The organism is Rhizobium sp. CSW-27, assembly GCF_018760785.1.
Lineage (GTDB): Bacteria > Pseudomonadota > Alphaproteobacteria > Rhizobiales > Rhizobiaceae > Neorhizobium.
In genome coordinates this window covers 1-88,537 of record NZ_JAHHZO010000017.1, presented here as the reverse complement: position 1 = coordinate 88,537, position 88,537 = coordinate 1, and the positions used below count along the sequence as shown (strand labels likewise).

Sequence of the window (88,537 nt, the reverse complement as noted above, 5' to 3'; positions counted from 1 at the left end):
ACAGGCTCGCTCTCAACATCTGGGCGGGACGGGGTGCTCCTCCGGCCCCAGACCACTCGGCGCGCCTTCTTCGCTATCATCTGACGACCTCGGACCCAGTACTGTTCAAGCAGGCCAGACGGCATCTCGAGCCTGACGCCGCAGGCAACCTGTCAGGCTGCGATCCTGCCGGTGTTACGCTCACGCTTGCTCTTTCTCCTTCCGCCCGAACCGAAGGGAAAGCCGCCATCTCCCTGCCACCCCACAGGCCTATCGTCCCACCCAAATCGCACTTCACTGGTTCGTCATAATCGGCATCGTGGTCTAGATCGCGTTTCATCAACCCATGATTTGCGAGAGGACGGCCCAATATGCGGGCCTTGCCCCGGACCCTGGCGACACCACGCTTCCAATGACGCACGGAGCGATCGGCACTCTCGTTTCCCTGGCGGTTCTCGCCCGGTTGTGGCTGCGCTATCGGTACGGCGTGCCCGGTGACACCCAGGGAACCACATCGGCGGAGGCCGTCATCGCCGGATTGGGTCCACAACGCGCTTTACCTCTGACTTCCCGGCATGGGCATCACCGGCATGCTGACCCGCTTCGGCGCCGCCAATCGGAGCAACGTGCATTTCTACATCGACATCGCGATGCTTGCGCTGATCCTGCTCCACGCTGGGGCTGCACTCTTCAACCAGTTCGTGCGCCAGGACGGGACGCGGATCGGATGACCCCGGCCCTAAATCGATGACCTCCGAGGTCGGAAGCCGATCTGCCATCGGCAACGAGGCAGAAGGCCAGGGACGGCGGCCCTTTGGTCTGCGCGAATTCCGGTCCCACGGATTTGCCTGAGGGGGACGAATACGCGTTCAAAAAGGTGATGTGAGCGCGACTATTCCATCTCCTGGCTGAGCTTCCCGACCACACAAGACAGGATTTGAACACAGCCCGGCATTGCAGGAGGGACAGAGACGAAAGCGCGCGGGACCATACAGTGAGCCGTGCCGTGGACCGCGAAAGATACTGGCCACAGCAGGCGGTGCGTTGACGATGCCTTGCATGCGCGCGTGGAGATCAGCTTTTCGGCTGTTCGCGCTGGGTGATCAGACGGGCGCTCTGCAGGCCGCTCAAGTAGATCCAGAGCCAGCTCCATGCGACGGCCAGGCGCGAACGTGTGCCGATCAGGAAGTAGATATGCGCGAGGCCCCATATCCACCAGGCAAGGCCGCCCTTCATCCGGAACCGGCCATATTCGATGATCGCGGCCCGACGGCCGATGGTGGCGAGATTGCCCTGATGCCGGTAGCGGAAGGGGCCGGAAGGGGGCGTGCCATCGAGACGCTGGCGAATGAGCCTGGCCACATAGGCACCCTGCTGCTTGGCCGCGGGAGCGAGCCCGGGCACGAAGGTGCCATCCGGCCGCCGCACGGCAGCCGTATCGCCGATGACGAAGATCCTCTCGTCTTGCGGCAGGCAGAGGTCCGGCCGCACCGCAACCCGGCCGGCCCGATCGGCATCGACGCCGAGCCATTTCGCCGCGGGCGACGCCTGCACACCTGCAGCCCAGATGACAGTCCGGCAGGCAATATCGACGGCACCGACCCGGATGCCGTCAGGCCCGCAATCCGTGACCGGCTGACCGAGCAGCACCTCGACGCCAAGGCGTTCGAGCGCGGTACGTGCATAGGCCGACAAGCCTTCGCTGAAGGCCGGCAGAACCCTCGCGCCGGCCTCCACCAGCAGAATGCGCGAGGTGCGGGTGTCGATGCGGCGGAATTCGCGCGGCAGCGTGTGATGCGCGAGTTCGGCGATGGTGCCTGCCAGTTCCACCCCGGTCGGGCCTGCACCGACGATCGCGAAGGTAAGAAGCGCATCGCGCACCTCGGGGTCGGGCTCCCGTTCGGCACGTTCGAAGGCGAGCAGCATCCGCCGTCGGATTGTGGTCGCGTCTTCCAGCGTCTTGAGACCCGGCGCGAAAGGTTCCCACTGATCCTTGCCGAAATAGGCATGCCGCGATCCCGTCGCCAGGACCAGCGTATCGTAGGGCACGCGGGCGCCATCCTCCAGAACCACGCAGCAGGCCTCGCGATCGACGCCGACGACCTCGCCCAGCAGGGTCTCCACTTCCGGCCGGTCGCGGAACAGATGCCGGATTGGCCAGGCAATCTCGGAGGTGGCCAGCACCGTTGTCGCCACCTGATAGAGCAGGGGCTGGAAGAGATGGTGGTTGCGCCGGTCGATGAGCGTGATCGAGACGGCGGCATGCTTCAGCGAGTGAAGGCATTGCAGACCGGCAAAGCCCGCCCCGACGACAACCACCTTGTGCTTTCCTGCATCCTGCATCGTGCGGCCTCCTTTGCTGTGCCTGGTGTCATGCACCGGAACGCTTCCGGTGCATGCTGGTAAAGCCTTCGGTTCAGGCCTGCCTGCGGCGCGCCTGCAGCACCTCCGCCGGGGTCCAGTTGCCGTGAAGCGACATGCGCAGGCGGAACGGGATCTTGATGCGCGCCACGGGGCCTGCCGCCATCTTCAGCGAATCCAATACCACGAGTTCGGTATTGTCGCCGCTCAGATGATTGAGCAGGGCAATGACGTAACCGTCACCTTCCGGCGCATCTGCCGAGCGGGGGACGAAAATCGGTTCCTGGAAGCACTGGGCATTGCCGGGATACCAGGCATCCGTGGCACCGGTCTTCACATTGACGTGGGCGAGCTGATTGAAGAACTGGAAGGGGCGTTCGCCCAGGCTCTCGTCGAAGGGCAAGGTGGGATCGAAGGCGAGAACGAAGCCGTGTTCGTAGGGCTTGCCGGCGAAGCGCTCGTCGCAGCGCGGGAATTCGCAGGGAAAGGAGGTGATGGGACGCGGCTGAAGCGCGGTGTCGCCCGTCCCCGAATCCCCCGGTCCGTTGAGATTGAATGACCAGCGCATCAGCTGCGAGCTCAGGGTTTCCGGCAGCGGTACCGAACCGTCCGCCTGCGGAAAGAAGTAGAAGACATTGCCCGTGGTAACCGGCATGTCGACCTGCAGGAAGCCGTCCTCCTCATAGGAATTCAGCGTATGCCCCTGGAAACCGTTCTTCGGGCCTTCGAACCACATGACATCCTCGGCACCGCCATCGCGCGGCAGGACGCCGAAGAGCTGCGGAAGATCGGGCTGCCACTGGAAATGCTGCCCGCCCGCCTTCATGCGCTCGACATCCACGGTCAGCGGAATGAGCGGGAAAACGACGTGGCGGGCCGTGATCGCGAAATCGTGGATCATCGCCGCGTAGGGTCCCTTGAACCAGATCTCCTTTTTCAGCCTGCCGGTCGCGTCGATCTCGAAATAGGCGATGTCGGGCGTACCATCCCCCTTCGCCTCGTAGGCGAAGCAGAGAAGATCGCCATTGTCGGGATCGACCTTCGGATGGGCGGTGAAGGTCGCCGACGTGATCTGGCCGTTGAAATCCCAGACGCCGAGCGTTTCTAGCGTCTCGGGATCGAGCGCGTAGGGCAGCGCATCCTCCTTCATCGCCAGCAGTACGCCGCCATGATAGAGCACCGTCGTATTGGCGGTGGTGTTGTTTTCGGCCGCCAGCGGGTCATTGGTATAGGCGTTGCGATAGATGCCGTTCAGCGACCGGCGCTCGCGCCACTGCGCCGCCAGCCGGTCGGTATGCACATAGCGACGGCGCAGGCTGACATGGCCCTTGTCGAAGCGGAAGGCGGAGACAAGACCATCGCCATTGAAGAAGATGTCCTTGCCGAGCATCGGCGGATAATAGGAATCCGGCGAAACCTGGAAGAAGGTGCCGGCTATCTCCGGCGGAACCGTGCCCTCGACCTCGAGGTCGAAGATCTGTGTCTCGATGCGGCTCGGCTTGTAGAGGCCGGTGAATTCGGGAATGTCCGGGAAGGTCATGCTCATGGTGTCTTTCCTTCTGTGGTGTGCGGTTGAGGAGGGAGGATCAGAACGGATAGACGCGCGGTTCTTCCTGCACGCTGATCCAGTGGTCGGTGGTCAGTTCCTCAATGATCCAGTCGCTGTTGAAGCGGCCAAGGCCGCTGTTCTTCTCGCCGCCGAACATCGTGTTCGGATCGTCATTGGGAGAGATGTCGTTGATGTGGGTCATGCCGGCCTCGATGCCCTTGGCGAAGCGGAGGCCCCGCGCCGCATCCTGCGTGAAGACGGCGCTGGACAGGCCGAACTCGACGGCATTGGCGATGGTCAGGGCATCGGCCTCGTTTGCGGCGCGGATCAGGGGAGCGACCGGGCTGAACAGCTCCGTCTGCGCCAGCTCGCAATCGCTCGGGACATTGACAAAGACCTGCGGTGGCAGAACCTGCCCTGCCGGCTTCTCGCCGAGAACCTGGCGGATGCCGGCGGCGCGGGCCTTTTCGACATGGCCGAGCGCCGCCCTGAACTGCTTCTCGTTGATCAGCGGCCCGATCACCGTATCCGGCTGGTTCGGATCGCCGACCTTGAGCTTGCGGGCCCGCTCGACGAAGGCCTCGACAAAGCGGTCATAGAGACCGGCCTCGACAATGATGCGATTGGTGCTCATGCAGATCTGGCCCTGATGCAGGAAACGGCCAACGATGGCGCCGGCGACCGCCCGGTCGAGATCGGCATCGTCGAGCACGACGCAAGGTGCATTGCCGCCAAGTTCGAGGCCGACGCGCTTCAGCGTGGGGCCGCTCATCGCCAGCTGTCCGATATGGCGCCCCACCCGGGTCGAGCCGGTGAAGGAGATGAACTTCGGAATGTCATGCAGGGTGAAGGCGTCGCCGATCTCGCCGACCTCCCCGACCACCACGTTCAGCAGGCCGGGCGGAAGACCGGCTTCCTCATAGATGCTGGCCAGCAGGAGGCCACCGGTCACCGGCGTATCCTCGGCGGGCTTGACCACGACGCCATTCCCGATGGCAAGCGCCGGTGCGATCGTGCGGTTCGACAGGTGCATCGGGAAATTCCACGGGCTGATGACGCCCACGACACCAAGCGGCTGGCGATAGACCCGGCTCTCCTTGCCAGCAATGTCGATCGGCAGGATGCGGCCGGTGACGCGGGCGGGCATGGTCGCCGCAGCAAGCGTGCAGGCGCGCACCGCCGCCCATTCCATCTCCGCCTTGATGCGGGTGCTGCCGGATTCGGCGATGAGCCAGTTGACGATCTCGGCGTGGCGGCGGTCGATGACATCGACGGCGCGATACATCACGGCCGCCCGTTCGCCCGGAAGGGCGCGGGCCCAATCGTTCTTCGCCGCTGAGGCCGCGCGATAGGCTTCATCGAGGTCATCGCGCGATGCGCAGCCGATTTCCGTCAGGATCTCCTGATTGAAGGGGTTCACGTCGGCAAGAGACGTACCGGCGTTTCCGCTTCGCCATCTTCCGCCGATATACTGACCCGTGAACTGGCTCTGCGTGCGGATGTCAGACATTGCAGTTTTTCCTTGTGCTTGACGTGATGAGGGCATCGAGGGCGGCGCTGGCCCGAAGCGCCGTCTCGCGTGCGGATTTCGAATTCCGGCTGCGCACTTCGGCGGCGGCCGCGAGACAGGCCTGCGCGGCGCCAAAAAGCGAGCCGTCCGCATCGGTGACATCGAGCAGCCGTAGCTGCGTGCGGCGCAATGCCTCGTGACGGGACCGCAGGGCCGGCTGCTCGTCATTGGCGGCGATCCGATGGGTGAGGCGGGCGACCCGGCGGGCCAGCAGCCCGCGGTTCACCGCCGGCGTCGAGGGAAGGATGAGCCAGAACAGCGCCACGGCGATTGCAACGCCAAACACGATTGCCGCGGCTTCCGGCAGAGCGACCTCGACGGGCACGGGTACGCTTCCCGGCTGAGCGGTCAGCAGGAATGTCATTGCCACGTCGATCGCCATCTTTGCCGTGGCCGGCTGCCGCATCAGCCAGGCGGAGGCGAGCAGGAACGGTGCGATGCAGATCAGCGTCTCCGGCAGGCCGTCGGCCTGTGGCAGCAGGACAAGGCGCGCCAGCAGGCCGGCGGCGGCTCCGGCGAGCGTGCCGAGCAGGACCTGCACCACCATCAACGAGCCGTGGTCGTGGCTGGAAAACAGCGAGGTGAACAGCACGGCCGTCATCACCATCATGGCGCCCGCCTGCCAGCCGGTCGTCAGCCAGAGCAGGGCGGCAATCGCAAGCGCGAGCAGCGGCCGCGCGGCGGCGCGAAGGACGGCGACCGCGTCGACATCGAACCGAAAATGGCGCCAGGCCGAACCGGTTCCGGGCGTCAGGGCGCTCGCAAGATCCTCGAGCGCGCGGGCGAGGGCCGGCTGGCCGCGTGCGGTGGCGGCGCGGGCCAACTGGCGCGCGCATGGCAGCGGATCGTCCGGGCAGGTGGCACCCGGCGCGAGGCCACCGTTCCCCGACCGGGCCAGCGCGATCATCTCCAGCAGCAGGCCGGAAATATGCCGAAGGCCAAGGCTATCGAGGCGGCGACGGATCGTGCCGGCCGACTGTTCATCAATGCTCCGACCGAAGGCGCCGATCTCGGCGACAAGTGCCGCATCGGCATCCGGGTCGCCGCCCGGCCTGCTGGCGGTCCGCCGCAGCACGCGTGCCAGAAGGCCGCGTGCCTGCGTCCGGACGCAGACATCCTGCGCGGGCAGGGCGCGGAAGGACAGGAGCGCCGAGCACAGGATGCCGATCAGCGTGCACAGGACCCTGTCCCATGCCAGGGCGGCATCGGCATGGCCGTCACGCAAACCGAACAGCACGACGATTGCCGCCGTATAGCCGGCCAGGACGACACCATAGTTGCGGAAGTGGCGAACGGTCGTTCCGGCCCCGGCACAGAGCGCCAGCCAGAGAGCCAGAGCCGCCAGGGCAGGGACAGGATGCTGCGCCGAGGCGGTGAGGAACGAGGCTCCGGCGATGGCTCCGCAGATCGTGCCGATCAGACGCGCCAGACTGCGTTCCAGAAGCAGGCCGCGGGTCGGCTGTGCCACCAGCCATACGGTCATCGCCGCCCACCAGGGGTGATGGATGCCGAGCAGCTGCGCCGCGGTCAATGCCAGAAGTGCCGCAACCGTTGTCCGGATCGCGAAGGAAAGGGGGCGCTGAAGCGGGCTTGCGGAGCCGGAGCGCGCAGCTGAGCCCTTACGCCATGGGATGGTGAAGCGACGGCAGCCGCTGTCTTCATCCGCTCCAGACGATCCACACCCGACATGCATGGCGGCCTCTCATACCTAAACGATACCGTTCAGTTATAGGGCCGCCTCTTGCGTCATGTCAACATTTCTGTACGATGTCGTTCAGTTATTGCCGGTGCCGCTGCGGCGGCACCGTCTGCTGGCAGAAAGATCAGGATGCGACGCAAGACCGAGGACCGGCGGCTGGGCTTTGTGAAGGCCGCGGGAAAACTGTTCATCGAAAGGGGATTTGGTGCCGTCACCATGGAGGCCGTTGCTGCGGAAGCGGCGGCATCCAAGGCCACGCTCTATGGCTATTTCTCGAGCAAGGAGGCTTTGTTCGAGGCCTTCGTGAACGAGGCGGGGAAGGGCGGCATCGAGGAAATAGAGGCAACCAGGGGCGGCAGCGACGTGGTGCAGGTCCTTCGGCGGCTGGGTATGGCCTATCTCGATCTGGTCACGCGCCCGGACGTGATCGACCTCAATCGCCTGATCATGGGCGAAGCGGGCCGTCAGCCGCAATTGAGCCGAATCTTCTACGAGAACGGTCCGCGCAAGACCCTCATCGCTCTCAGCGAAACCATCGCCGGCCTGATGGAGGCGGGAAAGCTGCGACACGCCGGCCTGCGCGAAACGAGTCTCTACTTCAAGGCGCTCTGCGAAGCGGGCCTTGTCGAGCGCCAGCTCTGGGGTCTCGACGCGGCGCCGGATCAACCGACCCGCCAGGCGGCAGTCGAGAGGGCGATCCTCGTGTTTCTCGCGGCCTTCGGACCGCAGGACGAGCAGCAGGCTTCCTGAACAGCTGTGGTCAGGGACAGGTGGTGGCAGCCTTTCGCCTGAGGCTGCCCGGCTTTATGCTGATGCGGACTCTACCTTCGGGTGACCGGCACGCCAGCGCTATCGAACGGGTGCAGGAGCCTCTTGCCGCGCCTTCTAACCTCAGGCACCGGCAATGGCGGCCCGGCCACGCGTCAGATCGCTCACCATGGCGAGGATTGCCTCAGCCTCGGCCTCCGGCAGCACAACATCAAGGACTGCGCCATCGGCGATGAAGGTTTCACGTGCGACAGTCACGTCGCCGATGGCGGAGAGCCGCGCCTTGACCAGTGCCAGGTCGGCGAATGCAAGCGCCACCGAGACCTGCCGGGTCGCGACGTGGCGGCGCTTCTTAGCGGCCTGCAGGCAGAGGGCTGCCGTGCCGCCATAGGCGCGCATCAGGCCACCGCTGCCAAGCAGGGTGCCGCCGAACCAGCGTGTGACGAGGACGATCACGCTGTCCAATTCCTGCCCGTCGATCGCCTGGAGAATGGGCTTGCCCGCCGTGCCGCTCGGCTCCCCGTCATCACTGAAACGATAATTCTGCCCGAGGCGCCAGGCCCAGCAGTTGTGGCTGGCCTCCGGCACGGCATGGGCGGCAAGGAAGGCACTGGCCGCCTCTTCATCCGCGATAGGCGCAGCGACGGCCAAGAACCGGCTGCGCTTGATCTCCTGCGACTGCGTGGACGGGGCGAGAATTCTGTACATAGAAGGCGTTCTAAAGCATCTGCTGGGAACTGTGCAGCGATTTTCGATGCCGGCCGGCGCGGCCGAAAACCCGCAACACAGGCCAGACGTCCCCGCATGTCCACAGGTTCGGAAAGCCGGGCTCCGGACAGTGCCGGGCGGCGGCCAGCGTACCTCGCGCAGCACCGGAGCCGCTGTCGCAAACGTCCGCGCGAACGGCGCCCCATGCAGACGGGAGACAAACCGTTTGGCGCATGCCATAAGGCGCGCAATTCTCCTCCTGGCGCCCGATCATGATCCGCATCGAAAACATTTCCAAGCAGAACAGCCACCGGCTTCTTTACGTGGAAGCCTCCGCCGCCCTGAACAGGGGCGAAAAGATCGGCCTTGTGGGGCCGAACGGGGCGGGCAAGACCACGCTCTTTCGGATGATCACCGGCGAGGAACTGCCGGACGAGGGGCAGGTGGCCGTCGAAAAAGGGGTCAGCATCGGCTATTTCAACCAGGACGTGGGCGAGATGGCCGGACGCTCCGCCGTGGCCGAGGTGATGGATGGCGCCGGGCCGGTGAGCCAGGTGGCCGCCGAGCTGCACGAACTGGAAACCGCCATGTCCGATCCGGAGCGAATGGACGAGATGGAGGCGATCATCGAGCGTTACGGCGAGGTACAGGCGCGCTACGAGGAACTGGATGGCTACGGTCTGGAGGGCCGGGCGCGCGAGGTGCTGGCCGGTCTCTCCTTCAGCCAGGATATGATGGACGGCGATGTCGGAAAACTGTCCGGCGGCTGGAAGATGCGCGTGGCGCTCGCCCGCATCCTGCTGATGCGCCCCGATGTGATGCTGCTCGACGAGCCGAGCAACCATCTCGACCTTGAAAGCCTGATCTGGCTGGAGAACTTCCTGAAGACCTATGAGGGCGCGCTTCTGATGACCTCGCACGACCGCGAGTTCATGAACCGTATCGTCAACAAGATCATCGAGATCGATGCCGGCTCGCTCAACAGCTATTCCGGCGATTACACCTTCTATGAGCGCCAGCGCGAGCAGAACGAGAAGCAGCAGCAGGCGCAGTTCGAGCGTCAGCAGGCCATGCTGGCCAAGGAAATCAAGTTCATCGAGCGCTTCAAGGCGCGCGCATCCCATGCCGCGCAGGTGCAGAGCCGCGTGAAGAAACTCGACAAGATCGACCGCGTGGAGCCGCCGCGCCGCCGCCAGACGGTGAGCTTCGACTTCCAGCCCGCACCGCGCTCCGGCGAGGACGTCGTGAACATCAAGGGCATCCGCAAGGCCTATGGCAGCCGCGTGATCTATGACGGGCTGGATTTCATGATCCGCCGCCGCGAGCGCTGGTGCATCATGGGCGTCAACGGCGCCGGCAAATCGACACTGCTCAAGCTTGTGACCGGCGCAACGCAACCGGATGCCGGAACGGTGACGATCGGCGCCAGCGTCAAGCTCGGCTACTTCGCACAGCATGCGATGGATGTTCTCGACGGCGACAACACCGTGCTCGGCTGGCTGGAGGAACGCTTTCCAAAGGCCGGACAGGCCCCCTTGCGCGCCCTTTCCGGCTGTTTCGGCTTTTCCGGCGACGATGTGGAGAAACGCTGCCGCGTGCTTTCTGGCGGCGAAAAGGCACGCCTCGTGATGGCAGCCATGCTGTTCGATCCGCCCAACCTGCTGGTGCTGGACGAACCGACCAACCACCTCGACATCGACACCAAGGAAATGCTGATCAAGGCGCTCTCCGGCTTCGAGGGGACCATGCTGTTTGTCAGCCACGACCGGCATTTTCTCGGCGCACTGTCGAACCGCGTCCTGGAAGTCACCCCGGACGGCATCGAGCGCTATGAAGGCGGTTATCTGGAATATGTGGAGAGAACGGGCCGGGAAGCACCGGGTCTTCACGGTTGATCAAGATGTCATCGGTTATAATTCCTATTGACGGCGCCCCATATTGAGGAATATTTTCCTTTTATGCGCTCAACAATGGTTTATATCCTGACAAATTTCCTAGCCTTCACGGCACCCTCGCTGGCGCGTGCCGGTGCCGAGGGCATGATCGAAGGACCCGTTGCCGCGGAGGTGATCCGGGTCATCGACGGGGACACGCTGCTGGTCTCGGCGCGCCCCTGGCCGCAGCAAAGCATCGAGGTCTATGTGCGCCTTCGCGGCATCGACACGCCCGAACTGAAATCGAAATGCGCACGCGGCCAGCAGGCAGCGGCGGCGGCCAAGCAGCTGCTGGAGAAAATGGCAACCGGTTCCCCCACCGTGAAGCTGACGCATATTTCCGCCGACAAATATTTCGGCCGCATCGTCGCCGATGTGGCGCTGGAAGACGGGCGCGACCCGGCCCGCGAGATGATCGCCGCCGGTCTTGCCGCCAGCTATTCCGGCCATGGCAGCAAGAACGACCTCTGCCGGCTGACCGGCGGTTCTTGAAATTCACCAGTGGACGCTGCGATCAGCACGTCATGGTGGCCACACGGTCGGTGCGGAATCGTTCAGCATCGGCGCTTCCGGTGTCCTTGCGGAACGCATGTCCGAGGGCGTCACGAATGCGGGAAGGGCACGCCCTTCGCGCAAACGGGTGGAGGAAACGTATAAAGGAAAGGGCCAGCTTGCGCCGGCCCTTCGATCTGAGTGACGGAAGGAAAGTCTAGGCGGCTTCCGGCGCCTTGTTCTGCCGGTTGGCGATCAGATCGTCCACGACGGCCGGATCAGCGAGCGTCGAGGTATCGCCGAGAGCGCCGAAATCATCCTCGGCGATCTTGCGCAGAATCCGGCGCATGATCTTGCCCGAGCGGGTTTTCGGCAGGCCCGGCGCGAACTGGATCTTGTCCGGGGTGGCGATGGGGCCGATCTCCTGACGCACATGCTTGACCAGTTCCTGGCGCAGCGCATCGGTGCCCTCATTGCCTTCCATCAGGGTGACATAGCAGTAGATGCCCTGGCCCTTGACGTTGTGCGGATAGCCGACGACCGCTGCTTCCGAAACAAGGTGGTGCGAAACGAGCGCCGATTCCACTTCGGCCGTGCCGAGACGGTGGCCGGACACGTTCAGAACGTCGTCGACGCGGCCGGTGATCCAGTAATAGCCGTCCTCGTCGCGCCGGCAGCCGTCACCGGTGAAATATTTCCCCTTGTAGGTGGAGAAATAGGTCTGGATGAAACGTTCATGGTCACCATAGACCGTGCGCATCTGCCCCGGCCAGCTGTCGGTGATGCAGAGATTGCCGTCTGCCGGACCCTCCAGCACATTGCCCTCATTGTCGACCAGCTGCGGCTTGATGCCGAAGAAGGGCAGGGTGGCCGAACCCGGCTTAAGATCCGTGGCGCCAGGCAGCGGGGTGATCATGTGGCCGCCGGTCTCCGTCTGCCACCAGGTATCGACCACGGCGCAGCGCTTTTCGCCGACCACGTTGTAGTACCATTCCCAGGCTTCCGGGTTGATCGGTTCGCCGACCGTGCCGAGCAGCCGCAGGCTGGAGCGCGAGGATCGCGTCACGAACTCGTTGCCAGCGCCCATCAGCGAGCGGATGGCGGTCGGAGCGGTGTAGAAGATGTTGACCTTGTGTTTGTCGACCACTTCCCACAACCGGCCCTGATCCGGGAAGTTCGGCACGCCCTCGAACATCAGCGTTGTCGCGCAATTGGCGAGCGGTCCGTAGACGATGTAGGAATGGCCGGTCACCCAGCCCACATCGGCCGTGCACCAGTAGATGTCACCGTCGTGGTAATCGAAGACATATTCGTGGGTCATGGCGGCATAGACCAGATAGCCGCCGGTGGTGTGCAGCACGCCCTTCGGCTTGCCGGTGGAGCCGGAGGTGTAGAGGATGAACAGCGGATCCTCCGCCTTCATCTTCACCGGCTCGCAATGGCCCTTCACGCTGGCGATTTCCTGATGATACCAGAGATCGCGCCCCGGCGCCCAGTTGGTCTTGCCGCCGGTACGGCGCACGACCAGCACATTGTTGACCGTGACATACTGGCGCGCCGCAATGTGGATCGCCTTGTCGGTGTTTTCCTTCAGCGGCACCGGCTTGCCGCCACGCACGCCTTCATCGCAGGTGATGACGAAGGTGGACTGGCAGTCGACGATACGGCCCGCCAGCGCTTCCGGCGAAAAGCCGCCGAAGACGACCGAATGCACGGCGCCGATGCGGGCACAGGCCAGCATGGCATAGGCCGCTTCCGGGATCATCGGCATGTAGATGGTGACGCGATCGCCCTTCTTGACACCATGCTTCTTCAGCACGTTGGCCAGCCGGCAGACCTGATCATAGAGCTGGTTATAGGTGATCTTCTTGTCGATATAGGGATTGTCGCCTTCCCAGATGATCGCCGTGCGTTCGCCATGCGTCTTCAGGTGCCGGTCGATGCAGTTGTAGGAGACATTGGTCAGGCCGTCCTCGAACCACTTGATCGCCACCTTGCCCTTGAACGAGGTGTTCTTGACCTTGGTATAGGGCTTGAACCAGTCGATGCGCTTGCCATGCTTGCCCCAGAACTTGTCCGGGTTCTCGATGCTTTCCTCGTACCATTTCAGGTACTTGTCCTTGTCGATCAGCGCGCGCGCCTTCACATGCTTCTGGACGGGGTAGACTTTCTCCGACATCGATATCCTCCTCATGCTCCGCCGCCTGTGCTGACGCTTCGGCGGTTCCCGTTGTGCAATTCTTATCAGCTGGGGCGGTGGCGGCAATTAGACAAAGGGTCATGGCGCCTGAACAATTGCAATTTCTGCAAATTGCGGTTATAGACCGCGGAATTCCCGGAAAATTGTGGTGACAGCCCACGGCCCGCGACACCGGCGCGGACGATAGAAGGATCATATCCATGGCTCAAACATTGCTCATGCCGAAAGCGACGGCAGTCTGGCTCGTCGACAACACGGCCCTGTCCTTCGATCAGATCGCCCAGTTCTGCAAACTGCACCCGCTGGAAGTGAAGGCGATTGCCGATGGAGAAGCCGCGCAGGGCATCAAGGGCCTCGATCCCATCGCCACCGGTCAGCTGTCGCGCGATGAAATCGCCCGCGGCGAAAGGGATGTGAACTACAAGCTGAAGCTCGCCGAACCGAAGGTGCGCGTGCCGGAATCCAAGCGCCGCGGCCCGCGCTACACGCCGGTGTCCAAGCGTCAGGACCGCCCGAACGCAATTCTCTGGCTGGTGCGCAACCATCCGGAACTGAAGGATGCGCAGATCTCGCGTCTGGTCGGCACGACGAAGTCGACCATCGAGCAGATCCGCGAGCGGACCCACTGGAACTCCACCAACCTGACGCCGATGGACCCGGTCACGCTCGGTCTCTGCAGCCAGATCGATCTCGATCTCGAAGTCGAGCGCGCTGCGAAGAACCGTCCGCTGCCGACCGCCGCCGAGCTGGGTGCCACGCTGCAGGCTGCCGCCGAGACCGAAAACCTCGGCTATCGCTACGAGCGCGAAGAGGAGAAGGAAATCGACGCGGATGCCGTGTTCGCCAAGCTTTCCTCGCTGAAATCAACCCGTCGCGACGACGACGAGGACGACCGCTACTGAGCAGCGGACACTTTCCGACAGTGTTTGAAAAGCCGGCGCTCCGCCGGCTTTTTTTGCTGGATGCACCTCTCGCGGTCGTTCAGGCGCGCAGGGCCTGGCGATTGCAGCTGTAGCCGTGATCGGCAAGAATCTCGCCGATCTCGTCGAGGATCGCCGGATCGTCGATGGTGGCCGGCATCTTCCATGGCAGGCCGTCGGCCATCTTCTGCATGGTGCCGCGCAGGATCTTGCCGGAGCGTGTCTTCGGCAGGCGCTTGACGATCATCACCGTGCGGAAGGCTGCCACCGGGCCGATCTCCTGGCGGACGAGATCGACGATCTCCCTGCTGATCAGGGCGTGGTCCCGCTCCACCCGGTTCTTCAGCACCAGGAAGCCGCAGGGGATCTGGCCCTTCAGCTGGTCGGCAACGCCGATCACGGCGCATTCAGCGACGTCCGGATGCATGGCGCAGACCTCTTCCATCGCACCGGTGGAGAGCCGGTGGCCGGCGCAATTGATGATGTCGTCGGTGCGCGCCATCACGAAGACATAGCCGTCCTCATCCACCAGACCGGCATCGGCTGTCTTGTAGTAGCCCGGAAATTCCTCAAGGCAGGCGCTGCGGAACCGCTGGTCCGCCTGCCAGAAGCTGACGAGGCAACCGGGCGGCAGGGGCAGGCGGATGACGATGTTGCCAAGCGTGCCGGGCGGCACCGGATGGCCGGCATCGTCCAGCACCTCCACCGCATGGCCGGGCATCGGCATGGCCGCCGACCCGTATTTCGCAGGCAGGAGACCAAGCCCCGCCGGATTGCCGGCAATGGCCCAGCCCGTCTCCGTCTGCCACCAGTGATCCACCACCGGCACCTTCAGCATGCGCTCGGCCCATTTCAGCGTTTCCGGATCGGCCCGCTCGCCGGCGAGGAAAAGCGCCCTGAGGCCAGAAAGATCGTGACGATAGATCATCTCGCCATCCGGATCGTCGCGGCGGATGGCGCGAAACGCCGTCGGTGCGGTGAACAGCACCTTGACGTCATGTTCCTCGATGATGCGCCAGAAAACCGAGGAGTCCGGCGTACCGACCGGCTTGCCCTCGAAGACGACCGTGGCATTGCCGGCAAGCAGCGGCGCGTAAACGATATAGGAGTGGCCGACGACCCAGCCGATATCGGAAGCGGCCCAGAAGGTCTCGCCGGGAGAGACACCGTAGATGTTGCGCATGGTCCAGGTGAGCGCCACCATGTGACCGCCATTGTCGCGGATCACGCCCTTCGGCTGGCCGGTCGTTCCGGAGGTATAGAGAATGTAGAGCGGATCGGTGGCGGCGACCGGCACGCAGGGCACCTGCGTTCCCTTCACCTTTTCCGCCTCCACCGCCTGGCCGAAATCGACGTCGCCATGTTCGTAGCGCAGGGCGGCGTGCAACTGGTCCCGCTGCAGGATGAGACAGGCCTGCGGCTTCACCCGCGCCATGTCGATCGCATGGTCGAGGAGCGGCTTGTACGGCACCACGCGGCCGGGTTCGAGCCCGCAGCTGGCGCTGATCACCAGCTTTGCTTCGGAATCGTCGATACGGGTCGCCAGTTCATGGGCAGCAAAACCGCCGAACACCACGGAATGAATGGCGCCGAGACGGGCACAGGCCAGCATGGAGAAGACGGCTTCGGCCACCATCGGCATGTAGATGATGACACGGTCACCCTTGCCGATACCGAGATTGGCGAGCACCGCGGCAATCGCCTGCACCTCCACCAGCATGTCGTCATAGCTGTAGATGCGCTTCTCGCCGGTCATCACGCTGTCGAAGATCAGCGCGCGATCCGAACCGCGCCCATCGGCGATATGGCGATCCACGCAGTTGTAGCAGGTATTGGTCTCCCCCCCGGCAAACCAGCGACCGTAGACGCCCTGGTCGGGATCGAAGATCTTGTCCGGCGGCGTGAACCAGTGGACGGCCTGTGCCGCCTCCGCCCAGAAGGCGTCCGGGTTATCCTGCCATTGCTGATAGACCGCGCGGTACTGGCTGTGCATCTGATCCTCCCACCATTTGCGCCCTTTTCCGTGGCGCAAATTTTAGGAGGTGGTTGTGCAACCGGAAAGCCCGACGAAAGGGTTAGATCCGCGGTTTGCCCTTGCCCTTCGTCAAAGAGCAGATCAGCGATGGCCGAAGATGGCCGAGCCGACGCGAACGCTGGTCGCGCCGAAGGCGATGGCCGTCTCGAAATCGCCGGACATGCCCATCGACAGCTTCTCGACACCGCATTCGGCGGCAAGCCTGGCGAGCAGCGCGAAATAGGGACCGGGATTGCCCTCGGCCGGCGGAATGCACATCAGCCCCTCGATGGCCAGCCCCAGCTCCTCGCGGCAGAAGCGGACGAAATCCAGGGTCTGCTTCGGCTCGATGCCCGCCTTCTGCGGTTCCATGCCGATGTTCACCTGCACGTAGAGCCGCAGGCGGCGTCCCTGCCTCGCCATCTCGTCCGCCACGGCGCGAGCGATCTTCTCGCGGTCGATCGTCTCGATGACATCGAAGAGAGCCACCGCATTGGCCGCCTTGTTGGATTGCAGCGGCCCGATGAGATGCAGTTCGATACCCGATGTTTCCGCCTTCAGTGCCGGCCACTTGGCCTCGCTTTCCTGCACGCGGTTTTCGCCGAAGATCCGCTGGCCGCTCTCGATCACGGGCCGAATGGCATCGGCCTCGAAGGTTTTGGAAACCGCGACAAGGGTGGCGCTGCCGGCGGGCCGGCCCGCATCCTGCTCTGCCGCCGCAATCTTCCGGCGGACCTCCGCCAGGCGTTCCTCGACACTCATGACCGTCTCCTTGTTGCCTGCTTCGGCGATAGCCTCAGCATGCCGGCCTGCCAAGCCTTTGCGACGGAAATTTGCCGCAACAGCCTCGAAAACTTGACGCTTCCTGCCATTCGTGGTGAAGGTCACCCCATCTTAGTCGTACCCGGAATTTCATCGACATGGCGAGCGAACGTTACAATCCGCGGGATGCCGAACCCCGCTGGCAGAAAAACTGGTCCGAGGCAAAGACCTTCGAAACCGACAACAGCGATACGCGCGACAAATATTACGTGCTCGAGATGTTCCCCTATCCGTCGGGGCGCATCCATATGGGCCACGTGCGCAACTATGCGATGGGTGATGTGGTGGCCCGCTACAAGCGCGCCCGCGGCTATAACGTGCTGCATCCCATGGGCTGGGATGCCTTCGGCATGCCGGCGGAAAACGCCGCCATGCAGAACAAGGTGCATCCGAAGGACTGGACCTACCAGAACATCGCCACCATGCGCGCCCAGCTGAAGTCCATGGGTCTGTCGCTGGACTGGTCGCGCGAATTCGCCACCTGCGATGTCGATTACTACCACCGTCAACAGCACCTCTTCCTCGACATGATGGAAAAGGGCCTGGTCTATCGCAAGCAGTCCAAGGTCAACTGGGACCCGGTCGACCAGACGGTTCTCGCCAACGAGCAGGTGATCGACGGCCGCGGCTGGCGCTCCGGCGCGCTTGTCGAACAGCGCGAACTGACGCAGTGGTTCTTCAAGATCACCGACTTCGCCGAGGATCTGCTGCAGGCGCTGGATACGCTCGACCAGTGGCCGGAAAAGGTCCGGCTGATGCAGAAGAACTGGATCGGCCGCTCCGAGGGCCTGACCATCCGCTGGGAGCTGAGTGACGATAGCCGCGCTGCCGCCGACTGCAGCGAGATCGAGGTCTATACGACCCGGCCCGACACGCTGTTCGGCGCCTCGTTCCTGGCCATTTCCGCCGATCATCCGGTGGCGAAGGCGCTCGCCGCCGGCAATGCGGACGTGCAGGAGTTCTGCGAGGAATGCCGGCGCCAGGGCACCTCGCTCGCAGCGCTCGAAACCGCCGAAAAGAAGGGCTTCAACACCGGGCTCACCGTCAAGCATCCGCTCGATCCCGCCTGGGAGCTGCCGGTCTTCATCGCCAATTTCGTGCTGATGGATTACGGCACGGGCGCCATCTTCGGCTGCCCCGCAGGCGACCAGCGCGACCTGGACTTTGCCCGCAAATACGATCTGCCCGTCGTGCCGGTCGTGATGCCGGAGGGCGGCGATGCGGGAAGCTTCACCATCGGCGCGGAAGCCTATGACGGCGACGGCGTGATGATCAATTCGCGCTTCCTCAACGGCCTCTCCACCGGTGCTGCCTTCCAGACGGTGGCGGACATGCTGACCGGCCAGACGCTGGGCAATGCGCCGCAGGCAGCCCGCAAGGTAAACTTCCGCCTGCGTGACTGGGGCATTTCCCGTCAGCGCTACTGGGGCTGCCCGATCCCGGTCATCCATTGCGATGACTGCGGCGTGGTGCCGGTGCCGAAGCAGGACCTGCCGGTGAAGCTGCCGGACGACGTCACCTTCGATATTCCGGGCAATCCTCTGGATCGCCATCCGACCTGGCGCAACGTGGCCTGCCCCTGCTGCGGCAAGGATGCCCGCCGCGAGACGGACACGATGGATACCTTCGTGGATTCCAGCTGGTACTTCGCCCGCTTCACGGCGCCCTGGGAGAACAGTCCGACCGATCCGAAGGTGGCCGATCACTGGCTGCCGGTGGACCAGTATATCGGCGGCATCGAGCACGCCATTCTGCACCTGCTTTATTCTCGCTTCTTCACCCGCGCGATGCGCGAAACCGGTCATGTCGGCCTGAGCGAGCCCTTCAAGGGCCTGTTCACCCAGGGCATGGTGGTGCATGAGACCTATCGCCTGGGCGAAGGCCAGAACGGCCAGTGGATTGCTCCGGCCGAGATCCGCATCGAGGAGATCGACGGCGCACGCCGCGCCTATATGCTCTCCTCCGGCGAGGAGGTCTCCATCGGCTCCATCGAGAAGATGTCGAAGTCGAAGAAGAACGTCGTCGATCCGGACGATATCATCGCCTCCTATGGCGCCGATACCGCCCGCTTCTTCGTTCTGTCGGATTCGCCGCCGGATCGCGACGTGATCTGGTCGGAAGCCGGCGTGGAAGGCGCGCACCGCTTCGTGCAGCGTGTCTGGCGCCTGATTTCGGAAGCCGCCCCGGAACTGGTGAAGGTCGAGGCCAAACCTGCCAAGGAAGGCCCGGCGCTCGCCATTTCCCAGGCTGCGCACAAGACGCTGCAGGCCGTGCAGGGCGATTTCGACAAGCTCGCCTTCAACAAGGCCGTGGCGCGTATCTATGAGCTGGTGAATGCACTGGCGAACCCGCTGACCCAGGTCGCCGCCGGTGGCCAGGAGGCGGGCATGGTCGCTGCCGTGCGCGATGCGGCCACCATCCTGACCCAGATCATCGCGCCGATGACGCCGCATCTGGCCGAGGAATGCTGGACGGTGCTGGGCAAGGCCGGCATGGTGGCGGAAGCCGCCTGGCCGGTCTTCGATCCGGCGCTTGTGGCAGACAACGAGGTGCTGCTGCCGGTGCAGATCAACGGCAAGAAGCGCGCCGAATTGACAATTGCCCGCGATGCGGACCAGAATGCCATTCAGCAGGCGGTCCTGCAGCTGGAGGCGGTTCAGGCGGCGCTTGCCGGCAACCCGCCGAAGAAGATCATCATTGTCCCACAGAGGATCATCAACATTGTTGTTTGAACGCTCGCCAGCACTTCGCCGTGCCAGCCAAACGGCTCTTGTGCTTCTCGCCTGCGCAACGCTGGCGGCCTGCCAGGTCAGGCCGCTTTATTCCTCGACCAGCGGGGCACCGTCCAAGCTGGCCTCGATCAAGATTTCGCCGGCGGACGAACGCGTGGAACAGGTGGTACGCAACCACCTGATCTTCCTCACCTCGGGCGGGGCAGGGGAGGCGGCCAAGGCCGACTACCAGCTGAACATGAATGTCACCTCCGTTCGGGCCGACATTCTGGACGATAGCGTTTCAACCGGGTTGACGCCCGGCCGCGTGACCGTCAGCGCCACCTACAGCCTGTTGCAGACCAGCGACGGCAAGGTGCTGAAGACGGCCACCCGCTCCGTGACCTCGCTCGTTGACATCGGCAACCAGCAATTCGCAAAGCTGCGCGCCTATCGCGATGCGGAGGATCGGGCGGCCCGCGAACTGGCGGAGTTCATCCGCGCAGACCTCGCGGCCGTTCTCGGCCGCTGACGCCCGATGGCGGAAATCAAGGCCCATGAGTTCGACCGGTTGCTGCCTAGGGCAACCGAGCTTTACCGCATCTTCCTGATCTACGGGCCGGATCGGGGCCTTGTCTCGGAACGGGCCGCCGAGCTTGCGGCCCGGGCCGGGGTGAAGCTCGACGATCCCTTTTCTTTCACGCGGCTGGATCTCTCCGACCTGCAGGGCGATCCCGGACGTCTGGTTGACGAGGTCAATTCACTTGGCCTGTTCGGCGGTGCAAAGCTCGTCTGGGTTCGTGGCAGCGGAAGCGAAAAGCCGCTGGCCGACGGACTGCAGGCCCTCCTTTCCGGCCCGGCGCCCGAGAGCCTGCTGATCATCGAGGCAGGCGACCTCAAGAAGACCAGCATTCTGCGGAAAATTTGTGAGCCGGCAAAGCTTGCCCTGGCCGTTCCCTGTTACGCGGACGATGTGAAGTCGTTGAACCTGTTGATCGATCGCGAACTTGAACCGGAGGGACTGCGCATTTCCGCCGATGCGCGGCAAAGCCTTCTCGAGGCGCTGGGGGGCGACCGCGTCGCCTCGCGCAACGAGGTGCGCAAGCTCGCCCTCTATTGCCGTGGCGAGCAGGTGATCGAGGAACATCACGTTCAGGACATCATCGGCGATGCCAGCGCGATCTCGACCGATGATGCCGTGGATTGCGTGCTGAAGGGCGACCTGCCCGGCCTGCATCGAGCAATCCAGAAAATCGTATCCTCCAAGACGCCGGTTTTCCTGGTCCTGCAATCCTGCCTGCGCCAGTTCCAGCTGCTCGATGTCATGCGTGCCGAGATGGATGAGAAGAAGACGCAGGCCGCACAGGTGATGCAGACGGCCGGACGGCATATCCACTTCAAGCGCAAGCCGCTGGTTGAAAAGGCGTTGCGCAGCTGGCAGGCCGAAGCCATCAGCCGCGAGACCAACCGCCTGCAGGCGGCCGTCCTGCAATCTCGCCAGAAGCCGTTCCTTGAAGACACCATCGCCTTCCAGACCCTGATGGCGACGGCCCTGCAATCGGCCCGGGCCGCACGACAGTAATCGGGATGGCTGTGAGGGCAAGGGGCGTTGAAAGGAACGCTTCCTGTTGCGTCACCGCGTGTTTCACATCCCTGGTCCCCCGACGCATCGTTTCGCAGCGGCCAGCTGTCGTTCCGGCGCCGCAGTCGTCACAGGAACGGTGCTGACGGCAAACAAAAGGGCCGGCGTGAAACCGGCCCCGCGATCTTCAAACTCGACATATCCGGAGGGAACCGATGCGACCGGCTCAGCGGCGCTCCAGAAGCCGGCAGATTTCTTCCAGCTGCTCCAGCGTCCGGTAGCCGATGCGGATCTGGCCGCCGCTGCCCTTGTGGTTGATCTTTACGTCAAGACCAAGGGCGTCGGACAGCGTCCGCTCCAGGGCAAGCGTGTCGGAATCTTTCTCCGCGGGCTTGGTCGCCGGGCGCGGCTCGTTCTGTGCCTTGATATCCGCCTGCGCCATCCGTTCGGCATCCCGCACGGACAGTCCCTTGTGGACGATGGTTCGCGCCAGTGAGACGGGATCCGAGGTCGAAACAAGCGCACGCGCGTGCCCGGCCGACAGATCGCCTGCCGCCAGCATGTCCCGCACCGGGTCGGGCAGCTTCAGCAGACGCAGGCTGTTTGCCACATGGCTGCGGCTCTTGCCGATGATTTCACCGAGATCGTTCTGCGTGTAGCCATGTTCGGCGATCAGTTGCTCATAGCCCAGCGCCTCTTCCAGCGGATTGAGATCCGAACGCTGGACGTTTTCGACAATCGCCAGTTCCAGCGCAGTCCGGTCATCGACATCACGCACGATGACCGGGATCTCGACGAGGCCGGCCAGCTGCGCCGCACGCCAACGGCGCTCGCCGGCGATGATCTCGAAGGTCGAACCAACCGTACGCACCACGACCGGCTGCACAATACCGTGCTGGCGAATCGAACTGGACAGATCCTGAAGCTCCGCCTCGTCGAACGTCTTGCGCGGATTGCGGGGGTTGCGCACCACATGTTCGATCGGCACCAGACGATCTGCGCTCACCGAGCGCGCCGGCGCTTCCCCGACCGGCGCCACCTGGTCCATCTCGCCGATCAGTGCAGCAAGGCCGCGGCCAAGGCGCCGCTTGGATAGATCTTCACTCATGCTTATTCAAACCTTCGGCATTCAGGCCGCCTTACGGCGACGCTCACGCTGGATCACTTCAGACGCCAGTTGAAGATAGGCCTGGCTGCCAGCGCATTTCAGATCATACAGGATTGCCGGCTTCCCATAGGAGGGAGCCTCTGAGACACGCACATTGCGGGGAATGAGTGTGTGATACACCTTCTCGCCGAGATAGGTGCGCACATCGCTGACCACCTGCTGTGCCAGATTGTTGCGCGCGTCGAACATGGTCAGCACGATACCCTGAATATCGAGAGCCGGATTGACCGACTGACGCACCTGATTCACCGTCTCCAGCAACTGGCTGAGACCTTCGAGGGCGAAGAATTCGCACTGCAGCGGCACCAGAACCGAATGGGCGGCCGCCATGGCGTTGACTGTCAACAGATTGAAGGACGGCGGGCAATCCAGGAGAATATAGGAGAAATTGCGGGCGTCGTCACCCTGCAGGGCGCGGCGGAGGCGGAAGGCGCGATCGGCTTCGCGGCCAATCTCCATTTCCAGACCCAGAAGATCCATGGTCGAGGGAACGATGAACAGGTTGGGAACAGCAGTTTCCACCGCCGCATCACTGACCGAACGGGCGCCCATCATCACATCGAAGGACGACATCTTGCGATCACGACGGTCGATGCCGAGGCCGGTGCTGGCATTGCCCTGCGGATCCAGGTCGATGATCAGAACCCGCTCGCCAATGGCGGCAAGGGCCGTCGCGAGATTGATGGCAGTGGTCGTCTTGCCGACGCCGCCCTTCTGGTTGGCGATGGTGATGATACGATTCGTCTCGTACATGGAGCACCTACTGAAGAGGTCAAACCTTGTGCTGTAGCCGAGACACCTCCAGAATGACGGAATCGCTCTCGACCGCACTGGAATGTTGTACCAGATCGAACACCCAGCGGCCACGTGCTTTCTCGACTTCGGCCGCGTAATCCCGGCCTTTATGCAGGAAGGCCTTGACCTCGGCACGATCCAGCATCCACGGCGCCGTATAGTCCAGAAGCAGCGGCAGCTCGGCCAGCGCGCGCGCCGACAGAACATCGCATCTCTCGATCAGTCGCGGCGCATCCTCGATGCGAACAGGGTGGACGCTGCCGCGACCGCCTGTCTCCAGCAAGGCGGTACGCAGGAAGGACGCCTTTTTCTGGTTGCTTTCCACCAGATGCACCCAGCCATCACCAAGCTCGGCAAGAAAGATCGCCGTGATGATGCCCGGAAAACCACCGCCGGAGCCGAGATCCACCCAGATCGCAGGCCGGGGATGCAGCTGAAAAATCTGGGCACTGTCGGCGATGTGCCTTTGCCAGAAGTCCGCCTTTGTGGACGGCGCCACCAGATTGATGGCCTTGGCCCATTTGTGAAAGAGCGCCTCGAACCGTTCGAGACGCTCGACTGTTTCACGTGAAACACGTTTGCCGTTCAGTTCCATTCACGAGACTCGCAGCGCGCGGGCAGGGGTGCCAGCCTTTTTGACCAGAGCCAGCAACAGAGCCAGCGCCGCCGGCGTCATGCCGTCGACTTTCGCCGCCTGCGCCAGATTGCGCGGGCATGCCCGCTTCAGTTTCAGTTTCAGTTCGTTCGACAGACCCGAAACGGCGTCGAAATCGAAATCCTCCGGAATGGCCCGCTCTTCATCGCGGCGCACAGACTGGATGTCCGCCTGCTGCCGCGCCATGTAGACGGCATAGCCGGCTTCGATCTCCAGCGCCTCCGCCACCGGCCGCTCCAGCGCGGTAAGCTCCGGCCAGATGCGGCAAAGGGTGGCGATGTCGACATCCGGATAGGACAGAAGTTCATAGGCGCTCCGACGCTGGCCATCCTGGTTGAGGCGCAGGCCATGGGCCTCGGCTTCCTTCGGCGTCACCTTGCGCTGCTGCAACGCCTCACGGCCTGCCTCCAGCTGCGCAACATAGGCGTCAAACCGCGCGGATCGCGCCGCACCGACCAGCCCAAGCGTCTGACCGGCCGGCGTAAGACGGATGTCCGCATTATCGGCGCGCAGCGACAGCCGGTATTCGGCGCGAGAGGTGAACATGCGATAGGGTTCGGTGACGCCGCGGCTGGTCAGGTCATCGATCAGCACGCCGATATAGGAATCGGTGCGGCTGAAGACATGCGCCGGCTGGCCGCCAGCCAGACGCGCGGCATTCACTCCGGCAACCAGACCCTGCGCGCCGGCCTCTTCGTAGCCCGTTGTGCCGTTGATCTGGCCGGCAAGAAACAGGCCGGCGAGGCGCTTCAGCTGCAGGTCGAGACCCAGTTCACGCGGGTCGACGTGATCATATTCGATCGCGTAACCCGGCTGCAGGATCTCCACCCGCTCAAGGCCGGGAATGGTCCGGATGAAGGCTTCCTGCACGTCGGCGGGCAGCGAGGTGGAAATACCGTTCGGATAGACGGTATCGTCATCCAGGCCTTCAGGCTCCAGGAAGATCTGATGGCCGTCTCGCTCGCCGAAGCGAACGATCTTGTCCTCGATCGACGGGCAGTAGCGCGGGCCCACACCCTTGATCTGTCCCGAATACATCGCTGACCGGGATATGTTGTCGGCGATGATGCGATGGGTTGCGTCGGTGGTCCGGGTCACGCCGCAGGCGATTTGCGGCGTGGTGATCCGGTCGGTCAGGAAGGAAAACGGAACGGGATCTTCATCCGCCTCCTGCCGGCCGATCGATTGCCAGTCGATTGTCCTGCCGTTCAGCCGCGCCGGTGTGCCAGTCTTCAGGCGGCCGAGGGCGAGACCGAGTGCTGTCAGGGTCGCGGACAGACCCTCGGACGGCGCCTCGCCAACCCGACCGGCCGGCGTCGTCCTGTCGCCGATGTGGATCAGGCCGCGCAGGAAAGTGCCGGTGGTCAGAACCACGGCGCGCGTGTCGAAGGTACGACCGTCCTTCATCACCACACCGGTCACCGCGCCATCGGCCTGCGCCAGATCGAAGGCATCCCCTTCGATGATCGTCAGATTTACATGGTCGAACAGTTCCGCCTGCATGGCCTGTCGATAGAGCTTGCGGTCTGCCTGGGTGCGTGGGCCCCGAACGGCGGGCCCCTTCTTGCGGTTCAGCAGGCGGAACTGGATACCGGCACTGTCGGCAATCCTGCCCATCAGGCCATCCAGCGCATCGATCTCGCGGACCAGGTGGCCCTTGCCGAGACCGCCGATTGCCGGATTGCAGGACATGACACCGATCGTGTCGCGCCGATGGGTGATGAGGGCGGTTCGCGCACCGAGGCGCGCTGCAGCCGAAGCCGCCTCGCAGCCCGCATGGCCGCCGCCAATAACAATCACATCAAAGCTGTTCATGGTCCGTCACCAACTGCCGCGGCAGTGTTTCACGTGAGTCATTTTCCGATGCAGAATTCCGAGAAGATCACGTCCAGCAGATCCTCCACATCGACCCGACCGGTAATCCGGCCGATCTCGTCTGCTGCGAGGCGAAGGCTTTCTGCCCGGAGGTCGAGATGGCCTCCTGATAATCCTTCTTCCAGGAAAAGGGAAGCCCGTCGCAAATGGCCGGCATGGCGAAGACGCCCGGCGCCAACGGCCGTCACGGCACTCCAGTTCTCTCGCACATGGTGCAGAATGAGCCGGCGGACCTCGTCCAGCCCGACTCCGGTGCGGGTGGAGAGGCAGGCGTCATAGGCGGATCCGCCATTCGGATGGAGATCAAGCTTGGTCCCGATCCGCAGAAACGCCACTGACTCATCAATGTCGGCAAAATGTTCCGGAGACGAATCGATTTCCGACAACAGCAGCACAAGATCAGCCTCTGCCATGGCGCGCCGCGCCCGGCGCACGCCCTCCTGTTCGATCACATCCTCGGTCTGCCGCAGTCCGGCCGTATCATAGAAGCGGACGAGGAAACCCTCCATGTCGAGATCGACATGCAGAACATCGCGCGTGGTGCCGGCAATATCGGTAACGATGGCCACATCACGTGCCGCAATTGCGTTCAGGAAGCTGGACTTGCCGGCATTCGGCGGACCCGCGATGACGACCTTAAAGCCATCCCGCACCCGCGCCGCATGCTCCGTCGCTCGAATCTGGCTCAGGATCTCGTCGCGAATGTCTGCCACCTGCGCCCAGACCTGATCGGACACCGAGCCGGGCACATCGTCCTCATCGGCAAAATCCAGTTCCGCCTCGATCAGCGCCCGGCAGCGGGTCAGCCGCTCGGCCCAGTCATGATAGGCGGCTGAAAGCCCGCCGGCACTCTGCTCGATCGCCAGGCGACGCTGCATCTCCGTTTCGGCAGCAATCAGGTCGCCCAGACCTTCCACCTCGACCAGATCGAGCTTGCCGTGATCGAAGGCGCGCTGTGTAAACTCGCCGGCTTCGGCCGGGCGCAGACCGAGCGCCAGCAGTTCATCCTGAACCGCGGCCACCACGGCACGCCCGCCATGCAGTTGAAATTCGACACAGTCCTCACCGGTAAACGAATGCGGGCCGGGAAATGTCAGAACCAGCCCACGGTCGATCAGGTCACCGTTTCGGCGGCGAATCGATCGAAGTGCCATGCTGCGACCTTTGGGGAGGGCCGCCATGCGCTGCGTCGCTTCGAAGGCGAGCGGTCCGCTCACCCGAATCACGGCGACGCCAGAAGGCGTCGCACCACTGGAAAGAGCGAAGATCGTGTCGGTTCCGGCCATCACAGTGCCCCGGCCGAGATCCGGCCACCGGCTGAGAGGTTGACCGGAATCCGGCTATCTATCAGGTGTTCATCGAGTCGAAGAAATCGCCATTGGTCTTCGTCTGCTTGAGTTTGTCGATGAGGAACTCGATTGCGTCGGTGGTTCCCATCGGTGCCAGGATACGGCGCAACACGAAGATCTTCTGCAGGTCCTGACGCGGTACCAGCAGGTCTTCCTTTCGGGTACCGGATTTCAGAATGTCCATGGCCGGGAAGATGCGCTTGTCGGCGACCTTGCGGTCCAGCACGATTTCAGAGTTGCCGGTGCCCTTGAACTCTTCGAAGATCACTTCGTCCATGCGGCTGCCGGTATCGATCAGGGCCGTTGCAATGATCGTCAGAGAACCGCCTTCCTCGATATTGCGGGCCGCGCCGAAGAAGCGCTTCGGGCGCTGCAGGGCGTTGGCATCCACACCACCGGTCAGAACCTTGCCGGAGGAGGGAACAACGGTGTTGTAGGCGCGGCCGAGGCGGGTGATCGAATCGAGCAGGATAACCACGTCTCGCCCATGCTCGACGAGACGCTTGGCCTTCTCGATGACCATCTCCGCCACCTGGACGTGGCGAACCGCCGGCTCGTCGAAAGTGGAGGAGACCACTTCGCCGCGCACCGAGCGCTGCATGTCGGTCACTTCTTCCGGACGCTCGTCGATCAGCAGCACGATCAGGTAGCATTCCGGATGATTGGCGGTAATGGAGTGGGCGATGTTCTGAAGAAGAACCGTCTTACCCGTGCGCGGCGGCGCAACGATCAGGCCGCGCTGGCCCTTTCCGAGCGGCGCCACCAGATCGATGACGCGTGCGGAGAGATCCTTTGAGGTCGGAACCTCGAGTTCCATCTTGAAGCGCTCGTTCGGATAAAGCGGCGTCAGGTTATCGAAGTGAACCTTGTGACGGATCTTTTCCGGGTCGTCGAAATTGATCGTGTTGACCTTCAGCAGGGCGAAGTAGCGTTCGCCTTCCTTCGGCCCGCGGATCGGACCTTCCACCGTGTCGCCGGTCTTCAGCGAGAAGCGGCGTATCTGCGAGGGCGAGATATAGATGTCGTCCGGACCCGGCAGATAGTTGGCATTGGCCGACCGCAGGAAGCCGAAACCATCCTGCAGCACTTCCACCACGCCTTCACCGATGATTTCGACATCCTGACTGGCCAAGACCTTGAGAATCGCGAACATCAGTTCCTGCTTGCGCATGGTGCTCGCGTTTTCGACCTCCAGCGATTCGGCGAAGGTCAACAAGTCGGTCGGCGACTTGCTCTTGAGTTCTTGAAGCTTCATTTCAGCCATGAAGAAAAGACCGTGTGGATTTTGAGGGAAATTGGCGTGTCTGTGGAGTTCGCTACCGCAGAAATACCGCGGACGACATGGGAATGTTCACAAGCCACGAAAGAGGAGTGCTGGGAAAATAGCGGCTTCCCCCCTGCGCCGCAAGGGGGGCTTCCAGAAATCTTGCCGTTCAGAAGGGTTTGACGATGACGAGGATGACGATCAGCATCATCAGAACGGTCGGGATCTCGTTCATCATGCGCCAGTAGCGCGCGCTGCGTCGTGGCCCATCCGCCGCAAATTGCCGCACCGCTCGGCTCTGATGCATATGCGCAAGGGTCAGCAGAACGACGAGGGCGATCTTGGCATGCAGCCAGCCGCCCTGAAAGCCGAACAGGTTCCAGGCCAGATAGAGGCCGAGCACCCAGGTGATCATCATCGCCGGGTTCATGATCACCTTCAGGAGACGTTGCTCCATCACCTTGAATGTTTCCGACTGCTGCGAGCCGATCGCAGCGTCGGTGTGATAGACGAAAAGGCGCGGCATGTAGAAGAGGCCTGCCATCCAGGCAATCACGGCAATCACATGGAAGGCGGTGATCCAGCGATCGAAGTTGTCCGGCTGCAAAAGATAGACGGCGAGGATGACAGCCAGGAACACGGCCAGCGCCACGAAGGCGCGTCGTGCGGCGCGCCGGCCTGCCGAAGCGTCCGTCTGCTTCTCAACCGCCATTGCGCACGCCCCGCACCCGGTCGACCAGCCGCGTCACATGCTGAGGATCGGCATCGGGCGTGATGCCATGGCCGAGATTGAAGACCAGCGGCCCCTGGCCCAGCGCCTCAAGGATCCGGTCGACGCCCTCATCAAGCGCGGCGCCGCCGGCCACCACGCGCATCGGATCGAGATTGCCCTGCACCGGGCCGTCCTTTTGCAGTTCGGCAGCAAAACTGAGCGGCACGGACCAGTCGAGCCCGATCATGTCGGCGCCCGTCTTCTGACGGTAGTGACGCAGGTTCATCCCGGCGCCCTTGGCAAAGGCGATGATCCGCGCCTGCGGCCGTCTCGCCTTCACGGAGCGGATGATCCGCGCCACCGGCTCGATGGCATAGGTCTCGAACTCTGCCTCGCCCAGCACACCGGCCCAGGAATCGAAGATCTGCACCGCATCGGCACCCGCATCGATCTGTGCCACCAGATAATCGGCGGACAGTTCGGCAAGAACGGCGAGCAGATGCGCAAAGGCCTCAGGTTGACGATAGCCGAACAGACGCGCCGGGGCCTGATCGCTCGTTCCGTGTCCGGCAATCATGTAGGTGGCGACCGTCCATGGCGCGCCGCAGAAGCCGAGCAGCGTCGTCTCATCCGGCAGTGCAGCGCGAATCTGCCGCACGGCCTGCATCACCGGCGTCAGGTGATCCAGCACGCCGGCCTGTTCCAGTGCGAAAATGCCAGCCTCTTCGATCGGGTCCATGCGCGGACCGGAGCCTTCAACGAAATGGACGTTCCGCTTCAGCGCGTCTGGAATGACGAGAATGTCGGAAAACAGGATCGCCGCGTCGAAACCATAGCGCCGGATCGGCTGAAGGGTCACTTCGGTTGCCAGATCCGGCGAATAACAGAGCGACAGGAAGCTCCCGGCCTTGGCGCGTGTCTCGCGATATTCCGGCAGATATCTCCCGGCCTGTCGCATCAGCCAGACGGGTGGAGGCGAAAGGGTGGCACCCTTCAGCACCTCCAGAAGCGCGCGACGAGCTGCAGCCAAGCGGTGTTCTCCCCATAACAAAGAAATCTTGAATCTTAGATTCTGATGATTCTTAGAGTCGGTGACTATCAGGGATCATTTCTCTTGCACAGTCCACACCCGGACGCTGCGACAATGACACCCAGTCCGGAAGAAGATATACCCGATTGCCGGTTTGTGTGGATGGTTCGGATTCTACCCATTGAATCATCTGCTTGCGGAGAGAAGCGGATTGGGGCCATCTGTGGATGGAGCGGGAGTCGCCTGCGCGTTTTTCACAGCTGTCCACGATTCTCACAGGTACTGCCAAACGCACGCCACAGCACTGCCCAATGTGGATAAGTCGGCGGTTGTCCCGCTCGCCGGGCGGCAGGTGCGCGATGCCGCCCGGTTGTCCCAGGTTATGAACAGAGGATGAAGATTAACGTGGAGAACCGCAAAAGCTTCTTCCATCTGCACCTGATATCTGACTCGACGGGCGAGACCCTGATCTCGGCCGGACGGGCCGCTACGGCGCAGTTTCGCGGTTCGCTCGCCATCGAGCACGTCTATCCGCTGATCCGCAATCGCCAGCAGCTTCAGCCGGTTCTGCAGGCGATCGACGAAAAACCGGGCATCGTACTCTACACCATTGTCGATCAGGAACTTGCCGACCACGTTGCCGAGCGCTGCCGCGAAATCGGCGTTCCCTCGGTCAACGTTCTGGAACCGGTGCTGGCGAGCTTCCAGGCCTATCTCGGCACCATGACCCGTCGACGGGTGGGCGCGCAGCACGCGCTGAATGCCGAATATTTCAAGCGGATCGATGCGCTGAATTTTGCGATGGATCACGATGACGGACAACTGCCGGAAAATTACGACGAGGCGGATGTGGTGGTCATCGGCATCAGCCGCACTTCCAAGACGCCGACCTGTATCTATCTTGCCAATCGCGGCATCAAGGCCGCCAACCTGCCGCTGGTGCCGGGCGTGCCGCTGCCGGAAAGCCTGGTCAGGGCCACCAGGCCGTTGATCGTTGGGCTGATCGCAACGACCGACCGGATCTCGCAGGTGCGCGGCAATCGCGAACTGGGCTCGGTCGCCGGCTTCGACCGCAGTCATTATACCGATCGTGCCAATATTCACGAGGAGCTGAAATATGCGCGCTCGGTCTGCGCGCATCATCAGTGGCCGGTGATCGACGTGACCCGACGCTCGATCGAAGAAACCGCTGCCGCCATCGTTGCCCTGCGCCCGAAGCTGCGCTAAGCCCGGCGCAGATGACCACCATGATGGGTTGATCCGCGTGTCGCAACCGCTTGTCCTTGCTTCATCCAGTCCTTTCCGCCGCATGCTGATGGAAAATGCCGGGCTCGTCTTTTCGGCCCGTGCAGCCGTCATCGACGAGCGTGCCATCGAGGCGGACCTCAACCGGCGGGGCGCCGGGCCGGAGGAGGTGGCGTTGGAGCTTGCCCGCGCCAAGGCACGCGATGTGTCCCGCCATTGTCCCGGCGCCTTCGTCATCGGGTCTGATCAGACCATGTCGCTCGGCGAACGGGTCTATCACAAGCCGGCGAACCGGGATGAGGCGCGCGAGGTCCTGCAGTCCCTGTCCGGCAAGACGCATCATCTCAACAGCGGTGTCGCGATCCTTCGCGACGGAGCCATCCTTTGGGAAGAGGTGGCCAAGGCATCGCTGACGGTGCGCGACCTCAGTGCCGCGTTTATCGACCGCTATCTTGACCGAATCGGCGACAAGGCCCTGACGAGCGTCGGCGGCTATCAGCTGGAAGGCGAGGGCATCCAGCTGTTTTCGGCGATCGCAGGCGATTACTTCACCATTCTCGGCCTGCCGATGCTCTCGCTGCTGCAGGCCTTGCGATCTCTCGGAGCGATCGATGGCTGAACCTTACCCGGCTGATTCACGTGAAACGTTGCGAGCCTTCGTCATCGGCACGCCCATCCGCCATTCCCGTTCGCCGATGATCCATGGCCACTGGCTGAAGGCCTTCGGCATCGATGGAGATTATGCGGCAATCGAGGTTCTGGAGCCGGATTTCGAAAGCTTCATGGCCGCCCTGAAGAGCGATGGCCGGTATCGCGGCGGCAATGTCACCATTCCTCACAAGGAGCGCGCCTTCAGGCTGGCAGATCAGCCGGATCAACTGGCACAGGAACTCGGCGCCGCAAACACGCTTTGGATGGACGAGGGTGTGTTGAAGGCGACCAATACCGACGGTTATGGTTTCACCGCCAATCTCGACCAGCGCCATTCCGGCTGGGACCGGGTGTCGCGCGCCGTGGTGCTTGGTGCAGGCGGCGCCAGTCGCGCGATCATCCAGTCGGTGCGTGATCGGGGCATCGGTGAAATCCATGTGGTGAACCGCACCGTTGCGCGTGCACAGGAACTGGCAGACCGGTTCGGCGTCACAGTGCATGCGCATCCCATCGGTGCGCTTCGCGAAGTAATGACCGGGGCAGGGTTGTTCGTGAACACGACCTCGCTCGGCATGGATGGGGAAGGTAGCCTGGCAATCGATTTCTCGGTGATGGCAGCGGAGGCCGTCGTCACCGACATCGTCTATGTGCCACTGGAAACGCCGATCCTGGCGCAGGCGCGCCGGCAGGGTTTTGCGACCGTCGACGGGCTCGGCATGTTGCTGCACCAGGCGGTGCCCGGCTTTGAAAAATGGTTCGGCCGCCGTCCGGTGGTCGATGAGGCACTACGAGACCTCGTCATCCGCGACATGGAGGCCCATGCATGATCCGCATCGGGCTGACCGGATCGATCGGCATGGGCAAGTCGACCACGGCCGGTCTGTTTGCCGCCGAAGGCGTGCCGGTCAATGATGCGGATGCGGTGGTGCACGAACTTTATCGCGGCGAGGCCGTGGCGCCGGTGGAAGCTGCCTTCCCGGGCGTGGCCCGCGATGGCGTGATCGACCGGGCGGAACTTGCCCGCCGGCTGGCACTCGCCCCGGAGCGTTTCCGCGAACTGGAAGCCATCGTGCATCCTCTGGTTCGCGCGCGCGAATCGGCCTTCCTGGAAAAACAGCAGGCCGCGGGCGCCGATCTCGTGCTTCTCGACATTCCGCTGCTTTTCGAAAGCGGTGCGACGGATCGTGTCGATGTGGTGGTGGTCGTCAGTTGCGATGCGGATATCCAGCGGCAACGCGTGCTGGCAAGACCCGGGATGACGGAGGAAAAATTCGCGCTGATCCTGTCGCGGCAGATGCCGGATGCGGACAAGCGGGTACGGGCGGATTTCATCATCGATACCGGCCATGGTATTGATGAGGCCAGGCAGCGGGTGCGCGGGATTGTCAGCGCGCTGCGAAGCGGCAAGCGAAGCGAGAGAAGCGATGCGTGAGATCATCTTCGATACGGAAACCACCGGCCTCGACAACAAGCTCGACCGCGTCATCGAAATCGGCGGGGTGGAACTGCTCAATCATTTTCCGACCGGGCGCACCTTCCATGTCTACATCAATCCGGGCGATCGCAAGGTGCATCCGGATGCGCTCGCCGTGCACGGCATCACCGACGAGTTTCTGAAGGACAAGCCGAGCTTCGCCGAAGTGGCGCAAGACCTCGTCGCCTTCTTCGACGGGGCCAAATGGGTGGCGCACAATGCCAATTTCGACATGGGCTTCATCAATGCCGAGTTCGCAAGACTTGGCCTGCCGCCGGTGCCGCAGGAAGAAGTGATCGACACGCTGTCCATGGCGCGCCGCAAGCATCCGATGGGCCCGAACACGCTCGATGCACTCTGCCGCCGCTATGGCATCGACAATTCGCACCGCACCAAGCACGGCGCGCTGCTCGACTCCGAACTGCTGGCGGAAGTCTATATCGAGATGATCGGGGGCCGTCAGGCAGCCCTGGTGCTCGGCGCGTCGGAACGGGTGACCACCGTGGTGGAAGTGGAAGAAAGCGACAGCGCATTGCCGGTGCGCGCCCACCCGCTGGCGCCGCGCCTGAGCGAGGCGGAAATCGAGGCACATCGGGCCCTGGTCAAGACCATGGGCGAAAAGGCGCTGTGGTCACGTTATTCCTGACATGAAAAAAGCCCGGTCGGTGCCGGGCTTCCTTCCTGCGTCTGCTGCAGCTGCCTCAGCTGTTCAGCGTCTGGCCCTGCGAGCGGGCCTGTTCCTCGGCGACGCGCTGCGCAAACATCTGGCCGAAATCGATGGGGTCGATCATCAGCGGCGGGAAGCCGCCATTGCGGGTGACGTCGGAAATGATCTGGCGGGCGAAGGGGAAGAGCAGGCGCGGGCACTCGATGAAGAGAACCGGCAGCATGTGTTCCTGCGGGAAGCCGGTGATGCGGAAGACGCCGCCATAGACCAGCTCGGCGGCAAATACGACCTTGTCGTCATCCTTGGCTTCGGCATTCAGCGTCAGCACGACGTCGAAATCCGTCGGCGACAGCGGATTGGCGTTAACGTTGACATTGATGTTGATCGACGGAGCCTTGTCGCGAGCCTGCAGCGAACGCGGCGCGCCGGGGTTTTCGAAGGAGAGATCCTTCGTGTACTGCGCAAGAATGGTCAGGGAAGGGGACTGCATCTCGTTTTCGTTTGCCATTGGCTGTTCCTCGGCTGCGATCTTTGGCGCCGTCTAGCATTTCGGTCAGACCCTTACAACCCTTGCACCGGCCCTCTTTTCAGGCGTCATTCGCCGTCTCGCGGCCTGTCGGACCACGGCGAGTCCGGGTTTGGCTGTCGCCTGTAATCGTCGGTGTCGAGATCGAGCGTGCGCCCGGTGGTCCTGCCATCCGGGCGGCCGTTCCGGTTGCCCCGCGGGGAATAGGAGGTGCGCACCACGACGCGCTCGCCGATCAGCCGCCAGATGAGGCGGCGGAAGGCCGGGATGAACAGCAGGATGCCGGCAATGTCGGTCAGGAAGCCGGGAAGAACCAGAAGGATTGACCCGAAGACGATCAGTGCGCCATGCACGATCGCTTCACCCGGCACGCGTCCGGCGCGCCCCTCGGCATTGATCTGCCGAAGTACGTCGAGTCCCTGGATGCGCAGCAGCATGGTGCCGGCAATTCCGGACAGGATGACGAGCGCCAGCGTCGGCCACAGGCCCAGCCATTGCCCCACGACCACGAAGCCGGCAATCTCGGCCAGTGGCAGACCGAGGAACAGGAGGGGGAGAAGCAAGCGGGGCATGACATCCTTCTTTGGCGCTGGAACCGATGGGTGAATGCGAAGATGCGTCGCACTCTTTGAATGCGCGTCATAACAGACTATATGAGTAAGGAACTCCTCCATTCCAACAATGCCGCGGGTGATAATGGGCGCGAACGACTTCATAACTCTGTTTTTTCTCGTGGCGGCGGTGCTGATCTTCCTGCAATTGCGCAGCGTGCTGGGCCGGCGTACGGGACATGAGAAGCCGCCCGTCGATCCTTTCAGCCAGCGCGAGGCAGCGCGGGCGCCATCGGTGGACGATGGAAAGGTCGTGACCCTGCCCAAGCGCGAGCCGGTGGATGACGAGCAGCGCTCGGCGGAAATCGATGCGGTGGCCAAGCCGGGCACGGCGCTCAACGACAGTCTGCGCGATCTGGTGAAGGCCGATCCGAGCTTCCGCCCGAAGGAATTCCTCAACGGCGCCCGCATGGCCTATGAAATGATCGTGATGGCCTTTGCCGATGGCGATCGCAAGACCTTGAACGGGCTCCTCTCCAAGGAGGTCTTCGACGGCTTCGACGCGGCCATCCGCGAGCGGGAGGCACGCGGCGAGACGGTGAAGTCCACCTTCGTCGGTATCGACAAGGCGGAGATCCTCCAGGTCTCGGTCAAGAACCAGGAGGAACAGGTGACGCTGCGGATCGTCAGCCAGCTGATCTCTGCCACCTATGACAAGGCCGGCGTACTGGTGGATGGCGATGCGGAAGCCGTGGCCGAGGTGATCGACATCTGGACCTTTGCCCGCGACATCCGCTCGCGCGATCCGAACTGGAAGCTGGTCGCAACCGAATCCGAGCAATGACCGCCATCGAGACGCCAGGGCTTCGTGCCGTCGATTATGCAGATCTGAGGGGGTGGGAGATCGATGATCCCCGCCCCCTCTTTTCAGCCATGGCTGCCTGTCTTGCCCATCTCGAACGGTCGAAGCCCTATCGCACCGGGGCGCTCGGGCTGAGTGCCGACGATCTGCGTCCGCTTCTTGCGGCGGCCTCCCTGGCGGAGATCGCCGATGCCGCTGCAGCACGGCGCTTCTTCGAGACCCATTGCATTCCCTTCCGCATCCTGCCGGCCGATGGCCGCGCCGGTCTCGTCACCGCCTTCTACGAACCGGAGGTGGCGGTTTCGGATCGGCCGGAATCCGGCTACCATCATCCTTTCTACCGGCGCCCGGCTGATCTTGTCGATCTCGACGAGACGAACCGGCCGCCGGGTCTCGACGCGTCCTATGCCTTCGGACGGCAGACCGCTGGCGGGATCGAAGCCTATCCGGACCGGCGGGCCATCGATCAGGGCTGTCTTGCCGGGCAGGGGCTGGAGATCGCCTGGGCGAAATCGAAGGTGGATGTGTTCTTCGCGCATGTGCAGGGAGCGGCACGGCTGCGCTATCCGGACGGGCGGATGAGACGCATCACCTATGCGGCCAAGGCCGGCCATCCCTTCTCGGCCATCGGCAGGCTGCTGATCGAGCGGGGCGCGATCGACGCCGCCACCGTCTCCATGCAGTCCATCCGGCGCTGGTTGGCGGAGAATCCGGCTAAGGTGAATGAGGTGCTCTGGCACAACCGGTCCTACATTTTCTTCCGGGAAGCCGAGGTGGCGGATGCCGATCTCGGTCCCATCGCTGCCGCCAAGGTTCCGCTGGTGGCCGGCCGCGCTCTGGCCGTCGACCGGTTGATCCATACCTTCGGCTTTCCCTTCTTCATTCGCTCCGACAGCCTGACCCATCTCGACGGCGGGCGACCCTTTGCCCGGCTGATGCTGGCGCTCGATACCGGATCGGCAATTGTCGGTGCGGCGCGCGGCGACATCTTCACGGGATCGGGCGACGCGGCCGGCGAATTGGCCGGCACTGTCCGCAACGAGGCCGAGTTCTACATCCTCATTCCGACGGCAGCGGCCGTGAGGTTCGGCGGATGAAGGGCGGACGCAAGCTCAGCGCGGAAGAGCGCATCCTGTGGGGCAAGGTCGCCAAGACTGCCAAGCCGATGCCGGGTCGTCTGGAAGAGCTGCTGGAATTCGAGGCGGATTTCGCCGCGCCGGACGACAGCACTGACGCTTCCCCCCCTCCCGGAAAAGCTATTGCAACAGGGCCGGCATCCGGCGGCGATCTCGCCGCACCAAAGCCGGTGAAGGGTGTTCATCATCCGCTGGAGCGGCCGGTCAAGCGCAAGATCGCCCGCGGCCGCCTGCCGCTCGAGGCCCGGATCGACCTGCATGGCATGATCCAGAGCGAAGCGCACGGCATTCTTCTCGATTTCCTGATGCGCGCCCATGAACGCGGCCTGCGGCATGTGCTGGTCATTACCGGCAAGGGCAGTTCGCTCGGCAGCGAGGGAGCCCTGAAACGCGCCGTGCCCCTGTGGTTTTCCAAGGCCGAATTCCGGTTCCTGATTTCCTCCTACGAGCCGGCAGCGCGCCAGCATGGCGGGGAGGGAGCCCTCTATGTGCGGCTCAGCCGGCGGGGAGGCGAGGCGTGACGCCCTTCGGCGAGGCCCTGCGCGATCTGCGGCGACAGAAGGGGGTGACGCAGCAGGAGATGGCGGCGGCAATCGGGGTGTCGGCCGCCTATCTTTCGGCGCTGGAGCACGGGCGGCGCGGCCGGCCGAGCTTCGATTTTCTGCAGCGGGTCTGTGGCTATTTCAACATCATCTGGGACGAGGCGGAGGAACTGTTCCGTCTGGCCGAAGGCTCTGACCCGCGTGTGACGGTGGATACGGCCGGGCTTCCGCCGCGCTACACGGCGCTTGCCAACCGTCTCGCACGCAATATTCGCCATCTCGAGCCGGACGTGGTAGAGGACATGCTGAAGCTGCTGGAAAATGTCCCGAACCGGGGCTGACGGCGCAAGTCATCCCCTGTTTTCCGTCATCCATGCTTTGGAATGAGGGTTGGAACTTCCTATAGTCCGGAATAAGGACGACGGTGATTCGCCGCCTCACCGTCTGCAGCCAAGAACCAGAAAGTTGATTGATGAGCGATACACCCGTGAGCGATAGCGCGAGTGCAGAATACGGAGCCGATTCCATCAAGGTCCTCAAGGGGCTTGATGCGGTGCGTAAGCGTCCCGGCATGTATATCGGTGACACGGACGACGGCTCCGGACTGCATCACATGGTATATGAAGTCGTGGACAATGCGATCGACGAGGCGCTGGCCGGCCATGCCGATATCGTCACCGTCACGCTGAATCCGGACGGCTCGGTGACGGTCACCGACAATGGTCGCGGCATCCCGACCGATATCCACTCGTCCGAGGGCGTGTCTGCCGCCGAAGTGATCATGACGCAGCTGCATGCGGGCGGCAAGTTCGACCAGAACTCCTACAAGGTCTCCGGTGGCCTGCATGGCGTCGGCGTCTCCGTCGTCAATGCGCTGTCCGTGCGTCTCAGCCTGAAGATCCGCCGGTCGGGCAAGATCCACGAGATGAGCTTCACCCATGGCGTGGCTGATGCCCCGCTGAAGGTGACCGGTGATTATGAAGGTCGCTCCGGGACGGAAGTCACGTTCCTGCCGAGCCCGGAAACCTTCACCAGGACCGAATTCGACTACGGTACGCTGGAGCATCGCCTGCGCGAACTCGCGTTCCTGAATTCCGGCGTTCGCATTCTCCTGACCGACAAGCGCAAGTCGGACATTCGCCAGGAGGAAATGCTCTATGACGGCGGCCTGGAAGCCTTCGTGCGCTATCTCGACCGTTCGAAGAAGCCGCTCGTCGACAAGCCGGTCGCCATCAAGGGCGAAAAGGACGGCATCACCGTCGAAGTCGCCATGTGGTGGAACGACAGCTACCACGAGAACGTGCTCTGCTTCACCAACAACATTCCGCAGCGCGACGGCGGCACGCATATGGCCGGCTTCCGCGCCGCGCTGACCCGCCAGGTCACCTCCTATGCCGATACCTCCGGCATCACCAAGAAGGAGAAGGTGACGCTGCAGGGGGAAGATTGCCGCGAGGGTCTGACGGCCGTTCTCTCCGTCAAGGTTCCGGATCCGAAGTTTTCCTCCCAGACCAAGGACAAGCTGGTTTCGTCCGAAGTGCGTCCGGTCGTCGAAAACCTCGTCAACGAGGCGCTCAGCACCTGGTTCGAGGAGCATCCGACCGAGGCCAAGATCCTGGTCGGCAAGGTGGTGGAGGCGGCTGTGGCCCGCGAGGCCGCCCGCAAGGCGCGTGAACTGACGCGCCGCAAGGGCGCTCTCGATATTGCCTCGCTGCCGGGCAAGCTGGCGGACTGCTCCGAACGCGATCCTTCGAAGTCCGAACTTTTTCTCGTCGAGGGTGACTCGGCTGGCGGTTCCGCCAAACAGGGCCGTTCGCGCGAGAACCAGGCGATCCTGCCGCTGCGCGGCAAGATCCTCAACGTTGAACGCGCCCGTTTCGACAAGATGCTGTCGAGCCAGGAAATCGGCACGCTGATCACCGCGCTCGGCACCTCGATCGGCAAGGACGAGTTCAATGCCGACAAGCTACGCTATCACAAGATCATCATCATGACGGATGCCGACGTCGACGGCGCCCACATCCGCACCCTGCTGCTGACCTTCTTCTTCCGCCAGATGCCGGAGCTGATCGAGCGCGGCCATCTCTATATCGCCCAGCCGCCGCTCTATAAGGTGACGCGCGGCAAGTCGATCCAGTATCTGAAGGACGAGAAGGCGCTGGAAGACTATCTGATCGGCCAGGGCCTCGACGAGGCAACCCTGACGCTGGGCTCCGGCGAGGTGCGCGCCGGTCCGGACCTGCGCGAGGTGATCAATGACGCGCTGCGCCTGAGGGCCCTGCTCGACGGTCTCCATTCCCGCTACAGCCGTGCCATCGTCGAACAGGCGGCGATCGCCGGCGCGCTCAATCCGGAGCTTACCGACAACCGCGAACGTGCCCAGGAGACTGCCGACGAGGTGGCCCGCCGCCTCGATCTCATCGCCGAGGAAACCGAACGCGGCTGGAGCGGCCACGTGACGACCGAGGGCGGCCTGCGCTTCGAGCGCATGGTGCGCGGCGTCAAGGAAGTGGCGGTGCTGGACGTGGCGTTGATCGGCTCGGCCGATGCGCGTCACATCGACCAGATGACCGCGCGTCTGCGGGAAATCTACGCAGTGCCGCCCAAGCTCGGACGCAAGGAAGGCCAGACGGAAATTTCCGGCCCGCGCGCGCTGCTCGACGCGATTTTCGCCGCCGGCCGCAAGGGGCTGTCCATGCAGCGCTACAAGGGCCTTGGCGAGATGAATGCCGAGCAGCTGTGGGAAACGACGCTTGATCCGAACGTCCGCTCGCTGCTGCAGGTCAAGGTGAACGATGCTACCGATGCCGATGGCATGTTCGCCCGCCTGATGGGCGACGAGGTGGAGCCACGCCGCGAATTCATCCAGGAGAACGCGCTCAGCGTCGCCAATCTCGACATCTAATCAAAATATGTTTCACGTGAATCTTTTCTGTGGATTGATTCACGTGAAACACTTTTTCGGCCATCGAGGCTGAATATGGCAGTCGCCGGCCAGGCTTCTGCCAATCTCTTCAAGGACAAAGCATCCGGTTCGCCATGGCTGGAACGGGCAGGGACGTTGCAACGCAAGTCCGGAACAAGCCCCGCGATGCAGAGTGTTACCGAAGTCGCGCGCCTTTTGGTCATGTTGCGCTGCACCCGTAACCTGTTAGTTTACTCCTCCCATGCTAGTCGTTTCGGCACGTCCGGAACGCGACGACCCAAGACCAACAAGAAAGGTGGCCTTGCATGTTTTACCAGCTCTATGAGTTGAACCACGCGGCCATGGCGCCCTATCGCGCAGCAACGGAAACTCTTCGCTTCTTCTACAGCAACCCGCTGAACCCGCTTTCGCAGACCACGTTCGGCCGCACCATGGCGGCCGGCCTTGAGGTGTTCGAACGGATCACCCGCCGTTACGGCAAGCCGGAATTCGGCCTGCCCACCACCACCGTCAACGGCGACACCGTGGCGGTGACCGAAAAGGTCGTGTGGTCAAAACCCTTCTGCGATCTCCTGCATTTCGAGCGCGATCTGCCGAAGGGCGCGGAGAAGGGGCCGAAGATTCTCGTCGTGGCGCCGATGTCCGGCCATTATGCGACGCTGCTGCGCGGCACGGTGGAAGCCCTGATGCAGGGCGCCGATGTCTACATCACCGACTGGCAGGATGCCCGCAATGTCCCGGTCACCGAAGGCCTCTTCGATCTCGACGACTATATCGACTATGTCGTGGAGATGATCCATCACCTCGGTCCGAACACCCATGTGGTGGCCGTCTGTCAGCCCTCCGTGCCGGTTCTGGCGGCAGTCGCTCTGATGGAAACCGCGGAAGATCCGCTGGCGCCGGCCTCCATGACGCTGATGGGCGGTCCGATCGATACGCGCATCAATCCGACGGCCGTCAACCAGCTGGCGCAGGACAGGCCGCTGAAGTGGTTCAAGGACAATGTCATCATGACCGTGCCCTGGCCGCAGGCAGGTTTCATGCGTCCCGTCTATCCGGGCTTCCTGCAGCTCTCCGGCTTCATGTCGATGAATCTTGACCGACACCTCATTGCGCACAAGGACTTCTTCCAGCACCTGGTGAAGAACGACGGCGAATCCGCGGAGAAGCATCGCGACTTCTACGACGAATATCTGGCGGTGATGGACCTTACGGCCGAGTTCTATCTGCAGACGGTCGATACGGTCTTCATCAAGCATTCCCTGCCGAAGGGCGAGATGCTGCATCGCGGCCGTCCCGTCGATACCGCAAGGATCCGCAATGTGGCGCTTCTGACCATCGAGGGCGAGAACGACGACATTTCCGGCGTCGGCCAGACGGAAGCGGCACAGACGATCTGCAGCGCCATTCCGCAGGACATGCGCCTGCATTACGTGCAGCCGGATGTCGGCCATTACGGCGTGTTCAACGGCTCGCGTTTCCGCCGGGAGATCGCGCCGCGCATCCTGAATTTCGCCCGCGAACACAGCCGGGGCCAACGCAAGGCGGTGGTGCCGCGGGTGATCAAGGGCGGCAAGAGCGCCTGAAATCCGGTCTATATCAGGATTTGTGCAAGTAGTTTCAGGGCCTTCGCCGATTTGGGCGGAGGCTTTCTTGAAGGCTGTTCCGGGGCTTACCACATCGAAGGGTAGCGACAGGCATTCGGCCTGTTCGCGGCGAAAGAGGTAACGCTACCGATGAACCAGTCTGCATGGATCCGTCCGGATTGGACTCCGGCAACGATCGCCCTGATGGTCCTGGGCTTCGTGGTCTTCTGGCCGCTTGGTCTTGCCATGCTTGCCTATATCCTGTTCGGCGACCGCCTGCGGGAATTCAAGAGCGACGCCAACCAGCGCGCCGATGGCTTCCTGCGCAGCTGCCGCCGTTCAAGCCGCAGCTACCGGTCGGGCTTCTCGACCGGCAATGTGGCCTTCGACGATTGGCGCAAGGCAGAACTCGACCGTATCGAGGAACAGCGCCGCAAGCTCGATGAAATGCGGGAGGAATTCGACACCTATCTTCGCGAGCTGCGCCGCGCGAAGGATCAGGAAGAGTTCGACCGCTTCATGCGCGAGCGTGGCAACCGGGGCCCGGAAGGCAGCTATCCCGCCGTCTGACGGCGGGATCCTTGGCCTGCGGCCCTGGCGCGAGATGCAGCCGGCACCTTCGGGTGCCGGTTTTTTGTTGCCTTTGCCGGCGCCGAATCGGATAGAAGACGCCCATGTTCGCCCTGCTCACCCGCCCCAAGCGCAAGACGAAGCCGCTCCGTACCGAGGAGCGAATGCTCATGGTCGGCGAGCGCAGCCTGCCACTGACCATTCGCGAACACGCCCGTGCCACACGCATAACGCTGCGCATCGAGCCCGGCGGCCGGGCGCTTCGCCTCACTGTGCCGGTTGGCCTCAGGGCCCGCGAGGTCGATGCCTTTCTGACGCGCCACGATGGCTGGCTGCGTGCCAAGCTGTCGCGGTTTGCTCCGGAGACTGCCTTACGGCCGGACGGCATGTTGTCGCTGCGCGGCGTGCCACATCGCATCGTCCACACCGGCTCGCTGCGCGGCATCACCGAGGCGGCCGAGGAGGGTGGCGAACCCGTGATCCGGGTGAGCGGTCTGGAGGATCATCTCGGCCGGCGGCTGGAAGCCTTCCTCAAGAAGGAGGCGCGCTACGATCTGGAGCGCCTCTCGGCGATCCATGCGGGGCGCATCGGCAAGGCGGTAAAATCGCTGACGCTGAAGGATACCCGCAGCCGCTGGGGTTCCTGCTCCTGGCAGGGCAATCTCAGTTTCTCCTGGCGCATCGTCATGGCACCGCCGCTGGTGATCGATTATCTGGCGGCGCACGAGGTGGCGCATCTGAAGGAAATGAACCATGGCCCGAAATTCTGGGCGCTGTGCGGCGAACTCTGCCCCGAGATGGAGGAAGCCCGCCGCTGGCTGAAGGCGCATGGCTCGCAGTTGCATGCGATCGACTTCGGCTGAACGGGGCCGATCCGGCCACCGGTTCGCTCAAACACCCTCGACTTGGCGCGCGATTCGTGCAACTTCGCCTCTCATGACACCAGACATCAAAATCTGCGGCCTGAAGACGCCGGAAGCGATCGACCTGGCGGTGGAGCGGGGCGCAAGCCATGTCGGCTTCATCTTCTTCGAAAAGAGCCCGCGCCACATCGACCCGCTGACGGCCGGCGCTCTGGCCGACAGGGTAAGGGGACGCGCCAAGATCGTGGCCGTCACCGTCAATGCCGACAATGAGGAACTGGAAGAGATTGTTGCCTTCCTGAAGCCGGACATCCTGCAACTGCACGGATCGGAAACGCCGGAGCGTGTGCTGAACGTCAAGGCTGTCTTCGGCCTGCCGGTCATCAAGGCCTTTTCCGTGCGCGTGAAGGACGACCTGCGCAAGCTTGAGGCCTATGAGGGGCTCGCCGACCGTTTCCTGCTCGATGCCAAGGCACCGGAAGGATCGGATCTTCCGGGCGGCAACGGCGTTTCCTTTGACTGGAGCATTCTCGCCGCGCTTGACGGAAATGTCGATTACATGCTTTCCGGTGGCCTCAACAAGGACAATGCGGCAGAGGCCCTGTCCATCACCCATGCCCGCGGGCTGGACCTGTCGTCCGGCGTGGAAAGTGCACCCGGGGTCAAGGACCCCGCAAAGATCAACGCCTTCTTCGATGTGATCGATCAGTGGCGTTCCAGCGTTTCTAAGGGAGTGAAGTCGTGAACCAGCCGCTCAAACCCAATTCCTTCCGGGCCGGCCCCGATGAGGATGGCCGCTTCGGCATCTATGGCGGCCGCTTCGTCGCCGAGACGCTGATGCCGCTGATCCTCGATCTGGAAGCGGAATGGAACAAGGCAAAGACCGATGCGGAGTTCCAGGCGGAACTCGCCCATCTCGGAACCCATTACATCGGCCGCCCGAGCCCGCTCTATTTTGCCGAACGTCTGACGGCGGAACTCGGCGGCGCGAAGATCTATTTCAAGCGCGACGAGCTGAACCACACCGGCAGCCACAAGATCAACAACTGTATCGGCCAGATCCTGCTTGCCAAACGCATGGGCAAGAAGCGCATCATCGCCGAAACCGGTGCCGGCCAGCACGGCGTGGCATCGGCCACCGTCGCCGCCCGCTTCGGTTTTCCTTGCGTCGTCTACATGGGTGCGACCGACGTGGAGCGCCAGGCACCGAACGTCTTCCGCATGAAGCTTCTGGGCGCCGAAGTGAAGCCGGTCACCTCCGGCCATGGCACGCTGAAGGATGCCATGAACGAGGCGCTGCGTGACTGGGTCACCAATGTCGATGACACCTATTACATCATCGGCACGGCCGCCGGTCCGCATCCCTATCCGGAAATGGTCCGCGAATTCCAGTCGGTGATCGGCAAGGAAGCCCGCGAGCAGATGATGGCTGCCGAAGGGCGTTTGCCGGACATGCTGGTGGCCGCCGTCGGCGGCGGATCGAACGCGATCGGCCTTTTCCATCCCTTCCTGGATGACGAGAGCGTGCGCATTGTCGGCGTCGAAGCCGGCGGCAAGGGCCTGGAAGGCGAGGAACACTGTGCGTCGCTGACGGCCGGTCGTCCGGGCGTTCTGCATGGCAACCGCACCTACCTGCTGCAGGATGGCGACGGCCAGATCAAGGAAGGCCATTCGATTTCGGCCGGACTCGATTATCCCGGCATCGGGCCGGAGCATTCCTGGCTGAAGGATAGCGGCCGCGTCGAATATGTGCCGATCAAGGATGACGAGGCGCTGGCTGCCTTCCAGCTGCTCACCCGCACCGAAGGCATCATTCCGGCGCTGGAGCCGAGCCATGCGCTGGCCGAGGTCATCAAGCGCGCGCCGACCATGGACAAGGACCAGATCATCCTGATGAACCTCTGTGGCCGCGGCGACAAGGACATCTTCACCGTTGGCAAGATTCTCGGAATGGGTCTCTGATCATGACTGCACGCATGGACAAACGTTTTGCCGATCTGAAGGCCGAGGGCCGTCCGGCGCTGATCACCTACATGATGGGCGGGGACCCGGACTTTCAGACTTCGCTCGGCATCATGAAGGCGCTGCCCGGCGCCGGCGCCGATGTGATCGAGCTCGGCATGCCCTTCTCCGATCCGATGGCCGATGGCCCGGCGATCCAGCTGGCCGGCCAGCGGGCGCTCGCCAATGGCCAGACGCTGGCCAAGACGCTGGATCTCGCCCGCGAATTCCGCAAGGGCGACCAGGACACGCCGATCGTGCTGATGGGCTATTACAACCCGATCTACAATATGGGCGTCGAGACCTTTCTGGACGCCGCACTCGAAGCCGGCATCGACGGGCTGATCGTGGTCGACCTGCCGCCGGAAATGGATGACGAGCTGTGCATCCCGGCGCTTGCCAAGGGCGTCAACTTCATCCGTCTCGCGACGCCGACGACCGACGAGAAGCGCCTGCCGACCGTGCTGCGCAACACCTCGGGTTTCGTCTATTACGTCTCGATGAACGGCATCACCGGCTCGGCTCTGCCGGATCCGTCGCTGGTCGGTGCTGCCGTCCAGCGCATCAAGGCGCATACCGATCTGCCGGTCTGCGTCGGCTTCGGCGTTAAGACCGCCGATCATGCCCGCGCAATTGGAGCCGCCGCCGATGGTGTCGTCGTCGGATCGGCGATCGTCGCCCAGGTCGCCGGCAGCCTGACCGCTGACGGCAAGGCCACCGATCACACCATTTCCGCCGTCACGACGCTGGTCAGCGGTCTTGCGACCGGCGTCCGTTCGGCCCGCCTTGTTGCTGCCGAATAAAGTTTTCACATTGACGACGGTCAATCAGGAGTTTCATCCATGAACTGGATCACCAACTATGTGCGCCCGAAGATCAATTCGATGCTCGGCCGCCGGGAAGTGCCGGAAAATCTCTGGATCAAGTGCCCGGAAACGGGCGAAATGGTCTTCCACAAGGATCTTGAAGAAAACAAGTGGGTCATTCCCGCCTCCGGCTTCCACATGAAGATGCCGGCCAAGGCCCGCCTTGCCGACCTGTTTGATGGCGGCGTCTATGAAAACCTGCCGCAGCCGAAGGTGGCGCAGGACCCGCTGAAGTTCCGCGATTCCAAAAAATACGCAGACCGCCTGAAGGACAGCCGCACCAAGACCGAGCAGGAAGACACGATCCTTGCCGGTCTCGGCCAGGTCAAGGGCGTCAAGCTGGTGGCAGTGGTGCACGAATTCAACTTTATCGGCGGTTCGCTCGGCATGGCGGCCGGCGAGGCGATCGTCAAGGCCGCCGAGCGGGCGCTGGCCGAACGCTGCCCGCTGGTGATCTTCCCGGCCTCCGGTGGCGCCCGCATGCAGGAGGGCATTCTCTCCCTCATGCAGCTGCCGCGCACCACGGTTGCCATCGACATGCTGAAGGAAGAGGGACTTCCCTACATCGTCGTGCTGACCAATCCGACCACCGGCGGCGTGACGGCCTCCTATGCCATGCTGGGCGATGTCCATATCGCCGAGCCGGGCGCCGAAATCGGCTTTGCCGGCAAGCGTGTCATCGAGCAGACGCTGCGCGAAAAGCTGCCGGAAGGCTTCCAGACCTCGGAATATCTTCTGGAACATGGCATGGTCGACATGGTGGTGAAGCGTCATGACATCGCCCAGACGCTCGCCACCCTGCTGAAGATCATGCTGAAACAGCCGGCCAATGCCGATCAGCCGCTGGCGCTGACGGCCTGACCCCCATGACAGGAGCCTCGGGGACTTCCATGAACGACGTTGCCCAGAGCGAGGCGGAACAGGTCATCAACGAGCTGATGACGCTGCACCCCAAGGGGTTCGACATGACGCTCGGCCGCATGCGTCGCCTGCTGGAGGTCCTCGGCAATCCGCAGGACCGCCTGCCGCCGATGATCCATGTGGCCGGCACCAACGGCAAGGGTTCCGTCTCGGCCTTCAGCCGCGCGCTTCTGGAGGCCGGGGGCCATGCCGTGCATGTCCACACCTCGCCGCATCTGGTCAACTGGCATGAGCGTTACCGCATCGGCCAGCGTGGCCGGCCGGGCGCGCTGGTGGAGGATGCACTGCTGGCCGATGCGTTGCGCCGCGTGGCGAAAGCCAATGCCGGTCAGGCCATTACCGTCTTCGAGATCCTGACCGCCGCCAGTTTTCTGCTGTTTTCGGAAATCCCGGCCGATGCAGTTGTGATCGAGGTCGGCATGGGTGGGCGGCTCGACTGCACCAATGTGGTGGATCGCCCAGCCGTTTCGGTCATCATGCCGATCTCCTTCGACCACCAGGCCTATCTTGGCGACCGGGTGGAGCTGATTGCGGCCGAGAAAGCCGGCATCATGAAGAAGGGCTGTCCTGTCGTCATCGGGCATCAGGAATTCGATGCGGCGGAGGAGGTTCTGGTCTCCACTGCCGACCGACTTGGCTGCCCGGTGGCTGTCTATGGCCAGGATTTTTCCGCGCACGAGGAATTCGGCCGGATGATCTATCAGGATGAATTCGGCCTTGCCGACCTTCCGCTGCCGCGTCTTCCGGGTCGCCACCAGTTGGCCAATGCCGCAGCGGCCATCCGCGCGGTGCGGGCGGCTGGCTTCGAGGTGACCGACGCCATGATGGAACAGGCGATGACCGGCGTCGAGTGGCCGGGCCGCCTGCAGCGGCTGACTGAAGGCGCGCTGATCCCGCTCGCTCCGCAAGGTGCGGAAATCTGGGTGGATGGCGGCCACAATCCAGGCGCCGGCGAGGTTATCGCCGAAGCCATGGCCGCCTTCGAGGAAAAGCAGCCGCGGCCGCTTTACCTCGTGACCGGCATGCTGAACACCAAGGACCCGATCGGCTATTTCCGTGCCTTTGCCGATATTGCCGAATGCGTCTTCACGGTGCCGATTCGTGGCAGCGATGCAGGTCTCGATCCGGTGGTTCTCGCCAATGCCGCCTATGATGCGGGTCTGGTGGCAGAGCCGCATTCGACGGTTGCCGAGGCGCTGACGGAAATTGCCGCCCGGCAGCTGCCGGGAGTTGCGCCGCCGCGCATCCTGATCGGCGGCTCGCTCTATCTGGCCGGCAATGTGCTTGCCGACAACGGCACGCCTCCGACCTGATCGGCCTTCACCGTCCAGACACGAAAAAGCCCGGCGCGAACCGGGCTTTTTGCTGTTCTGGTCTCGATCATCCGCCGATCAGGCGTTGTTGGAAATCCAGTTGGACAGGGCCGACTTCGGCGCGGCGCCAACCTTGATATCGGCCACTTCGCCGCCCTTGAACACGGCGAGAGTCGGAATGGAGCGCACGCCGAACTTGGCCGCGAGTTCCGGATTCTCGTCGATGTTCAGCTTGGCGATCTTTACCTTGCCGGCGAGTTCGGTGGCGATTTCTTCGAGGCTCGGAGCGATCATCTTGCAGGGACCGCACCATTCGGCCCAGAAATCCACAACGACGGGTTCGGACGCCTCCAGAACTTCGGATGCGAAGTTGGCGTTGTCGACTTTCACGGTAGCCATCGGGCTCTCCTTCAATGGGGGTGTTGTCACAGATGTGATGCGCGCAGGCGCGAAATTCAATCCTGCCTATCTCACTTTGTCCTGCCTATCTCACTTTGTATTGAGTTCGGCAAGGGAGCCCGCCAGCACCTGATCCGGCAGCACGAGCACCCGCGCCGTTTCGGTATAGACCAGCACGCAGCGGATGGCGCGGCCCGGATAGAGCGGCCGCAGCATCTCGCGATAGATCGCCATCTGGGCGCGATGCGAGAGCGGCGCTGCCTCCGCCGTCTGCGGCGTGAAGCGGTTCGTCTTGTAGTCGAGGATCGTCACGGTGCCGTCAGGATCGATGCTCATCCGGTCGATGCGGCCGGAGACGGCATGGTCGCGTCCGTTGAGCGACAACCGGCCCATGATCGAGACTTCCGCCTGCGCGCCCGGCGTCCACACCGACTGCAGGTCGGGATGCGAAAGCACGCCGAGGATGGAGGCGAGAAGCGCCTCGCGCTCCGCGGCCGGCCAGAAGCCGGCGGTGCGGGAAAGATAGCGCCGGGCGGCCGCCTCCTGTTCCGCCCGTGGCAAGGCGGGCAGCATCTGCAGCATGCGGTGCGTCAGGCGGCCCTTCTGAAGGGCCCTGTTGGCAGCGGGTTTTTCACCGAAGAGCGGCGAGACGAAGGGGGCGTCGCCATCCTCTTCCTCGATCATGACGCCGGCACCCGAGGGGCTGAGCGGACGGGGCAGGGGCGGCAGGGGCGGCAGCGGTTGAAACAGCGCCTGCGGCAGCCTGTCTTCGGCATGGTGCGCGGTTTCCGGTGCCTCTTCCTCCCGCTCCAGCGTCCGTTGTGGACCGGAGACCATGCGCCAGCGATAGCCGCCCCATTCGCCATCGGGGCCCGAAAAACGCGCCGGCTCGCAATGGGCGGTATCGGCGCTCAGCGCCCGCTCCACCATGGCAAGCCAGCTTTCGTCATTCTCCTTCTTGCCCCGATAGCCGCACAGGATCAGCCGATCGGCGGCGCGCGTCATGCCGACATAGAGAAGGCGGCGATATTCCTCCTCCGCCGACTGCTTCAGCCGGTCCTCGTCGGCCGCGCTCAGCGCATTGGCCAGCGTCTTGCCCGGCACCCAGGCCGGCATCCGCGCATGGCCCGGCGCCAGGAAGCGGAACTTCGGCACGTGGCTGGAGATGAAGGCCTTCGATCCGCTGTCGACCAGGAAGACGACCGGCGCCTCCAGTCCCTTTGACGCGTGCACCGTCATGATGCGCACCTCGTCGCGGCCACTGTCCTGCTCGCGCTTGATCTCCGGCGATTCCAGCTCCAGCGTCGAAATGAAGCTCTGCAGGCCGGGCAGGGTCTTGTCCTCATGATCGAGCGCAAGGCTCAAGAATTCGTCCAGAACATCGCCAGCCTCGCTGCCGAGCCGCGCCAGGAAGCGCTTGCGCCCGCCCTCGGCTCCCAGCAGACGGGCAAAGAAATCATGCACGCTGAGCCGACCCGCCAGGCCGCGCAGATGTTCCAGCCGATCGCGGACCGCAGCAAGCCGCGCCTCACCGGCATCGGCCAGCGCGCAGAGCTGCTGCCAGGCGGCGGTTGAATCCGGGCGGAGAGCGGCGATGCGGAAGAGATCGTCCTCATCAAGGTCGAAGAGCGGACTTTTCAGTGCGGCGGCGAGCGACAGATCGTCCTGCGGCTGCAGCAGGAAACGCGAAAGCGCCATCAGGTCCTGCACCGCGATATGGCTTGCCAGCCGCAGGCGGTCGGCACCGGCGACCGGAATATCGCCGCGCCGCTTCAGCGCCCGGGTCAGTGCATTGACGAAGGCATCGCGCTTGCGCACCAGCACCAGAATGTCGCCGGGGCGGATCAGCCGCTCCTTGCCCTTCTCGATGACCGTCTCGCGGCCGACCAGTTCACCGATCCGGTGGGCGATGCGGGCCGCGAGAATGGCGGAGGGCGCGCGGTCCGGTGTCGCATCGAAGGGCGCCGTCCAGTCCTCCTCCATGTCGCTCACCTCAGGCGCCACGGTCTCCCACAGATCGACGGCCCCGGCATGGCCGATGCGGTTGGAGCGGTGAATGACCGGATCGCCGATGGCGCTCAGGCCCCTTGCATTTTCCTCCAGCGAAAAGACCTGGTCGACGGCGCTCAGCACATCGGCCGTCGAGCGGAAGGAGAGGGGCAGCCGCACGGCATGGAAGCGCAGGCCGCTTTCGGCGACCCGCCGTTCCGTGGCGCTGCGCTCCTCGGCAAAACGCTCCGGGCGGGCGCCCTGGAAGGAATAGATCGACTGCTTTTCGTCGCCGACCGCAAACAGGGTGCGGCGGGTTTCGCGCGCGCTGCGGCCGCTGAAGAAGTCTTCCGCCAGGGACTGGATCACGGTCCACTGGATCGGACTGGTATCCTGCGCTTCGTCGACCAGAATGTGGTCTATGCCCTGATCCAGCTTGTAATGCACCCAGGCACCCACGCCATCGCGGGTCAGCAGATCGGCGGTGCGGTTGATCAGGTCCTCGAAGTCGAGCAGGCTGCGGCGGCGCTTCAGCTCTTCGTAATCCTCGCTGAGCCGTTCGGCAAGTGTCAGGGCGGCGCGGGTGGCGGCAAACATCCGCACCACCTTCAGCCGGTCGCGGCAGGTCGCCACATGGTCGCGCGCCTCGGCTATGGCTTCGGCCAGGTCCGGGGCGGCCGTCAGCATCGCTTTGGCCACCAGCGAGGAATCCGCCTTCGGCTTGCCGGCCTGTGTCAGGAAGACCTGATCGAGCAGGCGGGCGCGCTCGGCCGGGTCCGTTTCCGCGATGGCCCGCTTCAGGGTGATGGCTGCCTCGCCCGCCTTGGCGCCGCCCTTGGCCTCGGCAAGCTCCAGATAGCTGGTCAGCCGTCCGGCGACGAGGCCGGGCAATGGCCAGTAGGCGGAAAGCGCCGTCTCGATGGTTTCATCCGGTGCCAGGCCATAGGCGCGGCGCAGCACCGCATCCCGCCCGCCCTGTTCCGAAGCCGCGTCCAGAAAGTGGCCGATGGCGGCGCGATTGGCGACGATATCCGAGAGCAGGGCTTCCAGACCGGATTCGTCGCCGAGATCCAGCACATGGGCAAAGGCCTCGGCGAGGTCCGCATCCTCTTCCATCGCGGTCGCCGTCAGCAGCGAGCGGCGCGCTTCGGCCAGCAGGGCGGAGGCGGAGACATCGTCCAGCACGGAGAAATGGCCGGCGACATTCGCTTCCAGCGGAAACTGGTGCAGCAAAGCCTCGCAGAAGGCGTGGATGGTCTGGATCTTCAGGCCGCCCGGCGTCTCCAGCGCCTTCGCGAACAGGCGGCGTGCATCGGCAAGCTTAAACGAATCCGGCTCATGGCCCTCGATGCCGGCGATTCTGTCCCTGAGCTGCGCATCCGGCAGCACGGCCCATTCCGCCAGCCGCTGGAAGACTCGGTTCGACATTTCGGAGGCGGCGGCCTTGGTATAGGTCAGGCAGAGAATGGCCGAGGGGCGGCAGCCGGAAAGCAGCAGCCGGATGACACGCTGGGTCAGCACATGCGTCTTGCCGGAGCCGGCATTGGCCGACACCCAGGCGGAACTTTGCGGATCGGAGGCGCGCGCCTGCTGACCGGCCGTCCAGTCCAGCCAGCGGCGGGGATCCTCGCCCAGCGTCTCCAGTCCTGTCTCACTCATCGCCGTCACTATCCTCCGCATCCGCCGTCGACCACTCCGCCACGCGGGCCAGATGATCGTAGTCGCCGCCGAAATCGTTCTGCATCATCGGGACGAGCCGGGAGGCGAAGCCGACGCGATTGTCCCGGAGCCGCGTCACGAAGCCCGTCAGCTGGCTGATTGCGTCCTGCGCCAGTTCCAGTGCCGATTTGGGCTGGGTGGTGGCGGTGGCGCGCGCGCCCTCGTTGTTCACCTTGTCCCACGTGAAACGCTCGCCCGGGCGCAGCCGCACATAAAGAAGATTGTCCGGCCGCTGCACGCCGATCGCCTTGAAGGCCCCGGCCTGCAGGGCTGCTGCCTCGAGCGCCAGCTGCGGATCGAGCAGGGCTCTTGCCTGGGCGGGCGACGGGTTGAGGCCGGTCTTGTAGTCAATGATGTCGGCATCGCCAGAGCGCCTGATGTCGATCCGGTCGGCAATGCCGGTCAGCCTGATGCCGGCTTCCGCCAGTTCATAGCCGGCCGGAAGTTCTGTATAGGTGCGGCGGATGTCCGGCGCGCGGGCCTCTTCCCAGCGCAGGAAGGCACGGGCCACCTCGCGGAAGCGCGGCCGCCACACCTGATCGATATGCGGCGGCAGCGCCTCGCGGTCGAATTCCTCGGCAATCAGGCGCTGCATCACCTCAAGCGCATGGGGCGAGCCCGGCGCCGGGGCGACGCGCGTATAGCGCTCGATGATGCGGTGATAGAGGGTGCCGCGGTGGGCAGCGCCCGGATCCTCGTTGAAGGCTTCGAGCGGATCAAGCCGGAGGATGCGCCTTGCATAGATGGAATAGGGGTCGCGGCGAAGCCGCCCGACCTCGCTGAAGGAATAGCTGAGCGGCTGGCGATCTGCCGGCGGCGTCGGCGCTGGGCGGCGGGCAAGCGGCTGCCGTTCCTCGGGCTGCGGTGTATCGATCATCCGGGCCCAGCGGCGATAATCCTCGCCGCGCGCCCGCAGATCGCGTGCCAGCTGCTCGCCGCCGAGCGCCAGCAGGCGTTGCAGCCAGCGGGAGGCGACGGTGGGCGCGCCTCCCTGGCGCAGCGCGCGGGAATAGATGATGTGGCGCGTGCCGTTCGCCATCTGGAAATCATGCGCCAACTGGCCGATCCGCCGTTCTGGCGGTTCAAGGCCCATGTCGGTTTTCATGCTGCGCGACAGGAAGGGGTTCTGCACGGATTGCCCCGGCCAGGAACCTTCGTTCATGCCGCCCAGCACAAGGGTGTCGACGTTTTGCAGGCGGGCTTCCAGCGTGCCGAAGATGAAGACGCGCGGATGGCTGAGCTGGCGGGGCTTGACCGCTTCGCTGGCCATCAGGGCGGCCATGATGTCGATCCATTGCGGGCCGTCCGCCTCGATCTGGCCATCGGTCTCGATGATCTCGCCGAGAAGCCCGGCCAGCCGTTCGCCGGCTTCTCCGGTCCAGAGCGGCCGCAGGCCCTGTTCCGCATCCAGGCCGACGGCCTCCAGCACGCGGCCGGTGCGGTTGGCCCAGTCGGACAGGGTCAGCCGCGCGGTCATCGGGCGTCCGTCGGCCCGACGGGCGACAAGTACCTCCGTCAGCGGCTCGACGGCGGCGGCGATCCGCCTTGCCAGCGCGCGTGCCTGATCGGGCGCATCCGGCGGCAGCGACTGGCGCCACTGGGGCGGATGGCGATCCTCTTGCTGTTCGGCGAGCCGCTTCTCCAGCAGCGGCTCCAGGCCGGCCAGGTCCGGCTCGCCGGTGCCGCCGCGCAGCGCCAGAAGCTCCAGCGCCTCCGAAGCCGGACGCCCTTCGGCAGGTGCAAGCCCGAAGCGGGCGAGCGGATGCTTCATGAGGGCGGTGATGGCGACAGGGTCACCCGGTCGCAATACGGCTTCCAGCACCAGCGTCAGCAGCGTGCCCTGCGGCGTGGCCGAAAGCGGCGTGCCGGCCGTGTCGTCGGCGGTGATGCCGAAGCGAGCGAGTTCGGCGGCAACGCGACGGGCAAGCGCGCGGTCTGGCGTGATGAGGGCGGCCTGCGAGTGTCCGTCGCGTCCCGGTGCTTCGAGTGCCATGCGCAGCGCAATGGCAATCGCGGTGGCTTCCTCCCGCTCATTGGCGGCCTCGATCAGGCTGACATCGGCAAAGGCGGCGCGGATCGTTTCCTGCGAGGTCTCCTGACGCCAGTCGTTCCAGCGGTCGGTCGCATCGGCCGGAGCCAGCGCCTGCGACAGAAGCAGGGAGCGGCAGGCGATATCCTCATCGGGGGCGCCAAGCACCTCCACATCCGTACGCGGCACGGTGAGTTTTTCCAGCAGTCGATAGAGGCCGTATTGCGGGTGGCTGCGGCTGGCGGGGTCCGGGCGCAGTCCGTCGGCGCCGCGGCCGAGCAGGGCCCATTGATCCTCGGGCATCTCCTGATCGAGGCCGGGAAGCACGACGGCGCCGTTCGGCAGTCTGGCGATTGCGGCAATCAGATTGGCGGCAGCCGGCACCGAACCGGTGGAGCCCGCCACGATCACCGGGCCATCACGGCGCTCCGTCTCCATGCGCCGTGCCTCGCCATGCAGGATGGCCGCCTTGTGGCGTGCGGGCGAGGAGCGGCGCAGTTCTTCCAGCCGCGCCGGCCAAAAGGCGCTGGCGATCTTGAGGAATTCCGCCGTCAGCTGCCACCAGAGCGAATGGTCGCCGGTCTGCAGCCGTTCGAGATCGGCCCAGTCGCGCTCTTCCGTCTCGATTGCGTCGATCAGTTCGCAGAGCGACCGCGCCAGCCAGATGGCATCGGCGGGGCTGGCGGGCGCGACGAGCGGCGAATCCCGGTGCACGTCGATGATCGCCTGTGGCAGGGCGTTGCGCCAGGCGAGAATGAGGCGCCCCAGTTCCAGCAGCCGCGCCGTGCTGCTGATCGGCAAGGCCAGGTCCATCTCTTCCGGTGCGACGAGATCGAAGAAGCCGGCATCGTCATCCGTCTCGCCGAGCGGGCGGATGAGCGGCAGAATGGCCGAGCGGCCGCCGAGCAGGTCGACGAATTCGGAACGCAGCACGCGGGCAGCGCGCCGGGTCGGGACATAGATCGTCACCCTGGACAGCGAGAGCGGATCCTCGGGATCGTAGCGAAAGCTGGAGAGCAGACGGCCGTCGCAGAGCGCTGCCGCCACGGTGCGCAGGAAGGGCACCGCGGGGGCAATGGTGAGGATGCGCTTCTGCCGCCGGCTCTGCATGATCAGGCCCGCGCCGGTCGCGCCGCGAGGAAGGCTTCCGCCTCCGCAAGGCCCTCAGGCGAGCCGACCGTGATCCAGTGGCCTTTCAGGCCGGTGCCGAACAGGCGCTGGCGGGCAATCGCCTTGTCGAAATAGAGGTTGAGGTTGAAGGCCGTTTCCGGTGCGTCATCCATGAAGGCGCTGTCCATCACGAAGGCGCCGGCATAGACCACCGGATGCGCATCGCCGTCCCGGTAGCGCGTCAGCCGGCCGTCGGTGCCCATGTCGAAGTCGCGCTTGCCGTCATGGCCGATGGCGCGGTCGAGATCCGTGCACAGCATGGCCATGTCCATGCGGGCAGGATCGTAGAAGGAGATCAGGCGGCTGAGGTTGGATGCCTCGCCGGCCGGCTCGTCCACCCAGAACAGATCGGCGTTCATCACGAGAACCGGGCCGGGCGGCAGAAGCTTCAGCCCCCTGGCCAGCCCGCCGCCATTGTTCATCAGCTGTTCGCGCTCGTCGGAAATGTGGATCCGGAAATCCGGCCGCGCGTCCAGATAGGCTTCCATCTGGTCGGCATGGTGATGCAGGTTGATGGCAATGGTGCGGATGCCCGCTTCGGCCAGCAGGTCGAGGATATAGTCCAGCATCGGCCGCCCGCCGACCGGCACCAGCGGCTTCGGCATGTGGTCGGTGATGGGACGAAGGCGCGTGCCGAGCCCTGCGGCCAGCACCATGGCATTTTCGAGGGTCATCGGGTCGGGTCCTGAAGTCGCTCGTGTCTAGACGCTGAAATCGATTCCCGCTTCTGCCATCCATTGGCTGAGCTGCGCAAGCACCGGATGACGCAGCGTCTGATCGAGATAGCCGAGCGTGCGCGGCATGTGCTGGAGATAACCCGGCTTGCCGTCGCGCTGTTTCAGCCGCACCCAGAGACCGGCCAGCTTGCAGTTGCGCTGTGCGGCCATGATGGCGAAGGCTGTGCCGAAGCTTTCGGCATCGAAGGCGCCTTGCGCGCGGCGCAAGGCCTCGTAGCGTGCGTAAAGCTCTGCCGCCAGGGCGGGCGCAATGGTGACCCGTGCATCCTGCAGCAGCGAGGCGAGGTCATAGGCGGTCGGGCCGATCATCGCATCCTGGAAATCGATGAGGCCGATGCGCTGGAAGCCCTGCTGTTGTGCCCGCCAGATGAGGTTGGGAGAATGGTAGTCGCGCAGCAGGAGGTGCCGCTCGGCACCGGCCAGTTGCGCGATCAACCCGTCCCAGATGTCCAGATAGGCCTGTCTTTCCGCCTCCGTCACCGGATCACCGCCGCGCTTCCACGGCAGGTACCAGTCGATCAGCAGGCGGGTTTCGATCTTCATCGCCACCGGATCGAAATCCGGAACATGGTGCATGTGGTGTGGCCCGGCTGCCAGTTCGCGCACCGGCGCACTGCCATGCAGATGCGCCAGGCAGTCGAGGCTTTCACGATAGCGTTCGGCAATCGGGGCGCCCGCCTCGTCCACCACCCCGTCCGATCCCAGGTGCTCGATCAGCAGGATGCCCTGCGCATAATCGACCGCCAGGATTTTCGGCGCCGCAAGCCCGAGGCTGCGCAAGTGATCGGCGATCGCCACGAAGGGATGCGCGGTTTCGGCCAGATGCGCGACCTTCGGATAAGGCTTGCCGTCCAGCACCGGCGGGCCGTCCGGCCGCAGCGGCCAGTCCATCAGCACGAAGGTCTCACCCGTCTCGCTGACGACCGTCTCATAGGCGCGCAGCGAGGCATCGCCGGTCAGGAAGCGGCGGCAAGCGCCGGCCAGACCATGCGCCTCCAGGAAGGCGCGAATATCGAGCACGCGGCGAATCCGGGCAAGGACCGGCTGCGGCCCGACAATGTCCGCCCGCCTTCCGTCGCCGTCATGGGTGAGGCTGAGGCGAATGCGGTCGGCCGGCAGTTCGGCCTCGGCCATTTCCGGCCATTCCACCAGGCAGATGCCGTCCCGCAGTGCTTCGTCAAACCCGAGTTCATCGAGTTCGGAGCCGTCCGCCAGCCGATAGAGATCGAAATGGGCGACGGGCACGCGCAGGTCGTAGCTCTGCACCAGCGTGAAGGTGGGGCTTGGCACTTCAAGCTCCGGATCGTCCGCCAACGCCCGCAGGAAGGCACGTGCCAGCGTCGATTTGCCGGCACCGAGATCGCCCGACAGCGCCAGGCAATCGCCGGCCTTCAACGCCAGAACCAGATCCTCGCCGAAGCGGATCGTCTCCGCCTCGCTGGACAAAGTGAGCGTGAGGGAGGCTTCGGCCATCATTCGGCGGCAACGGACCGGATGTTCATCGCGCTCGGGATGCGGCAGGTCACGGTGGTGCCTTCGCCCATCCGGCTGTCGATCCGCACCTCGCCGTGATGCAGGTTGACGAAGCTTTCAACGATGGAAAGGCCGAGACCGGCGCCGCTCTTCCTGCCACCCTTGCCGCTGGAGAAGCGGCCGAACACCGTCTTCAGCATATCCTCGCTCATGCCAGGGCCGCGATCTGCCACGGAGAAGAAGAAATCCGTTCCCTCGCGCCAGCCGCGCAGCGTCACGGTGCCGCCTTCCGGCGAGAAATTCGCCGCATTGGTGATCAGCTTGATGAGGATCTGCTTCAGCCGCTGCTGGTCCGCCACGATGGTGCCGAGGTTCTTCGGCGCCAGGATTTCCAGCGTCACGGCGTTTTCGTAAAGCCGGTCGGCAATCTGCATGGCGACATCGTCCAGCAGGTCGTCGACATCCACCTCGGAATAATTCAGCTCCATGATGCCGGCATCGACGGTCGCCAGATCGAGAATGTCGTTGACGATGGTCAAGAGCAGTGCGGAGGAGGCGGAGATGTGGTCCACATACTCCGCCTGTCGCTCGTTGAGCGGGCCGATGCCCGGCGTCTTCAGGAGATCGGTGAAGCCGATGATGTTGGTCAGCGGTGAACGCAGTTCGTAGGAGACGTGCTGGACGAAATCGTTCTTCAGCTCGTCGGCCTTGCGCAGAGCCTCGTTCTTTTCCTTCAGTGCCCGCTCGGCACGCGCGCTGTCGGTCATGTTGACGAAGGTCAGCATGGTCTGGGCGTTCGGCAGCGGGATCACCGCATAGTCGAGCACGATGCCGGAAAAGAGCTCGAACGTGCCTTGCAGCGACGGGCGCTCGTCATCGAAATTGGTCAGCATCTGCCCGAACAGGCGCCAGCCGTCCGGCCGGTCATATTCCATGGCGCAGGCCGCCTCTACGGCGCGGATATGCGTTCCCGGCGCGGTCTGCTCCTCGGTGAGGCCCCAGAGCGCCCGGAAGGCCGGGTTGGACAGGCGGATACGCCCGTCCGGTCCGAAGACGGCAACGCCTTCCGCCAGATGGTCGATGGTTTCGCCCTGCACCTTGACCAGCGTGTTGTAGCGGGTTTCGAGATCCACCTGCTCGGTAAGGTTCTCGAACACCCATGTGACGCCGCCCTGCGGATGGGCTGTGGCGATCACCTGCAGGGTCTGGCCGTTCGGCAGGTGCCAGCGATTGGTCTGCGTGTCGAGCGAACGGTAGACCGAAAGGACGCTTTCCTTCCAGTTGCGCCAGTTCAGCTGCTCCGGCAGCTTGTTCTGGCTGCGCAGGCGGTCCAGCAGTTCGTTGTGGTCGGGCCGGCTTTCCAGGAAGCCGAGATCGAGATCCCAGAGCCGTGCGAAGGCCTGATTGTAGAACTGCAGGCGCTGGTCGCGGTCGAAGATCGCAACCGGCGTTGCCAGGTGATCCAGCGTTTCGGCATGGCTCTTCAGCGTGCGGCTGAGTTCGGCGCGCACGGCCTCCGCCTCGGAAACGTCGATCGCCATGCCGGCGGAACCCGCCTTGCCGACCACGTCCACCACGTCGAAGACGGTGCGGTTGCCGCGCACCACGGTGGAGACCCGGTCATGGAAGGGAGAATGCGCCGCGGCGGTGGCGCGGATCTTTTCGCGCGCGATGGTGCCGAGGAATTCCCGGCTTTCCTGCACGGCCTGTGCCGGGCTTGTCGCCTCCACGGCATCGCCATAAGCCTGGTTGACCCAGACCAGATTACCCTCGGCATCGCGATGCCAGACCGGCTGCTCGAGCGAATCGAGCAGCGTCTGGAACAGGTTGATCGACGAGACCAGCCGTTCGCGTTCGATCTTCAGCTCGGCCAGTTCGGCGCGCAGGTTGTTCAGCGCCACGAAGCGCACGAAAGCCTTGCCGCCCGAGACGCGGCCCTGCACGTCGAGAATCTCGTCGCGGTTCGTCTCCACCGCCATTTCGAAGCTGCGGGCCTTGCCGCGCAGCGCCTCGATGGCCCGCTCAAGCTCTGCCGCCGAATGGGGGCGCAGCCAGCGACCGAAGGCGAGGAAATCGCGATCTTCCTGCGGCGCGCCGGATTCCGCCGGCAGCTGACCAAGGAATTCCGGCCGCGAGGGCCCGGCTTCCCAGATGACGATGCGCCGGTTCTTGTCGGCGATCAGCGCCTCGTAGTTGGAGATGCGCTGCTGCGCCTCGGACAGCGCCATGCGCATGTCCTCGCTCTCCGTCTCCAGATGGCCGCGCTGGCGCACCAGCCAGATCGTCGACAGCAGGGCCGCCGCGATGGCACCCACCGCGAAGGACGAGAAGATCACCTCGGAGGAGGTGAACAGCCGTCCGGTGCTGACCGCCTGCTGCTGGGCCATCGCCGTGCCGGCAAGGCCGGACAGCGCGGTTCCCGCAAGACCGGAGGCCAGTCGCCGGCACAACCGCGCCAGAGGCCGCCGGCCGGATTTCCGACTGGGCATCACCACCAAAGATTGTGTCGATGCCGGTGCCTCGTCGCAACCGCCACCCATGAACGGCTTCCCGCGAGAAGCCCGTTTCTTTTCCGCCATTCCGGTCTGTCTCCGTCCGATTTGCCGCTTTGTCGACAAGACATCCCAGTCCGCGCAACGCCGCACCGATGCGCGAATCAAGTGCTAAAACAATATCTGCTTCGCCAAATTGCGGCAAAGGGGGCGGACAAAAAAAGAGGTCGCGGGAAAGTCAAGCCCGCGACCTCTACATCTTGTGGACAGATTCGGTAAAATCAGTACCTGTAGTGCTCGGCCTTGAACGGACCCTGCTGCGAGACGCCAATATAGGCGGCTTGCTCTTCCGTGAGCTGGGTAAGCTTCACGCCGAGCTTGGCAAGGTGCAGACGGGCGACCTTCTCGTCCAGATGCTTCGGCAGCACATACACGCCGGGCTTGTACTCGCCGGTCTTGGTGAATAGCTCGATCTGGCCGAGAACCTGGTTGGTGAAGGAGGCCGACATCACGAAGGAGGGGTGGCCGGTGGCATTGCCGAGGTTCAGCAGGCGGCCTTCCGAGAGCAGGATCATCCGGTTGCCCTTCGGGAAGGTGATCATGTCCACCTGCGGCTTGATGTTCGTCCACTTCAGGTTCTTGAGGGCCGCGACCTGAATCTCGTTGTCGAAGTGACCGATATTGCCGACGATCGCCATGTCCTTCATCTCGCGCATGTGCTCGATGCGGATGACGTCGCGGTTGCCGGTGGTGGTGATGAAGATGTCGGCGGAGGAGACGACATCTTCGAGCTGCACCACTTCATAGCCGTCCATGGCGGCCTGCAGGGCGCAGATCGGATCGACTTCCGTCACCTTCACGCGGGCGCCGGCGCCCGTCAGCGAAGCGGCGGAGCCCTTGCCCACGTCGCCATAACCGCAGACCACGGCCACCTTGCCGGCCATCATCACGTCGGTGGCGCGGCGAATGCCGTCGACCAGCGATTCCTTGCAGCCATACTTGTTGTCGAACTTCGACTTGGTGACGCTGTCGTTGACGTTGATGGCGGGGAAGGGCAGGAGGCCCCGCTTGGCAAGATCATAGAGGCGGTGAACGCCCGTGGTGGTTTCTTCCGTGACACCCTTGATCGCATCGCGCTGCTTGGTGAACCAGCCCGGCGATGCCTTGAGGCGCTTCTTGATCTGGGCGAACAGGATCTCTTCCTCTTCCGAACCCGGATTGGAGAGCACGTCCTCGCCGGCCTCGGCGCGGGCGCCGAGCAGGATATACATGGTGGCATCGCCGCCGTCGTCGAGGATCATGTTGGACAGGCCGCCATCGGTCCACTGGAAGATGCGGTCGGTATAGTCCCAGTATTCGGTCAGCGATTCACCCTTCACGGCAAAGACCGGGATGCCGGCGGCCGCGATGGCGGCGGCCGCATGGTCCTGCGTGGAGAAGATGTTGCAGGAGGCCCAGCGGACGTCGGCGCCCAGAACCTTGAGGGTTTCGATCAGTACGGCCGTCTGGATCGTCATGTGCAGCGAGCCGGAAATGCGCGCGCCCTTGAGCGGCTTGGTCTCGCCGAATTCGGCGCGGCAGGCCATAAGGCCCGGCATTTCGGTTTCGGCAATGTCGAGTTCCTTGCGGCCGAAATCGGCAAGCGCGATGTCCGCGACGATGTAATCGTTCTCAACTGTCATGGTGGCTCTCCAGCTCCGCAGGGGGCTACCGTTGATCGGCAAGCCGCGTGGAATCCTGCCCCTGCCACCAGGCAAGGGCGCTGCCTGCGTTTAGCAGGCTTCCCGGAAACTAGCAATAAGGATATAAAGAAGTCTTTATATGATCGTTACATCTCTTCGCCAAACCGGTCGGCGATGAGGCGCGTCAGCGCCTCCAGGGCGGCTTCGGCCTCCACGCCGCTGGCGCTGACCTCGATGGTGCAGCCGGGGCTGGCCGCCAGCATCATCAGACCCATGATGGAGGTGCCGCCCACCGTCATGCCGTCCTTGGAGACATTGATTTCGGCATTGAAGCCGGAAACGGTCTGGACGAACTTTGCAGAGGCGCGCGCATGCAGGCCGCGCTTGTTGATGATCAGCAGTTCACGGGTAAGGGATGACGACATCGAGCCTGTTCACTTGCCGCTGAGGACGCGGCTGGCAACGTTGATATATTTGCGGCCGGCATCCGCCGCCTCCGCAAGTGCCTTCTGCATGTCGTTCTCGCCGCGCACGCCGGCCAGTTTGATCAGCATCGGCAGGTTGACACCGGCAATCACCTCGATGCGGCCGCTGTTCATCACGGAGATCGAGAGGTTCGAAGGGGTGCCGCCGAACATGTCGGTCAGGATGACGACGCCATGGCCGCTGTCGGCACGCTCCACGGCGGTGACGATGTCCTGCCGCCGCTGGTCCATGTCATCGTCGGGACCGATGCAGACGGTCTCGATACATTTCTGGGGTCCGACGACATGCTCCAGCGCATGACGAAATTCCTCAGCCAGCTTGCCATGGGTGACAAGCACCAGTCCGATCATATTGAATTCACCCCCCAGTACAAGGATACGCTCGACCTCGTTTCGCACTGCAACAGGTCAGACGGCGGTGGGAAGCCATCTTGTCCATGTAAAGTCGAAGTGCAAGTTAAAAATCGCCGGCTGAACGTCATGTGAAGGGTCGTTCACCCTGAAAATCGGGTCGCAAAGCCGCGATGGCGGCAAGCGGCTCCGTTGTGCTGCGCAAGAGACGCAGGAGCGGAAGTGCCATGGCCTCGCCCAGGGCGAGCATCTCGTCTTCCGGCGGCAGCCGTTCGGCTTCGTTGCCCGCCAGCGGACGGATGGCGAGGTCCAGGCTTGCCTTGGCAATGCTTGCCACCTCAGCGATGCCACTGCCGCGGATCTCGATCAGTCCGGCGATGGAGGCCGGGCGCTCGGCGATCAGCCGGTTGCCGGCCCTGCGGATGAAGACCTGATCGTCCGCCACCAGCGCGGCGAAGGCGCCGGCGCGGCGGGCAGCGGCAAGGCAGGCCAGTGCCAGCATCGACTTGCCACAGCCGGAGGGGCCGACAAACAGCAGGCCCCGGGTGCCGACCGCGATGGCCGTGGCATGGATATTGGTCACGCCCGCTGTCACGTACCGCTCCCGGCCGGCAGCGTGAGCGTGAAGCGCGCGCCGCTGATCGTGCCGCCGCTCTTCAGGTTCTCCGCCTTCAACGTGCCGCCATGGGCCTCGGCGATCTGCCGGCTGATCGACAGGCCGAGGCCGGAATTCTGGCCAAAGCTCTCGCCTTCGGGGCGGTCGGTGTAGAAGCGCTCGAAGATGCGGTCGATGTCTTCGGCGCGGATGCCCGGCCCGTTGTCATCCACCTGGATCACGCAGTTCTCCCGCTGGCGGCTCAGTTTCACGGTAATGCGGCCATCCTTGTCCGGCACGAAGGAGCGGGCATTCTCGATCAGGTTCGTGATGATCTGGCCGAGGCGCAGATCGTGGCCCTGCACGAGATAGCTCGCCTTGGCGCCGGGCTTGTGCTCGACGGCCAGTTCGATGTTGACCGGCTTGCGGCCGGTGCGGATCTGGCGGGAAATATCGACCAGATTGCCGAGCAGGACTTCGAGATCGACCGGTGCCGCATCCGAGCGGGCAAGTTCGGCGTCGAGGCGGGAGGCATCGGAAATGTCGCTGATCAGACGGTCGAGGCGGCGTACATCGTGCAGGATGATGTTGGTCAGCCGCTGCTTGGACTCCTCCGTCTTGGCGAGCGGCAGGGTTTCGACGGCGCTGCGCAGCGAGGTCAGCGGGTTCTTCAACTCGTGGCTCACATCGGCCGCAAAGCTCTCGATCGCGTCGATCCGGTCGTAGAGCGCATTGGTCATGTCGCGCAGGGCGATGGAAAGATTGCCGATCTCGTCCTGGCGGGCGGAGAAGTCGGGTATCTCCTCGCGCTGCTTCACCCCGCGCCGCACCCGGATCGCGGCGGCCGACAGGCGGCGCAGCGGATTGGCGATGGTGGACGACAAAAGCAGCGACAGCAGGATGTTGACGAGCGTCGCGACACCGAAGACCCGCATGATGGCGAGCCGCTCGGCATGCACGATATTGTCGATATCGCCTGCCTGGGTGGACAGCAGCAGCACGCCGAGCACGGCGCGGAAGCGCTGCACCGGCACCGCGACCGAAACGATCAGTTCGCCCTTGTCGGTGACGCGCACGACTGCGCCACGCACGCCGGTCAGCGCATTCATCACTTCCGGATAGATGGAGCCGTCGCCGCCCGGCGCCTCCTTGTAGGCCGGCAGATTCCCGGGCTGCAGCAGGCGGTTGAAGATGCCGGCGAACCATTCGCTCCAGGTGGCGGTCTCGTTCTCCACCGGCGGCAGGTCGTAGCGCAGCACCTGGCCGCGCGAATAGAGATGGCGCGAATCAAGCAGCAGGTTGGCGTCCGCATCGAACAGGCGGGCGCGGGTGCGCGTCGGCGAGATCAGCCGGCGCAGCACCGGCGCGACGCGCTCCGGATCGATCGGAAAGTCGAGATCCTCGTCATTCGGTACCGGGGTAATGCTCTGGCCCGCCTGCAGTTCCAGCAGTTTCTGCGGGTCGATGGTGATCGAATTGGTATCGACGGAGGCGGAGGCGGAAATGGCGCCGGCAATGATCTCGCCCTGCGTCAGCAGGCTCTCGACGCGCGCATCGATCAGCCCCTCGCGGAACTGGTTGAGATAGAGAATGCCGCCGACCAGCACCACGGTCGCCGCAATGTTGAAGAACAGGATGCGGCGGGTGAGGCTGGAAAAAACCGCATTGCCGAAGATGCGGCGCATCAGGGTGAAGGGATGCGACCACAGCCGGCGGGCCGGGCGAAGCGACTGACCTTCGTCCGGACCCGGATTTTCAGACTCGAATGCGTGATCGGCCACGCCTTTCCCTTTCACGGCGACCGCCGGCCGTCTCGGCGGTCAATGTGCGGCGAAGCGGTACTGCTTGTTCACGTGGTGCGTCTCAGGCCGCTTCGCGGAACCTGTAGCCTACGCCGTAGAGCGTTTCGATCATATCGAAATCGCCGTCAACCATTTTGAACTTCTTGCGAAGACGCTTGATATGGCTGTCGATGGTGCGGTCGTCGACATAGACCTGCTCGTCATAGGCGGCGTCCATCAGCGCATCGCGGCTCTTCACCACGCCCGGGCGCTGGGCAAGCGAATGCAGGATGAGGAATTCGGTCACCGTCAGCGTCACCGGCTCGCCCTTCCAGGTGCAGGTATGACGCTCCTGGTCCATGGTCAGCTGGCCGCGCTCCAGCGTGCGGGCCTGCTGGTCGGCCGCAGCCTTCACGGCGCCCGGCGTGCCCGGCGCATCGCTCTTCATCGACCGGCGCAGGATGGCCTTGACCCGCTCCACCAGCAGGCGCTGCGAAAACGGCTTGGTGATGAAGTCGTCGGCGCCCATCTTGAGGCCGAACAGTTCGTCGATTTCCTCGTCCTTGGAGGTAAGGAAGATCACCGGCAGATCCGATTTCTGGCGCAGGCGCCGCAGCAGTTCCATGCCGTCCATGCGCGGCATCTTGATGTCGAAGATCGCAAGCTGCGGCGGGCGCGCCAGAAGTCCGTCCAGCGCAGAAGCGCCATCGGTATAGGTTTCGACACGATAGCCTTCCGCCTCGAGCGCAATGGAAACCGAGGTGAGAATATTGCGATCGTCGTCCACCAACGCGATTGTCTGCATTCTGTCTGTCTCCGCCATTCTGCACGCATCTCCTGGATTGTGGCCCAGCCGGACGGTATGTCCGGTTGCTGCGTTTCATGGGGATAAAGGTGGAACAAATTGTGGCAAAGATAAAGGGGGGCGGCGTTGTGTCGGTTTCCGGCCGGCATCGGGAAGGGCTGTTCAAACCGATTTAAACTGTCTGAAAACTTTTTAAATCGATTAATTATTTGATTTTATTGCGTTAATTGAAAAATCAGCTTGCGCTTTTTTAAACGCGTCGTTAGCCTCCGGCCAACATCAACGTCAGCTCAAAGGAAAGCGCGACATGGAGGAGTACGGAGTTCACAATCCGTCGAATGGCGTTTCGGCCCTCGGCCTTGTGGGTGCTTCCCGCATCAACTACAATCTGAACGAGAGCGAACTCTATGAAGCCGCGCTGCGCAACGGCGAGGCCGAGCTGACGGTGGATGGGGCTCTTCGGGCCGTTACCGGACAGCACACCGGCCGCTCGCCGAAGGACAAGTTCGTGGTGCGTGACGCCAGCACCGAGCCGCATATCTGGTGGGATAACAACAAGCCGATGTCGCCGGAGCATTTCGAGCTTCTGCGGCAGGACATGCTGGCCCATGCCGCCGGCAAGACGCTCTACGTGCAGGACCTGATCGGCGGTGCCGACCGCGATTACGCACTGCCGACCCGCGTCGTGACCGAACTTGCCTGGCACGCGCTCTTCATCCGCAACCTGCTGATTCGCCCGGACCGTTCGACGCTTGGCGCTTTCCAGCAGAAGCTTACTATCATCAACCTGCCGAGCTTCCGTGCTGATCCTGCCCGTCACGGCTGCCGCACGGAAACCGTGATCGCCTGCGACCTCGCCAACGGTCTGGTCCTGATCGGCGGCACCTCCTATGCCGGCGAGAACAAGAAGTCGGTCTTCACCGTTCTCAACTATCTTCTGCCGGAAAAGGGCGTCATGCCGATGCACTGCTCGGCCAATGTCGGCCCGGATGGTGATGCGGCGGTGTTCTTCGGCCTGTCGGGCACAGGCAAGACCACGCTGTCTGCCGATCCGAACCGCACGCTGATCGGCGACGACGAGCATGGCTGGGGCGAAAACGGCATCTTCAACTTCGAAGGCGGCTGCTATGCCAAGGCGATCCGCCTGTCGGCCGAGGCCGAGCCGGAGATCTATGCCGCGACGCGCCGCTTCGGCACCGTGCTCGAAAACGTGGTGATGGACGAAAACCGCGTCCCGAACTTCGATGACGCCTCGCTGACGGAAAACACCCGCAGCGCCTATCCGCTGCATTTCATCCCGAACGCTTCGGCAACCGGCCTTGCGCCGCACCCGAAGACGATCATCATGCTGACCGCCGATGCCTTCGGCGTGATGCCGCCGATTGCCAAGCTGACGCCGGAACAGGCCATGTACCACTTCCTCTCCGGTTACACCGCCAAGGTGGCCGGGACGGAAAAGGGTGTAACCGAGCCGGAAGCCACCTTCTCGACCTGCTTCGGGGCACCGTTCATGCCGCGCCATCCGACGGAATACGGCAACCTGCTGCGTGACCTGATCGCCCGCCACGGCGTCGATTGCTGGCTCGTCAACACCGGCTGGACCGGTGGTGCCTACGGGATCGGTTGCCGCATGCCGATCAAGGCGACACGCGCGCTTCTGACGGCCGCCCTGACGGGCGAGCTGAACAAGGCCGAGTTCCGCACCGACGCCAATTTCGGCTTCGCGGTGCCGGTCGCCGTGCCGGGTGTCGAGACCGCGATCCTTGATCCGCGCTCGACCTGGGCAGATGGCGCCGCCTACGACGCGCAGGCGACGAAGCTCGTCAACATGTTCATTTCGAACTTCACGAAGTTCGAGAACCATGTCGACAGCAAGGTGCGCGACGCCGCCCCCGGCGTGCTGGCCGCCGCCGAGTAACGACTCACGTGGAACATCGGGAGCCGCCGAGGTCTTTGGCCTCGGCGGTTTTCTTTTGTCCGCTCTTGTGAAATAGAGGGTTCATGGCCAGCGATCCCCTCGTCATCAGCAATCGAATTACCCTTGCCGGATGGGAACTGACGGAACAATTCGTGCTGGCCGGCGGACCGGGCGGGCAGAATGTCAACAAGGTCTCCACGGCCGTCCAGTTGTTCTTCAACCTGATGGGGTCGCCGGCGCTCTCGGATCGCATCAAGGAAAATGCCGCGAAACTCGCCGGTCGCCGTCTCACCAAGGAGGGCGTGCTGATCATCGAAGCGAACCGGTTCCGAAGCCAGGAGCGCAATCGCGAGGATGCCCGCGAACGGCTGAAGGAGCTGATTCTCGAAGCCGCCAAGCCGCCACCGCCGCCGCGACGCAAGACAAAGCCGACCAAGGGATCCATCGAACGACGGCTCAAGGAAAAGTCGGGCCGCTCGGATATCAAGAAGATGCGCGGCCGCCCGGACGGCGATTGAGGCTACCATGGCGCTCATGACAAACGGCATCGAATATCACGGCGAGGCGCTTGATCGCGCTGCCCAGCAACATCTCGTCGAGGTGATTCGCGCCTTGGTCGCCGAGGCGCCCCTCTACGTGCCGGTGATGCCGGGCACGGGGCAGCCGATGTCGGTGCGGATGACCAATTGCGGGCCGCTCGGCTGGGTCACGGACAAGGCGCATGGCTATCGTTACCAGGAAACCCATCCGGTGACGGGAAAGGCCTGGCCCGCCATGCCGGCGGAACTTCTCGCGCTCTGGGAGCGGTTTTCCGGCTACCACAAGCCGCCACAGGCCTGCCTCGTCAATTTCTATGCCGACGATGCCCGCATGGGTCTGCATCAGGATCGCGACGAGGAGGATCTTCAGGCGCCGGTGGTATCGATCTCGCTTGGCAATGCCTGCCTGTTCCGTGTCGGCGGGCTCACGCGCCGCGACAGGACGGCTTCGATGCGCTTGTCGAGCGGCGATGTGGTGGTGCTGGGCGGGGAGGGGAGGCTCGCCTTCCATGGCGTCGACCGGATCTATCCGGGCACATCGACACTGCTGAAAAACGGCGGGCGCATCAATCTCACGCTGCGTCGGGTCCATCGCTGACGATGCATGATGCATTGCCGGCGATTCATCGTATCGGATCCATCGCCTAAAGCTTGCGCAGCGCCACCGTCTCGATGAAATGATTGCTGCCCTTGCGCAGGATCAGGTCGGCGCGGGGGCGGGTCGGCAGGATGTTCTGCCTCAGATTCTTCAGGTTGATGTTCTCCCACAGGCCTTCTGCAATCGCGAGGGCCGCGGCCTCATCGATCGTCGCATAGCGGTGGAAGAAGGAGGTCGGATCGCGGAAAGCGGTCTGGCGCAGCCGCATGAAACGCTCCACATACCAATTGTGGATCTGCCGCTCCTCCGCATCGATATAGATGGAGAAGTCGAAGAAGTCCGACACCATGGGCACGATCGTGCCATCGGCGGGCAGGGTGCGCGACTGCAGCACGTTGATGCCCTCGAAGATCAGGATGTCCGGCCGGTCGATGATCGCGTATTCGTCCTGCAGCACGTCATAGGTCAGGTGCGAATAGCGGGGCGCGCGCACGTCCGGCTTGCCGGCCTTGATCGCCGAGAGAAAGCGCAGCAGTGCGCCGATGTCGTAGCTTTCCGGAAAGCCCTTGCGTTCCATCAGGTTTTCACGGCGCAGCACGGCATTGGGATAGAGAAAGCCGTCGGTCGTCACCAGATCGACCTTCGGGCTGGAGGGCCAGCGGGCCAGAAGCTCCTTCAGGATACGCGCCGTGGTGGACTTGCCGACCGCCACCGAGCCGGCAATGCCGATCACGAAGGGCGTCTTGGCCTGGTCGGACAGGCTGAGGAAGCGGTTGCGCTGCTGGAACAGCAGTTGCGAGGCCTCGACGTGCGCCGACAGCAGGCGCGACAACGACAGATAGATACGCCGCACCTCGTCCAGATCGATCGGGTCGTCCAGCGAGCGCAGGCGTTTCACCTCGTCCGCCGTCAGCGTCAGCGGCGTATCGGCGCGAAACTTCGCCCATTCCTCCGAGGTGAACAGGAAGAAGGGAGAGTAGTTGCCGGCGGGTGCGTGTTCTGGCGGGATGTCCGATTCGATGGTCTGGCTGGCGATCGTCATGAGGGCTGTCGGCTCGCCTTTTCCTGCAGGCCCGACTGGACCGTGCGACGTTGAAGCTCTTGCAGCACATCCTGCAACGGAACGCCGGCAATCTTCAATACGACCATCAGGTGATATAGCAGGTCGGCGGCTTCTGCCGTCAGGTTCTGCCGGTCGTCGCGCAGCGCCGCGATCACCGTCTCGACCGCCTCTTCGCCAAGCTTCTTCGCCGCCTTATCCTGGCCGGCCGCGACGAGTTTGGCGGTCCAGGATTGCGAGGGATCCGCCTTGGCGCGCTCGGCGACAATCGCTTCCAGATCGCTGAGGGAAAAACCGCTCATCATGTGTCTCCTCAGTCGAGCCGCATCGCAATGCCGTGCTCGGCCATGTAGCGTTTGGCCTCGCCGATGGAATAGGTGCCGAAATGGAAGATGGAGGCGGCGAGCACCGCCGTCGCATGGCCTTCCTTCACGCCGGCCACCAGATCGTCGAGAGTGCCGACACCACCGGAGGCGATGACGGGAACACGCACCGCATCGGCGATTGCCCGCGTCAGTTCGATATCGTAGCCGATCTTGGTGCCATCACGGTCCATGGAGGTCACCAGCAGTTCGCCGGCGCCCCGCTCCACCATGCGCACGGCAAATTCCACCGCGTCGATGCCCGTCGCATTGCGCCCGCCATGGGTATAGATCTCCCAGGCGCTGGCATTGTCCTGGCCCGGACCTTGCGTGCGCCGCCGTTTGGCGTCGATGGAGACGACGATGCACTGGTTGCCGAACTTGTCGGCGGCTTCCGCGACGAAATCCGGGTTGTTCACCGCCGCCGAATTGATCGACACCTTGTCGGCGCCGGCCAGAAGCAGCTTGCGGATGTCCGAGACGGCCCGCACACCGCCGCCAACCGTCAGCGGCATGAAACAATGTTCGGCCGTCTGCGCCACAACATCGAAAATGGTGTCGCGATTGTCGGAGGAGGCGGTGATGTCGAGAAAGCAGAGCTCGTCCGCGCCCGCCGCATCATAGGCTTTCGCCGCCTCGACCGGATCTCCCGCGTCGATCAGATCGACGAAGTTGACACCCTTGACGACACGGCCGTCCTTGACGTCCAGGCAGGGGATGACACGGGCTTTGAGGGTCATGCACGGCCTCCCTTGGCAGCGCGAATGAGAGAAAGCGCTGCCTCCGGGTCGATGCGACCGTCGTAGAGCGCACGGCCGGAGATGGCGCCTTCGAGCCTTGCCGCGTCCGGTTCCAGCATGCGGCGGATATCCTCAAGCGAGGCGAGGCCGCCAGACGCGATGACCGGGATGGAGACGGCGCCGGCGAGTTCGAGCGTGGAGGCCCAGTTGATGCCGGCGAGAATGCCGTCGCGGTCGATATCGGTATAGATGATCGCGGCCACACCGGCGCCCTCGAACTTCTTTGCGAGCTCGATCACGCCGAGTTCGGAGGCCTCCGCCCAGCCTTCCACCGCCACTTTGCCGCCCTTGGCGTCGATGCCGACGGCAATCTGGCCGGGGAATTTCTGGCAGGCCTCGATGACCAGCGCCGGGTTGCGCACGGCAACCGTGCCGAGGATGACACGGGCAAGCCCGCGCGAAAGCCAGGCTTCGATATGATCGAGCGTTCGGATGCCGCCGCCGAGCTGGACGGGATTGGTCGTCGCCTTCAGGATGGCGTCCACCGCAAAGCCGTTGCGGCTTTCGCCGGCAAAGGCGCCGTCCAGATCCACCACATGCAGCCACTCGAAACCCTGGTCCTCAAAGGCTTTTGCCTGGGCGGCAGGGTCCGGATTATAGACCGTCGCCTGGTCCATGTCGCCGAGCTTCAGGCGCACGCACTGGCCGTCCTTGAGGTCAATCGCGGGAAAAAGGATCATGTCAGGGCTTCCAGCGCAGGAAATTGGAAATCAGGGCAAGGCCGAGCGTCTGGCTCTTTTCCGGGTGAAACTGGGCACCGGCGGTATTTCCGTGCGCGACGAAGGCGGTGACCGCGCCGCCGTATTCGGTGGTTGCCACGACATCATCCGGGTTTTCGGCGGCCAGATGATAGGAATGGACGAAATAGGCGTGCAGGCCGTCGGGACCGGTCGGGATGCCGTCGAAGAGCGCATGCGGCCGGTTCAGCGTCAGCGTGTTCCAGCCGATCTGCGGAATCTTGAGGTTCGGGTCGGAGGGCGTCATCTCGACGACGTCGCCCTTGATCCAGCCGAAGCCTTGGGTCACGTCCTTTTCCAGCCCACGGGAGGCCATCAGCTGCATGCCGACACAGATGCCGAGGAAGGGCCGGCCCTTGGTCTGGACAGCGTCCAAAAGTGCCTCTTCCATGCCGGGAACAGTGGAAAGGCCGCGCCGGCAATCGGCATAGGCGCCGACGCCCGGCAGGACGATGCGGTCGGCCTTGGCCACCATATCGGGATCGTCGGTCAGGATGATCTCGGCCTCAAGGGAAGCCTCGCGGGCTGCACGCTCGAAGGCTTTTGTCGCGGAACGGAGATTGCCCGATCCGTAGTCGATGATTGCAACGCGCATCAGCGTCCTCCACCAATGTCAAAAAGCCCAAGCGCCGGACCATGTCGAGAGGTCGTCTGGGCGGGCGGGGAGAGGTTTTTCCAGTCGGTCACCGGAACGGCAGGCTTGGGTGTTTCGGTCGGAAGGTTCGAGAAATACATCATTTCGGCGGTCGAAAGATCCGGTGCCGCGACCACATCGACCATGGTCCAGCCCTTGGCCATGAGATTGCGCATCACGATCTGCCGTCCCTCCAGGCCGATCAGAAGCCCGAGTGCCAGTTCCGAAAACGTGCCGGCCCAGAAGAAGCCCGACTGGTCGGTGAGCCAGGCCGCTGCCAGTTGCGCCGCCAGAACGGCAAGTCCGATCAGCCAGCAGCGATGGAACAGCAACCAGAGCCCTGGAAACACGAAACCGAGCCAAGCGAATCTGTCCGCCACGAAACATGTCGAGGCATGATCGCGATCCGGCCCACCCGGGGGTGTCAGAACGACAAAGCTGGTCAAGGCTCCTCCTGACGGCGTCAGACCAGCGTGCCCTTGGTGGAGGGAACGCGGCCCGCCTGGCGCGGATCGATCTCGGTGGCCGTTCTCAGCACGCGGGCAACCGCCTTGAAACAGGTTTCCGCGATGTGGTGATTGTTGGCGCCGTAATGGTTCATCACATGCAGCGTGATGCCGGCATTCTGCGCGAGTGCCTGGAAAAATTCCCGCACCAGTTCCGTATCGAAGGTGCCGATCTTCGGCGCGCTGAAGGTGACGTTCCAGACGAGGAAGGGCCGGCCGGACAGATCCACGGCGGCCTTCGTCATCGTCTCGTCCATGGCCAGATCGAGCGAGGCGTAGCGGGTAATGCCGCGACGGTCGCCCAGCGCCTTGGAAATCGCCTGACCGATCGCAATCCCGGTATCTTCCACCGAGTGATGGTCGTCAATATGCAGGTCGCCCTTGCAGTCGATCTCCATGTCGATGAGCGAATGTCGCGACAGCTGCTCCAGCATATGGTCGAAAAAACCGATGCCCGTCTCGATCTTCGAGGCTCCGGTTCCGTCCAGATTGACGGTGACGGAAATCGAAGTCTCGTTCGTCTTGCGCGAAACGGAAGCGCGGCGCTCGCTCATCTTGTCCACCGGATGCTGAAGCCTTGATATGATCTGCGCTGCTTATCAGCCACGCCGCTGCGGTGCAAACGATTCCGCGCGATCAACCGGTTGCCGGCAAAGGAAGACGAGGATTTGCAATCGTCAAAGCACCACTTACATGTGCCCCAACAGCCGGAATGGACCGGCACGAAAGAGGCCCCGCATATGGGCCGACAGGTGTGAGTATGACGACAATCATTACCGTACGGAAAGGCGGAAAGGTCATCATGGCCGGTGACGGTCAGGTGAGCCTTGGCCAGACCGTGATGAAGGGCAATGCGCGCAAGGTGCGCCGGATCGGCAAGGGCGAGGTGATCGCCGGTTTTGCCGGGGCGACCGCGGATGCCTTCACCCTTCTCGATCGACTGGAAAAGAAGCTGGAACAGTATCCCGGCCAGCTGATGCGCGCCGCCGTCGAGCTTGCCAAGGACTGGCGGACCGACAAGTATCTGCGCAATCTGGAAGCCATGATGCTGGTGGCCGACAAGACCGTGACGCTCGCCGTCACCGGCAATGGCGATGTTCTGGAACCGGAACATGGCACGATCGCCATCGGTTCGGGTGGCAACTTCGCCTATGCGGCGGCGCGCGCCATGATGGATTCGGACAAGTCTGCCGAAGAGATCGCTCGTCGCGCGCTCGATATCGCGGCCGACATCTGCGTCTACACCAACCACAATCTCGTGGTCGAAACACTCGACGCCGAATAATCAATGTCCAAGCAACGGGTCCTGCCGCCGGGCTTGATGAGCCGGCCGCAAGGTGACGCCGAAGAGGTTTACACATGACGACTTTTTCCCCCCGCGAGATCGTCTCGGAACTGGACCGCTACATCATCGGCCAGCATGACGCCAAACGCGCCGTTGCGATCGCGCTTCGCAACCGCTGGCGCCGCCAGCAGCTGGATGAGAGCCTGCGCGACGAGGTGATGCCGAAGAACATCCTGATGATCGGCCCGACCGGTGTCGGCAAGACGGAGATTTCCCGCCGCCTCGCCAAGCTCGCCGGTGCGCCGTTCATCAAGGTGGAAGCCACCAAGTTCACCGAGGTCGGTTATGTCGGCCGCGACGTTGAACAGATCATCCGCGATCTGGTCGAGATCGGCATCGGCCTGGTGCGCGAGAAGAAGCGGGCCGAAGTGCAGGCCAAGGCGCATCAGAGCGCGGAAGAGCGCGTGCTGGATGCGCTGGTCGGCTCCACCGCCTCACCCGCCACCCGTGAAACCTTCCGCAAGAAGCTGCGCAATGGCGAACTGGACGACAAGGAAATCGAGGTCGAGGTGGCCGACAGCGGTTCCGGCATGCCCGGTTTCGAAATCCCCGGGATGCCCGGCGCCAATATCGGCGTGCTGAACCTCTCGGAAATGTTTGGCAAGGCCATGGGCGGCCGCACGAAGAAGATCCGCACCACCGTTGCCAAATCCTACGGAGAACTGATCCGCGACGAGTCTGACAAGCTGATCGACAACGAGGTCATCCAGCGCGAGGCGGTGCGCTCCGTCGAAAACGACGGCATCGTTTTCCTCGACGAAATCGACAAGATCGCCGCGCGTGACGGCGGCCTCGGTGCCGGCGTCTCCCGCGAGGGCGTGCAGCGCGATCTTCTGCCGCTGGTGGAGGGAACGACGGTGTCGACCAAATACGGGCCGGTGAAGACGGACCATATCCTCTTCATCGCGTCGGGCGCCTTCCACGTGGCAAAGCCGTCCGATCTTCTGCCGGAACTGCAGGGCCGCCTGCCGATCCGCGTTGAGCTGAAGCCTCTGTCGAAGGAGGATTTCCGCCGCATTCTGACGGAAACAGAGGCAAGTCTCATCCGTCAGTACAGGGCGCTGATGGAGACCGAGCAACTGGCGCTGGACTTCACGGAGGATGCGATCGATGCGCTCGCCGATGTCGCCGTGCATCTCAACTCCTCGGTCGAGAATATCGGCGCGCGGCGTCTGCAGACGGTGATGGAACGGGTGCTGGACGAGATCTCGTTCAACGCGCCGGATCGTTCCGGTACCGCGGTTCTGATCGATGCGGCTTACGTGCGCGAGCATGTGGGCGACATCGCCGCCGATACGGACCTCTCCCGCTACATCCTGTGACGGGAGCAGGAGTGGAGGCGGCGTGGCAAGCGGGCAACGGCGCCCGATCCTCTCCCGACCATGACGGGAAATTGAAAGGCGCGGGCTCGACTCCGCGCCTTGTTTTTCAGTAAGGCAGCACGCAACATGAGCAAGATGCAATGTGCGTGCGTGATTCGTCGGCGCTTGCTGGGTCAGGATGGCCAGCTCATCGATATCCTGGGATGCTCAATCTTGCGACGGTTCCTGCTCGCCCTGTTGTTGATGTTTGCCTGGAGCGCCCCCCACGCGCTGGCGGGCGGTCTGATCGTCGTGCCGCCGGGCAACCGCAACGTCGAGCAGCCGAAGGTGCCCGGTGCCTCGATCCGCCGCACGAAGGCGGGCCGCACCACCTTCGACGACAAATACGACAAGATCATCGAGCTTTTGTCCGACAGTCCCGCGCTGATCGGCAAGATCAAGCAGACGGCCCGGCAATACGATATCGACCCGATCCACATCATCGGCGCCATCGTCGGCGAACATACCTATAACGTGGATGCCTATGATCGCCTGCAATCCTATTACGTGAAGGCGGCGGCCTATGCGGGCGACAGTTTCCGCTTCGGCTACAAGGACGAAACGATCAGCGCCTTCGTCGCCCGCCCGCAATTTTCCGCCTGCAGCGAGTACGAGGATTCCTATCGCCTGTGGAGCTGCCGCGAGGCGGTGTGGGAGCGGGTGTTCCGCGGCAAGACGGTTGATGGCGTCAGCTATCCCGACAACCGGTTCAGCGCGGTCTTCTTCCAGCCCTTCTTTGCGGGCCAGACCTTCGGGCTCGGCCAGATCAACCCGCTGACCGCGCTGATGCAGTCGGATCTCGTGGCACGCCGCTCCGGCTATCCGAAGCTGGATGCCTCCGATGCCCGCGGCGTCTATGCCGCGATCATGGATCCTGACAAGTCGCTCGCCTATGTGGCGGCGACGATCCGCCGTGCGATCGACGATTATGCGCAGATCGCCGACATGGACATTTCCGGCAATCCCGGCATCACCGCCACACTCTACAATGTCGGCAATTCCGCCCAGCGCGCCGCCGCGCTTGCCGCCCGCAACAGGTCCGGCGGTCTCAGCTGGCCGGAGGAAAATTATTACGGCTGGCTCGTCAACGACAAGCTCGCGCAATTGAAATCCCTGCTCTGAGGCATGATATTCGGGTCTCCTCATCACAGGAGAGCGGATCATGGATAGCCGTCCGGAACCTTTCGAGCCGCCCGCGCCCATTCCGCGCACGGTACCGCCGGGTCGGCTGGAGATCATCCGCACGGTGTTCCGCAACCCGCTGGAACTGTGGGGCGAGCCCTCCTACACGCTGCCCTGGATCGAGACGCAGTTCTTCTCCGAACGTACGCTGATCGTCAACGAGCCGGGCCTCATCCGCCATGTGCTGGTGGACAATGCCGCCAATTACCAGATGTCGGAGATCCGCCAGCTCATCCTGCGGCCGATCCTGCGCGACGGTCTGCTGACGGCGGAGGGGCCGGTGTGGAAGCGCTCGCGCAAGGCGATGGCTCCGGTCTTCACGCCGCGCCATGCCCGCGGCTTTGCCGGCAAGATGCTGGCGCAGGCCGAACGCTATGCGCAGAAATATGCCGAGATCGGCCCTGAGGGACGCGTCGAGGACATTGCGGTCGACATGACCGAGCTTGCCTTCGCCATTCTCTCCGAAACGCTGTTTTCCGGCGACATCGTCACCGAAAGCGACAAGTTTTCCGACGACGTTGACAATCTCCTGCATCGCATGGGGCGTGTCGATCCGATGGACCTGCTTCGCGCGCCGCCCTGGGTGCCGCGGCTGACCCGCATCGGCGGAGCAAAGGTGCTGGGGAAGTTCCGCGAGATCGTGCGGCGCACCATGGAAAAGCGCAGGGCCATGATGCGTGCCGACCGGGCGACGACGCCCGACGATTTCCTCACCCTGCTTCTGGAACTCGACGGCCCCGACGGGCTGACGCTGGACGAGATCGAGGACAATATCCTGACCTTCATCGGCGCGGGCCACGAGACCACCGCCCGGGCGCTCGCTTGGACGCTCTACTGTGTCTCCCATTCGCCGCATGTGCGCCAGGCGATGGAGGAGGAGATCGACCGGGTGCTGGCAACCGGTGCCGAGCCCGTCGACTGGCTGGACCTGATGCCTTATGTGCGGGCCGCCTTCGAGGAGGGGATGCGGCTCTATCCGCCGGCGCCTTCCATCAACCGCGCCGCGATCCGGGATGACAGCTGGACGGCACCGGACGGCAGGGTGGTGACGATCCGTGCCGGCACGACGATCCTCGTGATGCCCTGGACGCTGCACCGCCACGCCCTCTACTGGGACAGGCCGCGCGCCTTCATGCCGGAGCGCTTCCTGCCGGACCATCGCGGCAGGATCCACCGCTTCCAGTATCTGCCCTTCGGGGCCGGCCCGCGTGTCTGCATCGGCGCTACCTTTGCCATGCAGGAGGCGGTCATCGCGCTGGCCGTGCTGATGTCGCGCTGTCGCTTCGAGGCGCTTCCGGGCGTGGAGCCGTGGCCGGTGCAGAAGCTGACCACCCAGCCGCGCGACGGGCTTTCGATGCGTGTCGTGCCGCGTCTGCCGGGCGCATGAGCAATCTGGCGCCGGTCGCCGTCCTCCACCCTTCGACGGGGCGAGGGACGAACTGCCCCATGCTGCGCCCGATGCATGGGGCGGATCTGCCCTGTTCTTGCGACAGGCGAACCGCCATCCCACCAAGGCTGCATTGACTAAGCCCTCCCGGCGCGCGAAGAACCAGAGACATCATGCAGAACAACGGAGGATCGGATGAGCCGCATCGAAAGACAGGGTCTGGCTGTAGACGAGGCGCTGCACGCCTTTCTGGTGAACGAGGCGCTGCCGGGTTCGGGCATCGAGGCCGATGCCTTCTTCGCCGCGCTGTCCGCCCTGGTCCATGATCTGGCGCCGAAGAACCGCGATCTCCTGGCACGGCGCGATGCGCTGCAGGAGCAGCTGGACGAGTGGTACCGCAAGAACGGCGCGCCCGGTGATGGCGTGGCCTACGAAGCCTTCCTGCGCCAGATCGGCTACCTGCTGCCGGAAGGCCCGGATTTCCAGGTGAGCACCGGAAATGTCGATCCGGAGATCGCCGAGATTGCCGGGCCGCAGCTCGTCGTGCCGGTGATGAATGCACGCTATGCCTTGAACGCCGCCAATGCCCGATGGGGCTCGCTCTATGATGCGCTCTACGGCACGGATGCGATTGCCGAGACCGATGGTGCCGAAAAGGGTGCCGGCTACAATCCGGTGCGTGGCGCGCGCGTCATCGCCTGGGTGCGCGGCTTCCTCGATCAGTCGGTGCCGCTGTCCGGTGCGGCATGGTCGGAGGTGACCGGGCTTGGGGTCGATGGTACAGCGCTCGTCGTCAAGGCGGGGGACAGGACGGCTGCGCTTGCCGATCCGGCCCAGTTTGCCGGCTATCGCGGTCCGGCCGACCAGCCGACCCATGTGCTTCTGGTGAAGAACCGCCTGCATGTGGAAATCCGCATCGATGCCTCCACCGCGATCGGCAGGGACGATCCGGCGCATATTTCCGATGTCTGGCTCGAATCGGCGATCACCACCATCATGGACTGCGAGGATTCGGTCGCAGCGGTGGATGCCGAAGACAAGGTCGTGGTCTATCGCAACTGGCTCGGACTGATGCAGGGCGACCTGACGGAAGAGGTCGAAAAGGGCGGCAGGACGTTTACCCGCGCGCTCAATGCGGATCGCACCTATACCGCCCCGGACGGCTCGACCCTCGTGGTGCCCGGCCGGTCGCTGATGCTGGTGCGCAATGTCGGCCACCTGATGACCAACCCGGCCATCCTCGATCGCGACGGGCGTGAGGTGCCGGAAGGGCTGATGGATGCCATGGTCACCGCGCTGATTGCGCTGCGCGACATCGGCCCGAACGGACGGCGACAGAATTCCCGCGCCGGCTCAATGTATGTGGTGAAGCCGAAGATGCACGGCCCCGACGAGGTGGCCTTTGCCTGCGAGATCTTCACCCGCGTCGAACAGGCGCTCGGCATGCCGGCCAACACGATCAAGATGGGCATCATGGACGAGGAGCGCCGCACGACGGTGAACCTTAAGGAATGCATCCGCCAGGCGCGCGAACGCGTCGTCTTCATCAATACCGGTTTCCTCGACCGCACCGGCGACGAGATCCATACCTCGATGGAAGCGGGCCCGATGATCCGCAAGGGCGACATGAAGCAGGCCGCCTGGATCGCCGCCTATGAAAACTGGAATGTCGATATCGGCCTCGCCTGCGGCCTGTCCGGCCGCGCCCAGATCGGCAAGGGCATGTGGGCCATGCCGGACCTGATGGCCGCCATGCTGGAGCAGAAGATCGCCCATCCGAAGGCCGGTGCCAACACGGCCTGGGTTCCCTCGCCGACGGCCGCGACGCTGCATGCCACCCATTATCACCGCGTCAACGTGGCGGAGGTGCAGGCCGGCCTGAAGTCGCGGGCCCGCGCCAGGCTCTCCGACATCCTCTCGGTGCCGGTCACCTCGCGGCCGAACTGGACGCCGGAGGAGGTGCAGCGCGAGCTGGACAACAATGCCCAGGGCATTCTCGGCTATGTCGTGCGCTGGATCGACCAGGGCGTTGGCTGTTCCAAGGTGCCGGACATCAACAATGTCGGCCTGATGGAGGATCGCGCGACGCTGCGCATTTCCGCGCAGCACATGGCCAACTGGCTGCATCACGGTCTCGTCACCGAAGCGCAGGTGGTGGAGACCATGCAGCGCATGGCCGCCGTGGTGGATCGGCAGAATGCCGGCGACCCGCTCTACCAGCCGATGGCCGGCCGCTTCGACGAATCGGTGGCGTTCCAGGCCGCGCTCGATCTGGTGCTGAAGGGCCGCGAGCAGCCGAACGGTTATACGGAGCCGGTGCTGCATCGGCGACGGATCGAGGCCAAGGCGAAGGCGAAGCTCGCCTGAGGACGAAAGGCGGCAGGCAGAACGGTTGCCGCCGCCCCGCCACCGCGAGGTGCCTGCTTGTCACGTCGTCGTCATGGCGACGACCCGCAGGAAGGCGACGTCTCCTTGCCGGCATGCCCTGCAGGCGGAGCCGCCAGACGCGAGACGCAAAAAAAACGGCGCGGGTGACGCGCCGTTTTTCGTTGATGGAAGTGGCAGTCGATCCTTACTGGATCACGACAACCTTGGTTTCGCGGCCGGGACGCACGCGATTGTAGAGATCGATCACGTCCTGGTTCATCAGGCGGATGCAGCCCGAGGAGGCTGCAGTGCCGATGGAGGCCCATTCCGGCGTGCCGTGCAGGCGAAACAGCGTGTCCTGGCCCTTTTCGTTGAACAGATACATGGCGCGTGCGCCAAGCGGATTGCTGAGGCCCGGGCCCATGCCGTCCTCGACATAGCGGGCGATGTCGGGCTTGCGCACCGCCATTTCCTTCGGGGGATGCCAGGTCGGCCATTCCTGCTTCCAGGCGACATAGGCTTCACCCGACCAGGCAAAACCCTGCTTGCCGACGCCGATCCCGTAGCGCACCGCCTTGCCGTCCGGCAGGATGTAATAGAGGAAGCGTTCCTGCGTGTTGACGATGATCGTGCCCGGACGTTCCTTGGTATCGAAATCGACGATCTGCCGGTGGAACTTCTTGTCGAGACGGCTGACCGGGATCGCCGGCAGCGGGTATCCGGCATCGGTCACCGGGCCGTACGCATCGGAGAAGATCGCATTCGTCTGCGTCTTCACGGGTGCGGCAGCCGCCACGGGCACGGCCTTGGTTTCGGAAGTCGTCGAGCAGCCGGCCAGGGCGAGCATCGCCATCAGGCCGGATGCAATCATGCAGGTGCGAATGCGCATGGAAAAGTCTCGTGGGATAGGGGTGGGAGCAAAGATGCTGTCATCCATCTTTTGATGGATGGGTTATTTTCCATTAGAAGAGGGTTGGCAAGGCGGGCGCGGGTGCCAAACGGGTGCGTTGCGACAAATGAAAAATTCATTGCCTTTTTGCAACATGCGCACGCAGCGAGAGCGGACGAACCCATGACACTTGTTCAGATTGGCCCTAACAACCCGTTAATCGACGGCCGCCAGTCGAACCGCGCGCTGATGGTGCGCCGCGGCGTGCAGGTGCTGATGAACGAGATGCGCCACGCGGTGATTGCCGAGATGACGCTCGCCAACGGGCGTCGCGCCGACCTGATCACGCTGAATGCAAAGGGCGAGATCTGGATCATCGAGATCAAGACCTCCGTCGAGGACTTCAGGACGGACCGCAAATGGCCCGACTATCGCGATTTCTGCGACCGCCTGTTCTTTGCCACCCACCGGGATGTGCCGGCCGATATCTTTCCGGCGGACTGCGGTCTCATCCTGTCTGATGGCTATGGCGCGCATCTGCTGCGCGAAGCGCCCGAGCATCGCCTGGCGCCGGCGGCGCGCAAGGCGGTCACCCTGCAGTTCGCCCGTCTTGCCGCCCAGCGGCTGCTGTCAGCCGAATGGGCGACGGGCAAGACCTTCGAGGAAGGCTGACGCCTATTTCGGCGCGCGCTTTGCGAGGATGCGCTGCAGGGTGCGGCGATGCATGTTCAGCCGGCGCGCGGTTTCCGAGACATTGCGTTCGCACATTTCGTAGACCCGCTGGATATGCTCCCAGCGCACCCGGTCGGCCGACATCGGATTTTCCGGTACATCCGCCTTTTCGCCCGGCCGCTGGGTCAGCGCGGCGAACACGTCGTCGGCATCGGCCGGCTTCGACAGATAGTCGACGGCGCCAAGCTTCACGGCGGTAACCGCTGTCGCGATATTGCCATAGCCGGTCAGCACGATGACGCGGGTGTCCTCCCGCCGCTGGCGGATCGCCTCGATCACGTCGAGACCGTTGCCGTCGCCGAGCCTCAGATCCACCACCGCATATTTCGGCGGCCGCGCCTTTGATTTCGCGATGCCCTCGGCGACCGATTCGGCCATGTCCACCTGGAAGCCGCGGCTTTCCATGGCGCGCGCCAGGCGGCGCAGGAAGGGTGCGTCGTCATCGACGATCAGAAGGCTGGCATCGGGTCCAAGCAGGTCCGGAGTGTTCGCATCGATCTTTTCTGCCGTCATTGTCCTGTCTCCACCGGGCTTTGTTCTTCTGTCTCTACGATGCGGCGGGCGCATCGGGTCAGCCCATCGATCCTGCTCATGCCTTCATCTCCATGACCGCGCGCGGCCAGACGATCCGCACGCGGGCACCTTCACCATCCGGCCCGCGATTGGAGAACGTCAGGGTCGCCCCGGATCGTTCCAGCAGGGTCTTGGCGATGAACAGTCCAAGCCCCAGGCCTCCGGCGCGCTCGTCCTCGCGACTGCGGGTCGACATGTATGGTTCTCCGATATGGGTTAACACATCGGGTGCGAAGCCGATGCCGTCATCTTCGATGGTGATGGCGACCTTATCCGCATCGTGCTCCACCGTCACGATCACCTTTTGCCGCGCAAAGTCCACCGCATTTTCGATCAGGTTGCCGAGGCCGTAGAGAATGCCGGCATTGCGCTGCCCGACCGGCTCGCCGTTGCGGCCGTTCGGCTCGACGAGATCGAGCGTGATGCCGAACTGCCGGTGCGGTGCCATGACTTCCTCGATCAGCGAGGAGAGCGGCAGGCGGCGCATGTGCTCCTCGTTTTCCGCCGAAAGCGAGGTCAGCCGTCGCAGAATGTCGCGGCAGCGTTCGCTCTGGCTTCGCAACAGCGCCACATCCTCGCCGAAGCGCTCGTCGCCGGCAAGCTCCCGCTCCATTTCCTTGGCCACGACGCTGATGGTGGCAAGCGGCGTTCCGAGTTCGTGGGCGGCAGCCGCCGCCAGCCCGTCCAGCTGCGACAGATGCTTCTCCCGCTCCAGCACCAGTTCGGTCGCCGCCAGAGCATCGGCCAGAAGCACCGCCTCCATCGACACCCGATAGGCATAGAAGGCGGCAAAGGACATCATCGACACGATGGCGCACCAGATGCCGAGCTGCATGACGGGATAGATGATCAGGATCTCGTCCGGATGCCAGGGCACCGGATAGGGCGAAATGGTGATCAGCGTGGTGCAGGCGATGGCAAACAGCAGCAGGAACAGCGAATGCCTGAGCGGCAGCGAGGCAAACGAGATGATCACCGGCACGCAGAGTAGCGGCGCGAACGGATTGGCCAGCCCGCCGGTGATGAACAGCAGCCCGCTCATCTGCAGCAGGTCGAAGCCGAGCAGCGAAAGCGCCGCCAGCGGCTTCAGCCTGTGCGTCGGTGGAAACCAGAGCGACAGCACCAGATTGACCAGCGCCAGCGCGGCAATCAGGATGGCCGTCTCCCCCACCGGCAGCGAGAAGCGCAAGACCAGCGCCACGAACAGTACCGTGATCGTCTGGCCCGCCACCGCCAGCCAGCGCAGCCAGACCAGTGTCTGCAGCCGCATGCTGCGATTGGCCCGCCCGAACTGGGCATGACGGATAGAGGGATTGTCCATGCGCTTGTCCCGCTCAGGTTCCGCGGGGCTTGGCGCGATGGGTGGGAGCTGCATTGGCGGGGTCCTCCGGCCAGGGATGTTTCGGATAGCGTCCGCGCATGTCGGCCCGCACGTCTTTCCACGAGCCCGCCCAGAAGCCCGGAAGGTCGCGCGTCGTCTGGATTGGCCGATGCGCCGGCGACGTCAACTCCAGAAGCAGGGGGAGGCGACCATCTGCCACGGCCGGATGACTCTTCAGACCGAAGAGTTCCTGCACGCGGATCGACAGCACCGGCTCCTCGCCGTCATAGCGGATCGGATGGCGCTGGCCGGTCGGCGCCTCGAAATGCGTCGGCGCCAGCCGGTTGATCTGAGTGCGCAGCGCATGCGGAACCAGCAGCCGCAGGCCCTCCGAAAGGCTTGCCGAATCGATCGTATCGAGGCTGGTGCGGCCGGTCTGGAAGGGCACGAACCATTCGTCGAGTCGCGCCAGCAGCGTTTCCTCGGAGACGTCCGGCCAGGGCGATCCGATCGTGCGGTAGAGGAAGCCCAGCCGTTCGCGCAACTGGTCGGCATCCTTCGAGAAGGGCAGGCGGCCAAGCCCCAGCTGCCTGATGCCATCGGCGAGCGCTTCCGCCGCCTGCTGGCCCGTCGGGCGAGGCAGCGGCGTCTCTTCCAGAATGAGTGCGCCGAGCCGCACCACCTTGCGTGCCCGCACCTGACCGCTTTGCCGGTCGAAATAGCCTTCCTCGCGCCGCTCGATCGCACTGGCCAGTTCGGTTTCCACGGTCGCGCGGTCGATCTCGGCGGCGGCAAGAATGCGGGCCTGGGCGGCCCGGCCGGTCAGATCGGCAATCACCAGCATGCGGGCGGCCGCCAGCCGTTCGGTCTCCGGCAGCTCCGCGCCGCGCCCGTTCGCCATCACGAAGCGACCGCGGGCGCCGCGCTGCAGGGCAATCCGGTCGGGGTAGGCATGCATCAGCAGCGCGCCCGCCTGGACCGGCTGGTCGCTCCTTTCGGCCTTCGGCAGGCTCTCCGCCAGGCGGCGGGCCAGCTGGCGGGCGGCGTCGGCCCGTTCGCCCCGCTCGTTGCGGAAGTTCCTCAGCCGATGGTCGAGATCGACGTCCGGGCCGCCCAGACCCTGTTCCGTCATCAGCACCGCCAGCTGGCAGGCGGCGAGCGCCTGCCCCTCTTCTGCGCCGGCAAGCGCCATGGCCGCCAGTCGGGGCGGCAGCGAAAGGCCGCGCATCAATCGGCCGCGCGGCGTCAGCCGGTGTTCGCCGTCGAGTGCGCCCATCATCACAAGCAGCTGCCGCGCCTCGGAAAGCGCCGGCGCCGGCGGCGGATCGAGGAAGGCGAGATCGGCCGGATCATGCACGCCCCAATGGGCGAGATCGAGCGCCAGCGCCGACAGATCGCTGGCCAGGATCTGCGGCGGCGTAAAGGCGGGTAGGGCGGCCGTCTGGCCGGAATGCCACAGGCGGATGGCGATGCCGGGCTCCGTGCGTCCGGCGCGTCCGGCGCGCTGGTCGGCAGAGGCGCGGGAGGTCCGCACCGTTTCCAGCCGCGTGATCCCCGTCGAGGGTTCGAAGACCGGCAGGCGCTGCAATCCGCTGTCGATGACGATGCGCACGCCGTCGATGGTAATCGAGGTTTCGGCGATCGAGGTTGCCAGCACCACCTTGCGCGTGCCGGCGGGGGCCGGCCGGATGGCCAGATCCTGTTCCTTCTGGGTCAGGTTGCCGTAAAGCGGCGTGATCATCGTGTCGGGCGGCAGGCGTCCGGCAAGCCGCTCGGCGGTGCGCAGGATCTCGCCTTGCCCGGGCAGGAAGGCAAGGATCGAACCGCTCTCCTGCCGATGCGCCGCAAGGATCGCCCGCGCCATGGCATCCTCGATCCGCTCGCCCGCCTCCCGTTCGCCATGGCGGATTTCCACCGGAAAGCTGCGACCCTCGCTCAGAATCACCGGCGGATCGCCGAGCAGCCGGGCGATGCGTTCCACATCCAGCGTCGCCGACATGACCAGCAGCCGAAGATCCTCCCGCAGGGCGCCCTGCGCATCGAGTGCCAGCGCCAGACCGAAGTCCGCATCGAGCGACCGCTCGTGAAATTCGTCGAACAGCACCGCCGAGATGCCGGAAAGCTCGGGATCCTCGAGAATCATCCGGGCAAACACGCCTTCAGTGACCACCTCGATGCGGGTTGCCGCCGAAATGCGGTTGTCGAGACGCATGCGATAGCCGACGGTCTGGCCAACCGTTTCGCCAAGCAGGCTTGCCATGCGGCTTGCCGCGGCACGGGCCGCCAGCCGCCGGGGCTCGAGCAGGATGATCCGGCCCGTGCACCATGGCTGCTGCAGCAGGAAGAGCGGCACCAGCGTCGTCTTGCCGGCGCCCGGCGGCGCAGACAGTACGGCGCGGTTGGCGCCGGTCAGCGCATCTCCGATCTGCGGCAGCACGTGGCTGACCGGCAGGACGGGCAGGTTGAAGGGCATGTCCGTCATCCGCCGGCCTTTGCCCGCTGCGCCGTTTCATAGGCGAGAATCGCGCCGGCCAGATCCTCCAGTGCCGCACCCACCGATTTGAACAGGGTGATCTCATCCGCCTGCCGGCGTCCCGGATGCCGTCCCGTCGTCAGATCGAACAGATCGGCATGGATGTCAGCGGTGGTGATCACGCCGGCGTCCAGCGGCTGCACCAGATCGCCACCCTCATGCAGGGCTCCCGCGCGGGTATCGACGAAAATCCGGGCGCGGCGCACCGCCTCGTCATCGCTTTCGCGCATGCGGGGCGTGAAGGCGCCGACCAGGTCGAGATGGGCACCCGGTTTCAGCCAGGCGCCGCGCACCAGGGGCTCGCTCGCCAGTGTTGCGCAGGAAATGATGTCGGCGTTCCGGCAGGCCGTTTCCAGGTCATCGACCGCCAGCGCATCGAAGCCTGCGCGTCTTGCTTCCTCGGCCGTCGCTTCCGCCTTGGCGCGGTCTCGCCCCCAGACGGAAATCTGTCGCAGTGGCCTGAGGGCCGCATGGGCGGCGATCAGGTTCAGCGACAGCCGGCCGGTGCCGACCATCAGCATGTGGCTGGCCTGCGGATGGCTGAGAAAACGGGCCGCCAGTGCCGAAGTGGCGGCCGTGCGCCGCGCCGTCAGCTCGCCGCCTTCGATCAGCGCCAGCATCTCGCCGGTCGTGCCGGATGACAAAAGGTAACGGCCGATGATCGTTGGCAGCGCGCGCCGGTGATTGTCCGGAAACAGGTTGAGGATCTTCACCCCGGCAAAGCCGCCCGGCTGCCAGGCCGGCATCAGCAGCATGGTCGCCGGGGCTTCGCCGGGCACCTCCATTGCGTGATGATGGCGCAGGGGCACTACGCACTCACCGGCAAACATCGCCTCCACCGCCCGGATCAGTTCCGGAAAGGGCAGGGCCTCGCGTGTCTCTCTTTCATCCAGAACCAGCATCGTCATCCCGCTTCGTCATCAAGTCGGGCTGCAGATTAACGGCGCGGCAAGCCTTCCGGAACGGGGCGCGAGAAAAATGACAGTTTTTTAAAAAACCGGATTGACGATATAGGATGGTATCCGTATAAGCCGTTTCACCAACGAGGGCGGCGGCGCTGCTGGCGACGGAGTTACTCGTTCTGGTGAAATTGTCGGATTGGTTGGCTTTTGCTGATTGGTTTGGTTGT

General features: G+C 63.9%; 78 protein-coding genes. 35 read left to right on the top strand and 43 right to left on the bottom strand.

Going from position 1 to position 88,537, the window contains the following annotated elements:
- Positions 1-554: 554 nt before the first annotated feature.
- Positions 555-710 (top strand): hypothetical protein, encoded by a 156-nt coding sequence (locus tag KLP42_RS23240; protein WP_215570030.1) that lies wholly within the window; start codon positions 555-557, stop codon positions 708-710.
- Positions 711-1,053: 343 nt separating this feature from the next.
- Here KLP42_RS23240 and KLP42_RS23235 read toward each other — a convergent pair whose 3' ends face one another.
- The 4 genes from KLP42_RS23235 to KLP42_RS23220 form a co-directional block, all read right to left on the bottom strand.
- Positions 1,054-2,322: an NAD(P)/FAD-dependent oxidoreductase gene (locus KLP42_RS23235; protein ID WP_215570028.1), complete on the bottom strand. Its 1,269-nt coding sequence runs from the start codon at positions 2,320-2,322 to the stop codon at positions 1,054-1,056.
- Between the two features lie 73 nt (positions 2,323-2,395).
- Entirely contained in the window at positions 2,396-3,886 is a 1,491-nt protein-coding gene (locus KLP42_RS23230) for a carotenoid oxygenase family protein (RefSeq protein WP_215570026.1), read from the bottom strand.
- A 40-nt stretch (positions 3,887-3,926) separates the two neighbouring features.
- Complete coding sequence (locus KLP42_RS23225) at positions 3,927-5,399, bottom strand: aldehyde dehydrogenase family protein (protein ID WP_215570023.1); 1,473 nt, start codon at positions 5,397-5,399, stop codon at positions 3,927-3,929.
- Positions 5,392-7,152: an FUSC family protein gene (locus KLP42_RS23220; RefSeq protein WP_215570020.1), complete on the bottom strand. Its 1,761-nt coding sequence runs from the start codon at positions 7,150-7,152 to the stop codon at positions 5,392-5,394. Before KLP42_RS23220 ends, KLP42_RS23225 begins: the two co-directional genes overlap by 8 nt.
- Positions 7,153-7,287: 135 nt before the next feature.
- Between KLP42_RS23220 and KLP42_RS23215 the strand changes: the two genes are divergently transcribed.
- Positions 7,288-7,908, top strand: coding sequence for a TetR/AcrR family transcriptional regulator (locus tag KLP42_RS23215; protein WP_215570018.1), 621 nt, complete (start codon positions 7,288-7,290; stop codon positions 7,906-7,908).
- 141 nt (positions 7,909-8,049) lie between these two features.
- Here KLP42_RS23215 and KLP42_RS23210 read toward each other — a convergent pair whose 3' ends face one another.
- Positions 8,050-8,634 (bottom strand): IMPACT family protein, encoded by a 585-nt coding sequence (locus KLP42_RS23210; RefSeq protein WP_215570016.1) that lies wholly within the window; start codon positions 8,632-8,634, stop codon positions 8,050-8,052.
- 272 nt (positions 8,635-8,906) lie between these two features.
- On the opposite strand from KLP42_RS23210, the gene KLP42_RS23205 reads away from it, so the two are divergent.
- A complete protein-coding gene (locus tag KLP42_RS23205) occupies positions 8,907-10,529 on the top strand; it encodes an ABC-F family ATP-binding cassette domain-containing protein (RefSeq protein ID WP_215570014.1) in 1,623 nt (540 codons plus the stop codon).
- A 75-nt stretch (positions 10,530-10,604) separates the two neighbouring features.
- Positions 10,605-11,060, top strand: coding sequence for a thermonuclease family protein (locus KLP42_RS23200; protein ID WP_252193206.1), 456 nt, complete (start codon positions 10,605-10,607; stop codon positions 11,058-11,060).
- 217 nt (positions 11,061-11,277) lie between these two features.
- Here the strand turns inward: KLP42_RS23200 and acs are convergent, their stop codons facing one another.
- A complete protein-coding gene (acs, locus tag KLP42_RS23195) occupies positions 11,278-13,239 on the bottom strand; it encodes an acetate--CoA ligase (protein ID WP_215570010.1) in 1,962 nt (653 codons plus the stop codon).
- Between the two features lie 221 nt (positions 13,240-13,460).
- On the opposite strand from acs, the gene KLP42_RS23190 reads away from it, so the two are divergent.
- Positions 13,461-14,162, top strand: coding sequence for a DUF1013 domain-containing protein (locus KLP42_RS23190; protein WP_215570008.1), 702 nt, complete (start codon positions 13,461-13,463; stop codon positions 14,160-14,162).
- A 79-nt stretch (positions 14,163-14,241) separates the two neighbouring features.
- Here the strand turns inward: KLP42_RS23190 and KLP42_RS23185 are convergent, their stop codons facing one another.
- Together KLP42_RS23185 and KLP42_RS23180 are read right to left on the bottom strand one after the other, a co-directional pair.
- Complete coding sequence (locus KLP42_RS23185) at positions 14,242-16,173, bottom strand: propionyl-CoA synthetase (RefSeq protein WP_215570006.1); 1,932 nt, start codon at positions 16,171-16,173, stop codon at positions 14,242-14,244.
- A 123-nt stretch (positions 16,174-16,296) separates the two neighbouring features.
- Positions 16,297-16,956, bottom strand: a complete 660-nt coding sequence (locus KLP42_RS23180) for a YggS family pyridoxal phosphate-dependent enzyme (RefSeq protein WP_215570004.1) — start codon at positions 16,954-16,956, stop codon at positions 16,297-16,299.
- 158 nt (positions 16,957-17,114) lie between these two features.
- Between KLP42_RS23180 and leuS the strand changes: the two genes are divergently transcribed.
- The 3 genes from leuS to holA are packed head-to-tail and all read left to right on the top strand — an operon-like array spanning position 17,115 to position 21,309.
- Positions 17,115-19,748, top strand: coding sequence for a leucine--tRNA ligase (leuS, locus tag KLP42_RS23175; protein WP_215570002.1), 2,634 nt, complete (start codon positions 17,115-17,117; stop codon positions 19,746-19,748).
- Positions 19,738-20,259, top strand: coding sequence for an LPS assembly lipoprotein LptE (locus tag KLP42_RS23170; RefSeq protein WP_252193205.1), 522 nt, complete (start codon positions 19,738-19,740; stop codon positions 20,257-20,259). Before leuS ends, KLP42_RS23170 begins: the two co-directional genes overlap by 11 nt.
- 6 nt (positions 20,260-20,265) lie before the next feature.
- On the top strand, positions 20,266-21,309 hold the full coding sequence (holA, locus tag KLP42_RS23165; protein ID WP_215569997.1) for a DNA polymerase III subunit delta: 1,044 nt from the start codon (positions 20,266-20,268) through the stop codon (positions 21,307-21,309).
- A gap of 226 nt (positions 21,310-21,535) precedes the next feature.
- Here the strand turns inward: holA and KLP42_RS23160 are convergent, their stop codons facing one another.
- The 8 genes from KLP42_RS23160 to hemE form a co-directional block, all read right to left on the bottom strand.
- Positions 21,536-22,417, bottom strand: coding sequence for a ParB/RepB/Spo0J family partition protein (locus tag KLP42_RS23160; protein ID WP_215569991.1), 882 nt, complete (start codon positions 22,415-22,417; stop codon positions 21,536-21,538).
- A gap of 21 nt (positions 22,418-22,438) precedes the next feature.
- Positions 22,439-23,230 carry a ParA family protein gene (locus KLP42_RS23155; protein ID WP_215569989.1) on the bottom strand — a complete coding sequence of 264 codons (792 nt, stop codon included), beginning with the start codon at positions 23,228-23,230 and terminating at the stop codon, positions 22,439-22,441.
- 19 nt (positions 23,231-23,249) lie between these two features.
- On the bottom strand, positions 23,250-23,867 hold the full coding sequence (rsmG, locus tag KLP42_RS23150) for a 16S rRNA (guanine(527)-N(7))-methyltransferase RsmG (protein WP_215569987.1): 618 nt from the start codon (positions 23,865-23,867) through the stop codon (positions 23,250-23,252).
- The gene (gene mnmG, locus KLP42_RS23145) at positions 23,868-25,742 is read right to left on the bottom strand and encodes a tRNA uridine-5-carboxymethylaminomethyl(34) synthesis enzyme MnmG (RefSeq protein ID WP_215569985.1); all 1,875 of its coding nucleotides are present in this window, start codon (positions 25,740-25,742) and stop codon (positions 23,868-23,870) included.
- Positions 25,743-25,780: 38 nt separating this feature from the next.
- Positions 25,781-27,088, bottom strand: a complete 1,308-nt coding sequence (mnmE, locus tag KLP42_RS23140) for a tRNA uridine-5-carboxymethylaminomethyl(34) synthesis GTPase MnmE (protein WP_215569983.1) — start codon at positions 27,086-27,088, stop codon at positions 25,781-25,783.
- 61 nt (positions 27,089-27,149) lie between these two features.
- Positions 27,150-28,415, bottom strand: coding sequence for a transcription termination factor Rho (gene rho, locus KLP42_RS23135; RefSeq protein WP_215569982.1), 1,266 nt, complete (start codon positions 28,413-28,415; stop codon positions 27,150-27,152).
- 169 nt (positions 28,416-28,584) lie between these two features.
- Positions 28,585-29,127 (bottom strand): protoporphyrinogen oxidase HemJ, encoded by a 543-nt coding sequence (gene hemJ, locus KLP42_RS23130; protein WP_215569980.1) that lies wholly within the window; start codon positions 29,125-29,127, stop codon positions 28,585-28,587.
- Complete coding sequence (hemE, locus tag KLP42_RS23125; RefSeq protein WP_215569978.1) at positions 29,117-30,157, bottom strand: uroporphyrinogen decarboxylase; 1,041 nt, start codon at positions 30,155-30,157, stop codon at positions 29,117-29,119. Before hemE ends, hemJ begins: the two co-directional genes overlap by 11 nt.
- Positions 30,158-30,562: 405 nt before the next feature.
- On the opposite strand from hemE, the gene KLP42_RS23120 reads away from it, so the two are divergent.
- Genes KLP42_RS23120 through dnaQ form a run of 5 tightly spaced genes read left to right on the top strand, consistent with a single transcriptional unit; the run spans position 30,563 to position 34,173 of the window.
- On the top strand, positions 30,563-31,384 hold the full coding sequence (locus KLP42_RS23120; protein ID WP_215570038.1) for a pyruvate, water dikinase regulatory protein: 822 nt from the start codon (positions 30,563-30,565) through the stop codon (positions 31,382-31,384).
- Between the two features lie 37 nt (positions 31,385-31,421).
- Entirely contained in the window at positions 31,422-32,021 is a 600-nt protein-coding gene (locus KLP42_RS23115) for a Maf-like protein (protein ID WP_215569976.1), read from the top strand.
- Positions 32,014-32,880, top strand: a complete 867-nt coding sequence (locus KLP42_RS23110) for a shikimate dehydrogenase (protein WP_215569974.1) — start codon at positions 32,014-32,016, stop codon at positions 32,878-32,880. Before KLP42_RS23115 ends, KLP42_RS23110 begins: the two co-directional genes overlap by 8 nt.
- Positions 32,877-33,485, top strand: coding sequence for a dephospho-CoA kinase (gene coaE, locus KLP42_RS23105; RefSeq protein WP_215569972.1), 609 nt, complete (start codon positions 32,877-32,879; stop codon positions 33,483-33,485). Before KLP42_RS23110 ends, coaE begins: the two co-directional genes overlap by 4 nt.
- Positions 33,478-34,173, top strand: coding sequence for a DNA polymerase III subunit epsilon (gene dnaQ / locus KLP42_RS23100; RefSeq protein ID WP_215569971.1), 696 nt, complete (start codon positions 33,478-33,480; stop codon positions 34,171-34,173). The genes coaE and dnaQ overlap by 8 nt, the downstream gene beginning before the upstream one ends.
- Positions 34,174-34,228: 55 nt before the next feature.
- Here the strand turns inward: dnaQ and secB are convergent, their stop codons facing one another.
- The gene (secB, locus tag KLP42_RS23095) at positions 34,229-34,702 is read right to left on the bottom strand and encodes a protein-export chaperone SecB (RefSeq protein ID WP_215569969.1); all 474 of its coding nucleotides are present in this window, start codon (positions 34,700-34,702) and stop codon (positions 34,229-34,231) included.
- Between the two features lie 86 nt (positions 34,703-34,788).
- A complete protein-coding gene (locus KLP42_RS23090; protein WP_215569967.1) occupies positions 34,789-35,292 on the bottom strand; it encodes an FxsA family protein in 504 nt (167 codons plus the stop codon).
- A gap of 124 nt (positions 35,293-35,416) precedes the next feature.
- Between KLP42_RS23090 and KLP42_RS23085 the strand changes: the two genes are divergently transcribed.
- The 13 genes from KLP42_RS23085 (at position 35,417) to KLP42_RS23025 (ending at position 48,857) form a co-directional block, all read left to right on the top strand.
- Positions 35,417-36,115: a Tim44/TimA family putative adaptor protein gene (locus tag KLP42_RS23085; protein ID WP_215569965.1), complete on the top strand. Its 699-nt coding sequence runs from the start codon at positions 35,417-35,419 to the stop codon at positions 36,113-36,115.
- On the top strand, positions 36,112-37,230 hold the full coding sequence (gene mltA / locus KLP42_RS23080; protein ID WP_215569955.1) for a murein transglycosylase A: 1,119 nt from the start codon (positions 36,112-36,114) through the stop codon (positions 37,228-37,230). The genes KLP42_RS23085 and mltA overlap by 4 nt, the downstream gene beginning before the upstream one ends.
- Positions 37,227-37,790 (top strand): Smr/MutS family protein, encoded by a 564-nt coding sequence (locus tag KLP42_RS23075; protein WP_215569953.1) that lies wholly within the window; start codon positions 37,227-37,229, stop codon positions 37,788-37,790. The genes mltA and KLP42_RS23075 overlap by 4 nt, the downstream gene beginning before the upstream one ends.
- Positions 37,787-38,152 (top strand): helix-turn-helix domain-containing protein, encoded by a 366-nt coding sequence (locus tag KLP42_RS23070; protein WP_215569950.1) that lies wholly within the window; start codon positions 37,787-37,789, stop codon positions 38,150-38,152. The genes KLP42_RS23075 and KLP42_RS23070 overlap by 4 nt, the downstream gene beginning before the upstream one ends.
- A 131-nt stretch (positions 38,153-38,283) precedes the next feature.
- Complete coding sequence (gene gyrB / locus KLP42_RS23065) at positions 38,284-40,716, top strand: DNA topoisomerase (ATP-hydrolyzing) subunit B (RefSeq protein WP_215569948.1); 2,433 nt, start codon at positions 38,284-38,286, stop codon at positions 40,714-40,716.
- Between the two features lie 326 nt (positions 40,717-41,042).
- The gene (locus KLP42_RS23060) at positions 41,043-42,323 is read left to right on the top strand and encodes a polyhydroxyalkanoate depolymerase (RefSeq protein ID WP_215569946.1); all 1,281 of its coding nucleotides are present in this window, start codon (positions 41,043-41,045) and stop codon (positions 42,321-42,323) included.
- Positions 42,324-42,473: 150 nt separating this feature from the next.
- Positions 42,474-42,893, top strand: coding sequence for a DUF2852 domain-containing protein (locus tag KLP42_RS23055; RefSeq protein ID WP_215569944.1), 420 nt, complete (start codon positions 42,474-42,476; stop codon positions 42,891-42,893).
- A 104-nt stretch (positions 42,894-42,997) separates the two neighbouring features.
- Complete coding sequence (locus KLP42_RS23050; protein WP_215569942.1) at positions 42,998-43,756, top strand: M48 family metallopeptidase; 759 nt, start codon at positions 42,998-43,000, stop codon at positions 43,754-43,756.
- 73 nt (positions 43,757-43,829) lie between these two features.
- Complete coding sequence (locus KLP42_RS23045) at positions 43,830-44,501, top strand: phosphoribosylanthranilate isomerase (RefSeq protein ID WP_215569940.1); 672 nt, start codon at positions 43,830-43,832, stop codon at positions 44,499-44,501.
- A complete protein-coding gene (trpB, locus tag KLP42_RS23040) occupies positions 44,498-45,718 on the top strand; it encodes a tryptophan synthase subunit beta (protein WP_215569933.1) in 1,221 nt (406 codons plus the stop codon). Before KLP42_RS23045 ends, trpB begins: the two co-directional genes overlap by 4 nt.
- Positions 45,719-45,720: 2 nt before the next feature.
- Entirely contained in the window at positions 45,721-46,560 is an 840-nt protein-coding gene (trpA, locus tag KLP42_RS23035) for a tryptophan synthase subunit alpha (protein ID WP_215569931.1), read from the top strand.
- A gap of 39 nt (positions 46,561-46,599) precedes the next feature.
- Positions 46,600-47,484 carry an acetyl-CoA carboxylase, carboxyltransferase subunit beta gene (gene accD / locus KLP42_RS23030; RefSeq protein ID WP_215569929.1) on the top strand — a complete coding sequence of 295 codons (885 nt, stop codon included), beginning with the start codon at positions 46,600-46,602 and terminating at the stop codon, positions 47,482-47,484.
- Positions 47,485-47,513: 29 nt separating this feature from the next.
- Positions 47,514-48,857, top strand: coding sequence for a bifunctional folylpolyglutamate synthase/dihydrofolate synthase (locus KLP42_RS23025; protein ID WP_252193203.1), 1,344 nt, complete (start codon positions 47,514-47,516; stop codon positions 48,855-48,857).
- A 78-nt stretch (positions 48,858-48,935) separates the two neighbouring features.
- Here KLP42_RS23025 and trxA read toward each other — a convergent pair whose 3' ends face one another.
- From trxA to KLP42_RS22965, 12 genes are all read right to left on the bottom strand, one after another.
- A complete protein-coding gene (trxA, locus tag KLP42_RS23020) occupies positions 48,936-49,256 on the bottom strand; it encodes a thioredoxin (protein ID WP_215569925.1) in 321 nt (106 codons plus the stop codon).
- A 90-nt stretch (positions 49,257-49,346) separates the two neighbouring features.
- The gene (addA, locus tag KLP42_RS23015) at positions 49,347-52,904 is read right to left on the bottom strand and encodes a double-strand break repair helicase AddA (RefSeq protein ID WP_215569923.1); all 3,558 of its coding nucleotides are present in this window, start codon (positions 52,902-52,904) and stop codon (positions 49,347-49,349) included.
- Positions 52,897-56,103, bottom strand: a complete 3,207-nt coding sequence (gene addB / locus KLP42_RS23010; RefSeq protein ID WP_215569921.1) for a double-strand break repair protein AddB — start codon at positions 56,101-56,103, stop codon at positions 52,897-52,899. The genes addA and addB overlap by 8 nt, the downstream gene beginning before the upstream one ends.
- A 2-nt stretch (positions 56,104-56,105) precedes the next feature.
- A complete protein-coding gene (locus KLP42_RS23005) occupies positions 56,106-56,837 on the bottom strand; it encodes a nucleotidyltransferase family protein (protein WP_215569919.1) in 732 nt (243 codons plus the stop codon).
- Positions 56,838-56,864: 27 nt separating this feature from the next.
- Positions 56,865-58,376: a tRNA (adenosine(37)-N6)-threonylcarbamoyltransferase complex ATPase subunit type 1 TsaE gene (gene tsaE / locus KLP42_RS23000; RefSeq protein ID WP_215569917.1), complete on the bottom strand. Its 1,512-nt coding sequence runs from the start codon at positions 58,374-58,376 to the stop codon at positions 56,865-56,867.
- A complete protein-coding gene (locus KLP42_RS22995) occupies positions 58,373-60,952 on the bottom strand; it encodes a PAS domain-containing sensor histidine kinase (RefSeq protein WP_215569915.1) in 2,580 nt (859 codons plus the stop codon). Before KLP42_RS22995 ends, tsaE begins: the two co-directional genes overlap by 4 nt.
- A gap of 194 nt (positions 60,953-61,146) precedes the next feature.
- Positions 61,147-62,547, bottom strand: a complete 1,401-nt coding sequence (ahcY, locus tag KLP42_RS22990) for an adenosylhomocysteinase (protein WP_215569912.1) — start codon at positions 62,545-62,547, stop codon at positions 61,147-61,149.
- 146 nt (positions 62,548-62,693) lie between these two features.
- Positions 62,694-62,972: an HPr family phosphocarrier protein gene (locus tag KLP42_RS22985; protein ID WP_215569910.1), complete on the bottom strand. Its 279-nt coding sequence runs from the start codon at positions 62,970-62,972 to the stop codon at positions 62,694-62,696.
- A 9-nt stretch (positions 62,973-62,981) separates the two neighbouring features.
- On the bottom strand, positions 62,982-63,383 hold the full coding sequence (locus KLP42_RS22980; protein WP_143125240.1) for a PTS sugar transporter subunit IIA: 402 nt from the start codon (positions 63,381-63,383) through the stop codon (positions 62,982-62,984).
- 127 nt (positions 63,384-63,510) lie between these two features.
- The gene (locus tag KLP42_RS22975) at positions 63,511-63,978 is read right to left on the bottom strand and encodes an HPr kinase/phosphorylase (RefSeq protein WP_215569909.1); all 468 of its coding nucleotides are present in this window, start codon (positions 63,976-63,978) and stop codon (positions 63,511-63,513) included.
- Positions 63,975-65,759, bottom strand: a complete 1,785-nt coding sequence (locus tag KLP42_RS22970) for a sensor histidine kinase (protein ID WP_502941343.1) — start codon at positions 65,757-65,759, stop codon at positions 63,975-63,977. The genes KLP42_RS22975 and KLP42_RS22970 overlap by 4 nt, the downstream gene beginning before the upstream one ends.
- Positions 65,760-65,841: 82 nt before the next feature.
- A complete protein-coding gene (locus KLP42_RS22965; protein WP_215569906.1) occupies positions 65,842-66,564 on the bottom strand; it encodes a response regulator transcription factor in 723 nt (240 codons plus the stop codon).
- A 307-nt stretch (positions 66,565-66,871) separates the two neighbouring features.
- Here KLP42_RS22965 and KLP42_RS22960 point away from each other — a divergent pair, with 307 nt between their 5' ends.
- From KLP42_RS22960 to KLP42_RS22950, 3 genes are all read left to right on the top strand, one after another.
- On the top strand, positions 66,872-68,482 hold the full coding sequence (locus KLP42_RS22960; RefSeq protein WP_215569904.1) for a phosphoenolpyruvate carboxykinase: 1,611 nt from the start codon (positions 66,872-66,874) through the stop codon (positions 68,480-68,482).
- A gap of 83 nt (positions 68,483-68,565) precedes the next feature.
- Entirely contained in the window at positions 68,566-69,000 is a 435-nt protein-coding gene (arfB, locus tag KLP42_RS22955; RefSeq protein ID WP_215569901.1) for an alternative ribosome rescue aminoacyl-tRNA hydrolase ArfB, read from the top strand.
- Positions 69,001-69,007: 7 nt separating this feature from the next.
- On the top strand, positions 69,008-69,619 hold the full coding sequence (locus tag KLP42_RS22950; RefSeq protein ID WP_215569899.1) for an alpha-ketoglutarate-dependent dioxygenase AlkB: 612 nt from the start codon (positions 69,008-69,010) through the stop codon (positions 69,617-69,619).
- 46 nt (positions 69,620-69,665) lie between these two features.
- Here KLP42_RS22950 and coaA read toward each other — a convergent pair whose 3' ends face one another.
- From coaA to hisB, 7 genes are all read right to left on the bottom strand, one after another.
- Positions 69,666-70,661 carry a type I pantothenate kinase gene (coaA, locus tag KLP42_RS22945; RefSeq protein WP_215569897.1) on the bottom strand — a complete coding sequence of 332 codons (996 nt, stop codon included), beginning with the start codon at positions 70,659-70,661 and terminating at the stop codon, positions 69,666-69,668.
- A complete protein-coding gene (locus KLP42_RS22940; RefSeq protein WP_215569895.1) occupies positions 70,658-70,981 on the bottom strand; it encodes a phosphoribosyl-ATP diphosphatase in 324 nt (107 codons plus the stop codon). The genes coaA and KLP42_RS22940 overlap by 4 nt, the downstream gene beginning before the upstream one ends.
- An 11-nt stretch (positions 70,982-70,992) precedes the next feature.
- Positions 70,993-71,781 carry an imidazole glycerol phosphate synthase subunit HisF gene (hisF, locus tag KLP42_RS22935; RefSeq protein ID WP_215569893.1) on the bottom strand — a complete coding sequence of 263 codons (789 nt, stop codon included), beginning with the start codon at positions 71,779-71,781 and terminating at the stop codon, positions 70,993-70,995.
- Positions 71,778-72,521, bottom strand: a complete 744-nt coding sequence (hisA, locus tag KLP42_RS22930) for a 1-(5-phosphoribosyl)-5-[(5-phosphoribosylamino)methylideneamino]imidazole-4-carboxamide isomerase (RefSeq protein ID WP_215569883.1) — start codon at positions 72,519-72,521, stop codon at positions 71,778-71,780. Before hisA ends, hisF begins: the two co-directional genes overlap by 4 nt.
- Position 72,522: 1 nt before the next feature.
- Positions 72,523-73,173, bottom strand: coding sequence for an imidazole glycerol phosphate synthase subunit HisH (gene hisH / locus KLP42_RS22925; RefSeq protein WP_215569881.1), 651 nt, complete (start codon positions 73,171-73,173; stop codon positions 72,523-72,525).
- Entirely contained in the window at positions 73,173-73,592 is a 420-nt protein-coding gene (locus KLP42_RS22920) for a DUF2628 domain-containing protein (protein WP_215569879.1), read from the bottom strand. The genes hisH and KLP42_RS22920 overlap by 1 nt, the downstream gene beginning before the upstream one ends.
- 83 nt (positions 73,593-73,675) lie before the next feature.
- Positions 73,676-74,272 carry an imidazoleglycerol-phosphate dehydratase HisB gene (gene hisB, locus KLP42_RS22915; RefSeq protein WP_215569876.1) on the bottom strand — a complete coding sequence of 199 codons (597 nt, stop codon included), beginning with the start codon at positions 74,270-74,272 and terminating at the stop codon, positions 73,676-73,678.
- Between the two features lie 206 nt (positions 74,273-74,478).
- Here hisB and hslV point away from each other — a divergent pair, with 206 nt between their 5' ends.
- The 5 genes from hslV to KLP42_RS22890 all read left to right on the top strand — a co-directional run bounded on the left by hslV (position 74,479) and on the right by KLP42_RS22890 (position 81,360).
- Positions 74,479-75,003: an ATP-dependent protease subunit HslV gene (gene hslV / locus KLP42_RS22910; protein WP_215569872.1), complete on the top strand. Its 525-nt coding sequence runs from the start codon at positions 74,479-74,481 to the stop codon at positions 75,001-75,003.
- 74 nt (positions 75,004-75,077) lie between these two features.
- Positions 75,078-76,385 carry an ATP-dependent protease ATPase subunit HslU gene (gene hslU, locus KLP42_RS22905; protein ID WP_215569870.1) on the top strand — a complete coding sequence of 436 codons (1,308 nt, stop codon included), beginning with the start codon at positions 75,078-75,080 and terminating at the stop codon, positions 76,383-76,385.
- Positions 76,386-76,598: 213 nt separating this feature from the next.
- Positions 76,599-77,546, top strand: coding sequence for a DUF1402 family protein (locus KLP42_RS22900; RefSeq protein ID WP_502941342.1), 948 nt, complete (start codon positions 76,599-76,601; stop codon positions 77,544-77,546).
- A 40-nt stretch (positions 77,547-77,586) separates the two neighbouring features.
- Positions 77,587-78,993, top strand: a complete 1,407-nt coding sequence (locus tag KLP42_RS22895) for a cytochrome P450 (protein WP_215569868.1) — start codon at positions 77,587-77,589, stop codon at positions 78,991-78,993.
- Positions 78,994-79,188: 195 nt separating this feature from the next.
- The gene (locus KLP42_RS22890; protein ID WP_215569866.1) at positions 79,189-81,360 is read left to right on the top strand and encodes a malate synthase G; all 2,172 of its coding nucleotides are present in this window, start codon (positions 79,189-79,191) and stop codon (positions 81,358-81,360) included.
- Positions 81,361-81,565: 205 nt separating this feature from the next.
- Here KLP42_RS22890 and KLP42_RS22885 read toward each other — a convergent pair whose 3' ends face one another.
- Positions 81,566-82,249 carry a L,D-transpeptidase gene (locus tag KLP42_RS22885; RefSeq protein WP_215569864.1) on the bottom strand — a complete coding sequence of 228 codons (684 nt, stop codon included), beginning with the start codon at positions 82,247-82,249 and terminating at the stop codon, positions 81,566-81,568.
- A 183-nt stretch (positions 82,250-82,432) separates the two neighbouring features.
- Between KLP42_RS22885 and KLP42_RS22880 the strand changes: the two genes are divergently transcribed.
- The gene (locus KLP42_RS22880; RefSeq protein ID WP_215569862.1) at positions 82,433-82,921 is read left to right on the top strand and encodes an MmcB family DNA repair protein; all 489 of its coding nucleotides are present in this window, start codon (positions 82,433-82,435) and stop codon (positions 82,919-82,921) included.
- A 3-nt stretch (positions 82,922-82,924) separates the two neighbouring features.
- Here KLP42_RS22880 and KLP42_RS22875 read toward each other — a convergent pair whose 3' ends face one another.
- The 5 genes from KLP42_RS22875 to KLP42_RS22855 form a co-directional block, all read right to left on the bottom strand.
- Positions 82,925-83,494: an ActR/PrrA/RegA family redox response regulator transcription factor gene (locus tag KLP42_RS22875; protein WP_215569860.1), complete on the bottom strand. Its 570-nt coding sequence runs from the start codon at positions 83,492-83,494 to the stop codon at positions 82,925-82,927.
- Between the two features lie 76 nt (positions 83,495-83,570).
- Positions 83,571-84,875: an ActS/PrrB/RegB family redox-sensitive histidine kinase gene (locus KLP42_RS22870; RefSeq protein WP_215569858.1), complete on the bottom strand. Its 1,305-nt coding sequence runs from the start codon at positions 84,873-84,875 to the stop codon at positions 83,571-83,573.
- 13 nt (positions 84,876-84,888) lie between these two features.
- Positions 84,889-87,348, bottom strand: a complete 2,460-nt coding sequence (hrpB, locus tag KLP42_RS22865) for an ATP-dependent helicase HrpB (protein WP_502941341.1) — start codon at positions 87,346-87,348, stop codon at positions 84,889-84,891.
- A gap of 5 nt (positions 87,349-87,353) precedes the next feature.
- Positions 87,354-88,310 (bottom strand): bifunctional Delta(1)-pyrroline-2-carboxylate/Delta(1)-piperideine-2-carboxylate reductase, encoded by a 957-nt coding sequence (gene lhpI, locus KLP42_RS22860; protein WP_215570032.1) that lies wholly within the window; start codon positions 88,308-88,310, stop codon positions 87,354-87,356.
- Positions 88,294-88,537: hypothetical protein (locus tag KLP42_RS22855; protein WP_215569854.1), on the bottom strand; the 244-nt coding region annotated here is incomplete at its 5' end. The genes lhpI and KLP42_RS22855, both read right to left, overlap by 17 nt.

What these genes read in the sequence shown, in the direction of transcription:
- KLP42_RS23240 (WP_215570030.1), top strand. Translation starts at nt 555, where the DNA reads ATGGGCATCACCGGCATGCTGACCCGCTTCGGCGCCGCCAATCGGAGC.
- KLP42_RS23235 (WP_215570028.1), bottom strand. Translation starts at nt 2,322, where the DNA reads ATGCAGGATGCAGGAAAGCACAAGGTGGTTGTCGTCGGGGCGGGCTTT.
- KLP42_RS23230 (WP_215570026.1), bottom strand. Translation starts at nt 3,886, where the DNA reads ATGAGCATGACCTTCCCGGACATTCCCGAATTCACCGGCCTCTACAAG.
- KLP42_RS23225 (WP_215570023.1), bottom strand. Translation starts at nt 5,399, where the DNA reads ATGTCTGACATCCGCACGCAGAGCCAGTTCACGGGTCAGTATATCGGC.
- KLP42_RS23220 (WP_215570020.1), bottom strand. Translation starts at nt 7,152, where the DNA reads ATGCATGTCGGGTGTGGATCGTCTGGAGCGGATGAAGACAGCGGCTGC.
- KLP42_RS23215 (WP_215570018.1), top strand. Translation starts at nt 7,288, where the DNA reads ATGCGACGCAAGACCGAGGACCGGCGGCTGGGCTTTGTGAAGGCCGCG.
- KLP42_RS23210 (WP_215570016.1), bottom strand. Translation starts at nt 8,634, where the DNA reads ATGTACAGAATTCTCGCCCCGTCCACGCAGTCGCAGGAGATCAAGCGC.
- KLP42_RS23205 (WP_215570014.1), top strand. Translation starts at nt 8,907, where the DNA reads ATGATCCGCATCGAAAACATTTCCAAGCAGAACAGCCACCGGCTTCTT.
- KLP42_RS23200 (WP_252193206.1), top strand. Translation starts at nt 10,605, where the DNA reads ATGGTTTATATCCTGACAAATTTCCTAGCCTTCACGGCACCCTCGCTG.
- acs (WP_215570010.1), bottom strand. Translation starts at nt 13,239, where the DNA reads ATGTCGGAGAAAGTCTACCCCGTCCAGAAGCATGTGAAGGCGCGCGCG.
- KLP42_RS23190 (WP_215570008.1), top strand. Translation starts at nt 13,461, where the DNA reads ATGGCTCAAACATTGCTCATGCCGAAAGCGACGGCAGTCTGGCTCGTC.
- KLP42_RS23185 (WP_215570006.1), bottom strand. Translation starts at nt 16,173, where the DNA reads ATGCACAGCCAGTACCGCGCGGTCTATCAGCAATGGCAGGATAACCCG.
- KLP42_RS23180 (WP_215570004.1), bottom strand. Translation starts at nt 16,956, where the DNA reads ATGAGTGTCGAGGAACGCCTGGCGGAGGTCCGCCGGAAGATTGCGGCG.
- leuS (WP_215570002.1), top strand. Translation starts at nt 17,115, where the DNA reads ATGGCGAGCGAACGTTACAATCCGCGGGATGCCGAACCCCGCTGGCAG.
- holA (WP_215569997.1), top strand. Translation starts at nt 20,266, where the DNA reads ATGGCGGAAATCAAGGCCCATGAGTTCGACCGGTTGCTGCCTAGGGCA.
- KLP42_RS23160 (WP_215569991.1), bottom strand. Translation starts at nt 22,417, where the DNA reads ATGAGTGAAGATCTATCCAAGCGGCGCCTTGGCCGCGGCCTTGCTGCA.
- KLP42_RS23155 (WP_215569989.1), bottom strand. Translation starts at nt 23,230, where the DNA reads ATGTACGAGACGAATCGTATCATCACCATCGCCAACCAGAAGGGCGGC.
- rsmG (WP_215569987.1), bottom strand. Translation starts at nt 23,867, where the DNA reads ATGGAACTGAACGGCAAACGTGTTTCACGTGAAACAGTCGAGCGTCTC.
- mnmG (WP_215569985.1), bottom strand. Translation starts at nt 25,742, where the DNA reads ATGAACAGCTTTGATGTGATTGTTATTGGCGGCGGCCATGCGGGCTGC.
- mnmE (WP_215569983.1), bottom strand. Translation starts at nt 27,088, where the DNA reads ATGGCCGGAACCGACACGATCTTCGCTCTTTCCAGTGGTGCGACGCCT.
- rho (WP_215569982.1), bottom strand. Translation starts at nt 28,415, where the DNA reads ATGGCTGAAATGAAGCTTCAAGAACTCAAGAGCAAGTCGCCGACCGAC.
- hemJ (WP_215569980.1), bottom strand. Translation starts at nt 29,127, where the DNA reads ATGGCGGTTGAGAAGCAGACGGACGCTTCGGCAGGCCGGCGCGCCGCA.
- KLP42_RS23110 (WP_215569974.1), top strand. Translation starts at nt 32,014, where the DNA reads ATGGCTGAACCTTACCCGGCTGATTCACGTGAAACGTTGCGAGCCTTC.
- coaE (WP_215569972.1), top strand. Translation starts at nt 32,877, where the DNA reads ATGATCCGCATCGGGCTGACCGGATCGATCGGCATGGGCAAGTCGACC.
- dnaQ (WP_215569971.1), top strand. Translation starts at nt 33,478, where the DNA reads ATGCGTGAGATCATCTTCGATACGGAAACCACCGGCCTCGACAACAAG.
- secB (WP_215569969.1), bottom strand. Translation starts at nt 34,702, where the DNA reads ATGGCAAACGAAAACGAGATGCAGTCCCCTTCCCTGACCATTCTTGCG.
- KLP42_RS23090 (WP_215569967.1), bottom strand. Translation starts at nt 35,292, where the DNA reads ATGCCCCGCTTGCTTCTCCCCCTCCTGTTCCTCGGTCTGCCACTGGCC.
- KLP42_RS23085 (WP_215569965.1), top strand. Translation starts at nt 35,417, where the DNA reads ATGGGCGCGAACGACTTCATAACTCTGTTTTTTCTCGTGGCGGCGGTG.
- mltA (WP_215569955.1), top strand. Translation starts at nt 36,112, where the DNA reads ATGACCGCCATCGAGACGCCAGGGCTTCGTGCCGTCGATTATGCAGAT.
- KLP42_RS23075 (WP_215569953.1), top strand. Translation starts at nt 37,227, where the DNA reads ATGAAGGGCGGACGCAAGCTCAGCGCGGAAGAGCGCATCCTGTGGGGC.
- gyrB (WP_215569948.1), top strand. Translation starts at nt 38,284, where the DNA reads ATGAGCGATACACCCGTGAGCGATAGCGCGAGTGCAGAATACGGAGCC.
- KLP42_RS23060 (WP_215569946.1), top strand. Translation starts at nt 41,043, where the DNA reads ATGTTTTACCAGCTCTATGAGTTGAACCACGCGGCCATGGCGCCCTAT.
- KLP42_RS23055 (WP_215569944.1), top strand. Translation starts at nt 42,474, where the DNA reads ATGAACCAGTCTGCATGGATCCGTCCGGATTGGACTCCGGCAACGATC.
- KLP42_RS23050 (WP_215569942.1), top strand. Translation starts at nt 42,998, where the DNA reads ATGTTCGCCCTGCTCACCCGCCCCAAGCGCAAGACGAAGCCGCTCCGT.
- KLP42_RS23045 (WP_215569940.1), top strand. Translation starts at nt 43,830, where the DNA reads ATGACACCAGACATCAAAATCTGCGGCCTGAAGACGCCGGAAGCGATC.
- trpA (WP_215569931.1), top strand. Translation starts at nt 45,721, where the DNA reads ATGACTGCACGCATGGACAAACGTTTTGCCGATCTGAAGGCCGAGGGC.
- accD (WP_215569929.1), top strand. Translation starts at nt 46,600, where the DNA reads ATGAACTGGATCACCAACTATGTGCGCCCGAAGATCAATTCGATGCTC.
- KLP42_RS23025 (WP_252193203.1), top strand. Translation starts at nt 47,514, where the DNA reads ATGAACGACGTTGCCCAGAGCGAGGCGGAACAGGTCATCAACGAGCTG.
- trxA (WP_215569925.1), bottom strand. Translation starts at nt 49,256, where the DNA reads ATGGCTACCGTGAAAGTCGACAACGCCAACTTCGCATCCGAAGTTCTG.
- addA (WP_215569923.1), bottom strand. Translation starts at nt 52,904, where the DNA reads ATGAGTGAGACAGGACTGGAGACGCTGGGCGAGGATCCCCGCCGCTGG.
- addB (WP_215569921.1), bottom strand. Translation starts at nt 56,103, where the DNA reads ATGCAGAGCCGGCGGCAGAAGCGCATCCTCACCATTGCCCCCGCGGTG.
- KLP42_RS23005 (WP_215569919.1), bottom strand. Translation starts at nt 56,837, where the DNA reads ATGACCCTCGAAAATGCCATGGTGCTGGCCGCAGGGCTCGGCACGCGC.
- tsaE (WP_215569917.1), bottom strand. Translation starts at nt 58,376, where the DNA reads ATGATGGCCGAAGCCTCCCTCACGCTCACTTTGTCCAGCGAGGCGGAG.
- KLP42_RS22995 (WP_215569915.1), bottom strand. Translation starts at nt 60,952, where the DNA reads ATGGCGGAAAAGAAACGGGCTTCTCGCGGGAAGCCGTTCATGGGTGGC.
- ahcY (WP_215569912.1), bottom strand. Translation starts at nt 62,547, where the DNA reads ATGACAGTTGAGAACGATTACATCGTCGCGGACATCGCGCTTGCCGAT.
- KLP42_RS22985 (WP_215569910.1), bottom strand. Translation starts at nt 62,972, where the DNA reads ATGTCGTCATCCCTTACCCGTGAACTGCTGATCATCAACAAGCGCGGC.
- KLP42_RS22980 (WP_143125240.1), bottom strand. Translation starts at nt 63,383, where the DNA reads ATGATCGGACTGGTGCTTGTCACCCATGGCAAGCTGGCTGAGGAATTT.
- KLP42_RS22965 (WP_215569906.1), bottom strand. Translation starts at nt 66,564, where the DNA reads ATGCAGACAATCGCGTTGGTGGACGACGATCGCAATATTCTCACCTCG.
- KLP42_RS22960 (WP_215569904.1), top strand. Translation starts at nt 66,872, where the DNA reads ATGGAGGAGTACGGAGTTCACAATCCGTCGAATGGCGTTTCGGCCCTC.
- arfB (WP_215569901.1), top strand. Translation starts at nt 68,566, where the DNA reads ATGGCCAGCGATCCCCTCGTCATCAGCAATCGAATTACCCTTGCCGGA.
- KLP42_RS22950 (WP_215569899.1), top strand. Translation starts at nt 69,008, where the DNA reads ATGGCGCTCATGACAAACGGCATCGAATATCACGGCGAGGCGCTTGAT.
- coaA (WP_215569897.1), bottom strand. Translation starts at nt 70,661, where the DNA reads ATGACGATCGCCAGCCAGACCATCGAATCGGACATCCCGCCAGAACAC.
- KLP42_RS22940 (WP_215569895.1), bottom strand. Translation starts at nt 70,981, where the DNA reads ATGAGCGGTTTTTCCCTCAGCGATCTGGAAGCGATTGTCGCCGAGCGC.
- hisF (WP_215569893.1), bottom strand. Translation starts at nt 71,781, where the DNA reads ATGACCCTCAAAGCCCGTGTCATCCCCTGCCTGGACGTCAAGGACGGC.
- hisA (WP_215569883.1), bottom strand. Translation starts at nt 72,521, where the DNA reads ATGATCCTTTTTCCCGCGATTGACCTCAAGGACGGCCAGTGCGTGCGC.
- hisH (WP_215569881.1), bottom strand. Translation starts at nt 73,173, where the DNA reads ATGCGCGTTGCAATCATCGACTACGGATCGGGCAATCTCCGTTCCGCG.
- hisB (WP_215569876.1), bottom strand. Translation starts at nt 74,272, where the DNA reads ATGAGCGAGCGCCGCGCTTCCGTTTCGCGCAAGACGAACGAGACTTCG.
- hslV (WP_215569872.1), top strand. Translation starts at nt 74,479, where the DNA reads ATGACGACAATCATTACCGTACGGAAAGGCGGAAAGGTCATCATGGCC.
- hslU (WP_215569870.1), top strand. Translation starts at nt 75,078, where the DNA reads ATGACGACTTTTTCCCCCCGCGAGATCGTCTCGGAACTGGACCGCTAC.
- KLP42_RS22895 (WP_215569868.1), top strand. Translation starts at nt 77,587, where the DNA reads ATGGATAGCCGTCCGGAACCTTTCGAGCCGCCCGCGCCCATTCCGCGC.
- KLP42_RS22890 (WP_215569866.1), top strand. Translation starts at nt 79,189, where the DNA reads ATGAGCCGCATCGAAAGACAGGGTCTGGCTGTAGACGAGGCGCTGCAC.
- KLP42_RS22885 (WP_215569864.1), bottom strand. Translation starts at nt 82,249, where the DNA reads ATGCGCATTCGCACCTGCATGATTGCATCCGGCCTGATGGCGATGCTC.
- KLP42_RS22880 (WP_215569862.1), top strand. Translation starts at nt 82,433, where the DNA reads ATGACACTTGTTCAGATTGGCCCTAACAACCCGTTAATCGACGGCCGC.
- KLP42_RS22875 (WP_215569860.1), bottom strand. Translation starts at nt 83,494, where the DNA reads ATGACGGCAGAAAAGATCGATGCGAACACTCCGGACCTGCTTGGACCC.
- KLP42_RS22870 (WP_215569858.1), bottom strand. Translation starts at nt 84,875, where the DNA reads ATGGACAATCCCTCTATCCGTCATGCCCAGTTCGGGCGGGCCAATCGC.
- hrpB (WP_502941341.1), bottom strand. Translation starts at nt 87,348, where the DNA reads ATGCCCTTCAACCTGCCCGTCCTGCCGGTCAGCCACGTGCTGCCGCAG.
- lhpI (WP_215570032.1), bottom strand. Translation starts at nt 88,310, where the DNA reads ATGCTGGTTCTGGATGAAAGAGAGACACGCGAGGCCCTGCCCTTTCCG.